The organism is Colwellia sp. SU-HH01172 (assembly GCF_057553355.1).
The window spans coordinates 57,672-173,014 of record NZ_BAAJMB010000009.1 but is presented as its reverse complement, the minus strand read 5'-3'; the positions used below and the strand labels follow the sequence as shown (position 1 = coordinate 173,014).

Below are 115,343 nucleotides of genomic sequence, written 5' to 3'. Positions count from 1 at the left end.
GGTTTGGAAGAGATGCTACAACCGTTATTAAGAGATTAATACTGCTGCTATGCAACTAAATTGTTATCGAATTTTATATTTTAAGATCTGTTTGATATATATTTTTTAGCTAACAATTTGTTTTCTAATGCTTAGTTTTTTTGTGCTGTTTTTCATTATTTCTTTATCAATAAAATTTTCTGATGTTTACAATTTTCTCAGGCGGGCTAGCTTGCTTTCAGAAAAAAACTGATCTTAAATTAATTGTCGGCTGTAGTTAAGTTTCGACCGTAAGATAAGAAATCACTAAAAATTATCAGATGGTAAGAGGTTCAATTCATGAGAAGACAGAAAAGAGATAAATTAGGAAGAGCATTTTCAAATGGCTACCAAGCAGGCCTTTCTGGTAGAAACAAGGAAAATTGTCCGTATCAAAATAATAATGCGAAATCTGAATGGCTTGGTGGCTGGCGTGAAGCTGTTACAGAACGAAGTATGGGGTTATTTAAATAACGTCTAAAAAGGCTAAATAGCTAATAAATTTACCCAAATGAAAAAGCCCTCAATGTTGAGGGCTTTTTCACATCATATCTTAAGTTGTTAAGCTCAAAAATGTTTCATGCTCGAAAATAAAATCAATAATCTTCACTAGCTAATGGTGAGTTGCAAGCGGGGCAGTTTTGTTGTTTCTTTATCGATAATTGTTGCCATGAATTATGCAAGCCATCAAAGATATTTAATTGATTAGTCATTACGTCGTTGCCGGTAATGAATTTTATTGCCTGCAACGCTTGTAAACCACCGACAATCGCTAAAATCGGGCCTAATATGCCTAAGGTTTGACAGTTATTTTCAGGTGCCTTTTTATTAATAGGGAATAAACATTGGTAGCAGGCACTATCTTCAACCGTGGGATCGACAAACATATATTGGCCATCAAAGCCGGTAGCAGCGCCGATAATCAAGGGCTTTTTATGCTCTAAACACTTTTGATTAATTAAATAGCGCGTGGTGATATTATCTGTGCAATCAAGTATTAAGTCGACAAGTGGGAAATAATAATCGGCCAGCTCTTTGTCGAGCATTTCATCTAGCACTTCAATATCTGTTGCACTATTTTGTTGTTTAAGTTGTTCTGCTGCCGTATCCGCCTTAGCTTGTGAAACTTGCGACTCGTTAAAAAGAACTTGTCGAGGTAAGTTACTAATATCTATGCTGTCGCCATCGACTAAGTAAAGCGTGCCAATACCTGAGGCATTTAAGTATTGGCTAACGGGGTTGCCTAAACCGCCTATACCAACAATCATCACTTTGGCATTTTTTAACGCTTGTTGACCGTGTTCGCCAATGCTTTTTAACATGGTTTGACGACTAAAGCGTAATTGCTCTTGTGGACTAAGCATAAGTTGAAGGCTCCGTTGCATGAAAGCTATGTACAGCATTGGCTTTAAATTGAATATATACCGATAAATTTAGTGTTAATGCCATTCGCTTTGCTGACCATAAGCTGATTTGTGCATAAAATTTTTGCTCGGCACATTGTACTGTGACAAGCGCCGTGGTGTCGCGGTGCTTTATCGCGGTAATCGTCGCTGCTAATTGATTAACGATTGAGCTATGTTCGGGTTTGGTGGTGCTAATGCTAATATCTCGGGCATAAATAATACAAGGTAATTTCTTACCTAACATGACTTGGTGTTTATCATGATTTAGCAAAGGTAAATAAATACTTTTTACCTTGCTGTTATTAGCATTGTTGTCGCTAGACAATAATAAACGACTAAGACCAAAATCTGATAAATGCTCGGCAATGGTTAATGATAAACTAGTTTTAGCGGCAACTTCATTATGATTGTTAAGCTGATGTATAGCTTGATGAATTGGTGTTACTGAGCTCATTCTACCGGCAGATATAATGATCATTTGCTCGGTAATAAATTGCAGCTCACTAATACTGTGACTGACATAAAGCATAGGCAAGTTAAGTTGCTGCTGAATCGATTTTAGTATTGTTAACATTTGTGATTTAGTTTTTTTATCTAAGGCACTAAATGGTTCATCAAGTAGTAATAATCTCGGTTCCGCTAGTAAGGCTCTGGCAAGGGAAACTCGCTGCTTTTCACCGCCAGAAAGCCTAGTTACATTTTGATGTTGTAGCTGACTAAGTTCAGTTAACGCTAATACTTGTTCAATGCTTAATTTTCCTGACAACTTTCGTTTTGCTGCGTAGGCCAAATTTTCATATACCGTTAAATGGGGAAACAGCCGACTGTCTTGAAATATTAAGCCAATTTTTCTGTGCTCTGGTTTAATGAAGTTTTTACTGGCAGTATTTTGCAGTTCGTTTTCATCGATGGTTATTTGCCCTGTCGCTACTTTTTCAAGCCCGGCAATAATACGTAACAGTGTTGATTTTCCAGAGCCAGACTGGCCGAATATTCCAATAATGCCAGAAAGCTCAATGGTATTTTCGATAGCTAAGTTGAAATGCTCAAAAGCGATATCAATCGACATGGCTAATGTTGGCGCCTTGTTGGTGGCTGTTGAGCTGAATATATCTGTCATGACTTTTGAGGCTTATGCTTTTTTGTCGATGATCTAGGGTTGAATTTCCCACCGAGTAAGTAGACGAAAGATAATAAAAGTAGTGAAGAAATTAATAAGCCGGCAGATAAAATATGGGCGTTAGCATAATTAAACGCTTCAACATGATCGAACAAGGCAATCGATAGCACCCGAGTTTCGCCCGGAATATTGCCACCTATCATTAACACCACGCCAAACTCACCGACGGTATGTGCGAAACCTAAAGCGGCGGCGGTAATAAAGCTTGCTTTGGTCAGCGGAAAAACAATGCTAAAAAATCGATCAATAGGCCCGGCGCCTAACATGGCTGCAGCTTCAAGGTAGTGTTCACCAAGTTGTTCAAAAGCTTTTTGTAAAGGTTGTACCACAAACGGCAATGAATAAAGTACAGAGCCGATAACGATAGCGCTAAAGCTAAAAGCAAGCTGACTACCTGTTGCTGTTTGCCATAATTGTCCCGGTAAGGATTGTGGCGAAAAAGCCAATAATAAATAGAAGCCTAAAACCGTTGGCGGTAATACTAAGGGCAGGGCAACAATCGCTTCAAAAATCACTTTCAAGCGACTTTTCATATTCGCCAAATACCAGGCTAACGGCGTTCCCAATAGCAACAATATTAATGTGGTGATGGCGGCCATTTTTAAGGTGGTGGTGAGGGCTAATATATCGGCGGCAGTGCTTGTCATTTTAGTTAACCCCCTTGCCATTAGAATTTGTATTTGTAGTGGGGTTATTGCTTGGTAAATAGCCTAATTTTTCTAACTTCACTTGCGTTGTCTTATGCAGTAAGTAGTCGCTTATTTGTTGAGCATTTCTTACTTGTTTGCTGCTTTTAAGTATGACTAGTTGTTGCGCGATAGGTTGATAATAGCGCGCTGGAATAGCAACACCTTCTAGTTGATTCATTTTCAACTGGCTCAATGCCACTATGCCGATGGGCACCGCTTGACTGCGCACTTGTTGAAAGGTTTGATTGATATTAATACCGGTAACAACTCGGCTTTTTAGTGCTGACCATAATGACAAATGCTGTAGTACTTGTTGTGCGGCTTTGCCATATGGCGCGGTATCTGGATTAGCTATGGCCAAGTAACCTGAAAAGCTATTGAGCTGATTTAAATCATTAACTTCTTCTGTTGCTGACCAAAGAGCTAGCTGGCCAAAGGCATAGGTTTTACGGCTATTCGATACAATAAGTTGTTTTTGCTCTAATCTTTCAGGGCGAATACTGTCTGCGGCTAAAAACAAATCAAAAGGAGCACCGTGCGTTATTTGTTGATAAAGCGTACCCGTGGCCGCGCTGATTATTTGATATTTTATCTTGTCTTTATTTGGGAAATCGTTCAGCAGCTGTTTTAGTGTTGGTGCAAAGTTCGCTGCTACCGCGATACGCAGTGGCGTAGTTTGTTTTGGTTGTTCATTAGCAACAATATGGCTGCTACTAAAAAATAGCCATAATAAACTAAGTATGTAACCTTTTTTGAACAGGCCTTTCATCGAATAAAAGAGGGGCAGCGTCGTTAGTTAAAATTTAAGTGTGGTACAAAATTACAAGGACGGTGACTAGCATCAAGTTGTTCAACAATTAATTTGTCCCAAGCGGTTTTACAGGCATTGGTTGAACCTGGAACTGATAAAATAACTGTACGGTTTGCCATGCCACCAAAAGCACGAGATTGAATGGTTGAGGTACCAATTTCAGCTAAAGAAATGGTTCTAAATACTTCACCAAAACCTTCGATATCTTTATCAAATAACGGTAATAGTGCTTCAGGCGTGTTGTCTCTTTCCGTGAAGCCTGTGCCACCTGTGGTTAATACTATTTGAATATTTTCATCGGCAATCCATTTCGATACTATCGCACGCAGTTGGTAGACGTCATCTTTAGAGATTTCTTTTGCGGCTAGCTTATGACCGGCGGCTTGTAAGCGCTCGACTAGGGCTTGCCCTGAAGTGTCGTTATGTTCTTCGCGCGTATCTGATACGGTTAATACGGCAATATTTAATGGTACGAATTCGTCGCCACAATGAATACTAGACATGAGTTTTCCTTTGCAAAGAGAGTAAATGTTGCGCCTGTTGCCACTGCTCAGGCGTATTGGTATTAAATAAGCTATTGCTATTGTTAGCTTGAATGACTTTATGAGGTATTTGCTTGATAAGGCTTTTGACTGACGGCCCCGATAAACCACGCTTACTGCTATTTTCTTTAGTGCTAGGCAAATTGCTATCGGAGGTTTTTGTAATACTTTTTAGCTGAAGCGGTTGTTGAAAAAATTGTTCAACAAAAGCGTTAACCGGTAAATATAGCGGTAAGTAGTTGTCAGCAAAGAAACAGGCACTTTGACTTAGTTCGCCAATTTGTTTTAATTTTGCCAGCTCTTCAGCAGTCATTAACGGTAGGTCAATCGGTAATACTAATAGTGCTTTAGGCTTAAACTGGCGAATGACACTTTGTATGCCGCCAAGCGGACCAATATTACTGACAATATCACTAACGCCGTGTTCATCACCACTAACAATAACATGTGAACTACCTGCATCTTTAAGTAGTGATTTACTGTAGCTCAACATGTCTTGCTGATTGCGCTGCAAGTGCGCTTTGTCTTGTCCCATACGAGAAGACTTACCGCCCGCTAAAACCACACCCAAACAAGATTGAAAAAGTAGATTTTCCGTGTTCATTAGCCACCCAACATGGCGAGGTTTTTAGTCGCGCCGGTCATTTTTTCATGGAGAAAATGGGTTTGTTTTTTGTCTGTCATCATATTGCTAATAGCATGCTTTAATGGCTCGGTATTATCGTCTTGTAAATAATCTTTTAACGACAAACCTTGCTCGGTAAATAAACATAAATGTAATTTACCTAAAGAGCTGACACGTAAACGATTGCAGCTATTACAAAAATCTTTTGAATAGGGCATGATTAAGCCAATTTTACCAGCATAATCAGGGTGATAAAACTCTTGTGCCGGGCCTGACGCTTTATCATTGATGACGGGTAACCAACCGTCAAGTATCAAGTTTTGCTTAATACGAGAGCCTTGTACGTGTTGGGCGTCAAAAAATTCTTGGTTGTCACCTGTTTGCATCAGCTCAATAAAGCGCAATGTCACAGGCGTGTCTTTTAACCAAGCCAAATAACTGGCAATGTCATAACCATTATATTCACGCATTAACACTGTGTTAATTTTAATATCGGTACTGCCTTCGGCCAGCGCCATATCAACACCTTTGAGGATATGCTTTAGCTTGTCGTGACCGGTGATGGCGTGAAATTGCCTCGGGTCTAAACTATCAATACTGATATTGATGGCGTCAATGCCCGCGTCTAGCCAGCTAGGTAAGTGCTCAGGGAGTTTAAAGCCGTTACTGGTAATTGCCACTCTTTTAATGCCGGGTGTTTGCTTACATTGGGCAATAACATCGGGTAGGTCTTTACGCAGAGACGGTTCGCCGCCGGTAATACGAATTTTTTCCGTACCCATGTCGGCAAATGCTGAAGCTAACCGGGTAATTTCAGGTAAGGTCAGGAATTTTCTATCGTGGTCGCACTGGTAACCGTTGGGTAAGCAATAGTTACAACGAAAATTACATACGTCAGTGATAGATAGGCGCAAGTAGTAAAACTTGCGTCCGAAGTTGTCTGTTAACATGTCACCTTTCCAATGTCGGGAGGCAAACAAGTTTCCTCGTTAGCCCTGGCAAACACAAAATAAAATTTGGTTTACGGCTATATCAGCGTGCTTGAACAAAATCGTCAGGTTTAGCGGAAATAGCTCGGCGAATTTCAATGATTTATTAATTTATATCATATAATCACAAGCATAGTATGATTATGATCAATATAACAGATAAAGACCTGAATTATGTTTACTTAGCTTCAATGTAAGCGAATTCATCGTAAAAATGTTTTCATTATGTGAAATAGAAAATTTAAATTGGAAGAGTTTATTATGGTTGATTGTTGTTCTGCCCCAGGATTAATGCCATTCGCACAAGCGCTAGAAACAATGCTTGGTGAAATTACTGCTATTACCGAGATTGAAATGACTTCGTTAGATCAGGCTTTAGGTCGGGTTCTGGCCGATGATATTGCTAGCCCGATGAACGTACCGCCACATAATAATTCAGCGATGGACGGTTATGCGTTTGCCCATGAGAGCTTAACGTCACAAGAACATTTGAGTTTAGTTGGGCGCTCTATGGCTGGCCAACCCTTTGACGGTGTTTGTGACAAAGGGGAATGTATTCGAATTATGACCGGAGCAAAGTTACCTGCAGGTTGTGATACGGTTGAAATGCAAGAAAACTGTCAAGCAAGTGACGATAGTGTCCGTTTTTTGGAAAAGCGTAAGTTGGGTGACCACGTACGCTATGCTGGTGAAGACATCACCAAAGGGGATGTTGTTTTTGCCAAAGGCCGTCGTTTATCGGCAATTGATATTGGTGTTTTAGCCTCGCTCGGTATTAATGAGATACAAGTTTTTCGCAAGTTAACCATAGCCTTGATAGCCACAGGTGATGAACTAAAAGCCTTAGGTGAACCGTTGGGTAATGGTGACATTTATGAAAGTAATAGTTATGCGTTAACGGGTATGTTGAAAAACCTGAACGTTAATATTATTGATTTTGGCGTGATTCAAGATGATGAAGAAGCGATAAGACAAGCGTTTATAGCGGCAGATGAACAAGCCGATGCGGTGATCTCTTCTGGTGGTGTCTCAGTAGGTGATGCCGATTATACCAAAATGGTGCTTGAGCAATTAGGCGAAATTGCTTTTTGGAAAATAGCCATGAAGCCGGGTAAACCATTTGCGTTTGGTAAACTGCCAAATAGTTATTTTTTCGGCTTACCGGGTAACCCAGTTTCCGCTATGGTTACCGCTGATTTATTAGCAATGCCAGCGTTAATGAAGTTGCAAAGCTGTCATGCTAAGCCAGCGACAATGATGAAAGCGAAGAGTTTGTCTGATTTACGGAAGTCGCCGGGTCGTATGGACTTTCAACGTGGTATTTTATCGCAAAATTCAGCGGGCGAATTAACGGTAGATACAACCGGAAGTCAAGGCTCTGGCATTTTAACCAGCATTGCTTTTGCCAACTGCTATATTGTTTTACCTTCTGAGCAAGGCCGCGTAAATGCTGGTGAAATGGTTGATGTGCGCTTGTTTGAGCGCTTTTACTCTTAGCATGTTAACTCACTTTAAGAGCAAAATAATTGTCTAAAACAATTTACTTTATTCCCGGCACTATGTGTGACGATCGCCTATGGCAGCCTACCTGGCAGCTATTGGGCGAACAATCTATGCAAGATTGTCAGCTGGTGCATTTGCCGATACCTACCATTGGGAGTATGAATGACGTCGTTGGGGAAATGGCAAATAAAATAGTCGCAGATGAGGCGATATTAGTGGGCTTTTCACTTGGCGGTTATATCGCTAGTGCCATTGCATTGCGCATACCTGATTCGATAAAGCACTTAGTTATTGTATCTAATATGCCAAAAAATTTACCTGACAGTGAAATAAAGCAGCGACAACGTACGATTGCTTGGATAGCCAAGCGAGGCTATTCAGGGATACCCAATAAACGCATTGAGGATTTATTGCATCCTAATATTAAACAAATTAGCGCTGAAGAGTTTGTTAACATAAAAAACGTGATTGTAAAGATGGATCGAGATTTAGGTGTTAGTGTTTTATTGCACCAACTCGAAGTTTCTATGTCTCGGCCAACTCTACTTAGTCAACTATCGAAGCTAAGTCTCCCGATAAGCTTTTTGATTGGTGATGTTGATGCGCTGGTTGATATACCAGCAATGACGCAGGAGTTTGATGGTGCTAATCATATTGCAATTGATAAAATTAAAAATACTGGCCATATGCTGCCATTAGAATCCCCTCAAGCATTGGCTTCAGCGTTAACAAAACTATTATCTGGTCAATAAACAGGTTTTAACTTCGAGAGATAATAGAGCGATTATCGTGTTATACGTTCAGTGTTTACTAATTTAAATGGTTTAAAGCTGTGCTTGCGTATAGGAAAAAGTGTAAAATAGCCGCAATTAAACATTACGCTAGGATTTTAGCCTTGAGCGACAGCAAATTTTCATCATTACCTCTACAAACGGCCCTTTTAGATAACTTGGCAACGCTTGAATACCACTCTATGACTGAGATACAAGCACAAAGCTTACCCGCTATATTAGACGGCAAAGATATTATCGCTCAGGGGAAAACTGGCTCGGGGAAAACCGCAGCATTTGGCTTAGGTTTGTTGAATAAGTTAAAAGTTAAAAAGTTTAGAATACAAACCTTAGTGCTTTGTCCTACGCGTGAATTAGCTGACCAAGTAGCAAAAGAAATCAGGAAGCTTGCCAGAGCAATTCATAATATTAAAGTGCTAACCTTATGTGGTGGTATGCCTTTTGGGCCGCAAGTGGGGTCACTTGAACATGGTGCACATATCATCGTTGGCACACCTGGACGCATTGAAGATCATTTAGGCCGCGGCACGTTGTCACTTGAGCACGTTGATACTTTGGTGTTAGATGAAGCTGATCGTATGCTAGAAATGGGTTTTCAAACCGCGCTAGATAATATCGTCGGTAACATTCCTGAGCAAAGACAAACTTTGTTATTTAGTGCGACGTTCCCAAAACAAATTCAAGTAATTGCCAATAAGTATTTACAAACGCCAGAAGTAGTGAAAGTAGAGTCTACTCATGCGAGCAATACTATTTCTCAGCATTTTTATCATGTGGAAAATGATGAACAACGCTTAACTGCGGTACGTTTATTGTTATTAAAGCACCGACCTGAGTCGAGTGTCATCTTTTGTAATACCAAAATAGAAACACAAAACGTTGCCAATAAATTAGCGGCGTACGGTTTTGGCGTAGTTGCTTTACATGGCGACATAGAACAAAGAGATAGAGATCAAACCTTGGTGCGTTTTGCTAATAAAAGTGCTTCAATTTTAGTGGCGACCGATGTTGCGGCTCGTGGATTAGATATTGATGCACTTGATGCGGTCTTTAACTACCATATTGCCCACGATAGCGAAGTGCATATTCACCGTGTTGGACGTACCGGTCGAGCGGGAAGTACCGGCTTTGCATTTTCTTTATTTAGTGACAAAGAGCGCTATAAAGTTGGATTGTTGGAAGACTATCTAGAACGAACTATTGAAGGTGAGGTTTTACCCGAAAGTGAAGTATTGCAAAGTGGCGTATTTTTACCAAAAATGACCACAATACAAATTGATGGCGGTAAGAAACAAAAAGTTCGCCCTGGCGATATAGTGGGTGCGTTAACAGGTGACAATGGCATTGCCTTTGAACAGTTAGGGAAAATTCAAATGGGCCCAAATTGGGCTTATATAGCGGTTGAAAAAATGGTAGCTAGAAAAGCATTAAATAAGCTTATTAATGGGCAAATTAAAGGTCGTAAATTTAGAGTTAGAGAATTAACCTAATTGCTCCTTTTTATTATTGATAGGTAATGCAACCAACTAGGTACTCTGACTACAGAGCAGAGTACCTGTGGTGTTGATTATTCATTGCTTTAGTACCTTTTACAGCTCAAAATTAACATTGATTTTTTCAATTTTTGCCACATCAATAATATTGACACGGCCACTAATACTGCGTTCCAAGCGGGCTGCTGTCTTATTTGCGCCATATCTGTGTGCGAAGTCTATAATATCGTCACCATTACACATCACTTTTAACGCGATAACTTGATCACGTAAATTATATGACTTTGCTGTTTTTCGATATTTGATAACGCTATTGCTCAGTGTTGATTTACATACGTCAATTAGCGCCGCTTCAATGTATCTATCCATCGCATGACTACTAAAACTGATTGATGATAAAAGTGCAAATGCTGTTGTTGCTAATGTTAGTGATTTTAATTTATTCATGGTTCTCTCCATACCAAAAAAAGATTATTTATTTACTTTGTTCATATTAATAGTTACCTAAATTCACGATAAAGTTGTAATAATGAAATTAGTGAATGTAAGAATTAATTGGTGATATATAAGTGTGGTGTAATTTTAATCTTTTGTTATTTATTGTTTTTATTGCTTGTTGCAAAGAGGGGAGGCTTGTCGGTCGACACTAACTTTTACATCTAGTGACATTCCGATATGTTTTTTTATCTTGTTCTGCAATATAACGCACGACAAAAAGCATTTATATTGAGCGTTATCAATCTAAAGATTATTCTTTTCTGGTAATTTAGTGAAAACAGGGTATGATTCTGTATGTATATACAGTTGTTGTGGTGTTTAAATTCCATGTATTGCTATGGTGAATAGTTATACAGGCCGATTTTTATACGTTATGATAAATGGCAGTGTTTGAATATAGAGAGATAAGGGATACTAATGGCAGTTGAAAGTCGATTTGTCGTCATAAGACATGGTGTGGAGGTAGAAACATTTATGGATAAGAAAGCCGCAGATGAGTACGATAAAATGCTTGATATGGCAGACAATCTATCTGAAATGTTTGAACAAGCGCCGGTTGAGCTTACAGAAAGTATTCGTGAAGAGCTAAGTATCTATCTCGCGCAAAATCGTGAGAATGTTTTAATTGCCCTGCAAGCCAAAAAAGCTAAAGCACAGAATAATAAAGTGGTTGTCCCGACTGCAGAAGCTAATAAAGCAGTTGAAGCGACTTCATCTAATAGCGTTGAGGCTGAAAAAGTAGCTAAAAAAGAGTCAAAAGTTAAGGCAGCAGGCGCTAAAGTAACAAGTAAAAAGACGGCAGCTAAAAGTAAAACTGAAGCCGCATAATTTTTTATGTTCAAGCTCTTGCTGCTAAGCGGCAAGTCTTGAACTTCAGTTCGGTCTGAGCGTTTGCAATATCAATTAATTCGCAGTATTCGTCGAAAAACAATCGCATTACAGGTGAAAAATGCTCAAGTTATTGTGCGTGCACCTGAGTTCGTAAAAGTTGAATATATTGATAAGTTAATAAAGTTAAAGTCAGCTTGGCTGAACAAAAAGCTTGCACAGCAACTTAATCCTGCTTCAAATTCCCCCTCACCATGCCTTAATAATAGTTTTCGTTTTGAAAACCCACTCAATATTGATGGTGTGCCACACAAAGTTATTATCTGTTTTGGTAAACAAAAAGTGCTTCATGATGAAATAGAACAATCACTTCATGTTTTTATTTCTGCTAGATATCGTCACTATGAACTGAGTTCGGCAATCATAATCGAGAAAGTGAAACGCTCAATAGAGTTGTGGTTTAAAAGCACTTTATTAGATTACATAAATCATAAGTTACCTTTGCTTTCAGAAAAAACATTGTTGCACGCTAAGTCATTTAACGTGCGAAAATATAAAGCGCGTTGGGGAAGCTGTAATAATCGTGGTGAACTTAGCTTTAATTATTTGCTGAAAATGGTGCCCCCATGGGTAGTTGATTACGTTATTGTCCATGAGTTATGTCATCTGCAGCACATGAATCATTCGACAAATTTTTGGCAGTTAGTTGAACATCATTGTCCCGACTTTCGCTTAGCTAAAAGTTGGCTAAAGGAAAATCAGGCCTCTCTTATTTGGTGCTAAGAGCAAAAAATATTGCATGGATAGTGCCTTTAATGAGGTATAAGGCGTATCACTTAGCCATACGTTTGTTTTTATTGTGTTTTCTTTATTCTTGGTATGAAATCTGCTTATTCTCCGTACAAGTAACTATTAACCTTTGATTTGATCGTTAAAGGCTAAAAGTATAAATAATCAATATCACTTTGTGTGCATTTTACTTAAGGAAATATGATGAAGCTGGGCAAATATAGTTGGATAGCCATGAGCATTTACTTATTATCAGCGATAATGTCTATCGCATTTTTTGATTTACTGGTTAACCTTTAAATAAAAGTTAACGGATGCTTTTTGGTAAATAGTACAATGATTAATGTTTTTTGATAAATCATTCATTTTGTCATTTTTCTGTAGATGTCGACAAGATAGACATTAAAAATAGTGTTATTGAGCAATAACAAAATAAGAAATGTGATATTAATACGTACTTTTAGCGATAAAAATTTAAAAAAACGTCATTTTTACCTGTATTAGTAATTAACAGCGGCGTTAATTTCAGGTAAATTAGAGGTTAATAATAAAAATAATAAAGGATTAGCATCAAATGAGCGCGAGTGTTCTTATTTGTGATGACTCTAACTTAGCTAGAAAGCAAGTTTTAAGAAGCCTTCCAGAAAAATTGTCAACTAACGTGCAATTAGCCAAAAATGGTGAAGAAGCACTGATCATTTTGCGCAATCAAGATATTGATGTGCTATTTCTTGATTTGACTATGCCTGTCATCGATGGTTTGGGCGTTTTACAAGCCATGAAAGACGAAAGTATTGAATTGCCCGTATTTGTTATTTCTGCTGATATTCAGCCAGAAATGCAAAGTCGTGTTTTAGAGCTGGGAGCCAGGGCGTTTTTACGTAAGCCAGTGCAGCTAGAGACCTTAAATCAAAATTTGGCAATGCATGGATTACTATGATTGCATTTGACCTTGATGAAGATCAACAAGATTGCTTGCAAGAGCTTATTAATGTCGCAATGGGACAAGCCAGTGACCAGCTTGCCCGTTATTTAGATACCTTTGTCTATTTAAAAGTCCCCAATATAGAACAAGTCAAAGCGGAGCAATTATTTGATACTCTTAATAAAGACTTAAATGCTACCGCCGTTGTTAGCCAAGGCTTTTTTGGCTATGAAGGAATTCGTGGTGAAGCCTTATTAATGTATCAACCACAAGATTCTGATCGTTTAGCTGACTTACTGGGCTATGAGGCAGATGAATTGACCTTTGATGAGCAAATCATTGATCTGAGTTCTATTTTAACTACAACATTTTTAAATGTTTTTGCCAGCCAAATTAATAATCAAATGTCATATAGTGCGCCGAGATTACTGTCTGCGAATTATGGTACGGTTTCAGAACATTTGAACCAACAATCATTTAATTGGGATTTAGCTTTAAAGGTGCGGATCAGCTATCAAGTTACTGATTATTCGTTTAATTGCGATATGGTATTGTTGATCCCAGAGGAAGCCATTAATAACATTAAAACGGTTATTGATCGGATACTAGAAGATTACTAATTATGTTAGATGAGCTTTGTATTAATATTTCAAATCGATTAAACACTGGGATTTTAATTCTAGATCGCCAATATAATATTGTTATGTGGAATCGCTTCTTGGAAGTGCATGCCAATAAAAATGATAATGATGTGACAGGGAAAAGTATTTTTACCGTTTTCCCTGAGTTACCTAAAAAGTGGTTTGAGCGAAAATTGTCAAGTGTCATTCAACTTAAAACTCCGTCCTTTTGTGGCTGGGAACAACGTCATCATTTATTTGAATTATCTCATTCTCGTCCCATCACCACTGACAGTCATTTTATGGCGCAAAACTGTACCTTTTTGCCGGTTGAAGTTGAAGGTGAAGTAGAGCATATTTGCATTTTAATTGAAGATGTTACCGATGTATGTCATTACCAAACTCAGTTAAATAAAGCGTTGCAAGAACTGGCTTTGTCTAATCGTATTGATGGCTTAACTCAAGCGTTTAATCGTAAACACTGGGAAGAATGTCTGGCAAAAGAGTTTTCACGCGCACGTCGCTATCAGCATGATTTAGCTTTAGTGATGTTAGATTTAGACCATTTTAAATTACTTAACGACACCTTTGGTCACCAAGGTGGCGATATGGTGTTAGTCGAGACGGCAAAAACTGTCGACAAATTATTACGCATGGGCGATTTGTTTGGCCGCTATGGTGGTGAAGAGTTTGCCGTGATATTGCCTAATACTGATATAGAAGGCGCTGAAGAGGTTGCAGAACGTATTCGTCAAGCCATTGCTAAAAATACCATCCAATATCAAGATCGGATTATTAGCGTCACCGCTAGTATTGGCGTTGCGATTATTGACAGTGATAATGCTCGCTATGAAGATCTTATTAGTAACGCTGATCTTGCATTATATGATGCTAAAGCGGCGGGGCGAAATCGTGTTTGTTTAGCAAACGAAACCGTTGAGGTTTGAATATAATTGAGAAATATTCATTACACCTAACTTTTATACATATATTAGTTTATTTTATTCAAAAATATCAGTTGACAGATTTTTACAGTTCAGGCACTTTATAACTATGAATATTTCACTTCGCCGTACCATTATTATTACCACTACCACCCTCATTGGGATGGTGGTCATCGGCTGACGTGTAAAACTTACTAATTTTATCAAGCCCGTGACCATAAAGGTTTCGGGCTTTTTTCGTTTTATAAGGAGTAAAAATGCGTGTATTAAAGTTTGGTGGTTCATCGTTAGCGACGGCACAGCGTTTTATTGATGTTGCTAATATCATCAAAAACAAGCACCAGTCGTCAAAATTGGCTGTCGTTGTTTCTGCGCCGCAAGGGGTAACGAACCATTTGGTCGCGATGGCTGAAAATATTTCAGATGAAGAGAAGCTGAAAAGCGACTTACAGCACTTTAAACATGCTATTGAAAATATTATTAGTGATTTGTCGGCGACCTTGCCTGAATTTTGCCATCAGCATAGTGAGCAAGCGTTGGCAAATTGGGAACAGCAATTAAGCCGATATTTGCACGGTGCAACATTATTGTCTTTTTGTCCTGAGCATGTGCGTGCACGTATCATCAGTATCGGTGAGCGCTTAAGTGTCGCATTACTGCACTCAGTATTAGCGGTCGATAATATTGAGGTAAGTACTATTGCGCCGGAAAAATTCTTGCATACTAATGATATTGCATTGAATGCGGTTGCTGATTTAGTACTATGTAAAGAAAAATTTCAACAAAACTATAGTGAATTGAATGAAGTTGCACTAATGCCAGGTTTTATTGGCGTTGATAGCAAAGGTGATGTGACAACATTAGGGCGTAATGGCTCTGATTATTCTGCAGCCGTATTAGCGGTTTGTAGTGAAGCAGAATATTGTGAAATATGGACGGATGTTGATGGTGTTTACAATGCCGATCCACGGCTAATTAAAGAAGCGCAGTTGTTAGATTACTTATCTTATCAAGAAGCCATGGAGCTTTCTTATTTTGGCGCCAGCGTTTTGCATCCTAAAACCATTGGCCCGATTGCCCAGCATCATATTCCGTGCTTAATTAAAAATACCGGTAATCCAGATGCTGCAGGCACTTTGATTGCCAATGAAAATGATCAGAAAAAACAAGTGAAAGCGATTTCTAACCTTGATGATTTAACTATGGTTAATGTTTCCGGCCCAGGGATGAAAGGCATGGTCGGCATGGCTAGCCGCGTTTTTGCCACCATGAGTCGCGAGAATATTTCTTTAGTTTTGATCAGTCAGTCTTCTAGTGAATATTGTATTAGCTTTTGTATTTATTCCGCAGACGACGTTCGTGCTAAGCAAAGCCTGCAAGATGAATTTGAATTAGAGCTACTCAATGGCTTATTAGAGCCATTGAGTTTGACTAATAAACTCTCTATTGTTTCTTTAGTCGGTGATGGTATGCATCATCAACAGGGGGTAGCCGCGAAATTTTTTGCTTCATTGGCACAAGCCCGAGTAAATGTCGTTGCTATTGCACAAGACTCATCTGAGCGCAGTATTTCTGTGGTTATTGAAAGCCGAAAATGTACCGATGCTATGAAGGTTAGCCATCAAAATTTCTTTTCCCATAAGCAAACTATTGACGTCTTTCTTGTTGGTTGTGGTGTTGTCGGTAGCGAGTTGTTGGCTCAAATTGCCAGGCAACAACCAAAACTAAAAGCTGATAATATTGCTTTAAAAGTTTATGGTTTGGCGAATAGTCGCGGGATAGTCTTTTATCCTGATGGCATCAATGCAAGTGACTGGCAGCCAAGTTTTGAACAACAAGCCGTGAGCTTGACTGTTGATAACATTAAAGATTTTGTTCGAGAAAATCATCTTATCAACCCGGTACTAGTTGATTGTACGTCTAATGAAGAATTGGCGTTAAATTATGTTGAGTATTTAGAGGCTGGCTTTAACGTGGTAACACCTAACAAAAAAGCTAATACTGATTCATGGCAATACTATCAAGCGTTAAGAGCTGCAGCGCAAAAAACTAACCGACGCTTTTTATATGAAACAACGGTGGGGGCAGGCTTACCGGTTATCGATACTTTGCAAAATTTACTGAAAGCAGGTGACGAGTTGCACCGTTTTGAAGGAGTGTTATCAGGCTCTTTATCTTATATTTTCGGAAAGCTAGATGAAGGAATGACCCTGTCTCAAGCTACGGCGTTAGCAAAAGAACAAGGCTTTACTGAGCCAGATCCTCGTGATGATCTAAGCGGTATGGACGTTGCGCGCAAACTATTAATTATGGCGAGAGAAGCCGGCATGGCGCTAGAGCTAAGTGATATTAAGGTCGATTCTGTACTAGCTGATGATTTTGATGCCAGTGGTGATGTTGCGAGCTTTATGACTAACTTACCGCAATTAGATGAAAGTTTCGCTCAGCGTATAAATGCCGCCAAATCTGAAGGTAAAGTATTAAGATATATAGGTAATATCATTGATGGCCAATGTCAGGTTACCATTGAAGCTGTAGGTCAAGGGCATCCGCTATATAGTGTTAAAGACGGTGAAAATGCCTTAGCGGTACATAGCCGCTATTATCAACCTTTACCGTTTGTATTGCGCGGTTATGGTGCCGGTGCGGCGGTTACTGCTGCCGGTGTATTTGGTGATTTATTAAGAACGTTAGCATGGGAGCAACAACACTAATGAGTGTTTCTGTATTTGCACCAGCCTCAATTGGTAATGTTAATGTCGGCTTTGATGTTTTAGGGCTGGCCGTAAAACCAATAGATGGCACATTATTAGGTGACGTTGTTACTGTCACGCATAGTAATAAAGGTGATGAGTTAGAAGTTGTAGGTAGCTTTGCAAAAAAGCTACCTAGTAATGTCGAAAACAACATTGTTTGGCAGTGTTTGCTATTGTTTAATCAGCAACTTATTGAACATCAACAAGATGTTGTCAAGGTTAAGCTAATCTTAGAAAAGCGCATGCCAGTCGGCAGCGGTTTAGGCTCAAGTGCTTGCTCTGTTGTCGCCGCCTTAGCGGGGCTTAATGCCTTTTATGAGAAGTACCATCAATTTAGTTTTGATGAAAAACCATTGCTAAAAATGATGGGAAAAATGGAAGCACAAATTAGTGGTAGTTTGCATTATGATAATGTTGCGCCATGTTTTCTCGGTGGCATGCAGCTAATGGTGCCAAACCAAGAAGTCATTGCTCGTAAATTACCGGCATTTGAAGAATGCTATTACGTGATGGCTTATCCTGGCATTGAAGTGTCAACCAAAGCTGCTCGCGATATTTTACCAACAGATTACTCTCGAGCTGATTTAATTAGCTTTGGACAAAATCTAGCAACCTTTGTTGACGCCTGTCATCGAGGAGATAAAAGCCAAGCTTATTCGGTATTAACCGATGTGGTTGCTGAGCCTTATCGACAATCAATTTTACCAGGTTATAGCGCAGCAGTCGCTTACCTTAAAGAACATGGCAGCTTAGCGGTAGGAATTTCAGGCTCAGGTCCGACGCTTTTCTGTGTTACTGATGATAAAGATAAAGCCGTTCAGTTTGCAGATTGGCTAACGCAGAATTATTTACAAACATTAGCAAGCGGCGTAAGTGAAGGCTTTGTCCATATTTGCCAACCAGACAATCAAGGTGCGGTTAGCTTGGCGTAACCGCGCGGTTATTTTTCGATAAAAGATCAGGAAATAACCATTTTATATAGGAATTTAAGTGTGAAATTTTATAATTTAAAAGAAAATGACGAACAAGTAAGTTTTGCTGGTGCGGTAAAACAAGGTTTAGGCCGTAATCAAGGGCTATTTTTCCCAGAAACTATTCCAAGCTTTGACAATATTGAAGCATTGCTTGCTCTGCCGATGGTTGAGCGCAGCGTAAAAGTACTTTACCCTTTTGTTAGCGATGATCTTTCAGAACAACAGTTAACTGAAATAGTTACCGATGCTTTCAACTTTCCGGCTCAAATTCAACCCATCAGTGAAGATCGGGCCATTTTAGAGTTATTTCATGGGCCAACATTGGCATTCAAAGATTTTGGTGCCCGCTTTATGGCCAAATGTTTACAAGCATTTAGCCAAGGCAAAAAAATTACCATTTTAACCGCAACTTCTGGTGACACGGGGGCGGCTGTTGCTCATGCCTTTCATGACATTGACAACATTGATGTGGTTATTCTTTACCCTAAAGGAAAAATTAGTTTATTGCAGGAGAAAATGTTTACTACGCTTGGCGGCAATATTAAAACAATCGCCATTGAAGGAACATTCGATGATTGCCAGGCTTTGGTAAAACAATCTTTTGATGACCAAGAGCTAAAAGAAACTATCGGTTTAAACTCGGCCAATTCGATTAATATTAGCCGTTTGCTTGCACAAATTTGCTACTATTTTGAAGCGGTTGCCCAGCTTTATCGTCAAAAAGGCCGTGAGGCACTTAATGAACTTGTTTTTTCAATCCCTAGCGGTAACTTTGGCAATTTAACCGCTGGACTTTTTGCTAAAGCACTGGGTTTACCGATTAAACGATTTGTAGCCGCGACCAATGCCAATGACACAGTACCGCGTTATCTCCAAACCGGAGAATGGTCACCAAATGATACCGTAGCGACTATTTCAAATGCCATGGATGTCAGTAACCCAAATAATTGGCCACGGGTTGAACACATGCTGAAAGCGGGGATTGTAGATAAAGATTGTGTTAGCTCAGTATCTATTGATGAAGAACAAACGCAAATGACCATGATCCAATTAGCAAAGTTAGGTTACATTAGTGAACCACATGCTGCTGTTGCTTATAGAGCATTGCAACATAATGCTCTTGATGACGAGTTTGGGGTCTTTTTAGGTACTGCCCATCCGGCCAAATTTAAAGATATTGTTGAAAACACCTTAGGACAACCGATTGGTTTACCAAAAGAGTTGGCCGATTGTGCAAGTGAAACCATTCTTTCCACAACCGCATCAACTGAGTTTTCAGAGCTAAGAGCATATTTACTGGCTTAGTTACATAGTTTATATAAAACCGTATAATTATAAAAAGGCAGTTTTTACTGCCTTTTTTATGTTCAGGATGAACGGTATGTCACGATCACATGGATGTGAAATAGTGGCAATTTTCAGGATGGAAGACATGCAATAGATGGTAAAGAATGATGTTCCAATATATATTAGCGAATCAAAGAGCTATGAAATGACAAAATTAAAACCGCAATGGCAAGCAATAGTTGCCGAAGAACAACAGCAAGATTACTTCCGTAGTTTATCTCAGGCTGTAAACCAGCAAAGGCTAAATGGCGAGGTTATCTTCCCATCAGAAGAGGATGTTTTTAGTGCCTTTTCTACTGTTGATCTAACTGATGTTAAAGTGGTAATACTCGGACAAGACCCATACCACGGCGTTGGAAAAAATGGTACTTCTCAAGCGCATGGTTTAGCTTTTTCTGTTCGCAAAGGCATAAAAGTGCCACCATCTTTAGTCAATATATACAAAGAACTTAGCCAAGATATTACCGGCTTTATCACACCAAAGCATGGCTACATAGCGGAATGGGCAAAGCAAGGCGTGTTGCTACTCAATACCGTATTAACCGTCAAGCAAGGACAGGCACATTCTCATGCAAAGCTGGGCTGGGAAGTTTTTACCGATAAGATTATTAGCGAACTTAATGAGCAGAATCCTGGCTGTGTATTTATGCTTTGGGGTAGTCATGCACAGAAGAAAGGTAAAAACATTAATCAGCAAAAACATTTAGTGCTCAATGGTCCACATCCTTCGCCATTGTCGGCTTACCGTGGTTTTTTCGGCTGCCAACACTTTTCCAAAGCAAACCATTGGCTTAGCGAGCAAAATATAGCTGCTATTGACTGGCAGATCCGCGAGTAAGGCTTTGTTATTGGAAAATTATTTCGCTATTTATATATTTAGAAAATTAATTTTCATATTTACCGTGAAAGCAACCCCTGCTTAGAGATAAATTCCTATAAATTTCTTTAAGTGAGTTTAATATTGCTTATTGTGCCGTCTTTGTGGTTTTAAATTGCTAAGAATGTGGTAAATGCTAGTATGTTTTTAATTACTGCTATAAGCGAGAGCATTTGCAATGTCTTTGGAAAATTATTTTCTACCATTTCGAAAAAATGTCATCGGACAAAATTTAAGCCATAAAATAAATGGTAAAGCATTAGATATAATTTATGCCGATTGGACGGCTAGTGGCCGTTTATATCAACCCATTGAAGACTATCTTACCAATGAATTAGGTCCTTATGTAGCCAACACACATACCGAAACCAATTTAACGGGTAGCGCCATGACGCATGCTTATCATGATGCGCAATATATTATTAAACGTCATGTTAACGCTTGCGAGAATGATGTTTTGATCACCGCTGGTGCAGGTATGACGGCAGTGGTAAATAAGTTTCAACGGATTTTAGGTTTACGTATTCCCGAGCGTATGCAAGAGCAAGTAACGTTTTGTGAAAGTGACCGACCAGTGGTTTTTATTACTCATATGGAACATCACTCAAATCAAACCTCTTGGTATGAATGCGATGTAACACTAGAAATAGTAGACCCAGATAGTGATGGTCTACCGTCGTTAGAGCACCTTGAGTTATTACTAGAAAAATACCAAGACCGAAAAGTAAAAATAGGTTCATTTTCAGCCTGTTCTAATGTTACTGGTATTAAAACACCTTACTATCAATTAGCCGAAATCATGCATCAGCATGGTGGTTTATGTTTTGTCGACTTTGCTGCGTCAGCACCTTATGTTGATATTGATATGCACCCAAGTAACCCGAAGCAAGCACTAGACGCTATTTATTTTTCTCCGCACAAGTTCTTAGGCGGTCCGGGTAGCTCAGGCGTATTAGTTTTCAATAAAGTACTGTATAAAAATAAAGTGCCAGACCATCCTGGCGGCGGTACCGTGACTTGGACTAATCCTTGGGGTAAACATAGCTTCTTCAATAATATTGAAATGCGCGAAGACGGTGGCACACCGGGTTTTTTACAGTGTATAAAAACAGCATTGGCAATTAAGTTAAAAGATGCTATGGGGGTTGAAAACATTCATCAGCGTGAAGCTGAAATAACCCATTATGTTATGGATACATTAGCGAAAAATGATCAGGTTGTGATGCTTGAGCCTAACATTCGTGATCGCTTAGCCATAGTTTCTTTTTATGTTCGTGGTGCTCATCATAATTTAATTGTTCGATTATTAAATGACAAATTTGGTGTACAAACTCGGGGCGGTTGTTCATGTGCCGGCACGTATGGCCATATTCTACTGAATGTTGACCAAGATACTTCGTCAAAAATAACCGAACAAATTGATTCCGGTGACTTTGCTGAGAAACCGGGCTGGATCAGGGCTTCATTTCATCCAACAACCTCAGACAAAGAAGTGGCTTTTGTGGTTAATGCGATTAATCAAGTGACAGAAAATTTAGTCGCTTGGAGTAAAGAGTACCGTTTTAATCCTGCGACGGGAGATTATGAGCACAGTAGTCTTGAGGTAGAATTCCCAAGTTTAGCTAGTTTTAACCCTTTGTCTAACCATGAAAAAGCACCAAGTGCAGAACTGGCTGAATCGCCATCATTTCTACGTAAAATTTTTGGTTAATAGTAGGGGCTGTTGATCTTTCGAGATTACTTTTGCAGCATTTTGTTGGCTATTAATAAAAGGCAGAGGCTTTGTCATGTGGTTATTCCACATAAAAAGATGATAACGCTGTAAAAATAGCCAACAAACGTTGTCCGAAGAATTCGGCCAAAAGCGCTTTACTCTTTGTTGAGTCGTATTTGCTTAAAATGACTAGGCCACATACGACTCGCCGCGATTAAAACGCTTTTATCTCGAACAAAATTTAACCGCGAAAGATCAACAGCCCCTAAGGTAATTGCTCTGGAGTTTTTGTCGGTTATTAGTGCTAATAGCCGACAATATCGTGACTTAAACTTTTTATCGCTAATCAAATACCACCATCATTTCAGCGGCCTCACAATGACAATCATTATGGCAAATGGGGCATTCGTATCCCGCTAAACTTAGCTCTCGCCACCGGTCTGGATGTTCTTTAATTAATATGCCACCACACTTAGTAAAATATTTCACTGCACTGTTACCTGGGCTTTGTTTCCATAAATGACTAACGCCAGCGTTGGCACCTTGCTGCTTTGCAACAGCAATTGAACGTTTTAAAAGTTCGCCACCTATGCCATGACCACGATAATTTTCATCGACAGTATTACATTTAAAATAGCAGACTTTCTCGGCGGCAACCGGCCATAATTCCGGCGAACACCACTTATCAATTTGCCATTGCTCAACAGCATAAGTAATTCGAAAACCCACAAGTTTATCATCATGGTAGACCACAAAGCCGCTATTGATATTGTCTTTTAAGCCCTTTTCATACCAAGCTTTCATACTCGTTTGGTCAAGGTAGCCTTCACCGTGAACATCGCTAGCTAAACGTATAATTTCATTAAAGTCGGTAGGGGTTAGTTGTTGGTAATTTAGCGTTATGCTCATAAAATTGATTTTTCCATTTGCTGTTACAGCATTGTACTATTTTTTTTGAGATACTTTAATATTGCAGGTTATTAAAAACGTGCATAATGTCTGTTTTAACAGTCAACTTGATATAATTACGTAATCAGAATTTGGAAGTGAAAATGTACGATCCGTTACACCATGTCTCACCTGGCTGTGATCAGCCTTACCCGGAAAGTTATTGGGCCAATATTTCTGGCAGTGCGCCAGAGCATGATGGCGCTGTATCACAAGATATTGATGTCGATGTTGCGGTTATTGGTGGTGGCTATACTGGCTTATCATGTGCATTACATTTAGCACGAAATCACGGCATTAACGCGCATATTCTTGAAGCAAACCAAACAGCATGGGGGTGTAGCGGTAGAAACGCAGGCTTTATTCTTAAATCTTCCGGTCGAAAGTCCTATAGTCAAATGGCTAAGCAATGGGGCGAAGAAGTGATGCGCGGTATCTACAAGGAAATGGCTGCCGGCGTTGAAACGGTAAACAGTTTAATTGGCGAAGGTATAAATTGCGATCAGCAAAGTGCCGGCTATATTAAAGTTGCTCATAAAGCTAACAAGCTCAAAGAATTGATTGAATTGGCGAAACTTCAGCAGAAAATGTTTGGCTATGATGTCGAAATATTATCGCAAAATGATCTGCGTCAGCAGTATATGGATGATCGCAATGCTTATGGCGCAATACGTTATCAGGACGGCTTTGGTTTAAACCCATTAAAACTCGCTTGGGGTTACCAAAAATTAGCTCGTCAAGCAGGCGCTAAAGTTCATTGTGCTTCACCGGTTGAAAGTTGGCAAACACGTGATAATAAGCAAGTGTTGCAAACACCAAACGGTACTGTAACGGCGCAAAAAGTGGTTATTGCCACCAATGGCTATACACCTAAAGGTTTTCACGCACTAACAACTGATAGAACCTTACCGGTACTTTCGCAAATAATCGTTACTGAGCCGTTAACTCAAGAGCAGCTCGCCGCTTGTAACTTTCTAACTTCTAATGTGGTGATGGACACGCGGGCATTAAAGTATTATTACCGAAAGTTGCCTGATAACCGGATTTTATTTGGCGGCCGTGGCGCGATCACAGGTAAAAGTGCCGATGATCCTTATTATGCACAGCGTTTGCTGTCAGTGTTAAAAACCAGTTTCCCTGCCTTGAGCAATATTAATTATAGCTATGCGTGGTCTGGCTGGATTTGTATGGCGCTTGATGATTTACCACACATTTACCAGAACGAAGAGCAGTCAGTGTTCTACAGTATGGGCTATTGTGGCAGTGGCGTGTCATTTTCAGTGCAAGCGGGTAAACGTTTGGCAGAGAAAGTAGCAGAGCAGCAAGTGCCTAATTTGCCTTTGTATAATAAAGCTCTACCTAAGTTCCCCTTTGCTCCGCTGAGGCGAGTCGGGCAATGGGGCTATTTTCATTATGGCAAAATTAAGGATCAATGGTTCTAAGTTTTTTACTTTATAAGGGCCATCTAATCAACCCTATTGAGTCGCTGACCTTGTTTAAATGCTGTTATATTGGTCGCGACCAAATTCAATAAAGCTTGCTGAGCCTGCGTGCTTGCCCAAGCTATGTGGGCGGTTATTTTTAATCTAGCTGATTGAGCCGCTAACAGGATATGATCTTTTGGTGGCGGCTCTTGCTCTAATACATCCAAAATTGCACAAGCTAATTGCCCGTTATTCAGCGCATTAAGTAAATCTTTATTGTTAATTAAGGCGCCGCGAGCAGTATTTATTAATACCGCATCGCTTTTCATTTGCTGAAATATATCAGCATTAAACAGACCTTCAGTTTCTGGAGTTTGCGGGCAGTGTAAGCTAATAACGTCAGCATGTTTCAATGCCTGATAAAATGCCACTCGGTCTGAACGTATAGATGTCGCGCTAGGTCTTTCGGCAATTAACACTTCCATCTCAAATACTTTGGCAATTTCGGCGACTTTCTTCCCAAGCGTGCCATAGCCAATAATAGCGATAGACTTGCCTGCTAGCTCAATACTGTCATGGCCATGCAGACAAAACGTTTTACTTTGCGACCATAAGCCTTGTTGGCAGTTAGCATTGTGATGCTCAATTTGGCTGTAGTGCGATAACAATTGAGCAAAGACATATTGTGCGACGGAGTTTTTTGCATAACCACTGACATTGGTTACCGCGATGTTAAGTTCCTGCGCCGCTTGAATATCAACGTTATTAATGCCGGTGGCAGTAATACAAATTAATTTTAACTGCGGCAGTTGTTGCAATGTTTCACGGTTAAGCTCGACTTTATTGCTAAGTATTACTTCTGCATTGATACAGCGAGAAATAATCTGCTCGGGAGCTGTGATTGCATGTGACGTCAACTCATCGACGGCTTGTGCTATTACTGAAAAATCGACTTGATGACTAAATGTTTGAGCATCTAATAAAACGGCTTGCATGGCGTGACTCGGCGGAAGAATATAGCGTAAGCTTATATTAAACAAAAGAAATGGTCGATGATCACAATAATCATTTTGACAAAAATAAAAATGCCTTAACGGTTTTCCCATTAAGGCATTTAGATTGCTGATAGGTCTTTATTACAATACTGTCTCAGCGCAGTGGTGTTAACCTGGGCGACCATCTTCGCGCGGTTTTAACAGCATAGGACCATAAAAAAACACAAATAGTGTAAAGGCCAGTATCCAAAAGAAACCACTGATATCAATAAACATCAGGGTTTTTTCTGGAAACCCCCAAGGACCAAAACTACGCACTAAACTTGCTATTACCATAGCAGCAAATGCTAAGGACATCAGTTTAGGTGGCTGTAGCATTCTTCCGGTATGACCTAAAGAGACTCGAGAAATCATCGCAAGAATAACACCGCCAATACCGCCGACGGTAATTAAATGCCAAACATGGTTGCTTGGAATTTCTGGTATTAAATAACTCAGGCCAAGTAATGTTAAACCAAAAGCCATGGCTTTAATAGAAAAGTGCAACGACCACAATAGCGGCACACCTAAGGTGATCCATGGGCGCCATCTTAACCAGCGAATTGCTTGAAAAATGCCAGCCAATATTAATATCACGCCAATGTAGAAATTGTTCATGCCAATAATAGGATGAAGTAGTAATAATATGGTAACGAGTGCAAGTGAACCATTGGTTAACTTATCTAGCCAAGGTAAAGGCGTTGCTTTGGTTGTTTTTGTTCCGTTTGCCGTAAACATGGGGGCAACTCGGCCAGCCATGACTGAAATAAGCAAAGTGACTAACATAACACCCGCATAGCCAGCGTATTGAGTTGATACCGTTCCAGGATAATAAATACTGGCATGCATTTCTGCATTGGCAATTGTGAAAATGGTCAGTAATGGCACAAAAAATAAATTGCGATACTGCTTAATGGCTAAGATAGGTTTGCCAAGAATATAAGCCACACAAGGCAAAAAGGCTAAGTCGATAAAAGTGGTTAGGCTTGAGCCAAGTAAGTCTGGAAATAGTAAGCCGATACGCCCAGCAAGCCACAAGAAAAACAGGCCAGCTAATACCTTACCTCGAACACCAGGAAGTCCCGTCCAGTTTTGTACGGCGGTTAGTAAAAATCCGGCAATAATGGCACAGCCAAAACCAAAAATCATTTCATGAATATGCCACCAATAACCACCACCTAATGGGTTAAAGCTGACAGTGCCTCGATACATCAGCAGCCATAAAACAATGGCGATAACACTAAAAAGTGCGCCAGCGAGAAAAAATGGCCGAAAACCCAAGCGAAATAATGGGGTAATTTGTTGTTCTTTGTTTAAGTCGGTAATTTGCATCATCTGCGTAACCTTAAGAGCTAAGTTGTGACTATCATAAATGAATAAAAAATAATTACTTTGCCGTATATCAAATAACGACAGCTTCAATGGTGAAACTAAGTCGTTGGCAGCTCTAGCTCAACGATTTGTTCAGCAATGAGTTCAATTTTAGTCGACATTAGTGATTGAGCATCATACAAGCCTCTGTTGTAATAAACAGCACCCAGCTCCTTACTAAAAAAATCGAGCAAAAAGTCGGCATCAAATTGCCCTAATTCTTGGTCTAATTCGCGCTCAAAATAGTGTTGTAATTTGTCGATAAGTAAGGTTTTTTCGGTATTGGTAAATTTAATTGCTGACATTGCCAAGTTTCCATTAAAGATAAGTCAAGGATTTTGCTTGCATGCATTATACTCTCATTAACCTTGGTAATTTAAGTGAATAGTTGTGAGTAAATCGTCTTTTAAACAATGGTGGCATACCGACTGCCAATTTTGCCGTAAATCTCGAATGATTATTTTCTGGCTGATCTTAATGTTGGTTGCAGATAGCTTATGGTTTGGTTTAATTATTCACTAAGATGTTTTGAAACTGTATAGGAGAAAAAACATGGGATATCGCTGGACAGACTCTTTAGATATAGCATTAGATTTAATTGAAGCACACCCTGATGTTGACCCAATGAAACTGCATTTTCCGGAATTAATGCAGTGGGTTTTAGCATTAGAGAACTTTGAAGATGACCCTAAACATTGCGGTGAACGCGTACTTGAAGCAATTCAGTTAGCATGGATTTCGGAAGCTGATTAGCACAAGTGTCAGGTTTGATCTTCTAACATAATGTAACTAATGCTTAGTGATTGACGCATATCACTTTTCAAACGTATTTATTTGACTATAATGTGAACATCATTATTCCTATGATGAATTCTCGCCATTCACTTAAACTATAAAGAACTGCCTCAACTATGACATTAGATAAAAATAAGCGCCCATTATATATTCCTTACGCTGGCCCAAGCCTACTCGAAACCCCGTTACTAAATAAAGGTAGTGCCTTTAGTGAAGAAGAGCGTTCTCATTTTAATCTTACCGGATTATTACCACCACGATTTGAAACCATAGATGAGCAAGTTGAACGTGCTTATATGCAATATCGTAGTTTTCAAACTAACTTAAATAAGCATATCTACTTACGCGCGATTCATGACAACAACGAAACCTTGTTTTTTAAATTAGTGCAAGCACATTTAGCGGAAATGATGCCGATTATTTACACCCCAACCGTTGGTGATGCATGTGAACAATTTTCTGATATTTATCGTAGTTCTCGCGGCCTGTTTGTTTCTTATGATCAACGTCATCAACTAGATGATATTTTACGTAATGCCACTAAAAACAAAGTAAAAGTTATTGTTGTAACCGACGGTGAGCGCATTTTAGGCTTAGGTGACCAAGGTATTGGTGGTATGGGGATCCCGATTGGTAAATTGTCGCTTTATACCGCTTGTGGTGGCATTAGTCCTGCGTATACCTTACCAGTAATGTTAGATGTTGGTACCAATAATGAAAAATTATTGAATGACCCTATGTACATGGGCTGGCGTCATCCTCGTATTGCGCAAACAGAATATGACGAATTTCTTGAGATGTTCATTTCAGCTATTAAGCGTCGCTGGCCCCATGTTTTATTGCAATTTGAAGATTTTGCTCAACCCAATGCTACGCCATTATTAAAACGCTATCGTGATGAAATTTGTTGTTTCAATGACGATATTCAAGGTACGGCTTCTGTTACTGTTGGAACTTTGCTGGCGGCTTGTCGCACCAAAGGTGACAAACTTTCCGAGCAGCGGGTTGCCTTTGTTGGTGCCGGCTCGGCCGGTTGTGGTATTGCCGAACAAATTATTTCGCAAATGGTTAGCGAGGGCATTTCTGAGCAACAAGCGCGCAGCCAAGTGTTTATGGTTGACCGCTTTGGTTTACTTACTGAAGGTATGAATGGCTTACGCGACTTTCAAGAAAAACTAGTACAAGCTAAAACTGCGGTCAATGATTGGCAAGTTGAAGGGGAATACGCGTCATTATTAGAAGTGATGAACGGTGCAAAGCCAACGATTTTGATCGGTGTTTCAGGTGTGCCAGGTTTGTTCACTGAAGAGGTCATCAAAGCGATGAAATCTCATTGTGCTAAACCGATTGTTTTTCCATTGAGTAATCCTATTCGACAAGTTGAAGCGACACCAGAGCAAGTGATTAACTGGACTGAAGGTGAGGTGGTTATTGCCACCGGAAGCCCGTTTGCACCGGTAGAATATAAAGGACAGTTATTCCCAATTGCGCAGTGTAACAATAGCTATGTTTTCCCGGGTATTGGCTTAGGCGTTGTTTCTGCCAACATTAACCGTATCACAGATGAAATGTTAATGGCGGCGAGTGATATGCTAGCGCAAGCCTCGCCATTAGCTAATACCGGTGAAGGTGAATTATTGCCACCATTGGTAGAAATTGCTGATTTAAGTAAAAAAATAGCCTTTGCTGTCGCGAAAGTGGCCTATGAGCAAGAATTAGCATTGCCGATGAGTGATGAGCAATTGCTGGCCAAAATAGAACGTAACTTTTGGACACCGGAATATCGTCAATACCGTCGTATCAGTATTTAATTCATTACAGATAATTAAGATTAAAAAGCGCTCATTTTTATGAGCGCTTTTTCATTTTGATAATTAAGTGTTGCTAATAACATTGGTAGTAACGCTGTAATGTTAATCTTAGGTAAATAGGCTAAAAATGATAACTCTAGGCATTTGGTTTTAATTCGTCTATAATCGCGCCAAAATTTATACCGTATTTTAATTCTAATTTTATTGAGAGGGCTATCATGGCTATCGAACGTACTTTTTCTATCGTAAAACCTGACGCAGTTGCTAAAAACTTAATTGGTCAAATCTACAACCGTTTTGAAACTGCTGGTTTAAAAATCGTTGCTTCTAAAATGGTTCATTTATCAAAAGAAAAAGCTGAAGGTTTCTACGCTGAACATAGCGAACGTCCTTTCTTTGGCGCTTTAGTTGAATTCATGACTTCTGGTCCGGTAATGGTTCAAGTTTTAGAAGGCGAAAACGCTGTTCTTAAAAACCGTGAAATCATGGGTGCTACTAACCCTGCTGAAGCATTAGCTGGTACTATCCGTGCTGATCTTGCTGATAGCATCGACGAAAATGCTGCTCACGGCTCTGACGCTTTAGAATCAGCGGCACGTGAAATTGCTTACTTCTTCGCTGACGAAGAAATTTGCCCACGTACTCGTTAATTTTAAACTTTACATAATGAGCGGCTAATTGAATTAGTGGCTATATGTGTTTAAAAATTAATTTGAAGGATTTTACTGATTAATCGGTAAAATCCTTTTGTCTATTTTAAGGCAATATAAAATTGAATGTTTTTATCAATAAGCATGTTGTTGAGAACATTGATTTTTGTATAAAGTAAAATCGCTAAATTGTTTGTTTTGTACGAAAAGCGTACAATTTGCCCTGTAATTTTTGTAGTTTGAGAAGCTTTTTATCATGACTGATGTAACCGAAGTTGTAATGCCAGAGAAGAAAAAAATTAATTTACTGAACCTTGACCATCAAGGCATGCGCGAATATTTTGCTTCAATTGGCGAAAAACCATTTCGTGCCGATCAAATTATGAAATGGATGTACCACTTTGGCTACGATGATTTTGAGTTGATGACCAACTTAAATAAAAAATTACGAGAAAAATTACAACGCAATACCGAAATCAAAGCTCCTGAAATTTCTGAAAAACAAGTTTCTACTGACGGTACAATTAAATACGCCTTGCGCCTTGAAGGTGGTCAAGAAGTTGAAACCGTCTGGATCCCTGAAAATGGCCGTGCAACCTTATGTGTGTCATCACAAGTAGGCTGTGCGCTGGAATGTACTTTCTGCTCAACGGCTCAGCAGGGATTTAACCGTAATTTATCTATGGCGGAAATTATCGGCCAAGTATGGCGAGTGGCCAATGATATTGGCGCAACTCGTATTGCTGGTACGCGTCCGATTACTAACATAGTGATGATGGGCATGGGTGAGCCGTTACTCAATATGAAAAATTTGATCCCTGCACTTGATACTATGTTGAATGATTTAGGTTATGGCTTATCAAAACGCCGCGTAACCGTCAGTACTTCAGGCGTGGTGCCTGCATTGGATATGCTAAAAGAAAAAGTTGATTGTGCCTTAGCCATTTCGGTACATGCGCCAAATAACCTTCTTAGAGATGAATTAGTGCCTATCAATAAGAAGTATCCATTGGAAGAATTTTTAGCGGCAGCGGGTCGTTATATCGATGGTTCAAAAGCTAATAAACAAGCGACTATTGAATATGTTATGCTTGATCATGTTAATGATAGCACTGAGCAAGCTCATGAATTAGCGCATGCGTTAAAAGATTTGCCAAGTAAAATTAACCTAATTCCATTTAACCCTTATCCGGGCTCACCATATAAGCGTTCAAGTAACTCTCGTATTGATCGTTTTGATAAAGTACTGCAAAGCTACGGTTTAACTGTGATCACCCGTCGTACTCGAGGCGATGATATTGATGCTGCCTGCGGACAATTAGCCGGTGATGTTTTGGACAGAACCAAACGTGCAGGAAAAAAAGACGTGAAAGCTGATTCAATTTCAGTAAAAATGGTTTAAATTCACCTGTAAATCATTATTAACTAAGTGACTTCTTTTTTTATTATGAATAAATTATCACCAATTTTTATCGCGTTGCTGACAACAAGTGCTTTAACGGCCTGTGTAACGCAAAACTATGGTAATGATAAAAATACGCCAATAATTGAAAACGAATCAAATAATAATGAAATTGCTATGACCCGCATATCATTAGGGTTGGGTTATTTGAAAATGGGTAATACTCAGCAAGCGAAGTTAAATTTGGAGAAAGCGAAACGCTTTTCGCCTAATTTAGTGCAAGTTTATACCGCTTTTGCTCACTATTATGAAACGGTTGATGAACCCGAGCTGACTATTGAAGCGTATGAAAAAGCATTGTCACTTAATGGCGAAGATGCCGATACACTGAATAACTATGGTGTTTTTCTATGTCGCCAAGAAAAATACGCCCAGGCCGAGCAACAAATATTAAAGGCCATCGCCATTCCGAGTTATATCTTAGTGGCGCAAAGTTATGAAAACTTGGCTTTATGTCAGTTAAGAGCGAAACAGTTTGATAAAGCACAAAGCTATCTTGATAAAGCTATTGCCCATAGCCCTAATCGAGCTAGCTCTTTGTTGCAAATGATACGGTTACAATACGCAAAAAGCGATTATAAGTTGGCGCAAAGCTATCTTCATCGCTATGAAAAATCGACACGAAGATTTACTTCCGATGCGTTAGCGTTAGCGTTTAAAATTTTTCAAAAGCAAGGTAATAAACGTACGGCAAAAAATTATGGCAACATGCTAGTAAAAATGTTTCCACAATCATTTGAAGCCAAGCAGTATATTTTAAATGAACTTTATCAAATTGATGCGGACAAACTAGCAAAGGACTATCAAGCGTCGTTAAATCTTGGTCAGGAGACTAAGAAAAAGCGTGTTGTTGTGCTCTCTCCGAAAAAGTCGTCGCCGGAAGTTAGCGGAGCATTGAGTGCTAATGGTTTAAAGCCTATTTTATCTAACTCTGTTATGCCAACGGCGAAAGAGGCTAGTAAGCAGTTAAAACCGGAGCAGGCGAAAGAGCAACTAAGTCAGCGACCAGCTAAAGCTGTTGAAATTGCTGATGAGTCAAGCAAGGGGAGTCAGGTGTCAGCTAGACAAGTTGAGGCTAAACCGCTGAGCACAACTGAAAGTACTATCTCGGTAAAAGCTGAGTTGAAAGACGAAGACGATAAACAAGCAGCCGTGGTTTCGTTACCGGTTCATATTGTGCAGAAAGGAGAAAGCTTATTTTCCATTTCTAAACAATACAATATATTTATGAAAAGCATTATCCGCTGGAATAAATTAAGCCGCCCTTATAAATTGAGGATTGGTGATGTGGTATACCTTGCAGATCCGAAATCGGCCGCGTCGCAATAAGAGTAAAAAATTAGATGAAACAAGAGAGCAACATCTTGAAAAGTGAACAAGAGGTATCAACAGAAATTGCTGATGATATAGAGGTTGTTGGTCCTGGCCGTATGCTTGCTGAAGCGCGAGAAGCTATCGGGCTTAGCCAGCAACAAGTGGCGGATAAGTTAAATTTTCGAACAACGTTAGTACAAGAGATTGAAGCTGAACAGTTTGATCTGAGTTTACCGGCCGCTTTTAACCGCGGTTATTTAAAAAATTACGCTAAGTTAGTCAATGTTGCGCATGAAGATATCCTAAATAGTTACGACCAATTAGGTGTGGCACAACGACAATGTGCTGAAATGCAAAGTTTTTCAAAAGGCACAGAAAAGCAAGCAGAGCACAATATGTTAATGTGGATCACTTATTTGATCTTAATCGCTTTAGCGACAGCAACGGTTGTCTGGTGGTATCAGGCGCCGTCGGTGCAACCAACGCCGGTATCAGTTACTAGTGCAAACAATGTCAGCCAGCAAAGCGAAGGGGTTAATCAAGTATTAGAGACGTTATCGGCCCCTGTTGCAGGCGAAAACACTGAATTAACCACATTAAATTCACAATTGAATGCTGACGTTGCTAAGCAAACAGACGCTAGCAAAAGTAATGAACCAGAAACTAGCAGCACAGATAATCAACTACTGGCCAATAATGAATTATCGCCTGTGGCAATAGCGGAAGTTAATCAAGACTCTACTATCGATACGGCGCAGTCGGCTACTGAGCAACTAGGTGTAACCCAAGAAACGAATGTTGGCACATTAGCTAACCTTGTTTTTACCTTTTCCGGTGATTGCTGGGTTAATATCTATGATGCAACTGGAGAGCGTGTGGCTTGGGGGGTAAAAAAATCAGGCTACGTTATGCGTTTTTCAGGACAAGCCCCCTTTAAAGTCACTTTAGGCAAACCTGAATTAGTGCAAATCGAATACAATAACGTCGCTGTTGATATGACAGGTTTTAATGTAGGTAATATCGCGAAGTTTTCGCTACCTCTAGAGCCATAACACGTTATTAATACCATTTTATAACCGTAAGATTATTGAAATATTATGTTTAAAGAATCTCCAATTATTCGCCGAAAATCTCGTCAAATCATGGTCGGCAATGTTCCGGTTGGTGGTGATGCACCGATCACCGTACAATCAATGACCAATACACTTACCACAGATGTAGCGGCAACCGTTGCGCAAATAAAAGCCCTTGAAGGTGTTGGCGCTGATATTGTTCGTGTCAGTGTACCGACAATGGATGCCGCAGAAGCTTTTCGCGAAATTAAACGCCAAACTAATGTTCCTTTAGTTGCAGATATTCATTTTGATTATCGAATTGCGCTTAAAGTTGCTGAGTACGGTGTTGATTGCTTACGCATTAACCCAGGTAACATTGGCCGAGAAGATAGAGTTCGCTCGGTAGTAGAATGCGCGCGTGATAACAATATTCCAATTCGTATAGGGGTGAATGGCGGCTCTTTAGAAAAAGATATTCAGGAAAAGTATACCGAACCAACACCAGAAGCCTTGTTGGAATCTGCTATGCGTCATGTTGATATTCTTGACCGCCTTAACTTTCATGAATTTAAAGTTAGCGTCAAAGCTTCAGATGTATTTTTAGCAGTGGGGGCTTATCGTTTGCTGGCGAAACAAATTGATAACCCATTACATTTAGGCATTACAGAAGCGGGTGGCTTGCGCTCCGGCTCAGTAAAGTCTTCTGTTGGTTTAGGTTTGCTACTTTCCGAAGGCATAGGTGACACATTACGCGTCTCTTTGGCTGCAGACCCTGTTGAAGAAATTAAAGTTGGTTTTGATATTTTAAAATCATTAAAGCTGCGTAGCCGTGGTATTAACTTTATTGCTTGCCCAAGTTGTTCACGCCAAGAATTTGATGTGATATCAACGGTAAACGCCTTAGAACAACGCGTTGAAGATATAATGACACCGATGGATGTCTCTATTATCGGCTGTATTGTTAATGGGCCTGGTGAAGCAACTGTGTCAGATCTTGGCTTAACTGGCAGCAGTAAGAAAAGTGGCTATTACCTTGATGGTATTCGCCAGAAAGAACGTTTTGACAATAATAATCTTGTTGACCAGCTTGAAGAGCGTATTCGCGCCAAAGCCAAGTTATTAGACGCAAGTAATAAGATTGATGTAAAAGAAGTCGATTGATAATCGTTAGTTGACTTCAGTTATGCGCTGTTATTTACGTTTGCTGGCAAACTGCCTATAATGCTGCGCGCGACGATGATAAAAACAACTAAATTGTTCTTTGCACTGGCAAATGAATAGATAATTGAACAGATAAACACAAGCGGGAAAAAATACGTGAGTAAAGCAATTCAAGCAATTAGAGGTATGAACGACTGTTTACCTGCTGAAACGGGCATTTGGCAAATGGTAGAAGCCGTATTGCGCCGAGTCGCTAGTAATTATGGTTTTGCTGAAATACGTATGCCAATTGTCGAGTCGACAGCCTTATTTAAACGCTCTATTGGTGAAGTTACCGATATTGTCGAAAAAGAAATGTACACTTTTGACGATCGTAACGGCGACAGTTTAACCTTACGCCCTGAAGGCACCGCAAGTTGTGTGCGTGCCGGTAATCAACATGGCTTACTATACAACCAAGAGCAACGCTTATGGTACATGGGACCTATGTTTCGTCATGAGCGCCCGCAGAAAGGTCGTTATCGTCAGTTTCACCAATTTGGCTTAGAAGCCTTTGGAATTGCGACACCTGATATTGACGCGGAAGTCATTTTGTTAACTTCTCGACTTTGGAGGGAACTTGGCATCAATGAATTTGTCACACTAGAGCTAAACTCGTTAGGTTCCAATGAAGAGCGTGCAGAATATCGAGACGCATTAGTGGCATTTTTAACTGAGAAAGAAGAGTTCTTAGACGAAGACAGCAAACGTCGTATGCATACTAATCCACTAAGAGTTTTGGATAGTAAAAACCCTGATGTGCAAGCGGCATTAGTAGGAGCACCTAAGTTAGCGGATTACTTTGGTGAAGAGTCAAGTGCTCATTTTACCTCGGTTTGTCAGCGTTTAGATGCTGCGGGTGTTAACTATGTTGTTAATGACCGCTTGGTACGAGGGTTAGATTATTACAACCGTACTGTATTTGAATGGGTAACAAGCAGTTTAGGTGCACAAGGAACTATTTGCGCTGGTGGACGTTATGATGGCTTAGTGGAACAGTTAGGCGGTAAGTCTACCCCTGGTTTTGGTTTTGCTTTGGGCATTGAACGTTTAGTCTTAATGCTAACCAGTTTAGAAAAAGCAAATAATGTTAGAGCGCAAGTTGATGCCTACGTTATTATGTTAGGTCAAGATGTTGAAATTAAAGCGAATGGCCTAGCTGAGCAATGGCGAGATCAGGTTACTGATATTCGCATTCAATGTCACTGCGGTGGTGGCAATATGAAAAAACAAATGAAGCGCGCAGATAAATCGGGTGCCCAAATAGCATTGATTCTTGGGGAAGATGAAATTGCTCAAAATACGGTAACGGTAAAATATTTACGCGGACAACAAGAACAACAAAGTTTGCCACTTGAGCAAGTGCCAAGCCTATTAACAAATTTACTTTAAGGGTTAGTTTTGGATATACATCAAACAGAAGAACAACAAGTAGAAGCAATCAAAGGTTTTTGGAAAGACAATGGTAACGCGATTATCGCAGGCTTAGCGATTGGTTTTGCTGGTTTTATTGGTCTTAATTATTACAATGAACATAAGCTGCAACAAGAGGTAAATACCTCTGAAGCATACCAAGTGATGCTTGATGCCGCGGCAAAAGATAGCGCGTCATTTGAAGCGGCCGGTAAAGCATTTATCGCAGAAAATAATGACTCTAGCTATACCATGTTGACGGCGATTGCTTTGGCAAAAGAAGCGGCTGAAAAACAAGACTGGCCACAAGCCGAAACGTATTTAACCACAGCGATTGAAAAGTCAGTTGATGATAGCATTAAAGCTATTGCGACTGTGCGTTTAGCACGAGTTCAGCTGCAACTTGAAAAATACGAACAAGCTTTAGCAACGATTTCTACATCCTTGCCTGCGGCATTTACGGCTAGTGTCGAAGAAGTTAAAGGTGACATCTATTTCAAACAAGATAAATCTGAACTAGCGCGCAATGCTTACCAAGCGGCAATCGATGGCGCAGGTGAAGGTACAAATCCAGCGTTACAAATGAAGCTAGACGACTTAGCGCAAGTAGTTAACCTTAGCAAATAGAGAGAGTGAGTATGTTTAACAGTTTACGCTTTAACAAAAAACTCCTCGCTATATGTGCGTTGTCGGTTGGAATTTCTGCATGTTCATCAACCGATGATGAAAATGAAGAGCTTAAAGTTGCAGAGTTAACCGAAATAACTGAGCGCTTCGAACCTGTAGTTAAATGGGACGTGAGTGTTGGTGATGGCGTAGGTGACTACTTTTCTCGTATAAAACCGACGGTTGCCTATGGCAAAGTCTTTAGTGCAAGTCGTGATGGTGACGCTTATGCGTTTGATGAAAGTACTGGCGAACGCGTTTGGGATGCCGATTTAAGCGACATTGATAATCAACGTGGCTTTTTTGATGATAAACGCTCCGCTTTACTTAGTGGTGGTCCGGTTGCTGGCATCAACAAAGTTTTTTTCGGCAGTGAAAACGGCGAAGTATTTGCCCTTGAAGCGGAAAGTGGCGCCTTGTCATGGCAAGGTAAAGTGAAAGGTGAAGTGATTGCTGCACCAGCATTAGATTCTGGCAAATTAATTGTCAATACCTCATCTGGTGTGATGAAAGCATTTAATGCCTCTAATGGCCAAGATGAATGGCAAATCGAACAAGACGTACCACCACTAACTTTGCGTGGTATTAGTGCTCCTGTTGTTTCTGGTGGTGGTGTAATTGTTGGTGCTGCCGATGGTTCATTGTCGGTTTATATACTAGAACAAGGCCGCCAAGGCTGGACGGTTGATATTGGTGAAGCGACAGGCTCAACTGAACTTGAGCGTGTTATTGATGTTGACTCAACGCCTTTGGTTTATGGCGAAAATATTTATACTGTTTCTTCTCGTGGTAATTTAAGTGCCGTCGAGCTTCGTTCAGGACGGGTATTGTGGCAACGTCAATATTCGTCTTTTCGTCAAATAGCCATCGGCGGTAATACTATTTTTGTTACTGATGTCAAAGGTCATGTTTATGCCGTTGATCGTAATAATGGTTTGGAATTGTGGAGCCAGTTATTATTGACTAACCGCGGTGTTACAGGCCCGGCAGTATTAGGTGATTATGTTGTTGTTGGTGATTTTGAAGGCTATTTACATTGGTTAGATCAAAGTACCGGTGAGATTGTGGCTCGTCATCAAGTAGACGGTAGTGGTATTTTTGCAACGCCGACGGTAGCGAATGGCGTATTGTACAGTCAGTCGCGCGACGGTGATTTAGAAGCGATCACCATTCCAGAGTAAAATATGAGTTATCCCTAAGTTAATTGTATAACTAAGGGGATGGACTAAAATTATAAACGGCTCCAGTGCAAAAGGTACTGGGGCCGTTATTTATTGGTAAAACCAAGATAATGACTTCTTGGTGAGATGAAAATTGAGGTGAGCATGCTTCCTGTAGTAGCACTTGTTGGTCGTCCGAATGTCGGCAAATCAACACTATTTAATCGATTAACGCGCAGTAGAGATGCGTTAGTAGCTGATTACCCTGGCTTAACCCGTGATCGTCAATATGGTAAAGCGGAAGTTGAAGAACATCCGTTTATTGTTATTGACACTGGCGGTATCGAAGGTGATGAAAAGGGCATAGATGCGCTGATGGCTGAGCAGTCATTGATTGCCATTGATGAGGCAGATGCTGTGCTATTTATGGTTGACGCGCGCGCCGGTTTAACCTCTGCCGATCAAGGCATTGCCACTCACTTACGTAAGCAAGATAAAAAAGTATTTTTAGTTGCCAATAAAGTCGACGGCATTGATGCGGACTCTGCGGTAGCTGATTTTTATTCGCTTGGCTTAGGTGATGCAGTACATCAAATTGCCGCAGCACATGGTCGCGGTGTTACGCAACTGTTAACCTTAGCACTGACACCTCATATTGAAGAACTTGGTCAGCCGAAAGCGGACGAAAATGACGAGTTTGACGGCGATTACGAACAAGAGCTTGATAATGATGCAATAGATGAAGCAAATATTGCCCAAGCGCCAGAAGAAACCGACACTATTAAATTAGCGATTATTGGTAAGCCTAATGTTGGTAAGTCAACATTAACTAACCGAATTTTAGGTGAAGATAGAGTTGTAGTTTACGATATGCCTGGCACAACTCGTGATAGTGTTTATATTCCAATGGAACACAATGGCAGGCCATATACTTTGATTGATACGGCTGGTATTCGTCGCCGTAAAAATGTCACCGATGTGGTGGAAAAGTTTTCTGTTATTAAAACCCTACGCGCTATTGAAGATGCCAATGTGTGTTTACTAGTGATTGATGCCCAAGAAGGGATTAGTGATCAAGATTTAAGCCTATTAGGTTTTATTTTGGAAGCAGGGCGTTCGTTAGTACTAGCGGTTAATAAATGGGATGGCTTAGATGATCATGTTAAAGATCGTATTAAATCAGAGTTGGATCGTCGTTTAGGCTTTATTGATTTTGCCCGTATTCATTTTATTTCGGCACTACATGGCACGGGTGTTGGTCATTTGTATGAATCGGTTGAAGAGGCATTTGTTTCTGCGACTAAGCGTATTTCTACCTCTATGGTCACTAAAATATTAGATATGGCGGTATTTGATCACCAGCCACCTATGCACCAAGGGCGTCGTATTAAATTAAAATATGCTCATGCTGGTGGCTATAACCCGCCAATTGTTGTTATACACGGTAACTTGGCGAAAAACTTACCGCTATCGTATAAACGTTATTTAATGAATTATTATCGTAAGTCATTAAAAATTATGGGCACACCGATAAGAATTGAATTTAGAGAAACCTCTAATCCATTTGCTGGTAAGAAGAAGCTAACTTATACCGAGCAGAAGAAGTTAGCGCGAGCAACGCAAGGTTATAAAAAAGATTAATTCTTGCAATTACGCATTTACTTAAGGCCGGTAGTGATATCGGCCTTTTTATTTATAAGACTTTTACGGTTGAGAATATTGCTTTTAAGGCATGTTTTCGCTAATGTAAAAATGCTATTTTAAATAAGCACCTAGGTAGTTTTACCGTTAGTTTGTCAGGGATGTTATGTCAGATAATGCAATAAAGTTGGATACTGTTAGTCGGCTTAGTCGTAACTTGGCTTTGCTAAACCCTGGGGCGATCGTAACGCTTGATATGTCGACGCCAGCAGGTCAACGTGGCAAGTTCAGGTCAACTTTTATTGGCTATTCACCCAAAAATTATGTCTTAGTGCAATACCCAGACGGTTCTAAGTTGGGCAACTTCTCGCAATATATTACGCAAGGCATGGGAGTTACCGTTCGAGGACTGATTGAAGGGCATGAAGGGGCTGTGGTTGCATTTGTTTCAAATGTTAAGCAAACCATTCAAATCCCATCAAGGATCATTGTTTTAGAGTTTCCTCGTGAAGTTAGCTTGCAAAACCTACGTTCATCAATGCGGATTGAGACTTATATCAAGACAAAAATAAAAGTTAAAGATGAATATTGGTCGTCGGTTATTTCTGATATTTCAGTCACAGGTTGTCAACTTATGGTTAATAATGGCGAGCAGTTAACTTTGGCAGAAGACAAGCCACTTGAAATAATCATTGAAGACTTTCAAGGCTTGAAAAATATTAAACTGGAAGCTGAAATATGTAATAACAAACTTCATGCTGACGGTGTTTCTCTTGGCGTAAAGTTTGGTGACTCTAGTAAAATTGAAGTGACAAAGCTTTTACAACAGGCTGTTATCTCAACAAGCTAAATATTCGTCGCTTAAGTTTGGCGTTTTTGTTAGCTACGGCTACTAGAAGCTAGCTTTAGATAGTAAAAACCAGCCCGCGCCTTGCTTGGTTATTTAAAAAACTGCTTATTAAAAAAAACGGCTTATTGTAAAACTAAAACAGCCAATTCCCACATCGCTAATAATACTTAGCGAAATGCTTATTCTTCAGTGTCATTAGCCTAGTTACCTAAGCGTATCTGGCTGATTTGGCAATGCTCTATGGTCAAGTGAATATTTATTGATCTACCTCATCATTATGCCGAGTAACACCTAGATGAAACTATATTGATCTTCTAAGTTTTAATTATTAATTAAGCTGCTCGCAAGGAGATCACATGAAAAGTTTATCTATTGCTATTCTGATAATTGTTGTCGCATTTGTAATGGGCTGTGAACAAGGGGTTGATTCACCAAGAGGTTTTAGTCTGCCTGAAGGAAATATTGAAAATGGCAAACTGATTTTTCTGAAATACCAATGCTTGTCTTGCCATCAATTACCTGATGTTGAGCCACCAGCTGAGCTTGTTAAAAATCCAGAAATCTCGGTTAAATTAGGTGGAAAGCTAACTCAGGTTAAAACATATGCTGACTTATTAACGTCAGTGATTAATCCGTCCCATAAGCTTGCTAGGGGTTATCGCCTAGATACCATTCAAAAAAATGGTGAGTCTAAAATGCGTAATTATAACGATGTAATGACAGTGACTGAATTAGTCGATTTAGTCACCTTCCTGCAAAGCAATTATGAGCTAGTGCCGTATCAAAAATCTAACTACCAATACTACCGCCAGTAAAATGCATTAATTGTCATTGCTAGGAAGGAAGCTGAGGTTATTGAATTAGGAGAAATGTTATGAAAAAGCCTTTATATCTTGTTGCTGTTGATGGTAGCGAGTGGGGTGAACGAGCGGCTGAACGAGCAATAAGGCTTGCTGAACAAGTCGGTGGGCGAGTTACCTTACTGACGGTAATGGATTGGTCACATTTACAGTCAATGATGCTAGATGGTCCGGCAGTCAATACGCCGCCATTTAACAAGGAAGAAGAAGAGCAGAGTACGTACAAGCGAGTGTTGAATTCATTAATGGAAAAGTATGCTGAAATCGATGTTGAGATATCGGCGGAACTTTTATGGGGAGATCCGGTTGAGGTGATACTTGAACAAGTGAAAGTGGTCCAAGCGAATATGTTATTTGTCGGTAGGCAAGGAAGATCTCGACTTATAGATTTATTACTTGGCAGTGTTGCTAATAAACTTGCTCACCGAGTTGGTATTCCAATTGTATTAGTGCCTTAAAGTCAGTGCGGCAAAAATTATTAGGCTTTTAAAAGTGACAAAGCATAACTTAGCATGGCTTAATTATGGCTAACGAAAAGTACCTAATATAATTAGCTAAAAAGATATTTCGTTAGGAAATATAGTGGCTGCAAACATAAAAGTAGGCATCTACAGTGCAGTTATGCATTTGTAAGTGGTTTTATTTTACGGAGGTTATGGCTGCGATTGGCTCGTTGTTACCTTCGCGTTGATCATGCCATCGCTAACTTCAATGCTGATATTGTCTTCAGGTTTTACATTAGTGACACTTTTGATAATTTTGCCACTATTACTGCGCACAACCCCGTAGCCACGTGCAATTGTTGCTAATGGGCTGACTAAGTTGAGTTGCTCACATTGTAAAGCAAAGTTCTCTGCTTTGCTTTTAATCATACGTTGTTGGGCGGTAATTAATCGCTGTGTTAGTTGCTCGGTTTGTTTTTGCTCTTGTAATACTCTGCTAGCAGGTGACAGGGTATGCAATCGCTGTTGTAAATACTGCGGCTTTTGCTTTAGGCGATTAAACTCTCGTAAAATAACACTCTGTAAACGTAAGCTGAGCTCGTCCGATTTTTGCTGCTTATGTTGTAGTTGTTGCTCTGGATGAACTTGTTTTAAGCGATGGTTTATCGCCAGTAAACGCTGAGCAGATGTTTGTGTTGTTTGCTTTATTGCAATGCTTGCTCGTGATATTAGCAGGCGGTTCTTTTCGTGTAATTCTTCAGCATCTGTTGATATTAGTTCGGCAGCGGCTGAAGGTGTTGGTGCTCTTAAATCAGCAACATAATCGGAAAGCGAAGTATCTATTTCATGGCCGACAGCGCTAATGGTTGGAATAACAGAATTAAAAATAGCCCTGGCAACCATTTCTTCATTGAAGGCCCATAAATCTTCTAATGAGCCTCCGCCACGACCAATTAACAAGACATCTACCTCATTACGCTCGTTGGCTATTTGTATTGCCTGAGATATATCAAACTTGGCTTGCTCGCCTTGTACCAAGGCCGGATAAATTATGACCTCTAACAGTGGGTTTCTACGCTTTAATACCGTTAATATATCCTTTACTGCTGCGCCAGTAGGAGAGGTGATAACACCGATACTTTTGATCGCTTTGGGTATTTGCTGCTTATGTTGAGCATCAAATAAGCCTTCAAGATGTAACTTATTTTTAAGTTGCTGGTATTGTTGCCTTAGCAAACCTTCACCGGCAGCTTCCATTTGCTCAATGATTAACTGGAAGTCGCCACGCGGTTCATATAACGATACTTTTGCGCGCACTAATACTTGTTGACCATTTGTTGGCTTGATCCTAACCCGGCGATTATTGCCTTTGAACATGGCGCAGCGAACTTGTGACTTTTGATCTTTTAATGACAAATACCAGTGTCCAGAGCTAGCAGCAATAAAATTAGATATTTCACCACATAACCAGACGGTATTTAATTCACTTTCTAGAATAAAACGTACTTTTTTCGTTAGTTCACTTACTTGTAGGATATGCTGTTGAGCCATAAATATTATACTTTTTGATTGTTCAGGCGTAATAACGATGTAATTGCTAAGTATTATATATTTGTTTTAACAATCTTCGTAGATTATTTTCGTTTTATTGCAATTTTAAGTTTACCTTAGCAGTGAAAACGGTTAAAATTCTGCCGCAATATTTCCTCCCTAACCACTCATTTTAGAGAGATGTTGCGATGCTAAGAATTGCCCAAGAAGCGTTAACGTTTGACGATGTTTTACTGGTACCTGCTCATTCTAAGGTACTTCCTCATACTGCCGACTTAAAAACCAAATTAACTCGAAAGATTAATTTAAATGTACCTATGATTTCTGCGTCGATGGACACAGTAACCGAAGCGCGTTTAGCTATTACTTTAGCACAAGAAGGTGGTGTTGGTTTTATCCACAAAAACATGACCATTGCTGAACAAGCGAAGAATGTTTCGCAAGTTAAGAAATATGAAAGTGGTATTGTTTCTGACCCGGTAACGGTAAACCCTGATGCCACGATTGAAAATACCATGCGTTTAGCGGACGATGTTGGTTTTTCTGGTTTCCCCGTTGTTGACGTCAACAATAAGCTTGTTGGGATTATTACTGGTCGTGATTTACGTTTTGAAACAGACCTAACTAAACCTGTATCAGCTTTGATGACCAAAAAAGAAAAGTTAGTGACGGTTAAAGAAGGCGCGTCACGCGAAGAAATTTTAGGATTAATGCATGAGCATCGCATTGAAAAAATCCTAATGATTGATGATGCCTTTACCTTGAAAGGTTTGATTACAGTAAAAGATTATCAAAAAGCAGAAAGTAAACCTGATGCTTGTAAAGACGAGTTAGGTCGTTTGCGTGTTGGCGCTGCGGTTGGTGTTGGCGCAGGTACAGACGAGCGAATTGATGCCTTAGTGGCTGCTGGTGTTGATGTGTTGTTAATTGATACCTCACATGGTCATTCACAAGGGGTAATTGACCGTGTTGCTGAAACTCGTAATAAATATCCTGAACTACAAATTATTGCCGGTAATGTTGCCACTGGAGCGGGCGCTAAGGCCCTTGCTGATGTTGGCGTTGATGCGGTTAAAGTCGGAATTGGCCCAGGTTCAATTTGTACTACACGTATTGTTACCGGTGTAGGTGTGCCGCAATTAACCGCCATTTCCAATGCTGTTGAGGCGTTAAAAGGCACAGGTATTCCAGTTATTGCTGATGGTGGTATTCGTTTTTCTGGTGATATCGCTAAGGCACTCGTTGCCGGTGCTCATTGTGTGATGGTTGGTAGTATGTTTGCTGGTACTGAAGAGTCACCGGGTGAAGTTGAACTTTATCAAGGCCGTTACTACAAATCATATCGTGGTATGGGGTCTTTAGGCGCAATGAGCCAAAAAGAAGGTTCAAGTGATCGCTATTTCCAAAAATCAGATGGCGAAGCCGACAAACTGGTACCAGAAGGAATTGAAGGCCGTGTTGCATATAAAGGCCCTGTAGCGGCTATTATTCATCAGCAAATGGGCGGATTACGTTCATCGATGGGCTTAACAGGTTCAGCAACTATTGAAGAAATGCGCACTAAACCTGAGTTTATGAAGATCACGTCTGCTGGCATGGGCGAGTCTCATGTACATGACGTTACCATCACTAAAGAAGCGCCTAACTATCGCATGGGGTAGTCAGCTTGGTTGAGTTGTTTTCGCTTGATTGGGGCGTTGTAAGTACTGATTGACTAACGTTAACTCCGTACTTTCGCCTTGAGCTAGCGCAAAAATAATTTCAACGTGATGTTGATAGAAAAAGATACTCAATGATGATGAAAAAACTCATTATCAACAAATTCAAATAGGCTGGACTATAACTCATATTGAGAAAGTTCAGCCTGTTCATTTTATAGCTTTATAAAGATAAGTAGGAAAACAACATGAGTAAAGACATTCATGATCACCGCATACTAATTTTAGATTTTGGTTCACAATACACACAGCTGATTGCCCGTCGCGTACGTGAAATAGGCGTTTATTGTGAGCTTTGGGCTTGGGACGTAACACAAGAGCAAATAAAAGGTTTTAACCCGACCGGTATTATTTTAGCCGGTGGCCCTGAGTCGGTTACTGAGCATGATTCTCCACGAGCACCTGAGTTTGTTTTTAATGCTGGCGTACCGGTTTTAGGTATTTGTTACGGCATGCAAACCATGGCCGAACAATTAGGCGGTGCGGTTGAAAGCTCAGAACATAAAGAGTTTGGTTATGCCGCTGTTGAAGTTATTGCTAAGTCGGCATTATTTAATGCCATTGAAGATAGCATTAGCGCCAACGGTAATGCCTTGTTAGATGTTTGGATGAGCCATGGTGATAAAGTTTCGGCGATCCCTGATGGTTTTACTGCGGTTGCGCAAACACCTAGCTGTAAATATGCGGCAATGGCTAATGAAGAAAAGAACTTCTACGGTGTACAGTTCCACCCAGAAGTCACTCATACCAAACAAGGCTTACGTATTTTAGAGCATTTTGTGGTTGATATTTGTCAATGTGAAAAACTTTGGACATCAGCATCAATTATCGAAAATGCTATTGAAACCATGAAAAAGCAAATAGGCGATGATGAAGTTGTTCTAGGCTTATCTGGTGGTGTTGATTCATCAGTAGTGGCGATGCTTTTACACCGTGCCATCGGTGACAAGTTAACCTGTGTATTTGTTGATAACGGTTTATTACGTTTGAACGAAGGTCAACAAGTGATGGATATGTTTGGTGATCACTTCGGCTTGAATATCGTACATGTTGATGCTGAAAAACGTTTCTTAGACCGTTTAGCCGACGAAAGTGATCCTGAGAAAAAACGTAAAATTATTGGTAACGTCTTCGTTGAAATTTTTGATGAAGAAGCCGGCAAATTAACCAACGCTAAATGGTTAGCACAAGGTACTATTTACCCTGATGTTATCGAGTCTGCTGCATCTGCTACCGGTAAAGCCCATGTGATCAAATCCCATCATAATGTTGGTGGTTTACCTGAAGATATGGAGTTAGGCTTAGTTGAACCATTGCGTGAATTGTTCAAAGATGAAGTACGTAAAATAGGCCTAGAACTTGGGCTACCATACGATATGCTTTATCGTCATCCGTTCCCTGGTCCAGGACTAGGCGTACGAATTCTTGGCGAAGTGAAAAAAGAATACGCTGACTTATTACGTCGTGCCGATGCTATTTTTATTGAAGAATTACACAACCACGACTTATACAAAAAAGTTAGCCAAGCCTTTACCGTATTCCTACCTGTACGCTCAGTAGGCGTAATGGGCGACGCGCGTAAATATGATTGGGTTGTGTCATTACGTTGTGTTGAAACTATTGATTTTATGACTGCTCGTTGGTCACACTTACCGTATGAATTTCTAGGTCTAGTGTCTAATCGCATTATCAATGAAATTGATGGTATCTCACGCGTTGTTTACGATATTTCAGGTAAGCCGCCAGCAACAATAGAGTGGGAATAAAGCGACTTTCTTTTTTGTTATTTCGCCTTATTTCGGCGTCGAAAGTACTCACTGACTAGCGTCAGCTCCGTGCTTTGACGTACAGGATGTACTAATGCCGTGACAGCATGGATGCTGAAGAACGGTCAACTTGAATTTGGATGCTCTACCTACGTTTTCAAAATAAGTTATGGCTTATTAGCTTTACTTGATAAAACCCCAAAACTGAATAGCTTTGGGGTTTTATTTTATGACCAGCCTCAACAGGGAGCACAAATTAGTTGAGTGTTTTAACGAAAAAACAGAGTTTTTTATTTTTGAGCGTATGACTATATGTGATGAAATAAAAAGCAGTACAATGAAGATAAAAATTCAATTAAGAGGTGTTAACTAAAAATGACTATTGAAAGATTAGAAACTAAACAAAGAATGAGCAGAATTGTTAAGCATAATGGTACTATTTACTTATGTGGACAAGTCGCTGCCGATGCCACGAAAGGTATTACTGAGCAAACTGAAACTATGCTTGCTAAGGTTGATGCATTACTCATACAAGCAGGTAGTGATAGAAAGCACATCTTATCGGCAACTATCTATGTTAAAGATATGAGTTACTTTGCTGATATGAATGCTGTTTGGGATGCTTGGGTACCCGAAGGTTTTGCCCCTGCACGCGCTTGTGTTGCTGCGAAAATGGCGAGAGAAGCCTTGTTAGTAGAAATATCAATAATCGCAGCTGAAATATAGAAATACCAGTTAATTACAGCCTAGATACTTGTAGCAATAATTTATTAATGGAGTGAGTTTTTTGAAGCTTTCTAATCAGTATTATCAATTAGGGAAAGGTTTTTACCACGAAACGTTTCCTTCACCGGTTTCAGAGCCAGAATTATTACTTTGGAATGCTCCGTTAGCGCGGGCTTTAGGCATCAATTTTTCTGTAGAAGAAAATAATGAGTTGCTTGGGCAGTACTTCTCTGGTAATCAATTGATTCATGGCAGTAAACCTATAGCTCAAGCTTATTCTGGACATCAATTTGGTCACTTCAACCCACAATTAGGTGATGGTCGTGCCCATTTATTAGGTGATATAACAGATAAGCAAGGTAATACTTGGGATATACAGCTCAAAGGCTCAGGTACCAGCTATTTTTCGCGTAGCGGTGATGGCCGGTGTGCATTAGGCCCTGCACTACGTGAATTTATTATGAGTGAGGCTATGTTTGCCGTAGGCGTGCCAACCACTCGGTGTTTGTCGGTAGTTGCTACTGGAGAGGCAGTTTATCGAGAAAGGCCGTATCCTGGGGCTGTGGTTACACGTATTGCAGCAAGCCACATTCGTGTTGGTACTTTCCAATTTTTTGCCGCACGTCGAGATATTGAGTCACTTAAACAGCTTACTCGCTTTGCTATAGAGCGCCACTTCCCTGAAATAAAACTAACAACACAGCAAACTGACAGCTCGACTGAAGTGCTACTCAGTAGTCAGAATATCCTTGATTTTTTTGCTGCGGTACTCAACAAACAAGTGGCGTTAGTTGTTTCATGGTTACGAGTTGGTTTTATTCATGGTGTGATGAATACCGATAATACCGCTATTTCAGGTGAAACCATTGATTACGGTCCATGTGCCATGATGAATCATTATCATGCTGATACCGTTTTTAGCTCTATCGATAGAAATGCTCGCTATGCCTTTGGTAATCAAAGTAAAATAATACAGTGGAACATGGCGCGTCTCGCTGATTGTTTATTACCACTGGTCGATGACGATGAAGATACAGCATTAGTGAAAATCACACCATTATTACAGCAATTTGCCAATGATTTGCAGTATGGTTATTTTGAAATGATGGTGAATAAATTAGGCATCGCCGATTTAGCAGAAGGTGATATTGAGTTGGTTAATGACTTGCTGGCTAGAATGCAGGAAAAAAAATTAGATTATACCCAATATTTTGTCACCTTGGCTGAAAGCTTAAGTCAGGAAGAAGTAGATAATTTTATTGAGAATGCAGCAGGAGCGGAGCGGTCAGAGCAGGAGTTATGGCTAACACGCTGGTATAGCAGAATTTCTGATGATGTTAATGCGGCTAAAGCTCTAATGAAAAAAACGAACCCGCTAGTTATTCCAAGAAATCATCATGTTGAGCGGGTATTAGCTATCAGCCAAGAAAGTGGCTATTTATCAGCGTTACATGAGTTCTTAACGGTAATACAGCAACCTTATGATAACTTAGCGCAAACCCAAGCGTATCAAGATGCACCGATTGATGGCGATGAGAATTACCATACCTTTTGTGGTACTTAAGCTCCATTGAAATGATGTAAAAGCTGCTGTTCATTTTAACTATCGCCAAGCAGCTTCATGTAACTTGGGTATCTGTAAGATCAAGACAATAGTAACTTATTTTTATCGGCAAGAGCTAAGTGTTTTTATGTCCAACAAGGTATGATAGGCGCATTAATATCAGATTATTTTAATGTGAAATACTCATGACTACTTTTACGCCTGCTATTCAAACTTCTCAATTACACTCTTCGCTTAAGCAAACTTTTGATTTTGATGAGTTTAGAACCGGGCAAGAGCAAACCATAACTCAGCTATTGAACGGGGACTCGTCATTAGCGATATTTCCAACCGGTGCCGGTAAGTCTTTATGTTATCAATTAGCAGCGATTAATTTACCCCATTTAACTTTAGTAGTATCGCCATTATTAGCGTTAATGAAAGATCAGTTAGCGTTTTTACATGCTAAGGGGATTCCTGCGGCGAGTATTGATTCAACCTTGTCATTTGAACAAAGTCAGCAAGTTACTCGTGATGTTCGTTCTGGCAAAATTAAAATATTAATGGTCTCAGTAGAGCGTTTTAAGAATGAACGTTTTCGCCAGTTTATCGAGTCGATTGCTATTTCGATGCTAGTGGTTGATGAAGCCCATTGTATTTCTGAATGGGGCCATAATTTTCGCCCCGACTACTTAAAATTACCGCGTTATCGTCAAGAGCTTAATATCCCGCTAGTGTTGCTATTGACCGCAACAGCAACGAAAAAAGTCAAGCAGGATATGGCGCGTAAATTTGCCATTGCGTCAGAGCATATAGTGCAAACGGGCTTTTATCGAAGTAACCTTGATTTGTCGGTGTTACCTGTTGCTGAAAGCCAAAAAAATCAAACCTTACTTGAGGTAATAAATCATCATAACGGTAGTGGTATTGTTTACGTTACTTTGCAGCATAGCGCTGAAAAGGTTGCAGAATTTTTGCAGCAGCAAGGGCTACAAGCACAGGCGTATCATGCGGGTTTTAAAGATGAGGTCAGAAAAAAAATCCAACAAGACTTTATGCAAGGAAATACCCGTATTGTTGTTGCGACTATTGCGTTTGGTATGGGCATAGATAAATCAGATATTCGTTTTGTTATTCATTATGACTTACCCAAATCAATCGAGAACTATAGTCAAGAAATAGGTCGTGCGGGCAGAGATAAGCAACACTCTGCTTGTTTTACGTTAGCAAACCTTGATGGAATTCACACCGTAGAGAACTTTGTTTATGCCGACACGCCAGAGCGCACTAGCATTGATTATGTATTGCAAAATATTCGCAATGAAGTGCAAGATGGCCAATGGGAGCTGCAAGTACTGGCTTTGTCTAACGCCAGTAATATTAAGCAATTACCTTTAAAAACTTTACTGGTTCAACTAGAGTTGATGGGAATTATTACCGCTAAATTTAGTTATTTTGCTGACTTTAAATTTAAGTTTGTCACGCCAAAAGAACAAATAATTAGTAGCTTTAATGCTGATAGAAGTGAGTTTTTAGCGCAAGTGTTTAGCTGTGCGAAAATGAAAAAAATCTGGGGAGAGCCTGATTTTGAACTGATGCATTCTCGCTATCAAGCGCCAAGAAAAAGAATTGTTTCAGCGTTGGAATACTTAGCTGATCAACAACATATCGTACTGGAAACCAAAAAGGCGACTGAAGTTTTTAGTGTCAATATGGCGGCGTTAGATAATGTCGATTTAGTTGAACAGCTTTATCAGTACTTTGCTGAAAAAGAGCAAGCTGAAATAGAGCGCATTAGCAAACTCGTGCAGTTTTTCCAAAGTGGTCATTGTTTAACAAAACAATTATCGCATTATTTTGACGACCAATTGGCTCCTGAAAACTGCGGACATTGCTCGGTTTGTCGCGGGCAAGTGGCAATATTACCGTATTCAAATGAGCAACAGGCGGTTAGTGCAGAAACCATTGCACTGGCGATTGGACAAATACAGCAGCACTTTTCGAGTTTAAAAGCTAACGCAACCACATCGCCCAAAGGTTTATCTTTCGACACTATTTGTCGGTTTTTATCCGGTATGAGCGTGCCGCTATTTACTCGCACTAAAGTACGTCAATTAAGTTACTTTGCCGTATGTCAGCACATGCGTTACGCTGATATTAAAGCGCAGGTAGTAAGTATTTTAAGATAAGATCAAAAAAGGCACTTTATCAGTGCCTTTATGTTCAGGATGAACGGTATAGCGCGGGTGCATGGATGCACTGGAGCGTATATGTTCAGGCCTTTCTCAGACATCCTGTCTTTCAAGGCATTAGTGCATCCATGCACGTCGATGAACTGTATAACGCGGGTGCATGGCCGCTCTTAGGCATCCTGCCTTTCGTTATTAGTTAACGCGTCTTAGTGGCTATGTCCACAACCGCCTTCGCCATGCACATGACCGTGCTCTAATTCTTCTTCAGTGGCATCACGAACTTCTAAAATTTCCACGTCAAATTTTAAATCAATACCGGCCAATGGATGATTACCATCAACCGTAATTTCATCTTCTTGGACATCAATAACGATAACAGTTTGTTCGCCTTCGTCAGTGGTTGCACGTAGTTGACTACCGACGTCTAAATCTTCAATGCCGGCAAACATGGCTTTTGGTACGGTTTGTACAAAACCGTCTTCTCTTTCGCCGTAAGCGTTTTCTGCCGATACTTCTACTTCAAATTTGTCACCAGCTTCATGGCCAACTAATTCTTCTTCTAAACCTGGGATAAGGTAATGAGAACCTTGGATCACGGCTAAAGGGCTATGATCATAAGAACTATCAATTAAGGTGTCTTCACTGTCAGATACAGCATAATGTAATACAACAACTTTGTTGTCAGAAATTTTCATAATATGTCCTATTCGGCGTCTGAGCTTATATTGTAAGGGAGTGGGGAAATAGTTAATCCCGTATGGTGTTCTTTTATGCGTAATTCGGTCGACTCATCAATGTCATTGGCCAAAATCGCTTGAATGTATGTTTGTTTGTCATCTGCTTGATATACCGCGAGTACGTCACCAGCCTTACGCCAATTTTCACCAAGCTTTTTCTCAATTATATCGCCAGTATTGGCATTAACTGCGTTGCCGGTAAGGGCAAATAGCGCACGTTTGTTTTTCCCTAGGTATTGCATTCTAGCCACAGTTTCTTGGCCTAAGTAACAACCTTTAGTAAAACTAATACCGTTAATGGCTTGTAGGTTAAGCATTTGTGGTACGTACTCGGCAATATATTGCTGTGAAAGTATCGGGAAACCCTCAGTTATTTCTAGTAACTGCCACACACTATTGTCGTAAATAGGGAAATCAAACGTGGCTGAAATTTTTACTAAGTTATCTTTACTATCAATAATTAAATAACGATCTACTGCGCCAGCAAGGTAAACCAAAGTTGTTGTTTCTTGTTGAATAACAGGTGTTAACGTATCTGGAACTTGGCTAAATAATTCGGCCATTTTAGCGTTAGCTTGGCTACCAGCAATAGCAAGATAATTTATATCGTTGGCTTGTGATATTTCAACCTTGGCGAAGACACCAAATTTTTTCAGTTCAGCTAAAGATTGTTCGATAGAGCTTGCAGGTTGCAATAATAAATATTCATTATTACGTTCAATTAAACGAAAGGCAGAGAAAACTTTACCTTTAGCATTACAATGTGCGCCAGTGAGTAGCTTTTCTTGCGCTAAGGTATTGACGTCACAAGTAACTTGTCCCTGTAAGTATTTAGTTTGCTCTTCACCCGTTAAAGATATTGCGTTAAAGCTGTCGAGCGAGATGGCAAATACTTGGGGTAATTCGTTATAACTAGGTAAGTTACTGTTCATGTTATTGATCATCCGGCAATAATGCTGAAAAAGACTGTTAAGACAATAAATGAGGGCTATTATTGCAATTACAAGCATATAACCGATTTTTTCTGCTATTTTATTGTTAGAGAATTATTCCTAATTTGATGATCAATTCGTGGCTATTTTTAGCTTGAGTTTGTTAGAATACGGCAAGATTTAATTAATTAGGGTGATGTATGTCATTAACGGATAATAAACCTCGGCTTCGCTGGGCTTGTCGACGCGGCATGCTAGAATTAGATGTGCTATTTATGCCATTTGTGGAAGAAGCATATGATGCACTTTCAGCAGAAAAAAAAGCGATTTTTGAGCGTTTGTTAGAGTGTCAAGACCCTGAGTTATTTGCTTGGTTTATGGGACATGAAACTTGTGAAGATGAAGAGCTTAACGCCATGGTGCAATTTATACTGCAGCGCATTAAGGTTTAATATTAAGGTATCGCCTTCTGCAATTAAGGCGATATTGAAATTTGTAATAGCATTCGGCTGCTGCTATATTTTATTGCTATTTACAATCGGCTTTAAACTGTGGTTTGCCATTGCTTTAGTCGTTATCGTTTTTTTTCTTGTTAGTTTTCGTAAATATGTTTTTCTGCTATCACAAGCTTATTCATCAACTTGTTTAAACAAAACTTCATCTTCACAATGTGACTTTTTCTTATTAACGGATATTGGGCAATGCCAGTTTAGTCACGAGCAAAAGCAACAGTTATCATCAAGTTCACAAATTAATTTATGGGGCTATTGGCTGGTTTTTACCGATAGCCAGATAAAAAGTCGATTTATCTTCAAAGATAGTTTATCTGAAAAAGATCAAGCTAGAATGGCTCGCACCATTATGCGGGTGCAACAACTAGGCTAGCATAGTGCAGAAATTTATCTCTTGAAATTAGCTGTGATATTTTATGGTTTTAGAATGGTAATTTTTGCTTCATCAGCCGTTTCTGGAAAGTCGAGCGTGTAATGCAAACCGCGACTTTCTTTTCTATTTAATGCTGACTTAATAATTAATTCTGCCACTTGTACTAAATTACGCAATTCGAGTAAGTTGTTACTGACTCTAAAATGGCGATAATATTCTTCGATTTCACTTTGCAATAATTCAACTCGATGTAACGCGCGTTCAAGGCGTTTAGTGGTGCGAACAATACCTACATAGTCCCACATAAACAATCGCAATTCGTGCCAGTTATGTTGAATAACCACCTCTTCATCGGAATCTATGACTCGACTGTCATCCCAGGCCGGTAACTTTATATAAGCTTGTTTATGGTTGAGTTTTTCTTCGATATCTAATGCCGCTGCTCGAGCAAATACTAAACATTCTAGTAATGAGTTACTTGCCATACGGTTTGCACCATGCAAGCCGGTATATGATACCTCGCCAATGGCATATAAGTTATCGGTATCTGTTTTGCCTTGCTTGTCGATCATCACACCACCACACGTGTAATGTGCAGCAGGTACAACTGGCATAGGTTGCTTGGTAATGTCTATGCCCAATGAACGCGTTTTTTCATAAATAGTAGGGAAATGCTGTTTGATAAATTCACTTGATTTATGACTGATATCTAAATACATGCAGTCAGCACCAAGTCGTTTCATTTCATAATCTATGGCGCGGGCGACTATGTCTCGAGGCGCTAACTCTGCTCGCTCATCGAAGCTCGGCATAAAACGACTGCCATCAGGACGGCGTAAAATAGCGCCTTCTCCGCGCAACGCCTCGGTTAATAAGAAAGTGCCTGCCTCAGGGTGAAATAAACAGGTAGGGTGAAATTGGTTAAACTCCATATTGGCAACACGACAGCCCGCGCGCCATGCCATAGCAACGCCATCACCACTAGCAACATCAGGGTTTGAAGTGTATTGGTAGACTTTACTGGCACCGCCTGTGGCTAAAATGGTCTTCTTAGCAAAAATGCTTTCAACTTTTTCGCTATTTCGATTCCAAACATAAGCGCCAATACATGCTTTTTTTCCGTTTTGGTTGTTTTCATCGCAAACTAAATCTATAGCATTGTAGCGCTCAAAAATTCGAATTCGACTATGATTTTTAACTTGTGAAACTAAGGTGGTTTGAATGGCTTGCCCTGTAGCATCAGCAGCATGTAGTATTCTACGGTGACTATGGCCACCTTCTCGCGTTAAGTGATAACGTATATCACCATTTTCTGCTGGAATATCACGGTCAAAATCAACGCCTTTATCAATTAACCACTCTAAGCACATTTTTGCATTTTCGGCGGTGTATTGTACTGCCGCTTCGTCACACAAACCGGCACCGGCAATTAAGGTATCGTTAACATGAGCAGCAATGCTGTCATTTTCATCAAATACAGCAGCAATACCACCTTGAGCATAAAATGTTGAGCCATCATTAACTTGGCCTTTACTCAGGATGACTACATCGGCATTTTTAGCTAAATGCAAGGCTAAGGATAATCCTGCTGCGCCACTACCGATAATTAATACGTCGCAATTGTGTTGCTGATTCATATATTCTTGAAATTAAGGTACAATAATTGATAGCTCAATATTAACTTTTATTGCAGTGACAGAACAGCACAAAACAATTTTTATAAATAAAATTTAATTTTTTTCAATATTTATCGAACTTTTTAGCGCAAGGCTAGTCCTACTTTATGCGTTTGCCATGAGCCAGATGTAGAAAAGTTAAATGGTTAGTAGGAGATATGGCTCAAATGAGCGAACAGAACGTTGACCAAAAGTTGGTTGAGCGGGTACAACGTGGTGATAAAAACGCATTTAACCTGCTGGTAACTAAATACCAACATAAAGTAGCAAACTTGGTGTCACGCTATGTAAAAAATCATAGTGATGTACCAGACATAGTACAAGAAGCATTTATTAAAGCTTATCGGGCTTTACCTAATTTTCGAGGGGATAGTGCTTTTTATACCTGGTTATACCGTATTGCGGTTAACTGTGCGAAGAATCATTTAGTTGCAGGAGGGCGTAAGCCACCTGGGTCCGATATCGATGTAGAAGATGCGGAAATGTATGATTCAGGTGATGCGTTACGTGAAAATGCCTCGCCAGAGAAATTATTACTGACAAATGAAATTAAAAGTGTCGTATTTAAAACCATCGAGCAATTGCCGGAAGATTTGCGTACTGCAATCAACCTAAGAGAGTTAGAAGGTTTAAGTTACGAAGAAATAGCAACAGTTATGGATTGTCCTGTAGGGACTGTTCGGTCAAGAATATTTAGAGCGCGTGACGCTGTAGATAAAAAAATAAGGCCATTGTTGCAACAGTAGTAAAACCATTAATAAATCATAGTCGAATAACTATGATATAATGTGACAAAATTTTATTTTGTTAAGTAATTAATAAAGTGTTAGTTTTTAAGGTGTCATTATGAGTGAAAATAAGTTTGAGACAGTATCATCGGTCGTTGATAGTTATCAGCCAAACGATGAAATCATTGAGGATTTACTCAATGACACTGACTTGTCTGCAACTTGGGATCGGTACCATTTAATGGGCGATGTAATGCGCGGTGAAACTTCTGAGGTGATCAACTTAGATTTATCTTCAGAGATAGCATCGGCAATAGCCAATGAGCCTACTGTATTGTCTCCTCGACCATCTAATAGCTTGGCTGGAAAACTTAAAGCCAAAGTTGTACACCTTGCAAAACCATTTGGTCAAATGGCCATTGCCGCTTCTGCTGCAGGCTTGATGGTTATGGGGGTTCAACAGAACTCAGCAAATAATGATGTGATATTACCTGAAAGCCAAGTGGTCAAAACAATTCCCTTAGGTGGCATTGCTGAGCCGGTGAGCTTGAACTTTCAACAAACCAGTCGTACCAGTGAAAAGCAGGCGTTTGTTGAGCAACAACGTCGTTTCCAAGCATTATTATCTGATCATCAACAACAAGTTAAATTAAGCTCTATTGATACGAGCAAACAAACTCAACAAGAAAAGGCTGAAGAATCGGCTAAATGAAATTAATTCGTAGTCTGCTGTTACTGGTAACCATAAGCACATCTGTAACAGCGAATGAAACTGACCAAGCCGAACCTTGGCTTGAACGTCTTGCACAATCCTTGCAAACTCTTAATTTTACGACTTCTTTTGTGGTTGTAAAAAATAATCAAGCTGAACCCTATCACTGGTTTCATGGTGTAAATGAAGCGGGTGATGAGTTGGAAATTCTTTCTTTACTTAATGGCCCTCGACGCGATATTTTACGAAAGAAAAATATTGTTAGCTATATTGAACCTGAATTATCGCCGTATTCTGTTGTTTCTCAACAAATTTCTGGACCTATTCCTGCCATTTTACGGACCGATGCAACAAGACTTGCTCAAACCTATGATTTTATATCGGTTGGTCGAAGTCGAGTATTAGGGCGTCCAGCGCAGCTTATTCGTATAGTATCTAAAGATGCACATCGATATGGTCACTGGTTATGGTTAGATCAAAAAACCGGTATGTTGCTTAAACTGGCCTTGGCTTCTCGCACTGGTCAGTTATTAGAACAAATTCAGTTTACTCATTTGGATATTACCTCTGAAATAGCAGAAAGTTTGCAGCAACTTCAGCAAACGACATTGCCTAAAGTGATTGAAATACCTGAAGGTTATCAGGCACAAACCTTACGTTGGCAAGTGAAATGGTTGCCGGCGGGCTTTAAGCAAATTAATGCTAATCGCCATCGTATTTCCGCGACTAAAAAACCAGTCGAGTTTATGCTGTTTAACGATGGTTTAGTTGATGTTTCGGTTTATGTTAATACCAGTGAAGAAAAGCAACGGGCCACTGACTACGTGATGGACGGTGCCACTGTTGTCTTGAATCAAGTGGTCAATGGTTTTGAAGTGAGTGTTGTTGGGAAGATCCCAGCAAAAACAGCCAAAGCTATCGCAGATTCTGTTGTCTTAACACCTAAAACAGCGCCATGATTGAAGAAAGTGCCACTGTTGTTGCCATTGAAAATGACAATGTAACCGTTACCAGCGAGTTAAAGTCAGCTTGTAGTGGCTGTCAGCAGGTCGATAATTGTGGTAGTGGCCAGATTGCTAAAGCTTTCCCACAAAAACAACTGACGCTTACCGTCAAGTCAACATTACCTTTAAATATTGATGATAAAGTTATTCTTGGTCTCAATGAATCGGCATTATTGTCATCGGCATGGCAGGTGTATTTATGGCCGTTACTTGGCTTACTCATTGCTTCATGGTCTGGTCAGTGGTTGGTGAATAGTGGTTTTTTCCCTCACGAATTTTTTGCTATTATTTTTGGCTTTTGTGGCGGATATGCTGGATTCTTGCTGGCTAAACAGCAGCAAAGTAAGCTTCACAAATGCGCTGAATTAGCGCCAAAAATTATTCGTCGCCAAAATCAAAATATCGTGATTACAGAAATCACTGATTGAATCGCAACAAAAGATAGCCCCAGCGCGCTAAATTAGCTAAAATCTCGCCATTATTGAATTAACTACAAGCTTATTTGACTTTCCATTTATGAAACATATTCGAAATTTTTCTATTATCGCCCATATTGATCACGGTAAATCAACGCTTTCAGATCGTTTGATACAGCACTGTGGCGGCCTACAAGAACGTGAAATGGAAGCCCAAGTACTTGATTCAATGGATATTGAACGCGAACGTGGTATTACCATTAAAGCGCAAAGTGTAACACTAGACTATAAAGCGAAAGACGGTGAAACTTATCAGCTTAACTTTATCGACACGCCAGGGCATGTTGACTTCTCTTATGAAGTTTCACGTTCGTTAGCGTCTTGTGAAGGTGCGTTACTTGTCGTTGATGCTGGCCAAGGGGTTGAAGCGCAAACCGTTGCTAACTGTTATACCGCTATTGAAATGGATTTAGAAGTTCGTGCAATATTAAATAAAATTGATTTACCACAGGCTGATCCTGAGCGTGTTAGTGAAGAAATTGAAGATATTATTGGTATTGATGCGACAGATGCTGTTCAGTGTTCAGCTAAAACCGGTATTGGCATTGAAGACGTATTAGAAGATATCGTTGAAAATATCCCTGCACCAGAAGGTGAAACAGACGCACCGTTGCAAGCCTTGATTATCGATTCTTGGTTTGACAACTATCAAGGGGTTGTATCATTAGTTCGAATAATGAATGGGGAAGTCAAAAAAGGCGATAAAATGGTGGTGATGTCGACAGGACAAACCCATATTATCGATAAGGTTGGTATTTTTACCCCTAAACAAACTGATACAGGCATACTGAAAACCGGTGAAGTAGGTTTTATTATTGCCGGTATTAAAGAAATTCATGGTGCGCCGGTAGGCGATACTATTACTATTTCAAAAAAAGAAGCAGAAACTGCGCTGCCTGGCTTTAAAAAAGTTCAGCCTCAGGTATATGCGGGGATTTTCCCAATCAGCTCTGATGATTATGAAAACTTTCGTGATGCGTTAAATAAATTAAGCCTTAATGACGCTTCTTTGTTCTTTGAGCCTGAGAATTCATCAGCACTAGGCTTTGGTTTCCGCATTGGCTTCTTAGGCATGTTGCATATGGAGATTATTCAAGAGCGTCTTGCCCGTGAATATGACCTTGATTTGATCACCACTGCACCAACGGTAAATTATGAAATTGCCTGCACAAATGGTGAAATTTTATCGATTGATAATCCGAGCGATTTACCGGCGATTAATAACATTGACGAAATTCGTGAGCCAATTGTGCAAGCGAATATTCTTGTGCCGCAAGAGCATTTAGGTAATGTGATTACCCTTTGTATTGAAAAACGTGGTGTACAAAAAGATATCATTTATCACGGGAATCAGGTCGCGGTAACCTATGAATTACCTATGGCTGAAGTGGTGATGGACTTCTTTGATAAGCTGAAATCGACCAGTCGTGGTTATGCCTCATTAGATTATCATTTTGTTCGTTTTGAAGCGGCTGATATGGTACGCGCTGATGTCATGATTAATGGCGATCGCGTTGATGCTCTAGCCATGATCACTCACCGTAGTAACTCAGTAGCGCGCGGGCGTATGTTAGTGGAAAAACTGAAAGAACTTATTCATCGACAAATGTTTGATATCGCCATTCAAGCGGCAATTGGCAACAATGTTATTGCCCGCACTACCGTTAAGCAATTACGCAAAAACGTAACGGCAAAATGTTATGGCGGCGATATCTCTCGTAAGAAAAAGTTATTACAAAAACAAAAAGATGGTAAAAAGCGCATGAAGCAAGTGGGTAATGTAGAAGTGCCACAAGAAGCGTTTTTAGCAGTACTTAAATTGGACAAATAAATAGTTAGTTGGTTAACTAAGTTATTAATTAAATCTAACGTAGGAATAATATGGCAGTTTACTTTTCAATATTTTTGGTCATTGTTACCGTTATTACGGGCATAGTGTGGCTAGCGGATAAGTTTTATTTAGCGCCACAACGCCAGCTGAAACTTGTTAATGCCCAAGAACAATGTGAAACACCGTTAAGTGACGATGTAACCGCAAAACTAACCGAACCCTCAGCATTAGTTGATACCTCGGTACAAATTTTTCCGGTTATTGCCTTTGTCTTGATATTACGCTCGTTTATCTACGAACCATTTCAAATACCTTCAGGCTCGATGATGCCGACGTTACTTGATGGTGACTTTATTTTAGTTAACAAATTTAATTATGGCTTGCGTGATCCAGTCGCTCGAAATAAGTTTCTTGAAGTCGGTTTGCCTGAGCGTGGTGATGTTGTCGTTTTTAAATACCCAAGAGAACCACAAATTGATTACATTAAACGTGTTGTAGGTTTACCTGGCGATCGAGTGATATATAAAAATAAAATTATTTATATAAAACCGGCTTGTCAGGAGTCTGACGAAAAGTGTCCGGGCTTTGAGCAAGTCACACAGTCATTTAAAAACAAAACAGACTATAGTGATGGCAATATGCCATTAACACGTTATACCTCAACCATGGGCGATAAAACTCATGATTTATTAGTCAATGAGAAAATTTTGCCACGCACACAACATTACTTTAAACAAAGTGCTACCCAAGCCAATGAATTCGTTGTGCCTAATGGGCAATATTTTGTTATGGGTGATAATAGAGATAACAGTTTAGATGGTCGCTTCTGGGGCTTTGTTCCTGAAGAAAACTTAGTAGGTGAAGCTGTTGCTATCTGGATGAGTTTTGACTTTGAACGCGATTCTGAAAGCCTTTTACCTCGATGGGTACCAACAGGCGTGCGTTTATCTCGCATTGGTGGAATTGAATAATTGTGTTAAATACTCCTGTCGCTATTGCGCGGTTATCGAAAAAAATAGGCTATAGTTTTAAAGAGCCAAAGTTATTGTTGCAAGCGCTAACGCACCGAAGTGCAAAAGGCGCGCACAATGAACGTTTAGAGTTTTTAGGTGACTCAATATTAGGTTTTGTTATTGCGGAAACTTTGTTTAAGCAGTTTCCACAACATGCTGAGGGTGACTTAACTCGTATGCGCTCAAGCCTAGTGAAAGGGGTTACTTTAGCCGAAGTAGGGCGTGGTTTTGATTTAGGACAACACCTTATTTTAGGGCCAGGGGAGTTGAAAAGTGGTGGACATCGCCGTGACTCAATTCTTGAAGATGCCATTGAAGCTATTATTGGGGCGGTGTATTTAGATTCTGATCTCCCCACCTGTCAGGCGTTAATATTGTCTTGGTTTGAAAAGCGCTTGAGTGATATAAAACCAGGCAATGAGCAAAAAGATCCGAAAACTCGCTTACAAGAATATTTGCAAGGGCGAAAAATTCCGTTGCCAAAATATGACGTGATCAATACAACTGGGCAGTCACATAACCAGCAATTTACCGTACGATGTACAACCAGCGTACTCGAGAAAGAAGTGATCACAAAGGGCAGTAGTCGCCGTAAGGCCGAACAATCAGCTGCATTGCAAGTTTTAACATTAATCGAACAAGCCAAGTAAGCTTTTCGACACTTTAAGTTGATAACAAACTCATGACATCAGAACAAAAGTATTGTGGCCTTATTGCCATTGTTGGCCGTCCAAATGTAGGTAAATCGACCTTGTTGAACAGCTTACTTGGTCAAAAGGTGAGTATTACCTCACGTAAGCCACAAACGACTCGTCACCGTATTTTAGGCATTTTAACCGAACAGCATCATCAAGCGGTTCTGGTTGACACTCCTGGCTTACATTCGGAAGAAAAGCGTGCGATTAACCGTTTAATGAATCGTGCGGCAAGCAGTACGTTAGCAGAAGTTGAAACCATAATATTTTTAGTTGAAGGTACCCATTGGACAAGTGACGATGAAATGGTACTGACAAAAATTAAGAATAGCGGCGCTCCGTGTGTGCTGGTAGTAAATAAAATTGATAACATCCAAGACAGAGACAGCTTGTTACCGCATTTACAAAAGCTTGGTGCCATGCATGACTTTGCCGATATTGTGCCTATTTCTGCCAGTAAAGGTGATAATGTTGATGCGATTAAAGATATTTGCTTAAAGGCACTGCCTGAAGGAGATTTTTGGTTTCCTGAAGATTATATTACTGACCGTTCAAGTCGATTTATGGCCTCGGAAATTATTCGTGAAAAACTGATCCGCTTTACGGGTGATGAGTTACCGTATTCAACCACAGTTGAAATAGAGCAGTTCAAGGTGGATGAAAAAGGTATTTTGCATATTAATGCTTTAGTGTTAGTCGAGCGCAATAGCCAAAAACGTATGGTTATTGGCAATAAAGGCGAAAAACTAAAAGTGATAGGGCAAGAAGCAAGACGCGATATGCAAACCTTGTTTGACCGTCAAGTATTTTTAGAAACTTGGGTGAAAGTTAAGTCCGGTTGGGCTGATGATGAGCGAGCCTTAAGAAGCTTAGGTTATGGCGATGACTATTCAGGCTAATGAAGGTTAAAAATTTAGTTTAACTTACTTATTTTCACCGAGCGTTAAATGCAGGAAACTACTCAGTTAGCATTTGTTTTACATAGTCGACCTTATCGAGAGAAGCAAGTGCTTGTCGACTTGTTAACTGAGAATGATGGTAAAGTGGCGGCTTTGAGTTATGTCGGTCACTCAACTAAATCAAGTAGAAAAGCCTTATTACAGCCTTTCCTTCCAATTAATGTAACTTTGAAAGGGCAATACGGCTTAAAAAATTTAGCGCGAGTAGAGCCTGCTGGAAAATCAATTCTTTTAAAGCAAAATGCATTATTTAGTGCATTTTACCTTAATGAATTATTAGTCAAACTATTGCCGGAAAACATTTCCTGCATCGAGCTATTTCAGCAATACCATTCGAGTTTAACTGATTTGCTTGCAGCAAATAAATTAGAAATCACCTTACGTCAGTTTGAAGTGACACTATTAGCTGAACTAGGGGTTTCTTTTGACTTTTCATTAGTTTTTGAACACACTGCTTCAGGGTTTTATTATTTGCCTGAAGACGGTTTTATTCCCGCTTATACAGTGCTTAAACAAGCTTGTTATGATCGAACGCACTTACAAGCTATTGCGCAACAAGATTTTTCTAATACCGCGACGTTAGTAACATTTAAAGCTTTAATGAGGCAAGTCATTAATCACTTACTCGGTGGTGTGCCGCTGCATAGTCGCAAATTATTTAGCAAAAAAACATAGTGGCCATTTTGAACAGTAAAATTTAGTAGTTAATAAAGAGATTGAATATGAATGATATTTTATTAGGCGTAAACGTAGATCATATTGCAACATTGCGACAAGCTCGTGGTACTAATTACCCTGATCCGGTTTATGCTGCCGCTGTCGCTGAGCATGCTGGCGCCGATGGTATTACCGTGCATTTGCGTGAAGATCGTCGTCATATCCAAGATAGAGATATTCAGGTCTTAAAACAAACCTTGCATACGCGTATGAATTTGGAAATGGCAGTGACTGATGAAATGCTTGATATTGCCTGTGACGTAAAGCCGGTTTTCTGTTGCTTAGTACCAGAGAAAAGAGCTGAGTTAACTACCGAAGGTGGTTTGGATGTCGCAGGTCAACAAGATAAAATAAATTTAGCTGTTGCCAAGTTGGCAGAGTCTGGCATTCAAACAAGCTTATTTATAGATGCAGATAAAAAGCAAATAGATGCGGCACTGCTGAGTAAAGCCCCTTATATCGAAATTCATACCGGTCAATATGCCGATGCTGAAACCGAAGACGAGCAACAAGTTGAGCTTGAGCGACTAATTGACGGCATAAAGTATGCGCATTCGTTAGGGCTAAAGGTAAATGCCGGTCATGGTTTAAATTATTTTAACGTTAAAGCTATTGCCGCCATTCCAGAAATCATTGAGCTGAATATTGGCCACGCTATTATTGCTCGCGCTGTTATTGACGGTTTGGATAAAGCTATCCGAGATATGAAGCGTTTAATGCTTGAAGCGCGCGGCTTAGCTTAAATATATCAATTAGAAAAGGTTACGATTTTGTCGGTTATCGGTATTGGTACAGATATAGTTGATATTCGCCGTATTGCTAATATGGCATCGAATGCACAACTGCGCTTGGCTAAGCGTGTGTTAACCGACAATGAACTCCAGCGTTATTTAGCTATTAAGCAACCAGAGCGATTTTTGGCAAAACGTTGGGCTGGTAAAGAGGCGGCAGCTAAAGCTTTAGGCACAGGTATTGCCGCAGGGATTTCATTTCAGCATTTTGAAGTTGTTTCTTTGGATTCTGGCCAGCCGATACTTGAGTTGAGTTCGAAGGCGCTAGTATTAGCAGAAGAGCTCGGTGCAAAAACTTGGCATATCTCGCTGTCAGACGAAGTGAAATATGCTACCGCTTTTGTTATTTTGTCTGCTTAGTCCGAATTGTTTTTGGCAAATTTTTGCTTCAGCTACAAGGTCAGAACGCTATTAATTGGATTGATTTTTATCATTTTCTTGTGAAAACCTTTAAGCACCCTAAGCCTTATTCAGTTTATATAACCTCTGATGCTTTTTTGTTACTGAACCTTAGTGAAAATTATTTATTGCAATAATATCCAGCTAGAATTTATTTATGTTCTATACTTAAATGACGCTTAGTGGAATTATTCATTGGTCGTTGTTGATTAGGAGCTAGGATGCAGTCGCAAAAACAACCCATTGTCGATCGAAGACAAGAACCGCCTGAACAATCAGTTTGGTGGTCTAAGCTGTCTTTGGCGCAAAAATTTTCTGCTAGTAGTTTAGGTAAATTTGGCTATGAGCTTCGCTTTGTGCGTAATGAACAAGGTCATAGTTTAGCAGTGCTAATGTGTAACACTGGTGTTGCTGTGATCACAGAAGATGGTGATATTAACACTTCCCCTAATATCTCAATTCGTTAGTTAGCAAGTCTTTGTTGGCGTCGTTTATTCGTTTACTTTCTTTTTGCGAACTCATTCATTTGTTTTAAAGCTTTTTAATGAATGCTGTTGCATCTTCTAGCACTAAATCTATTTGTTCAAAAAACTCAAAAAACTCAAAAAACTCAGGCTCTAAATCATCTAGGGCTATACCGCGTTTTAATTCCGTCTCTAGTTCATGAGTAACCTTGCCCAAGCTAGGTACGCCTGAATAGCAGCATGCACCATTAAGTTTATGAATTAACACTTTAAGCTGTTCAACATCTTGTGAAATTAGCGCTTCAGATATGTTTGTTTTGCTCTCAGGGAGACTATTCACTAAACCAATAAACATATCTTTAGCTAAGGTTTCTTTTTGGCCCGCGCGTTTGAGGGCTAATGACCAATCAATAATTGATGGCCGCTGGTTTGCTATCGTTTTAGTGCTAGGTTTGGCAAAGGTGTGTCCGTTGTCGTTTGCTAATAAACTTGGCTCGCAGTACTCATAAATCGTGTGATGTAGCATGGCTTCATCAATAGGCTTAGTCATAAATGAGTTAAAGCCTTTATCCAATAGTCGGTCTTTTTCTTCGCCTAAGACATGGGCAGTCACCGCTATGATTGGTGTTTTTTCGTTTAGTGTTTGCTGTCGAATGATGGACAATGCAGAAATACCATCGAGCACTGGCATTTGAATGTCCATAAATATGATGGCAAATTTTTCATGGCGACATAATTCGACTGCTTGTGCGCCGTCAGTAGCTGTAGTGACTTCAAGCACCTGTTCAAGTAGTAATTCATTGATCAGTTTTAAGTTTGCTTCATTATCATCAACGGCTAGAACTTTTATTGCGACTTTTTGCTCTGGTAAATCAAAAAATTGCTCTAGTTTCGGTTTCGTTATCGGCAATAGGGCTTTATGTAATCGTTGAGTGGTGATTGGCTTACTGATACAGGTTTTTGCACCACTAGAAATAAGTGCTTCATGTAAACTCGGTGAGTTGCTATTGATTGCTAAGTGAACCGAAGGAATTAAATCTTTCAAAGTGAAGATAAGCGCTTTTAATTCATTGAGTGCCATCGGGGTTACGTCATGTCCAATCAATGCAAAGTCAAAGTTTGAAATGCTCTTTGTGTCTGTTAACAACTCTTTAAATTCTTCCAGTGTACTTAGACACGTGATTTGCATTTGCCAACTTGATAAAATTTCGGTGGTGGCTAATCGACTTGCCGAATGGGGCTCGTAATATAAAATAGTTTTGTTTGCTAAATTTTCCGGTATCGGTAATTGTAATGCTGGTATTGGATTTAATTCACATTGAATAGTAAACCAAAACGTCGAGCCTTCATTCTCAATGCTTTCAAAGCCAATGCCACCGCGCATTTCTGATACTAAACGTTGTGAAATGACTAAGCCAAGTCCTGTACCACCGTATATGCGAGTAACACTTTTATCACCTTGACCAAAGGCTTCAAAAATTGAATTTTTTTGCTGATCAGAAATACCAATACCTGTGTCTTGAACAGTCACCCGCATTTTATATAAGTTTTTCGCGATAACATTGCCATCAATATTAATATCAACGGCACCTTTATCAGTAAACTTAATCGCATTACTTGCCAAGTTAACGAGTACCTGTTTGATGCGCATTGCATCGCCAATTAAGGAGTCAGGTAGTTGTGGGCTTACGCGCAGCGATAACTCAATATTTTTCATATGAGCACTTGGCGCAAGCAATGTCAGCGTTTCTTCTACCGACTCTCTAATGGAGAATGGAATATTTTCAATCACCATTTTGCCTGCGTCGAGTTTAGAGAAATCTAAAATATCATTAATGATTGATAGTAAATTTCCGGCTGAACGCTCAATGGTCTGTAAGTGATCTCGCTGGGTATCGCTTAATGGCGTTTTTAAAACCTGGCGAGTAAAGCCGATAACACCATTAAGAGGAGTGCGCAGCTCATGACTCATATTTGCTAAAAATTCAGATTTAACCTTGTTAGCATCTTGTGCTTTTCGCTTGGCAATATCCAACTCAACGTTTTGAATTTCAAATTGCTCTAAGCTTTCTCGCAAATCTATCGTCGCTTGGTCGATGCTGCGTTGCATTTCATCTTGGTAATCGCCTAGCGATTGCGCCATGGTGTTAACACCATTTTTTAAAAAATTTAATTCACCAATAAGTTGACCGCTGATGCGACTTTCAATTTTTCCTTCGCGTATACGATCAATTGCCAATACCATTGAAGATATTGGGCGGGTTACACTGTTGAGTAATTTAAACGAAAAAAATGTGCAGATAATAATCCCCGCTAATACGATAAAAAATGTGGTGATTAATAAGTGTTGTTGTGCGTATTTGACGGTACTTTTATCTATTTGTATGGCGATATAACCAATGACATCATTATGGTTATTTGACGTGAGCTTGTTATCACTTTGGGTGAATTCATCGATTATTGGTGCTCGATAGACAAGGTGATCACCAAAATCATCAAATTGAGTACGAGCAGGTAAGTTTTGTCCTGCCTTTATTCGCATTATATGGGTGTCACCATGATAGGCACTGGTAACAAAGACTTGGTTGTCTTTAGTAAAAATGGCAATACTTTTGATGATATCGGATTGGCTGCGGTGACTAAAACCAATGAGCGTTCGTAAATGATCGCGTTTTCTTTCTAGTAAAGGTGCGGCGCTGCTAATTGCCAAGGGGTCAATAATACTATTGGCTCTTAGGTGAATAAATTGATCGAGTTCGTGGTATCGGTTGTAGGACAAATAACCTGCAACAATGATACTGATGATTGCCGTTGGAACGATAGTAAGTAAAATTACCCAATCTTTCAGGCTTATTTTATGCATTTTTTGCCGAGCTTTAGTGTAAAATCATTGGGTTAATAATTGTATAATGGCACAGTTCTAGCTAATACCAAATAGAAAATAATAGACTACGGCAGCAAATGTTTAAATTTCGTTGCTGGTTGATGGTAAAGATAAATCACTATGGCAAATTTTTTTAAAGCAAGCCCTAAGAAATCACAAGCTCAACAGCAATTAACCTTAACCGTGCAGCGGTTAGATCAGCAAGGTTGTGGGGTTGCTTATATGGCGAAAAAACCAGTTTTTATTGACGGTGTTTTACCTGATGAAATTGCTGAAGTAAAAATAAGTCAGCAAAATAGTAAATATGCCAAAGCAAAACTAATTAAGCTGGTTAAAACGAGTGTCGAACGTGAAGAGGTGAAATGTCGGCATTATTACCAATGTGGCGGCTGCAATTTACAGCATTTAAAATATGAAGCGCAAATTGCTTATAAACAGGAAAAAGTAACACAACTATTTTCTCGCGAAAAAATTGTCGAAGATTTGCCATGGCAAACACCGATAACCAGTGATGTTTGGCATTATCGACGCAAAGCTAGAATTGGCGTGCAATACAATAAGCAAAACAAGCCCATTATTGGCTTTCGCCAACGCGAAAGTAATAACCTGGTAGAAATAAAATCCTGCCCCGTTTTAGTGACTGAGTTTTCCAACATATTTATTCAGTTGAGAGAAATTCTACCAAAGCTTTCAGGTAAGAATGCCATCGGACATGTTGAAATTATTGCAGCGAAGCAAAATGCCGTTGTTATACGACAGCTGAGTAAAATATCGAAAGCAGATCAAGAACTTTGGCTAGAGTTTGCGAATGAAAATCAATATTCACTTTTTATCGACGATGGTAAGCAGGTGGTGCCAATGTTCGATGATGCAGCCTTAACTTACGCTTTAACTGAAACATTAAATATTGAGTTTTCTGCAAATAGTTTTATCCAAGTAAACCATAAAATTAATCAACATATGGTGCAACAGGCGCTAACTTGGTTAAACCTTGAACCGGATGATGTGGTATTAGATTTGTTTTGTGGGCTAGGGAACTTTAGTTTACCTATCGCACAACGCGTTAAGTCTGTTGTTGGTATTGAGGGGGTGCAAGATATGGTTAATCGGGCAGCAAACAATGCCACAATAAACGATTTAAAGAATTGTCAGTTTTATCAAGCAGACTTAAATAGTGATTGGCAAAATCAACACTGGGCAACTCAGCCTTTTAATAAAGTGTTACTTGATCCAGCACGTGCAGGAGCTTACCAAGCCTTAGCGCAGTTAGTGAAGCTAAAAATTAAAACCTTGGTGTATGTCAGTTGTGATCCCACGTCTCTTGCGCGTGATGCTAAGCTTCTTATTGAGCAGGGTTATAAAATTGAAAAAATAGCGATAATGGATATGTTTTCACAAACAAAGCATGTTGAAACTATGGTAATGTTTAGCATATAAATCGCATATTCATATTTATCAACGTTTATCAGTTAAGTTAAGTCTAAGGTAGGGAATTCCATGGTTTCAGTGCGTAAGTCACATCAAATGTCAGAAGCAAGTTTTGAACAGTGGCTAGACACATTGGATTTAAACACCGCCAAAAAAAGCGCATTAGAAGCGCTTTGGCAAGACGTTTATCATTTTTTTGAAGACAATAGCCAGTGCCAAACAAAATCATTAGAAATGGTCGAGATATTATCGGGCTTAAATCTAGATACCGATTCGTTATGTGCCGCCTTTATTTGCCCGCTTTATGAATATAATTGTATTACGCTAGAATATATTGAAGAGCATTTTTCAGCGCAAATCTATTTACTCTGCAAAGGCGTAAGCCAAATGGAAGCGATTAAAGCGTTGCAGCACTCGCAATCGAAGCAAGTAAGCGCCAATCAAATAGACAATATTCGTCGAATGTTGCTTGCTATGGTTGAAGATGTTCGCGCGGTAGTGATCAAGCTTGCCGAGCGTTTATGCCACCTGCGCTTAGTTAAAAATAGCGATGAAGAGAGTAGAGTTCTGGCGGCGAAAGAAACCGCCAATATTTATGCACCACTAGCCAATCGCCTTGGTATTGGTCAATTAAAGTGGGAATTGGAAGATATTGCTTTTCGCTATCAGCATCCTGATGTTTATAAAAGTATCGCGAAGCAACTGGATGAAAAACGCCTTGATAGAGAACGCTACATGGGAGACTTTGTCGAGAACGTATCTAATCAGCTGAGAGAAGCCGGCATCAAAGGCGAAGTGTATGGGCGCCCGAAACATATTTATAGCATCTGGAAAAAGATGCAGCAAAAATCGCTCGACTTTGAACAGTTGTTTGATGTTCGTGCGGTTCGTATTGTTGTTGAAGAGTTGCAAGGTTGTTATGGCGCACTGGGTTTAGTACACACCAGTTGGAAGCACTTACCTAAAGAATTTGATGATTATGTTGCAACGCCAAAAAGTAATGGTTACCAGTCAATTCACACTGTTGTTATTGGCCCAGAAGGTAAAGCGATTGAAGTGCAAATAAGAACTCAACAAATGCATGATGATGCTGAGTTGGGTGTAGCTGCGCATTGGCGTTATAAAGAGGGCAGTGCGAGCGGAAAAACCTCAGGTTTTGATGAAAAAGTTAGTTGGTTAAGAAAAATTTTACAATGGCAGGAAGATGTTTCTGAAAGTGGTGAGTTAATTGATGAGTTGCGTAGCCAAGTTTTTGAAGATCGCATCTATGTATTTACCCCAACTGGCGATGTGGTTGATTTGCCTAGTGGCGCAACACCGTTAGATTTTGCCTACTATATTCACTCGAATGTTGGTCATAGCTGTATTGGCGCGAAAGTTTTCGGTCGTATTGTGCCATTTACTCATAAGCTGCAAACGGGTGATCAAGTAGAAGTGTTACGCAGTAAAACGCCAAATCCAAGCCGAGACTGGCTAAACCCGAGCTTGAACTATATTCATACCCCGAGAGCAAGAGCGAAAGTTCAGCACTTTTTCCGTTTGCTTGACCGCGATAAAAATATTATCGCCGGTAAAGAGCTGCTTGAAAATGCATTAACTAAAGTACAGCTTTCGCTGGCAAAAGTAGATTTAACCATCGCGACAGAACGTTTTAATTTAACCACAAATGATGATTTGCTGGCCGGTATTGGCTCAGGAAATATTCGTCTACTACAAGTGGTTAATTTTTTACAGCAACTTGATTCAAAAACTAAGCCGGTAGAAGAAATTGACCCGCAAAGCTTGGTGCGTCAGCCGCAACAAACAACTACACAGGCGGCAGATAGCAATGGTATAACCGTTTCTGGTGTTGGTAACTTGTTAACGCATATGGCGAAATGTTGTCAGCCGGTACCCGGTGACGAAATTTCTGGCTTCATTACTCAAGGGCGAGGAATATCCGTACATCGCCTTGATTGTGAACAGCTTGCTAATGCCTTAAATCAACAACCTGAACGTGAAGTTGATGTGCAATGGGGTATAGACAATAAGCAAAGTTATCAGGTCAGCATTAAAATAGTCGGTAGCGATCGCCAAGGATTATTACGAGATATATCAACGATAATTTCTAATGATCGGGTTAGTATCATTGGTCTTGAAAGTAATACTGACCATGCTAGACAAAGTATGAGCATGATCATAAAAATTGAGATTAGCAATAACGAAGCGCTAATGCGTTTAATGAGTAAGCTAAATCAACTTGATGATGTTATTGAAGTGAATAGGCTGTAGGTAAACTGAACAAATGAATGAAATGATGTTAGTCGCGCAACCGTCGATGGAAAAATTGCGTTGGATCATGCAGCAATTGAGAGATCCAGAAACCGGCTGCCCATGGGATATAAAACAAACATTTACCTCCATTGTTCCCCATACCATTGAAGAAGCTTACGAAGTGGCTGATGCCATTGAACAAGGTGATTTTTCTGAGCTAGAAAAGGAGTTGGGAGATTTACTTTTTCAGGTGGTATTTTATAGCCAGCTTGGCGCTGAAGAAAAACACTTTGATTTCGATAGCGTTGTCGCAGCCATCTGTGAAAAACTTATTCGTCGTCATCCCCATGTTTTTGCCAGTAGCGACTTTCAGTCTGATGAAGAAATTAAAGCGAATTGGGAAAATGAAAAGTCGAAAGAACGTCAGCAAAAAAATAATGATCAAGGGCTGAGTATATTAGCTGATATCCCCAGCAACCTGCCTGCGCTTTCTCAAGCCGCTAAAATTCAAAAACGTTGTGCCCATGTTGGCTTTGATTGGGATAACATCGATGATGTCTTTGCAAAAGTTGAAGAAGAAGTACAAGAAATTAAACAAGAGCTACATCATAATGACGTCGCTTTATCAGAAGAGTTGGGAGATTTAATGTTTGCTGTGGTTAACTTATGCCGTCATGCCAAGCAAGATCCCGAAGCTTTATTACGGCAAGCGAATAAAAAATTTACTAAGCGTTTTTATGGTGTTGAAAGAAAAGTAAAACACTCGAGCAAAACCATTGAACAACACTCTTTAGATGAATTAGAAGCATATTGGCAACAAGTAAAAGTTGCTGAAAAGCCTTAACCTTGCAACTAATAATTTATCATTGATATCACATATTGAATATGAACAAGCTGAGGTAGACATGTCTGCAATACCTGTTTTAGTTGATTGCATTTTATCGTTAAATCAAAATATCGCCACGTTAACGTTTGACCGCCATGATGTGCGAAATGCTCTGACCAGTACGGCAATTGCCGATGATATTGTTAAGACGGTTGAATGGATAAATAAAACACCAGAAATTGCTGTGCTCATTATCACTGGCGCGGGCTCTGCGTTTTCATCGGGTGGCAATATTAAAGACATGGCTGAGCGCTCGGGAGATTTTGCCGGCGATGTGCAAGAATTAGAACGACGTTATCGAGAGGGCATTCAACGTATTCCTTTGGCTTTGCATAAACTTGAGGTGCCGGTAATTGCCGCTGTTAATGGCCCTGCAATAGGAGCAGGTTTCGATATTGCCAATATGTGTGACATTCGTATTGCGTCAACAAAAGCCAAGTTCGGTGAAACCTTTGTTAATTTAGGTATTATTCCAGGCGATGGTGGCGCATGGTTTATGCAGCGCTTAATCGGCTACCAAAAAGCAGCTGAGTTAACTTTTTCTGGTCGGGTGATTGATGCCAATGAAGCAAAAGAAATTGGCGTGGTTTTAGAGCTTACAGAGCCAGATAACTTGCTGATTAAAGTCAATAAACTTGCTAGCGAAATAGCCGCTAAACCTGTTGCGTCTTTGCGTTTGACGAAGCGTTTAATGAAGCTAGCACAACGAACTGAATTACCAGACTTTCTCGATATTTGTGCGGTATTTCAAGGTATGTGTCATAACAACCCAGAACATTTAAAGGCGGTGAATGTTATGATTGAAAAACTAGCAAAGTAAAAGAAATTAAGGTTTTCATTAGTTATGAAAACCTTAATGCTGATCTTATTGAGTCTGCGCGATAGCGAAAAATTAGCTGCTTGGCCTAGCTTTTTAAAACGGCACTTAACTGATAAATAAAGATATCAATATCCGTTTTACTGATATCAAGGTGAGTGACTAAACGCATAGGGTTACCTGCGGTTAATAAAATCCCTTTAGTTTTTAATTGCGCGACAACGTTTTCAATTTCAATACCGTTTGCGAAGCTTGCAAACACCATATTAGTTTCAACGTGATTTTCATTTACGCTAATATTGTCTATGAGATTTAATTGTTGTGCTAAATATTTGGCATTGTCATGGTCTTGTTGTAACTTTTTTGGATTATCTTCAATCGCTATTCTTGCTGCTGCGGTGATGATCCCTGCTTGCCTCATGCCTCCGCCCACAACTTTTCGCCAGCGTTTGGCATTTTTTATTAATGTTTCTGAGCCTAATAAAAGTGAACCAATGGGTGCACCTAAGCCCTTTGATAGGCAGATTGACATTGAATCAACGTGCTGGCAAAGCTCAGTAATATCAAGTTGTAGTGCCGTTGCCGCATTATATATTCTGGCGCCATCTAAATGTAATTGTAGGCCATGCTGACGGGTAAATTCACTAGCCTTCGCCATATATTCCAATGGCAGCACTTTGCCATTGATAGTGTTTTCGATGCTGAGCAATGTTGTACGAGCAAAATGGCTATCATCAGGTTTTATCGCTGCCGCTAATTTTTTAAAGCACAAGCTACCGTCTTTTTCATTCTCAATCGGCTGCGGTTGAATTGAACCTAATATGGCGGCACCACCGCCTTCAAATTTAAAGTTATGGGCTTGTTGGCCACAAAGATATTCATCGCCACGTTGACAATGAGCCATTAGTGCCAATAAGTTAGCTTGTGTGCCTGAGCTGCAGAACATCGCACGGGCAAAGCCATGACGCTTTGCTGCCCATGCTTCTAGTTCATTTACGCTTGGATCATCACCATAAACGTCATCACCGACCTCGGCGTTTGCCATAGCATCTCTCATTCTTTGACAAGGGCGAGTAACGGTATCAGAGCGAAAATCAATCATGGAGGGCCTCATTAGTAAATTTTTATGCTGTAGAAATTAAAAAAGGCATCAATAGTGATGCCTTTTTCGTTATTATCGCCTTAGCTTATTCTGCAATATCGGCATTGTGATAAACGTTTTGTACATCATCACAATCTTCTAACATGTTGATAAATTTTTCAAAGTTGGCTAAGTCTTCTTCACCAGAAACTTCAGTATAGGTTTGTGGTACCCAAGTGATTTCTTCAACTTCTAGTGAATATTCAGGCATAGAGTTGGCGAATTCAGTTTTGATTTTAAAAAACTCAGTATGTGGCGCATGTACTGTAATAATGCCATCTTCTAAGTCGACGTCAGTAACATCAATATCAGCCATCATCAGTGTTTCTAATACGGTTTCTTCATCATCACCTTTAAACGCAAAAACGGCTTGATGATCAAACATGTGTGAAACCGTGCCAGATGAGCCGATTTTAGAATGAGTTTTAGTGAAACATTGACGAACATCTTTTATCGTGCGATTACCGTTGTCTGTTAGGCAATCAATAATTACCATACAGTTACCCGGGCCAAAGCCTTCATAGCGCGCTTCAACGTAATCTTCACCGCCAGTACCTTTGGCTTTTTCAATGGCCTTATCAATAACGTGTGTTGGCACTTGATCTTTTTTGGCTTTTTCAATCAAGCGGCGTAACGATAAGTTTGTGTCAGGGTCTGGGCTGCCGTTTTTCGCAATGACGTAAATTTCTTTACCGTATTTTGAATACACTTTAGTTTTTTGACCTGCTGTTTTGGCCATAGATAATTTGCGGTTTTGGTATGCTCTGCCCATCTGAATACGTCTCGTTGTTCATGATTAAAATTTCTATGGCTAGATTCTAACGGGTCGTGTCAGCTATTTCTAGTATTGTTCCCTATAGAACTTTCATATTTTAATAAAGCATGGGAAAATTTGTCTTAGATCCGTAATGAGCGAATAGCGATGAGTGAATTAAATGTTGTGATTGCGGCTGATATTTTTGGTGCCAGTGCAGAGTTTAGGGAATTATGTCAACAAATTAGCCTAAATGAGGTTGACGCGAATGTTATTTTTCACCCTATTGGCCCATATCAAATTCAGCCAGATAATTTTCTATCAGAAAGTGACGCCTATCATTATTTCTCTGAGCATGCTGGTGTTGATGCCTACAGTCAAAAGCTCATTGATCTGCTAGAAGTGATTGACGGCCCTAAGTTGCTTATTGGCTTTAGTGTAGGCGGTAGTGCTATTTGGCAGTTAATGCCGAAGTTGGTGCGTTATGATGTTTTATCTACTGTTTGCTTTTATAGTGGTCAGATTAGGCACATGACTGCCATAGTGCCTACGGTACCTTGTCAGCTAATAATGGCAAATTCAGAAGCGCATTTCTCAGTTATTGAATTGCTTGAAACATTGCGAGACAGAGCAAACCTGCGGTGTGAACAAAGCGATTATCAACACGGTTTTCTAAATAAACTATCCGCTAATTACCACGCATATGGAGCGGAGCAATATCTCAACACAATTCGAAATTTAATATCAGAAGTCTGGTCAGCTATTAGGTAATTCACATTTGCATTATTAATATTATGTTTAAGCACTATAATGACTTGTTATAGTGCTGTGCTTTAGCGCTATTTTAATAATTTATGTTTTTGTACGTGTGTACTTTTTCTGATAATTGCTATTACCTTGATGCTAATTAAGTTTTTCGTTTTTTTTATTGTGAAAAGAATCTTAGAGTGAGAAAATTATCCTCAATGAAATACTAAAGGCAAAGGTAATAGCATTGATATTTCTTTGTTATTGGTTAGTACCAATAATTTTCTGGTGAGATGTTGAAGTGACTTAAATAACTTAGGTTTTCATTATTCATTGCCATAGAGCTTTACTTAATCGATATGTTCAATATACAGGGAGTTATTGTTGCGTCGCGTTGTTTTAATCATTATAAGTTTTATTTGGTCTTTAATGTGCTGGTCCGCACTTTGCGCACCATCGGATAACGTTGCCATTTTTTACCCAAATGTTGCTGAGCCCTATAAATCTATTTATCAAGAAATCGTTTCGGGTGTTGATAGTGCAAAAAATACTGATCAGAACCAAGAACAATTGTTTACCTATGTACTTGAAAAAAGCTTTGATGCACAAGATATTATTCAAAGGTTGCACAGCAAAGAGATTAAAAAGGTTATAGTTTTAGGACGCTCTGGGCTAAAACTAGCACGAGCACTGCCGAAAGATTTTGTTGTTATTTCAGGGGCCTTACCGATAACACCCAATACAATGGCGGGTATCAGTTTAATAACTGATCCAGAATATTTATTTAAGTATTTAACCCAGGTAGCGCCGAAAGTGACCACGATTCATGTTGCCTATAGTCAGCAAAATGACTGGTTAATTGATTTGGCTAAATTGGCTGCAAAGTCTCAAGGTTACAAGCTAAACGTTAAAAAGGTGGTTTCGACTAAGCAAGCTGTTGAATATTATCAAGAGTTGTTTGATGTGGGCTTGTCGCCGAATGATGCAATATGGTTACCTATTGACCGGGTTTCTTCACAAGATAAAGTTACTTTGCCGTTAATACTTGAAAAGGCTTGGGCTCAGGAGGTTGTTGTTTTTTCGAGTAAACCCTCTCACGCTAAACGTGGGGCGCTATTTTCAACTTATCCAGATAACTATGCGCTAGGGCAACAGCTTTATAAAATGATCAGAGAAAACGATAGTCAATCTTATCAAGGCGCATTCTCAACATTAATCTCGACACTGTTAGCTGTAAATTTACGAACCGCGGCCCATTTAGGCTTCACGTATAGTAAAGAGCAGCAAGCAAACTTCCAATTAACTTTTCCAGAGTAATTATTATGTCGTTAGCTGGCTTTTTATTAAGTTCCAAAGTTAGTTTTAAGCAGCAACTACTTATGTTGTTCTTTGCTAGTTTTGCTTGCTTAGCGATTGTTACTTCGGCGATTACCGCATGGCAAACAAGTATTGAGCTAAGAAAATCGACGATAGAAACGGGTCTGCAAATTTCAAATAATTTAGCTGATCGCCTTATTTTAGCGTTACTAACGGCGAGCGAGGAAAATGCCCGAGAAGCGATAGATAATGCATTAGGCTTCAACTCAGTTGACAGTATTGCGGTCTACAAAGAAGATGGAAATATTCTGGTTTACAATGCAAAAAATCAAAATAAAGCACCAAGTCTTGATTTGAAAATTGAGTTATCAACTTCACAGCTTTACCAAGAAACGGCGTTTAATTGGACTTTTTTTGCACCAGTAAAATATCTTGAAGAAACCGATGATATCGCGCTAATTGAGCCAGAAGACTCTGCTCCTAAAGAGCAAGTGTTAGGGTACGTGCTGGTTGTATATAACAAACAAGCACTGCAGACTGTTCAACGTTCAATTATCATTAATAATATAGTCATTGCGGTCATCTTATCTTTGTTACTTTCCTTGTTAGTGCTTTGGGTTTTACATCGTTTAACTACGCCTTTACTGCGATTATCGCAAACTATGGCAGAAGCAAGAGATTCTGGTCATTACACCAATGCTGATGTTTCTGGACCAAAAGAAGTTCGCCAAATGGCAAGCATTTATAACCAAATGATGACAACCTTAGGTAACCAGAACTTAGCGTTAGAAAAAAATAGAGATACTTTGGAATCGGAAGTGACATTTCGAACTAAAGAGCTGGTTATTGCACGCGATGCCGCCCTAACTGCAAGTAGGTTAAAATCAGAATTTTTAGCCAATATTAGTCATGAATTACGCACGCCGCTGCAAGCTATTATTGGTTATACAGATCTCGTTCGTGAAGATCTCGAGCTAGAGTGTATGGATGTTCAAGCTAAAGATTTAGGGAAAAGTATTCGAAGTGCGCATGTGCTATTAGCATTAATTAACAACATATTGGATTTAGCGAAAATAGAAGCGGGAAAAATGGATTTAAACCTAAAGTCTGTTGATATAAAACACTTAGTGAGTGAAACCATTGAAACAATAATGCCTATGGCTAATGCCAATGAAAATACCCTTATTGTAGAAAATAATGTTGACCAACAGGTATTGAATTTAGACCGCCAAAAAGTGATGCAAATCCTACTAAACCTATTAAGCAATGCCTGTAAATTTACCTCCAAAGGCCGTATTACTTTTATCATGAGCAATAACGAGGAACAGCTCTTTATCACTATTATTGATACCGGAGTAGGCATTCCTAAAGATAAATTGGAGTTTATTTTTGATAAGTTTACGCAAATTGATGGTAGCCAAACTCGAAAATTTGAAGGTACTGGTTTGGGAATGGCAATAACAGAAAAATTTTGTACTCTGATGAAAGGGGAGTTGGCGATTAATAGTGAGTTAGGTGTTGGTACAACAGTAAAGGTTATTATCCCGATTAGTTGATCAATAAATATATATATTTATTGAAAAATATTAATGATTCACTAGACTTAACAAAAAATCAATTAACTTTTTAAATGTCTTTACGATTTCAAATATACAAGGTGGTTTGCATGTTATTTGCCCGAAAAGTTCTCAATTCTACAATTGTGTTAGCTTTGTCGTGCATTGCTTTTACATCAGCTGCGAATGTCAATAATTACGTCGAACTTGAAGAGTCGTTAGCGGACTTTTATGGTGACGAAGAGTTTATTTCTCTTGCTACTGGCAGTAAAAAATTAGTTAAAAAAGCGCCTTCTGTAGCCTCTGTTATAACGGCTGAAGACATACACAATATGGGCGCTAGAAACTTATCGGAAGTACTTGATACTGTGCCTGGCTTGCATGTTTCAAAAAGCGGGCAAAATATGGCTCCGGAATTTTGGTTTCGCGGCATATCCACAACCTTTACTCCACAAACCTTATTTATGGTAAATGGTACATCAACGAAAAGTGTCGTTCGAGGCGACAATCACACAGTTTGGGGCGAGTATCCCATTCATGCCATTGAGCGGATAGAGATTATTCGAGGCCCAGGCTCAGCACTTTATGGTGCCGATGCATTTTCTGGTGTGATAAATATTATCACCAAAAAAATTGATAAAAATAGAGCGACTGAAGTCGGAGTTAAAGGTGGTAGCTTCAATACCATAAATACTTGGTTTAACAGTCAATTTGAATTAGGTAACTGGCAATTCGCGGCTAACTTTGAATACTTAAGTAGTGATGGTTATGAAGGTAAAATAGAGGCTGATGCTCAAAGTGCTTTTGACGATTCAGGTCAAGCTTTTGGTGTACCCGCAGTGTCATTGGCTCCGGGGTTTTTAAATGTAGGTTTTGATGCTATTGATGTTTGGCTTGGCGCGGAAAATGACTTGTTTAATATCGATGTTGGCATTCAGGATAGAAGCAATGTTGAAACCGGGCAAGGAGCGTTAGAGGCGTTAGATGATTACGGGCAATCTAGTTCGAATAAGTTCATTGCGAGTGTTTCATTAAAAGAAATGGAATTATTTAAAGACTACTTTATGACGATTAAAGGTAGTTTTTATGGCTCAAATCAGCGTATCGAAGAAGATCTTAGATTATTGCCCGCAGGGGCTTTTTCTGGTGGGTTTCCTGATGGTTTGATTGGTAATCCAGCCTGGAAAGAAGAAACCACTCATGTTGAAATAAATGCTAGATATACGGGGTTTACTAGTACTGAAATAAGCTTTGGTAGTGGTTATGAACGACAAAATTTGTATCAAGTGACTGAAAGTAAAAATTTCTTTGCCGATTTTAGTCCACGACCTAATGGTGTAGAAGATGTCTCTGACACAGATGAAGTTTTTATGCCAGAAGCCGATCGAGAAAGTCATTTTATTTACGTTCAGGGGGTTATGCAGCTAGCACCTGATTGGGAGCTAACCGCAGGTGGACGTTTTGATGAATATACCGATATCGGCTCAACCACGAATCCTCGGCTTGCCCTTGTTTGGTCAACAAGCTTAAATTTAACCACTAAGTTTTTATATGGTCGGGCATTTAGAGCACCATCATTTGCTGAGTTGCTAACTTTGAATAATCCGGTTGCTCTAGGGAACCCTAACCTAACCCCAGAAAATATAGACACAGTAGAGTTGGCGTTTAATTATCGTTATTCACCTGAATTGTCATTGGATTTTAATATTTATCGATATGAAATTGAAGATTTGATCACCTTTGTTCAAGATGGCAATACAGGTACGGCAACAGCTCAGAATCAAGGACAGCGAAGCGGCCAAGGTTTTGAAGCAAGCTTAATTTATCATTACAATGACGATTTAGTATTTTTCAGTAATCTTGCTTATGTTCAAGCCGAAGATGATATTGTCAAAAGTAATGTTGGAGAGCACCCTAGTTTACAAGCCTATGCAAGAGCTGAATGGCAGCTAACTGAGCGTTTCAAACTCAATAGTCAGCTCAGTTATATTGCCAATCGTTCAAGAGTTCCCGGTGATACACGAGCAGAGTTGGATGATTATACCTTAGTCAATATTACCGCAAACTATCAGCTTGCTGTTAAAGGTATGCATTTGGAAGTGAGTGTTGTTAACCTATTTGATGATGACATTCGAGAGCCAAGTTCGGCCAATATTACTGCCGGCCAAGTTAATATTCCCAACGACCTACCTCAAGCAGGGCGTAGCGTTTACTTAGCAATCAGGAAATCATTTTAACTTGATAATGTGTGGTTGATAATTCAAGTAACGATGCTTTTTTATCATACCAGTTAAATAAAGCTATAACTCAATGAACTAAGGTTAAGCTATAGCTTTTTTGTGTAACGCCTTAGATTGCATCGCTTAAGTTATGAACAGCAACTAAAGCCTTTAACGACATTTAGCTCCAAGCCCGTTTAGCTGCACCAGTATAAGAAATGCGGTCACAGCGAATGGGCAAGAAACTGCCTTCAGGGTTTTCTTTTGCCTCAATAAAACAAGGTGGCATGCCGGCAATAACCAAAGGTGTCGTAAATAAGTGGAATTCATTTGCTGAAAACCCCAAATCGGCGCCTAAGGCACATGTAATCGCTGCACCATTTATACGTAGCCCTTTTGAGCTTTTCATATAATGTGCTACCTCTAAAGCTAGTTTTAAGTGTTCTCCGTCAGCCAAACCTAACTCTTTGGCAAAATTGACCACATGCGGAACTCGCTCATCAATATTTGCCAAGGGCCGACCATAGCCAAAAATAACTTTATGCTCGCTGAGCTCAGTTTCAATTATCTTTTCAAGGCTTGTTCCTGCCTTTCTTTTAGCAACGGTTCGAATAAAAAAATCAATACCAAGCTTCATAGGTTTACCACCATAAATTGACGCTTCAAAAACTGTCATACCTATGCTGAGAGCTAAAGATGCTGTACTTCGTGATGAAGCCGCAAGAGCCGTTATATGATTTGGCCAAATGGCTTTATCGGGGTAGCTGGTACTAACCCAAATAAAGTTGAGTAGCTTTAGCTCGTTTTCACTAAATTCACGTCCGGTAATACCAAAAGCAAATAGCTCCAACCATTGTTTGTTTTTCAGTTGATGATGCAGATCTTTTCCTCGATATACCACTCGCTCACCCAGGAAACCTTTACCCATGCGGGTAACAATCGTATCTTCGTGTTTTAATTTTGTATTAATGCTCATAAGTCAAATCCTTCTATAGTCGGAGTTCCCATAGTTCCAGGGTCATCAGTTAATATGGTGTTTTGGCCAAAAAATGGAAACTTCTTCCATCCTAATTTTTCTTGCTCTAAAGCATGTATAGCAGCACCAGGTAAGCGTAATATTAGGTACAACATTTCTGCCTGTTTGGCGTTTAAGCCTAAATCAAATAATGCGCTGGCAATGACACCTGCCATACTCAATGGACATCCTGTGGTTTCTTCGAGTTGAAGCCGATGTTTGCTCAGCCAAGCGATAGCTCCGTTTGGATAGGTTTCGGCTAAATGTGCAAGTGATTGCAAAATAGGAGTAGGGCAGGTTTTGCCATGAGGCTCAAACCCCGGCGCATGCTCATACTCTGACCAAATATCAACACGGGCATGGGTATCGTTTGGCGCAACAAGAAAGTTTTGCCACGCTGTTAAATCACAAGCCAATTTATGCCAATGTTCTACGAGGGTGAAAATTTCTCGGGCACCACCGTATTGACCCGCCCCGACGCCTAAAGCGGCAATAAGGGAAGCAGCGGCGGTTGAGCCACCTACACCAGCATTCATAGCAGCGCGAATACTTTCATCACGCATACCGGGATTGGCAATTACGATAGCTATTTTTTCGAGTAATATTGCCTGTGCAGTGTTTGGGCGCTCACCCGTAAACAATAAGTACCAATATTCACTTAAACTAGCCTTGGGTAAAATATCTTGATAGACATCATAACCGTAACAGTAGCAAGTTTTAGCGGCAAATGGATTGTCTTGTTCCGGTTCTTCAAACCAGATACTTGATTGGTAGTTGGGTTTATTTACCGGCATATTTTTCGTGGAATTAGACATGTTTTATCCTCCTGGAGTTGCTGAATGGTTTGCTAACCCTTTAACTCGTTGAGCCATTGGGGGAACTTCTGTTGGATCTATATGTAAATCAATCATGGTCGGAGCTTGTTTGTTACCTAAACGTTGCCAATTGATATTCATGAGTTCATCGACAGTCTTAATTTGAATGCCTTCTATGCCCATGGCTTCCGCCATTTTTGCGTAATTGATCTTAGGTAAGGTAAAGCCTATTTGTTCAGCGCCGCCGAGCTTTTGACCGTGCTTAACCATACCTAGCGCGCCGTCATTAAATACCACATAGATAACTGGTAGTTGGTGTTGCAATGCTACGGTAATTTCTTGGCCTGCCATTAAGTAGCTGCCATCCCCCGTTATGCAAACACTAGGTTTGCAACTGCCGATACAATTACCGACCGCAGCGCCAATTGCCCAACCCATAGAGCCAAAACCCATGGCGATATGATAATGTCCGAGTGAATTACTGGTGTGATGATAATGGGTAAACCAAGCCCAAACATTACCGGCATCGAAATGCAGTCGATACTCGGCTGGAATTTGTTTGGAAAACTCGGCAACCACTCGCTGAGGTTTCAAAGGCAGCTTGTCTGAGTAACAGCTTTTGGGCGAATTTAACTGCACTTGCGCACCACAAATGGCTTTTTGCTCTAAAAAGTGTTGTTTTGAGTTTAGAGGCGCTCCCCACGTTTTGCCCCATTTTACCCCTTGTTTTATATTGCTGTTAAGTTGTATGAAAATAGCCCGTAAATCACCACAAACGTGATGCTTGGCCATTGGGGTTCGCGAAAAGTGCTCATGAGTTTCGTCAATATGAACTAACTTTTCACTTAATAGCGCTTCATTCCAGCCATTGGTGCCAAGTTCCGACATTTGCGTGCCAATAGCAATAATGGTGTCAACAGATTCGTCAAGCAGGGCACTCTCTGCACTTTCGTGGCCAGCAAAACCAAAAACACCGTAGTATTGTGGATGAAAGCAGTCAATCCAACGCTTTGCCGACGGCCCCGTTGTGATGACGGCATTGGTTAATTCGGCAAACTCTACAATGGCATCTATCGCCTTACCGCAATCTCGACCGAGAAATAAGGTGATACGTTTGGAACTACTGAGAATATTGACCAGCTGAGCAATTGCATTGTCATCAACAAGTTTGGCTTCGTTGACCAAATGATTTGGATTTAAGGTGGGGAGCTTGTCAGCTTTTTCTCGTAAAATGTCAGCTGGAATACTGATATGAGATGGGCCAGACGGTATTCTGTAGGCGGCCATTATTGCCGCGACGAGTTTAGTGTTGATTTGCTCGCCGTGGGAAATTAGCGTGTTATAGCCGGTGCAGTAGCGAAAAATACCGACAGTATCAATGGCAGTACAGGACGATTCTTGTAAGGCATTTTTACCGAATTTAGGCAAAGGAGTTTGGGCTGTGATAACTAACATTGGAATGTTATCGGCATAGGCTGATGCTATTCCTGTTAGTAAATTTGTGCTACCTGGGCCGGTTGTGGCACAACAGACACCAAGTTTTCCGGTTTCTCTGGCGTAGCCTTCCGCCATGAATGCAGCGCCTGTTTCATGTCTTGCGACAATTATTTTTGGTCCGCCATTTGGTTGATTGCGTGCGATAGCATTATAAAGTGGTTCAATAGCGCCACCAGGAACACCAAAAATATAATCTACTTTAAGTAACTTTAAGTACGCTATGATCAGGTCAGCATTGTCCCATGAGGTGGTGCTTTGGGGGCCGGTAGGTTGATCGTTTTTAAGTGGTAATGACTGAGTCATAATTTCCTCTCTTTTTGCTAAGTTGGATAAAACCAACGGGAGCTAAAGTTTAGGAATAAAGTCAGTCAGATAGTATGATTTAAATTAACTCTTTGAGTTGTACTGCCTTTTGGTTTGTGGTCGTGCACTCTTCAATAGGCAGTGGTTTTCCTAAGTGGTAACCTTGTGCATAGGTTACGCCTATTTTTTCTAAAATAATCAGGGTTTCTTCGTCTTCAACAAATTCCGCAACCGTTTTTTTACCTAGTGCAGAAGCCACTTCATAGATCGCCTTTACCAAGGCAAGGTCGACGGTATTTGATGCTAAGTCGACGACAAAAGAACCATCAATTTTTACCGATTGTGCTGGAATTTGTTTTAAATAATCAAAGGTGCTAAAACCAGTGCCGAAGTCATCAATAGAGAACTCACAACCTAACTCGCCAATGCGCGAGATAATTTTTTTAGTTTCACCAATATTGCTCAAACTTGCACTTTCCGTTAACTCGAAAATTATACGTTCTGCGGCGACGTTGTTGCTTATTAGTGCTTCTTGAATGATAGGAACTAGCTTCTCATCACCAAACCCTTGTGCAGATAGGTTAATAGCAATTTTATGTAGCTCGGGGTGCTTAGCTAAATATTTAATCGCTTTGGCAATAACTTGTCGATCCAATAACTTCATATCTCCTTCGCGCTCTAAGGCCGGAATGAATTCCCCCGGTGGCACGATCTTGCCATCGAGCTCGAGTCTCACTAACGCTTCGTAATAAGAAATCTCACGTGTGGAAATTTCAACAACTGGCTGAAAATATAGAACTAAATTATCGTCTGCAACGGCTTGGTGTAATTTTCGCACCCACTCCAAACTGACTTGCAGTTCTTTACTGTGGATATCGTCTTGATCGTAGATATGTGCCATATTACGACCCTGTTTCTTCGCGGCGTAAAGTGCAATGTCCGCTTGTTTCATATACTCTTCAGAGTTTTCTTCGATACCATTTATTTCAGAGATACCAATAGAGCAGTTAACTTTGAAGGTTTCACCATCTATTTTGCAGGGATACTCGTCGAGTAATTTACAAATGCCATCGGCAAGCTTTAACGCCACACTCTGATTAGTATTCGGCAAAATAAGGGCAAATTCATCACCGCCAATACGAGCAAAAAAATCGGATTTTCGTAATCGATTAACAATTAATGTTGAGATATTTCTTAAAACACTATCGCCATGATGATGACCGGCCGTATCGTTAATCACTTTAAAGTGATCTAAATCCAAATAAAGTAAAGCATGAGGACCGCTGCCTCTCTTAGCTGTGGCGGAATATTGGCTTAATTCAATTTCAAAATAATGGCGATTATATAAACCCGTTAGACCATCATGCATTGCCAAATATTCTAAATCTCGTTGTGCTTTCTTACGCGAGGTTATGTCATCTATGGTGCCGGAAATACTGTAGCTTTTATTATCATTACAAAGGGTTAGTTCTAGGCGAGCTTCTACCCAGAGATCGATATCAATTTTATTTTTCAACTTAAATTCAAAGTGTAGAGAGTTTACTTGCCCGGTCAAAATGGGTTGCAATTGCTCTTTAGTATTTAAATTTGAAAACTCTGGCGGCACAATAAAATCAAGTAAAGCCATTTGAATGGAGTTACTAATTTTAAAGCCCGTTAATTTTTCCCAAGCCTTATTGAGGAAGGTGATTTTTCCTGAGGTATCAAGTTCAATAACAACACTGCCTAATTGATCTAATAATAATTGGTGGGCATCGTGTATTTGTTTATATTCAGATTGACTTTGTTGAAGTGATTCAACTTTATTGGCAAATTGCTCGTTGCTGATCATAAAATCTTCGCGACGTGTTGCAGATTCACAAACTCTTCTTAATTGCTCCGCTCTAAATGGCTTAGTTACAAAGTCAGCGGCACCGTTTAGCATCAACTCTTCTGCTAACTCCATGGTATGGTTTGCGGTCATAATAACGACCGATTGAGCAGGTTTTTCTTGCATTATTTGCTCTAGCACTTGGTTACCAGATACGCCAGGTAACATGACATCTAATAACACTAAGGCATAATCATTTTGACGCCATAAATTCAAGCCAGATTCGCCGTCAGGCGCGCTATCAATAGTGAAACGACTCGATAAAATTCTTTCAACTAAATGTCGGGTATCAGCGTTGTCTTCGATAACCAAAATAGAGGTTTTTGTCATATCCTCTAACGGTATGAGCTGATTCTCATTAACTATGTCTAGCAGTTTATCGTGCTCTTGATAAGGCACGAGCTTATTGATACCAAACTCTCTTGCGGTGGTACTTGCTATATGCTCGCACCAGGTATTTGCGACAATAACAAATGGTGTTTCTGCAGAGCATTTGAGTACTCCTGAGCGGATCATTCTCGCCAGACGCCAACCATCGAAATTGTCTAAGTGAATGTTGCTGATAACAAAGTCTATTGCTTCATGCTTTAATATTTTGATTGCATCTTTAATTTTTGAGGCAACAATAATCTTGTAAGACGTACTGTTAGTTAGCAGCTGATTCAAAACATTCAATTGCTCTAAATCAGTATTTAACAATAAAAGTTGCTTCGGTTTAACAGGAAACACCATAGAGCCTCATCCATGAATGACGTTGATAGGAAAGAACATTGAAATAACTATATACCATTATAGCATGTAATAATGCTAGTAAATGTCACTGATTGTAATCAAGTTTTTAGTGATTAGTGAATATTTACCTTATATCAATAGTTCACATAAATTCTAATAGGTTGCAGCAATGAAAGAGATTGAGTAAGACGTTAAGTTTACTATGAATAGTAAACATTTAGAAATAAATTGACCTTAACTCATGTTAACTAACGTGATTTTCAGCCAATCTATCGAGCTGGCATATTCAAACGTTATTTTTTTGCGTAGTGTTGAATATAATCAACAATGAAACAGGAAGTTCTATGGATAAATTCTTTAAAGCTATTGCCGCAACCCTGTGCAGTATTTCATTTTTGGCATCAGCCACTGAAATTACGTTATCTGCGTCGAATGATTTTTTGCTAAAGGGAGATTATTTTTCTAGTAATCAAGCAAGCAACTATTCGGTATTGATGTTGCACCAATGCAATTACAATCGCAGTATGTATGCTGATATTGGTCAGCAACTATCTCAACGTGGCATTAATGCACTAAGCCTCGATTTTAGAGGCTTTGGCGACAGTGTTAGTGAAGAATTTAATATTGATAACATTCAGCAACTCCCTCAACCTGAAAGGCGAAAAGCGTGGCGAGCTATGGCTAAATATTGGCCTGATGACGTATTGTTAGCCTATAAATTTCTGCAAAGTAAACTGGTAGACTCTGGAAAAATAGCGGTGATTGGGGCAAGTTGTGGCGGCTCGCAAGCAATAACATTGGCTGAAAGTCAGCCCATTGCGGCACTAGGTTTTTTTTCTTCCGCTCAACGAGAGGAAAATATTGCTAAGTATGCGCAATCTCTTGCTGAAACGCCGACACTAATTATTGTCGCAGAGCAAGATGTGAGAACATTTGTTAGTGGTAACAAGCTATTTGAAAAGGCGCAACATCAGCAAAGTAAATTAATCGCTTACAAAGGTGACGAACACGGTTACCCATTACTGGATAAAGACCCGCACTTAGCAGAAACCATAGTTAATTGGCTTGAAAAGCAGCTGAAAAAATAGACGGTTTAAATATTGAAAATCTAAGCTAGAGCAATTCGGCTAGCTTAGGTTTTCCACGCTAGCAATTTTAAAGTTATTTCTTTATCGAAATTGCTTAGGCCGATGAACTTAATCGCTAGATTAATTGCAGCGATTAAGTTTTTTCCAACGATTATCCATAATAACCTATCGCTAGTGATAAATTGATAAACCTAACTCTTCAGCAAGGTTTGAGACTAAGTTAGTACCAACGACTGAGTTGCCGAATTTATTGAGAGGTGGACTCCAGGTACAAATAACACCGTAATTCGGTACGATGGCGACAACACCTCCGCCAACGCCACTTTTCGCTGGTAAGCCAACAGAAAAAGCAAATTCACCTGATTGGTCATACATACCGCTTGTTGACAATATCGCATTAACTCGGTGAGCATCTCTTGCTGAACAGATCACTTTATTGGTTTTAGGATCGACACCCTTGTTGGCTAAAAATAATAGACTGTTTGCCAATTGTTCGCAGCTCATAGCTACTGAGCATTGGGTAAAATAATGACTCAATACATCCGGTATGTCGGCTTCGATATTGCCGAAACTTTTCATTAAGTAGGCTAATGCTGCGTTTCTATTTCCGTGTGATAATTCTGATTGGTATACGTGACGGTCGATGTATACACTTTCATCACCGGCAAGCGAGCGCATAAAACTTAAAAACGCCAATTTGCTTGCTGAAAAATGGCTGGTGAGCACGTCTGAAACTAACAGCGCGCCGGCATTTATTACCGGGTTTCTAGGAATTCCTTGCTCCCATTCCAGTTGAATAATTGAATTGAATGCTTGCCCTGATGGCTCCATATTGACTCGTTGCCACAAGTCGTCACCGAGCCGATTCATTGCCATGACTAAGCCAAATACTTTCGAAATGCTTTGAATAGAAAACGCTTCGCTGTCATCGCCGGCGCCAACGACATTGCCATCTATTGTTGCAACACTAATTCCTACTTTTGTCGGAGAGATTTCCGCCAGAGCAGGAATATAATCCGCAACTTGACCTTGAGAAAATTCATTTCGTTGTGTGTCTACTAAGCTTTGTAATTTAGCTTGTAAGTTAGCTATGTTTTTAATCATATAGTGAGCTTATAAATGATGTTAATTGGTAAACAAAAAAGGCATTAAGTGGCGTTTATTATGCATAATTAACTTTACTTGCATAGCCTAGCCATTCTTTTCGACAAAATAGCCATGTTACTTATTGTTGGATTATTCGATATATATTTTCATAGTTTTGGCGACTATTTAATTTACTTACATATAGCCACTGATAGATATTGATAGGTTTTAATTTTTAGCCATTGATTTTTATTATTTACCAGTAAACTGTAATTACTTGATATTTAACACTATGGCTGTCAAAGGATTTTACAAACCAATATCGACTTTTATGCAGAACCCACTTATGTTGTTGAAATTAGGGTTAAAAATTTAATTGGTATGATTGTTGTAGGTTGAGAGAAAGTGAATGAATTGACACTTATCTGTCAACGCTTGGTAATAAGCAATTAAAGGAAACAATCAATGAAAGTAAAATTTTTGAAAGCTACGTTTGCAAGCTTAATAATATTGCTAACTAGTACGTTAAGCGGTGTTGCAAACGCCGGGGTGATTTTATCTATTGATTCAGTTATTGAGAACTCAATGGGTGAAAATAACTGTTGTAATGACTTTTTGGTAGATATGTTGAATCAGCAAGGGCTTAGCAGCAATTATGTTAGCGGCGTAACAGATTTTGCGACATTTACCTCATCAGGTGTAACTCATAGCGCTAGCGATGCTACAAGTTGGTTGAGTGCCCAAAGTGTACTTTCTGGTTATTTAATTTTTGATTTAGGGGCGGAATACTCTATTAACAACTTTGTTATGTGGAATGGTGCTGGCGGTATCAATGCAAGTGTTAATGGTTTTAGTTTAACAACGTCATTGGTTAGTGACTTTAGTGTTTCAACAGCAGTAGGCAGCTTTAACGGCCAACAAGATAACTACGATGCGACTGTTTATGGCATGACCAACTCATTTGCTCGATATGTTAGGTTAGATATTGAAAGCACTTTTGGAAATAGTTGCTGTACTGCGATTGGTGAAATAGCTTTTGATGTTGGTGCTAGAGTTAACTCAGTACCAGAGCCGTCTACGTTGGTTATTTTTGCACTAAGTATTCTTGGGCTAGCGTCACGTCGTTTTAAGAAATAATCTTAATCTAAGTTTTTCTTTCAAATCTTATAAAACATCGGTTGTCATGATCGGTGTTTTTTTATCTGTAATTTTCCTTAATAAAATTTTATTAAATTTAATATTTTAAGTAACCTATAAATTTTGTATGTTTTTGTCTTTATTGCAAAGCCTAGCTATATCTTAGTCTGAACAATAGCTTCGTTTTTAGTGCTTTAATATGGCATTTTAAGCTCTCTGTTTAACCAAAAAGAAGCTGTTGGCCAGCGTTGCTCTAAGGCATATAAATGAGCCCTGTTTTGTAGATAAAGTTGGTATCGGTGTTTGACCTGTTGAGAGAAGGTGTTTTGCTCTTTAGCTTGGAATTTTTTAAAAACGGATACAACTTTATTCGCTGCATCAATGCCATCGCTTAAGCCTTTGTAAATGCCTTGTGCAACAATAGGATCATAGCTGGATGCGGCATCGCCTATGGCGACCCAGTCTGCTCCTTCAATGCGGGTTAATAAGCCAGAATAAATTGGCCAAACATGATATTGATGGTTTTGCATGGTTAAACTGCGCAGGGTAGGGCCAATGAAGTTGGTTGCTCGCAATGCGCGGTTAAAACCCTGATAATTATTCTCTCGTAGCGCCGACAGATTTCCTTTTTCAGTTACCATCATACTAACGATACGATTATCGGGTAATAGCGCGTTGTACCACCAGCCATTTTCTGTTGCTTCTAAAAGTACTTGCTTTGAAATATGTCCATCGACCAAGGTGGAAAATCGTACTGCGGCATAGAGTTGATCTTCTACTTTTTTTTCAACACCAATAGATTTGGCAAAATGGGCCGAAGACCCGGTTGCATCGATGACAAAACGGGCTTCTACCGAGTGCTCTGATTTATCTATGGTACTCATTAAGCTTAGAGAATAGCCATTCTCATGTTGAATTTTTCTAGCATCGATAAAGCGTAATGAAGGTGGTATTTCAGCGCCTTTGCTAATGGCTTTATCGGCCAGCATTTGGTCGAACTTCTTTCGGTTTAGCCGCCAAGCTGCACCTAATGGATTGACAATGAAATCGTTATAGCCAACATCATCTTTTCCCCATACTGATGCAAAGCCAGGACAACGAGCATGGTTGTCGCCATGAAAGGCTTTAGTTAAGGCAAGTTTTTCTAGCAAAAATAGAGTCTCGGGTGGACAACTTTCGCCAATGCGTTCGTGTTCGGCTGACTTGCTTTCAACTACTAACACCGTTAGTTTCATTTGCTGAAGAATGGAGATGGCTGCTGCTAAGCCAGCAGGACCACCTCCAAGTATGACAACATCGTAGCTTGTTTTTAAACTCAAGAGGTTAAAATTTCGTTGTTCGTTCGGGAGGGTTAGCATTGAACGGCCACTCAGGAACAGGATCTGTTGCAACACCTGGTTTGGTTAACTGACTTTGTACTTCTAAATAAAGCTCAGGTGAAAAAACCTTGTCATCGAGTTCAATATTGGTGCCTTGAATTATAATTCCTATTTTATCCCATTCTTGCACTGAGTCTAATGGGTCTTGGAAAGTTGCTGCAGACGCGGGGTTGTTTGCATAGGTTCCCGGACCACGAATTGACCATTTTTGTTTTGGCAAGACATTGTTAATGACTTCTTCAGCCACGTAGACCGCATCGGGTCGCTGAGATGGCCAAGACCAATACAAGGTGGATACTGCGCCATTACTTTTGTTTACGCCGTCGGTATTAATCGCGGTTGCGTGAATGGAGCAAGAGTTGTAATCCGTTTGCCAAGGAGTGGCCATAAATTTAGAAATATCACCAGGTTGCAAGCCATCGGTCATTTTGTGTAATGGGATCCAACCCATTTGTAAAAAAGGTATATCCTCGCCGTCTGTTTTGTCTTTCTTCGGTGGTTTTTCCGCCTTTGAATAGTCTAATGGTTGTTGTTTGATGCGAAATGGACCTGAGCCAGATGTTTGCCAATCTTGCATATAAATGTCTTTGTCGAAGATGGTATAGCTAACCTCGATGCCTGGAACATAGCGTCCACCAAGGCAGTTTGACATTGATGCCATATCGATAAATTCGCCAGCACCTAAAGGTGAGTCACTACTTTTTTGAAACTTATTTTCACTCCATTGTTCAAGTAAAAAATACTGTGTTTTGGTTACTGTTAAAAAGGAGGTTCCGGCTGCGCCTAACGATAGCGGCATAAGAGGTGCGCCAATGTTGGTTTCGTCTTTATTGGGGTTACGCAAAAAGTTCAATGCAGCCATAATCGTCTTATTTGGATCATCGTCAGGAGATATTGAATCTACGGCTGTATGGGCTTTTAATGCCATTTCAGGTAAGTTGGCGGTCCAACGTTGCAGCGTACAGGCGATAAATACCGGCTTAATATCACGAGTAAAATCAGGCAGGTATTTTTCGTTGTACTCGCCCGTCTTTTTATCTTTAGGCTTTTTGAACAATTTTGGCTGTAAATCGAGATCGCGTACAAACATGTCGTACACATCGTCCCATACCGATACTACGTTGCGGATTTGAGGTGCATAGGAAGGATCTCCACAAACAACCCATGCGCCGAATGCTTCTTGGCTCGGACCTTGGTCAAACTCTAAAGTCACTGAAACTGGGCCATCTGCCGCAGAGTCGAACCAACTGACATTGTTCAAATCTCCTGTCATTTGAACCGGAACTCCATATTCATCATACTGACCGACAGCATTACCTGAGCTCGATAGTACTAGCAAGCGGCCTTTATTGTCCGTTAGAATTTCACCTAAAGTGTCGAGTGGGCCATTGGGTTCGAATAGTCTATCGTTAGAATCCGCAGGGAAACGTGTTGGGTAATTTGGTAACTCCTTGATACCACAATCTTTACTTAAATATGAAGGTGTCGTTGAGCTGTCAAACTTAGCGGAGTTGTGGCCTTGCGGCGTTGCACTAATTGCCCGTGGTCCAGGGTCTATCATCAGCCTATTTAACCGGTAGGAGGACTCAATATCGCCATGTACTTCTGGGTTACGCACTTGGGGGACTTGTCCTTTTGCATAAGCTTCAATGCCTTTATTATTGACAACGTTGTAGGCAGCGGCCTTCTTGTTGGCAAGGTGGGTGGTCCAAATCATGTTTGTTACGGTTCGGCCATCGGGCAGCTTAGTCCCTAAAACGACTTCAATTCCGCCACCATTGGGGTAGGTATCTTTCTGTTTTACGTCATAAGCATAAATACGAAAGCGAGCGGCTTGTTTTTTCAAATTTCCGTCTTTATCACGAAGATCTTTACTGGAAATTGTTTTACTTTCCGTGCCTTTTTTAATCGGAAGCCCGCCGGTAACATCGGTATCTTTTTGTGGTAAGCCAGCACTTGTTTCTGGTGCGATTATGTAGTCGTCACTGGTGCCAAACCGAGCGAAATTGACCGTCGGATGCACTCTGAATATTGTTTTATTTTTCATGATATTCCTTATCACTCGTTAGAGAAGACACGCTCAACTGAATTTGGGAGTAACCTTGTGCTGCCAACAATTGCGCAATGAACCGCCGACACTAGACATTACTACAAAGAAATCTTCGGGATTTTCTCCGCTGAATAATGCCTCAAGTGTCCCCCTTAAATCAGTAAAGTTTTTGAGCAAAATTGCTTCGATTTGTTTTTGCTGTTTGGTGTAATCCGACGCTTTATCGGCCTTGAACGTTTTCGGGAGCTTTAAGTTTTTTACTTCATTAAACTTTTCAAAATGATCTTTGTCCGGTTCAGTATCGTCTGCTGTATTTTGGTAAACTGGCGGAATTGTTTCATCCTTTTTAGAAACGCCTTCGCCTTGATCAGTAATTAAATTAATTAATAACTCTACTTGATTAAAGCCATCGGCTCCTGAGTTAGTAATCGTCATATTTGGCATATTTCGATAGAGTGCACTGAAAAAGTCGACTTGTTTAACGCCACCTCGAATGTCGGCTTTGTGTCGCTCAGCGCCGAAACGAAGAGCTTCATAAAATGCTCCAATGCTGCCGTATTCTTCAACATTGCTGCGAAGCTCAATACTTTTCTGCGTTTCATAAATAGGGATTTCTATTAGACACATAGCATTTATATGCTCTTTATCTAATGGACCTATCTCAGCGGTGTAGGGTAGGTAAGGTTTAACCGCTTCAGGAGGATCTAAGGTAAAATCAAGGTACGGGATTTTGGTTCCCACATATTGTGGCGCAGCCAGTGTCGGTGATAAACCGTAGGCATTAGCTATGTTTGCGGCAGATTGCAAATGAAGCATCTCCTGATTAAGTACGGTACGCATTAATTGGTAAGATTTTTCGGACTTGTCTTGTATGGAGTACATGGCGGACATGTAAAAAGGAATTGTCCAGAACTCTAAATTTACTGCGGCTTGTAAATGATCGCGAAAATGATCGAACTTCCATTCGTGTTGGCTTAATTTCATAAATATTCTTCCATGTCAATTTATTCAACTCGCACTAATCATAGGTCACACTTTTTGATTGGGCAAACTTGTTAATGAACTTAGCAGCGAGAGTTAAAGTAAGCATGGGCTAATCGTATTGCAGCCATTAAAATAAGTGCTTAGGCTCGGTCAGACTAATCAGTGTTGTGTGAATTAGTGACATAGAAAAGGCACAAATCAACTCGTATCGTCATGATCTATAGTGCTTATTTCAGGCCTGCTCTGTCTATATTTTGATTGTAAATTCCGTACGACAAGGCTTTGTGTTTTTCGTCAATATTTGATGAAAAGTTGGTGAGCCTATATATGACAGGCGCTATTTGAAGCAAAGATATTTGATGCTAACTGCTAACACTAAGCATTAGATCAAATGCATTCGAAGTAATGATTTCAGTGGCTTATTGATATTATTTCTAATAAAGAGAAATGTCGGATACTTAATATTATTGTTGATGTACCAACATATGATGAGCAGTATATTTTGAAATATAAACTTAGTACGGCTGGTTGAATAAACTTATTTTTAAGCTTTCGTGAGTTAAACAGCCGTACTTATTGGTGTGTTTTATGATTTTTCATCTTAATTATTTACTACCTTTGCTGTCGTAAGTCTCTAGTATTCATAGAGTAGTCTTTTTGTTCAACATCCCATTGGCTGATATCTAGGTGTTTGACATCTCTAATAAAGCTTATCGTTGAGCTGACGGCGTTAAGAAAGTTATGAATCATTGTATTATTCCTTTATAAAAACAATATTTATTAATCTGACAGTTGTGCCGTGCTTTCTACTTTCATATCAGACATTATTTGTCTAATAAATGCTAAGTTGTTTTCAGTAGTGGCATTATTATCAATTGCAACAGCTGTGCTAAAGTCACTTAGCGCGCCATCAAAATCAGCATTTTTGTAGCGGGAAACACCCCGATTACTATAATTTAACGATTTAAGGTAAAGTGCCTTTTTAGTGTTTAAAGCTAGCTCGTCAATACTGTTAATCGCTTGAGTACAAGCTGACTCAGACGCTTGGCTATTATTCGACTGTAAATAAGCAACACATAAGCCCATTTTCTTATCGTAAGAATTGTTGGCTTTAGCGCGAGCAGTTAATTTTTTTAAACCTGACTCAACATCACCTTTCACAATATCGTTACTGGCGACAGCGTCTTTTACTATCGCTACTTGAAAAACCGGCTTGCCAGCAAATGCCGATATTGAACTAGTCGCTATTAGGGTTGAAAGTAATAGCTTTTTTAATATAATTTTACTCATTTTGTTACTCCAGTTAGTTGTGTACCACGTCGATACACAACTAATATAGAAATATAAAGTAAGGTAAACAAACGATTAAAATGCACTTGTTGAGTGAATAAATTTCACCTGTATCTTTGGCTCGTTGTGGTCATTAACAGGCAAATGTTTGTTTTACCCAATCAGCAAATAACAGCAACTCTGCTTTGTTTTCAATATTGTCATGCTGAATTAAGTAATACCTATCCTTGGTAATAAGCTCTTGGTCAAATAGCTTAACGAGTGATTCTTCACTAAACCAGGCTTTACTCATAGGCAAAGGCACAAGAGCGATGCCCATACCTTGTTGTGCAGCCCTTGCCACACCAAACATACTGTCAAATTGTATAATTTGTTTAGGGTCGAAATCGTTTATGTTGAGGTTGTCGGCCCATTGATGCCAAGACCATGGCCTTGAACTATGCAGAATAAGCGGGGTATTTTTCAAAGCAGTGAAACCGGTATTTTTTAGTTTTTTATAAAGTTTTTTATTACAAGCTGGTGCGTAGCGTATCGGAAATAAGTCGTGAACAATTTTTGCATTAGGCTTGCCATTGGCGAGTACGATTGATAAGTCGGCAGTTTGTGAAGACTCACTACCAGCTTTTACCGTTTCTAATTGTAAGTTGATATCGGGATTTTTTTCAGACCAAGTACTCAACCTTGGAATGAATAATTCGCTGGCGAAAAACTCCGGTAAACTTATCACAAGAGTTTGATTTTGTTGCTTGTTAGTAAACTCGGTGATCGTTGCTTCTAGATCGTGAATGATGGGTTGTATCGATTGATAAAATTGCTTACCGGCACTGGTAAGTTCTATTGAGCGAGTGCCTCTTTTGAATAGTGTAATTGCCAGCTGGGCTTCCAATTGTTTTATCTGGTGACTGATGGCTGAGGGTGTTAAAAACAATTGGTTTGCGGCATGTTTAAAGCTTAAGCATTTTGCGGCAACGCAAAAAGAGCGTAAGCCGCGAATAGGTGTTTGAATAGGCATGTGTTTTTAATAAGTAATGACGACGGTTACTAAATTGCAATAGCTACGCCAAAAAATTAAGTGGTTGATTATGTTGGTTTTAATATTAATGCATAAATGATGAGAATGATTGCCTTGCACTGATTTAGTGATACTGCACTAAAATGATATTGGCAAGAAACTGGAGCAAGAAAAAAGGACATCAATAGATGTCCTGAAATGAAACAAATTAACAATATGTAATGTTTTAAAGAATCGGGGGAGATTCAAAAACAAGATAATCTTAAGCGCTACAACCATCGACAACAAACGATATAAATTCACCCTATAGGTGAGTTTTTCTCACTCGTTAGTGCGGAATAAAGATTTTTAGTGACGTTTCAATTTTAACCTCGACAAATAATGTGAGATTACGGGTTATTATTGATAAATATTTAGCAAATACTGTTAAAATATTTGGGGTTAAAGCTCTTTTAATTAAGTTGCCATCGTCTAGCTTACTGAAGATATGCAAAAAAGCCTTAACGTAGATGCCGAGGTTTTGTTATTAGAAGCTATTTATTAGCACCAATGAGTAACAGCTTGGTTTGCCTGCCATTGAGGTACCAAACCCCTGATTGATCAAATATCGCATCTTCCTCTAACATTATTCTGATTTCTTTTTTCCACGGCTCAATATAAACTGCATTGTTCAGTTCAATGGAATATGCGGTATTTAAATGTAGCGGATAATCCCCTGAGCCAGTCACGCCTCCTTGCGAATCCCACATGCCAAGTGTTGTACCTGCAGCATGTCCATGATAACCAAGAGGGTGGCTATAAATAGTTGGTTTTAATCCTTTTGAAATTGCCTCTTTTCGAGAACGTTTCAATACCTCATTACCTGTTAATCCAGCTGAAAACTGTCCTGTAAAAATATCTTGAAGTTTATTACCAGACATTAATGCGTTTTGTAAAAATTTTGGCGCTTGTTTTTCATTTGCTTTTAGCACATAAGCATGTTGTTGAGTGTCGGTATTTAGGCGCAAATAAGTAATGCCAAAATCTACGTGTAACAAGTCACCCGGTAAAATAACCTTTAAATCATTACCATTGGTAAAGCTAGACTCATGATCAAAGGCTACGGAATCGCTACGCTGTATTGACACGCTAGGATGAAACCAAGTTTGCAGTTTTAGCTCACGTACTCTTTCCCTAAACCACCAAACAACGTCATCGGTAGTTGTTTGGTTTGGTGTAATGACTTTACTTGAGAAACCTTCAGCAATTATATTGTGAGCAATTTTAACGATATCTTTATAAACAGTGATTTCTTCTGGAATTCTTTGCTCTAACCAGGCAACGGCTAATGGCTCAGCCGATACAAGTTTCGTTTTAGAGTCATCTGGTAAATGTGCAAGTAGATGTTCTTTATCTGTTGCAACAAGTCCATCGGCATGCGCCCAATGCTTTGATTGGTTGATGCCAATCTTATTCGGTTTATGTTTTTTAATTAAATCGCTAAGTGCTAGCCATTGATTAGGTTGTTTCGATTTATCCCAAGCTTTTTCAAATACATCACCAACCTTATAGGGTGCTATTGCGTAAGCCCCAATGCTTTGATCTTCTTTTCTAGCAAAAACAAGTATGGTGGTTCGGCGGGCCGATATCCAAGTAGCAGGTAAAAGCGTTTTAATAATGGGGTCTTCATTGTATTCTCGGCTAATGGTGATCCACATATCTATATTATGTTCATTCATCAATTGAGGCAGAATTTGGTCAATACGTTTGACTATCATGTTATCAATAAATTTTGCTCTATCGCCCATCGATAATATCGACTTTGATGGTTCAGATGAATTTACCGGCATTGCATAGCTAGTGATAATCAGTAATAAAACATAATTGAGATAACGCAAAATAAATCCCTTTTGTTAATTATTATAAGTATTGAAAACGAGTACCAAGTTACTAGTTTTGCTAACTCATTACCAGCCAGAATAAAAACAGCTAATAATTGCAACAGTACTTTAAAAAAAGCAGTTAGCATTAAATAATAATATTACTGACTACTTAAGAAAGTGAGCGTTTAGCGTAGACGTGATACTTCTAATTTTGTCCTCAGGTAATTCTGTTCTGTTACTAGTTATTTTAGCGATTTTGATACTAGTGCCATTGTTAAAACGTAAAAACTTATCGAGCGATTCTTTTAAATTAAAGATAAATCCTTCAGTGTTATCAGTTTCTAAATGAAGATTAAGAATGGTTAAAACACCAGACTTTCTATCCATCTTCGCATCCATTCTCCCCGAAAATTCTGTCCTCCATAAAAGTGGCAAACTGAAATAGCCAAACTTTCTTTTATTTGCCGGCAGGTAGCACTCAATTTGATAATCGTAGTTGAACAGTGCTTTGGTTCTTTTACGTTGAATAAGAATATTGTCAAAAGGGGAGAGTATTTTTACTTTATCTCTATTTATTTTTTTCTTTAGTAAGTCATTAATAGTGGGCAGGGCAAAATAGCACTGATTTTCAACAGTGACTTCAATTAATAAACCTTCTTCAAGCATTTGCAGACAAAATTGTTTTATCGGCTTTTTAAGGCCTTTTAGGAGATAACTTATCTGCTCTGGCGTGCCAATAGCGTTTGCGTTTAAATAGTTAATTATTAAGTGCTGAAAGTATTCTGCTTCGCTCGGTATTCTAGTGTCTATGTTTGCTGGCAGTACTCGCTCTGTTAGGTCATATACCTTTTGAAAGTTTTGCCTTTTTACCACCATAAGCTTACCTTCCATGAATAGTTGCTCTAGTGCTTTCTTGGCAGGTTTCCAGTCCCACCATCCGGTTTTAGAGCCTCTAGTATCTTTAAAGTCTTTTGCTTGTAACGGGCCTTCTGCTGTGATCCTTTCTAAAACATGTGCCATGCTTTTTTCATCTTTACTAAACCAATGCAGCTCTCCTTTTGCAATCGCGTTCTTTCTTGGCAGGCTATAACGGTAATCTACCATGGGTAAATATGACGCTGCATGTGACCAGTATTCAAAAATTTGTTTATTTTCTAATAGTTGCTCTAGATGAGTAGGCTGATAGTTTTCTACACGATTCCATAAACTGTGGTGATGAGCACGTTCGACTACAGAAATTGAATCAATTTGGACGTAGTTCATTGCTTCAATTGCTTTATAGGCCGCTTCTTTACCACTTTCTATTTTGCTTTTTTTATGAATACCTTGGCTGAATAAAATTGCTTTTTGTGCATCTTCTAAACTAAGGGTATTTTTCATGTGATAAATGACATCCATATGAGTGTTGTTTTAGATTGTAACAGCAAAAATAACCTAGTGAACTACCATGAATTTAATGTGCTGAGTTGGTGTTAATCTAACTGCGTATCAAGTACTGAGATCAAGAAATGAAAACAAGGTACACCACAAATGGGTTTTCATTGATAAAAGCGGTAAAAATCCACGTAAACATTCTACTATCGCTATTCTTCGAGCTATTCAAAATGCTGGTATTGAAGATTTTCGTCATACGTGTGCTTCAAGGCTTGTACAGAATGGTATGACGGTTCAAGAAACTGCACATATTTAGGGCATACCAATATTGCTACAACTATGCGTTATGCACATTTAGAGAAGAATCAGGTAACTGAGAAAATGAAAGCAGTAATTGATCGGTTTAATGATTAATGAATGAGGAACTAATACAAAAAGATGATCTGTTTTCTTCGAAGTTTTTAGCATTCGGAATTGGAGAGCCACAACCAAGCTCTTTATCTCTCAGTGTTGTTTCTCAACCAAAGCTTTGAGTAAGAATACGGCATTTCGATTGATTTAAGGAGTCGGGTGGATTTTGAATTTTTTGATCCGTTAAGTACAAATTCATCCCTTTTAAATTTGAATGACTAATATCTACGTTATCAAGGCTAGTCCGCAATAATGAAGCACCACGAAGATCTGCACCTCTTAAATCTGCAAAACCATCCGCAGATCCATAGAAGTGTGTATTTACTAAAGTTGCCTTATTTAAGTTTATACATCGTAACTGAGGGCCAATTATTGCTCGAGTAAAGTCTGCCGAAACGAAATCGCTATTATTTAAGTTTGTTGTAGCCAGCTGTGCTCCCACGACATAAGCACTTGGAAAAAAGGAAAACTCAAAATTTCCATCTGTAATAATTATACCACCAAGATTACTTTCTTCGTTGTGCATTTGCGAGGAAAGATCAACAAGTGTCATTTCTACCGGCCTACAGTCGTCTTGTTTCACTGAAATATTTTCATGAATACGACCTCGTATATAAGAGTATCCAATTTCAGCTTTCATATCACAACCCCAGTTATCACTATGGGAGGATATAATTTTTTAAATTTCGTTATGAAGATTGAAATGGCCACTATTGATTAAGGTTCTAGGACTTCGGAGTAATGCCATATAAATTGTATAAGGGGAAAATAGAGTAGGCTTGATTAGGAGTACAGAAGAATATTGTAAATCGGCCAACCCTTTTAATGAATAGTTTTTTCCGCTACTACTTAGCTGTGAAACCAATGTGTTAAAGTTTTGCGTAAATTCGTCATAACCCGTTTTGTACATAGAACTAGCTAGATAATAACATGAGACATAAAGTCCTATGATAGCTGATATCGCTGTTATGCTTGTTTTTACTGACAAATCTTTTAAACGAAGAGATTCCGACAACTTACTGAGCATGTTTTTGAGATTGGTAGTCGATTCTTCATTCATGATATTTACCTTATTATTTTTAAGCTATATACGTATCTGAGTGCTAGGTAACGTTTTAGGAAAGCGCATGTGCTTTTCAATTTATCTCTTAAAATTAGCACCTTAAATAGTTTATTACCATTATCACTCAAGCTATTAAATTAAAACGTTCTAAGACAAATAATGAAGCGGTGTTATATATGTCAAATCGCGTCAGAATCCTCGTAAGCATTCTACTTTAGCTATTCGTAGAGTAATTCTAAACGCTGGTATTGAAGATTTCCGTGTCCATAATTTTCGCTACACATGTGCAAGTTGGTTAGTGCAAAATGGTATGACGGTTCAGGAAACTGTTCATTTTAGGGCATTCAAATATCGCAACCACTATACGTTACGCAAATTGAGAAAAAATCAGGAGGCTGAGAAAATGAAAGCAGTTATTGATCGGTTTAATGACTAATGCTTAACTATTGTTAGTAGTAGTTTAATCAATGGATTGAGAATGAAAAAATTATACATGTTAGAAACCAGCAAATTGCTGCCAGGTGATCTGATCTTAACTTCTGAAAAATCCAAATTAAGTATGCTTGTTAGGCTGGGGTTATGGTCAAGGTTTAGTCATGTATCTATGGTTGTTTCAGGTGGTCTTTATATAGAAGCGTTAGGTCTAGGAGTAAGAGTAAGATCATTAAATACTATATTAGTTAGTAACATTAAAGTATTGCGATACGGTGATAGTAACTCTGCATTAAACGCTTCAGAAGCTATTAAGGAATATTTGCATTCAGAGTACTGGTGGCAAGGTGCAGTCAAAAGTCGGTTTAGGTTAAACCGAAAAGATTCAAACACTTTATTTTGTTCAAACTTAATTGCGTTATCATTTAGTGATATTGGCTTGCCTATATCTCAAATACCACCTAGTAATATCACACCTAAAGATATTGAGCGCTCTAAGTCCTTTACTGATATTACAAATGATGTCGTGTTTAGGCCTAAGCATATTCCTATATTTCTCAAAGAAAGTGACTTTCAAACTTTATCAGATATTGAAACACTAACAATGCAAAAAATTTGTTTATCTATAGATTCGTGGGCTAGCAAGCAAGATCTTGAAGTCCCTTATGGCTTCTTAAAAATATTGAAGTTTTTATATACTATTGATGACAAGGTATTACAACAAAAATTAGATATTGTGATAGTAGAAGCACTTCGGGAAAACCAGCTTACAGATCTTATTCAATATGCGCGAGATAAAGTAATTGCGCCTTTGGAACAAGTATTTTTAAAGTTAAAGAAAACAAGTCACAGCAAAGAGACGGTAAGTGTCGATTACTATTTGATGGAAAGCGGCCATAATTCTCTTTTAGAATCACAAAAGGTATTAAGTGAGAATTTAGAGATATACAGGGATTTGTTTATGCAATCAAAGCTAATGTCTTTTGAGATTATGACAGCATATACCGAAGCATTATTGAAACAGCATGATTATGTTATCCGCTATATAGTTGGAATATTGAATTACTATTACGAAACTTACCCGCAATATTTTGAATAGCGCGTTAGCTTCTCATTAATTATGATCTGCAAACCAACTGATTTCACTGGTGCTAATACCCAGTTCGGATATTTACACCATCAACTAATTTACACAATAAATTACATCGCAGTTTTAGCGGTTTATAGATCAACACCAATACCCTAAGCAACGGATTAAATCCTTTTTTACTTGCCCAATTTATCAAAAAGTACTGAATTAATTATTTAATACTCGATAAATGAATCAATTGAAATTAACTTACCTTAGGTAAAATTAGTGCCCTATGTGGGGTAATTCTAAATGGTGTGTATTTCTTGCCTATTAACTTCTTGGTATCACAGGATTAAATCACATATGGGGTGCAGAATAGGTGGGGTAGGTGCTTTTATTGGTGCTAGTGAAATTGACTATAGAATTCGACCAATCGATAGATACAAAAAAGCCCTAACCGAAGTTAGGGCTTGAATGAATGGTGCCGACTGCCGGAGTCGAACTGGCGACCTACTGATTACAAGTCAGTTGCTCTACCAACTGAGCTAAGTCGGCACACAAAACTGTGTGCGATAAATTTAACTTTAAAAGTAAGTTTATCTTGGCACCGAATTACAAACGGTAATTGTAATTCTACTCTTTACTAAGAGTGAAAATGGTGCCTCGACCCGGAATCGAACCAGGGACACGAGGATTTTCAATCCTCTGCTCTACCGACTGAGCTATCGAGGCACAATAACAACCTAATTGATTGTCCTGTACGTTGTCTTCTTGGCTGTGCCTTGAAGACGGGGCGTATTAAACTGTTTTTCGTTTACCCCGTCAACCCTTTTTTTTAAATAAATGTTTGTTTGCCGTTTTTTTCTACGCATTGCTCTTTTATGGAACAATTTAGCTAAACATTTTACTTTTTAAAGGCTATTTATCGCTATTAAGCGGTATATAGTGTGTAAGTGCCTATGATGATAAAACCTGTGCCGGCGATATAAGAAAGTATTTTTTCATCAATGTAAGCAGATAAAAAACTACCAACAAGCACACCAACCGCCGTTGCAACAATTAAAGCAGCAGATGCGGCGGTAAATACCAGCCATTTACTAACGTCTTTATCAGCAGCAAACAACATAGTTGCTAACTGAGTTTTGTCACCAAGTTCTGCAATAAACACCGAAACAAAGATAGTGGCGAATATTTTCCAGTTAATGGCAAACTCCATTTACTTCTTCTCAGGTGTGTAGCCTTCAATTTCAGGCTCTTTGCCATCAAAAAGGTAAGCAACCATGGCGGTTTCTAGAAAAGCGCGATCGTCAGGATTCATCATGTTCATTTTTTTTTCATTAATTAACATGGTTTGCTTCTTTTGCCAGTTTCCCCATGCTTCTTTAGATATGTTATCAAAAATTCTTTTCCCAACTTCCCCTGGGTAAAGTTGAAAACCTAAGCCTTCGGCTTCTTTTTGTAAGTTTTGACAAAAAACAGTACGACTCATAATAATTTCTCTTTGTGCTGATAAATTTAATATTTAAAATTGGTTAAATGGGTAATTGCTGCAGTTGCGTAATTAATTTTTGTGTTGACGCCGCTAAGCCAACCGAAGCATTAGTGGTTAAATTATACCACTGCAAAGTGCTATTTTCGCTGATTTCTTTTGCAGGTAATATTTCACAATCCACTATTATCGGCTCTATATCTAAATGAAAGTGGCTAAAAGTATGACGGAACTTATCTAATGGCTGTGAGGATAGTTGCTGTAAATTTAGTTTTTTCAATAAATTGTCTAAAGAATCAATTTCTGATATTTCTAGAAAGCACCATAATCCTCCCCATATCCCCGACGGAGGACGTTTTTCCATCAATACTTGTTGCTCAACGCGCGGGATAACCATAATAGTATGCTTTTCAGGAATCACTTTTTTTGGTTTTTTTTGTGGATAATTGGCTTGCTCATCTCCGGCAAAAGCAAGGCAACTGGTTTGTATTGGGCAAATATCACAGTTGGGTTTGGAGCGGGTACAAACCATAGCACCTAAATCCATCATGGCTTGATTAAAGCTAGCAACGCCTTTTTTTGGGGTTAGTACTTCGGTAATCGGCCATAAAGTTTTCTCATAAATGGCTTGTCCAGTATGTCCTTGCACCTTATAGCAACGGGCAAGTACCCGCTTAACATTACCGTCTAATATTGCGTGATGTTTGTTTAATGACAGGCTTAATATCGCTCCAGCAGTAGATCGGCCAATGCCGGGTAAGGCGATAACCTGCTCGATATCATCGGGAAAGACACCTAGATACTGATCGCGAATAATTTTCGCTGACTTATGTAAGTTTCTTGCGCGAGCGTAATAACCAAGCCCGGTCCAATGGTGCAAAACAGTATCTTCATCAGCATTGGCTAAGTCAGTGACCGTTGGAAAGCTTGCCATAAATTTTTGGTAATAAGGGATTACCGTAGCAACTTGAGTTTGTTGCAACATAATTTCTGAGATCCAGACACGGTAAGGCGTTTTGTCTTGCTGCCAAGGCAAGTGTTTTCTACCCTGTAACTCGAACCAGTTTAAAACTTGGTTTGAAAACAACTGAGCAGATTTGGCGGATATTGTGGTTTTATTTGTCATAGCGGCGACAGTGTAGCGAATAAAGCTAATATTTTCATTGCAAAAATTTCTATTGCCACTATGCTCTCGACCATAAGATCAACTGAAGATAATAATTGCTCGTTGACTAAATTTAAAGGAAACCAATAAATGAAAATTAATGCTAAAAACCGCAGTAACCGTTTACGTAAAAAATTACGTGTTGATGAATACCAAGAGTTAGGTTTTGATCTTGCTTGGAAACTTGAAGATGGCACTGACAGCGAAACAATCGATACGTTTTTATCTAAATTTTTCGATGAAGTGATTGAGCCAAACGGCTTAGGTTTTGGCGGCGAAGGTGATACCTTGTGGCATGGTATTGTTTGCACACAAAAAATTGGTAAATGTACTGAAGAACATCGCCAACTAGTAGAAAAGTGGTTAACAGATAATGGTGCAAGTGCTGTTAAAGTAAGCCCTTTATATGACGTTTGGTGGGCTGAGTAAGTACTCGCTTAATAAACGGTTAAGAGAATGCATGATTATTCTTGTTGGTAGCGATACCGTGATTGAACTTTGCTCACTAAACAAGGATAATATGCGGCCAAATTTTGATGACATATTTAAGTAATTGATAGCACTATGACTGAAAGAACCCATAAAACTGTTGAACAGGCTGAACAAGAAGGCAAGTACATTCGAAAAGTACGTAGCTTTGTTAAACGTGAAGGTCGCCTTACCAATGGTCAAGCAAAAGCACTTGAGCAATTTTGGGATACTATGGGCTTGAACCACGAAGATGGTTTGATAAACCCTAGCCTATTATTTGGCAATGATAACCCTGTTGTACTTGAGATTGGCTTTGGCATGGGCAAGTCTTTAGTTGAAATGGCTAAAAACGCACCGGAATTGAACTTTATTGGTGTTGAAGTGCATCGCCCTGGTGTTGGTGCCTGTATTGCATTGGCGCAGGAAGAAGGTGTTAATAACTTAAAAGTGTATGAGCATGACGCTATTGAAGTGCTAGCTGATTGTATTCCTGCTGAATGTTTAACGACAGTGCAGTTGTTTTTCCCTGATCCATGGCATAAAAAGAAACATCATAAGCGTCGCATCGTACAAGCAAGCTTTGTTGAAGCTATTCGTGAAAAGCTTAAAGTTGGTGGCGTTTTTCATATGGCGACTGACTGGGAAAACTACGCAGAATGTATGTTAGAAGATATGACATCTGCACCAGGTTACAAAAACCTGTCAGAAAATGGTGATTATGTACCGCGCCCTGATTCTCGTCCGTTAACGAAATTTGAAAACCGTGGTCAAAATTTAGGTCATGGTGTTTGGGATTTACAGTTTGAAAAACTAGCTTAAGGGCTTAGCTTTTCAACGTAGAAAGAGAGCCTAGTGCTCTCTTTTTTGTGTCTATGATTTATGCAATGTTATGAACAGCTGGCTAGTCTATATAACGACTAAACAATAACCTTACCTGTGCAGTTTGTCTCGCTCAATATGAAATAAGTGTTGGCTGTTGCGTAAATTACCTGTTTCCTTTAACCACTGTTCAGTGATTATTTCTCGCATCAATGCCGCTTGTAAAATTCTGCCAGTAGAAGCGGTCCAGTAAGCAATGGTTGCCTCTTGGTGTACATCGTTATTGGGCTGTTGTTCTGAGCGTGTGAGTTTCATTTCTTCAATAATATCAGCAATAACTTTTGGCTTTAATTCTTGCATTACTTGACGTCTAAATTGGGTGAAGTGTTTAGCACGCATAAGTTGCCATATTAGCCAAATTAAAAATATAACCGCGATTACTATAATAAATTCCAAAACTTCTCTCAACTCATACTAATACTCTTCGGCGCCATGATAACAGTATTTATAAATTGCCTACATTGTTTTTAAAGTTTTTGACGCTATCAATTATTTGCCCTTGAGTTACACTGATAATGATCACCTTTTGATTGCAACTGATTGTTTAAGGAGTAACTTTTATGCGTTGTGGTTTTATTGTTTTAATTTTTAGCTTAGTGTCAGTGGCGGTAAATGCTGATAATTCAGTACAAAAATTGTTTAAAAAGGTCAATGGCAGTGTTGTTGAATTGCATGTTCAAGCGTTGGCACAACCGATAGCTAATCAAGTTCAATATAAGGTTAGTACAGAAAACTCTTTAGGCTCAGGTGCTGTGATTAGTAAAAATGGTCGCATTTTAACAGCGGCGCATGTTGTTGATAGAGCCACCAATATTGAAGTGATTTTTGCTGATGGCTCAACCACGTCAGGCCATTTAGTTTGGATCAACGCCATTCTAGATCTAGCCATGATCCAAGCGGCCGAATTGCCTAGCAACATAAAGCCTTTGCCTCTAGCAAAATCAAGCAATTATGAAGTAGGGGAGCAAGTGATTGCTATTGGTGCACCTTATGGTGTCAGCCATAGTCTTTCTGTTGGTTATTTAAGTGGTATACGTGATAGAGAAGCCATTCCTGGTAGTAATATTATCCCGCGCTTTATTCAAACGGATGCGGCAATAAACCAAGGTAATTCTGGTGGCCCAATGTTTAATAGCGAAGGCGAAATTATCGGTATTGTCAGTCATATTTTGTCGCAAACAGGTGATAGTAATGGTTTAGGTTTTGCTATTTCGGTTGATTCTATTCATGAACTCATTGCGACAAAACCAGCGGTTTTTGCTGGCTTTATTCCACATATTTTAACCGAGGCAGAATCTAAGGCACTGAATAATCCCTATGGCCACGGTATGCTTATTCAGCAAGTTATCCCCGGAACATTAGCCGCTAAACTTGGCTTTAAAGGTGGTGAGTTAAGCGTGATGATTGGTGAAAAACCTTTGTTATTGGGTGGCGATATTTTATTAGAAATATCTGGTCGAAGGTTAACCGATTTAGCATCCGTGATTAAGTTACAACAACGGTTTTCTCATTATGAAAAAGGTGAAAAACTAGTCTTTACATTCTTACGTAATGGCGAGAAAAAGCAAGTACAGTGGATTGTTGACAGGTAAAGTAATTTCCAAGCTAATAAGAGGCCACATGGCCTCTTTATCATTCTCAAATCACCGCTTTATTACATATAACTACATGACTATTAAGTTCTTATGTTTTTTTATCTAACATTTTTGCATCGAATTTAGTACTCATTATTTTGAAATTTTAACTCCAATTGATTTAAAAGCTAAATAATTAAAATTTAAGTAGAAAAATGTTTTGTTACATCCTACTCTGATATTGAAGGTATTTACTTTAAATGGATTTTCTCGAAGCCTGCGGGGCTGATATTAATTATAAAGTAAGCCGTAACAACTTGGTTTACTTAGTTTAAAAGAGGTAAATCATTTTGAGTAAAGAAGTAAAGTTTGGTGCGTCGGAAATTCTCCTTTCGACCACAGATCTAGATAGTCACGTTAAATACGCCAACAAAAAATTCTGTAATATTGCGGGATACTCACTAGAAGAAATGGTCGGCCAACCTCATAACTTGGTCCGTCATCCTGAGATGCCAAAAGCGGCATTTAAAGATCTTTGGTCGTTTATTCAAGCGGGAAACTCTTGGATGGGGCCAGTTAAAAACCGTTGTAAAAATGGCGATTACTATTGGGTTAATGCCTTTGTTACGCCGATCAAGGATGAGAAGGGTAAAGTACATGAATACCAGTCGGTTAGAACCAGCCCTGAAGCGGAAGTTATTGAACGAGCAGAAAAGCTATACCCTAAAATGAATGCTGGTCGTCCTGTTAGACAAGCTAAAAGTCAGCAAGACGCAACATTATGGCTGCAGTTGATGTTGTTTCTTCTAGCCTTATTATCTTTAGCCTCAGTCGTCATGAGTGAAGGTAACTTAATGCTTAATCTGAGCACTGCGCTAATTTCGATTGCTGCTGCTTTTACAATGTTTTTTTGGCGCAAAAAATATCGTGTCGTGGTCGATGAAGCTAAACAGGTTTTTGATAATTCATTAATGAGTTATCTTTATTCAGGTAATAGTGATGATGTTGGTGCGATAACTTTAGCGTTAAAAATGCGTAAGGCAGAGTTAAATGCAGTTGTTGGCAGGGTAAGTGACGACTCCGCATCGATTACCAATAATGCTCAAGAATCTTCTGAACGAGGCAGTGGTGTTGCAAGAATTCTAGGTGAACAAAAAAGTGAAACCGAGCAAGTTGCTGTTGCAATTAACCAGATGCTATCGACAGTGCAAGATATTGCTCAGGTTGTTACGAGTGCCTCGGATAGTGCCCAGCAAGGCTTAGATATAAGTACCGATGGCCAAGCTGTGGTGAAAGAAACAATTAGCGCAATCAATGAATTATCATCTCAACTAAACGAAGTTGAAAGTGCAATAAGTCGTTTGATTAACGGCAGTAGGGCGATTACAACTGTGTTAGGCGAGATCAGTAGTATTGCCGATCAAACCAACTTACTGGCCTTAAATGCGGCTATTGAAGCTGCCCGAGCTGGCGAGCAAGGTCGAGGGTTTGCGGTAGTTGCTGAAGAGGTTCGTGCATTAGCGATGCGTTCACAACAATCAACAGAAGAGATCGGAAAGTTACTCGAACAGCTAGAGAGAGAATCAGACTTTGCCACGCAAGCTATGACTAAAGGTAGCGAATTATCAAGTAATTGTGTTGAGCAGGTAAATAGAACGGGTGACTCGTTAACGAGAATAGCGTCTGATGTTTCGGATCTTGCCAATATGAGTATGCAAATTGCCGCTGCAGTAGAAGAACAATCGGTAACGGTTGAACAGATCAGTCAGAATATCGTCTCAATTCGCGATATGTCTTCGGACAGTGAAGCACATGGTCAAGAAGCCGTTCAGTTAAGTGATAAGTTATTACGCAGACTTAATCAGCAAACTAGATTAGTGGCACAATTTCAAAGTTAAGGATTAAGGGTTAACTTTTGAGTGAAGGTTACTATGAGCTTGAGCGGTAAGTTTGGCCAGTAAAATAAAAAGGAAGCAATTATGCTTCCTTTTTTAATCGTCTTAAATTAATGGCTAATTTAAGGTAATTGGCGTTGTGCTGTTAAGTAGTCCTAAACCGGATTGTTGGTATTGTTGTTTAAACTCAGCAATATCCTTGGCGAGGAAATTGTTGACCTCAGTGACGCCTTTTTGCAATGCCGCTTTACCTTGTGCTAAATACAATTCGGCAGTTGGTGACGGTTTCCCATAGCGACTACCGACATAACCCCAAGCGGTAAATATTTTCGAACTAACTTTATAGCTTTCATCGACTATGCCGTTAGTTTTTGGAATTGAACGTAAGCTTTTATCTAGCTCGGCAATTTTCTTAATCAAGGTTTTTGCCTCGCTACTTAATTTTGCGGCCGGGGTAGAGTCTTTAGCTTCTGTTTTCGCTACTTTTTCTAAGGCCTTATCAGCCATGGCTTTAATTAACTCGACATCTTTTTTACTGTCTACCAACGCATGAGCGGCTTTAGTTAATGTTGAGTACATATCAACAGCTTGATGCTGTAAATTATAGCTAGCCGTTAAGTCTTGCTCTGAAACGTTAAAGCGTGGATCTTTTAAAACCGTTGCCTTAGTTTCAAGTTCATGGTCGTTTAACTTAACGGTAATGCTGTATGTACCAGGTACAACTTCAGGCCCAGCGGATAAAATATCTTTATCTTCTTTAGGCTCATCTCCCGGCATATTTAAAGCACCGTCAGATTCTAGTCCCCAAGCAATGCGGTTGATCCCCTGTTTTATTTTACTAACAAAAGTACGAACGACTTCGCCTTGGCTATTCTTAACAATAATTCGTGCTTTGTCTGAAAGCTCTGGATTATCTTTTTTGGCTTCATCATTGTTTTTAGATTTATCTGCTTTAGCTTTTTCTGCTTTTTTCTTAGCTGCTTTAGCAATGAGACGAGCTTTTTCTTTGTCTTCATCAGGGTGCGCTAAGTGTTCGCCTGAAGCCATTAATGTTAACGTCACGCCATACGCTTCATTTTCACCAACGTAGGCAGCGTCACCCCAGAAGCGAGATGATGGTGCACGATTAGTAACATACTGCTGGCCATCAGAAACGCTTAATAGTTTTAATGGTGCTTTAAATGACTGTTCAGATAAGCCGCGCAAAGCGCTGTAATCGTCAATAACAATAATCGAACGACCATGCGTACCCAGTACTAAATCGTTTTCACGTTGCTGTATTGCCATATCCATTACAGAAACGGTTGGTACACCGTCGTATTTAAACCATGAGTCACCGGCATCTGTTGAAGCATATAAACCTAGCTCAGTACCTAAGAATAAAAGATTTTCATCAACATGATCTTGTTGCACGGAAAGGGCATAACCTTTAATATTTTTCGCGGTTAAATTGGTGAATTTACTACCGTATTTTGATGCTTTGAAAATATAAGGTTTCATATCTCCACGGCGATGATTATCTATAACAATGAAAGCCTCATCAGCGTTATAAAGTGAAGGGGTTATATGAGGGATAAATGCATTTTTTGGCGCTTTTCGAACCTTCTTCTCCGCACTTTTCCAGGTTTTGCCACCATCTTGTGTAACATGAATTCGTCCGTCATCCGTACCAACCCAAATAACACCTTGTTTTATCGGGCTAGGGGCAATGGTAATAATTGCCGTGTTATTTTCCGCAGCGGTAACGTCAGGTGTTAAACCGCCAGAGTCTTTATAGCGCTGAAATTCGGGATTGTTGGTGGAAAGATCGCCTGAAATAACTTGCCAAGTTTCCCCCCTGTCAGTTGATTTGTGTACAAACTGACTGCCGTAATAAATGGTATCTTGATTAAACGGGTCTTGTGCTAGACCAGCATTCCAGTTAAAACGTAATTCAGTGTCAGCATTTGGTGGTGGAGGCATAATAAGGTTTTGTTCGCCGGTATTAATATCCCAACGACTTAAGTATCCGCCTTGTGATTGGCTATAGCCTTTGGTGACATCATCTGGAAATGGCATAGCATCAAAACCATCACCAAAGCCGATTTCTTGCCAATGTAGGTTACGAATTCCTGCACTGTCCCAAACCTCAGCAGGGCCTCGCCATGAGCCATTATCTTGTAAACCACCATAAATATTATATGGATGCGCGTCATCAACACGGATATGATAAAACTGTGAAATTGCTAAGTTTTGCACAAAGCGCCAGCTATCACCTTTATCTTGAGTAATGGCGACACCGCCATCATTACCTAAAATTAAGTGTTTTGAGTCTTTTGGATTGATCCACAAGGTGTGATTGTCGATATGGATAGTATTACCTGCGGCACAGCAATCAACTTTGTCAATTTTACTAAAGGTTTTACCACCATCAATTGAGCGACGAATAAAGGTCGCTATATTATAAATGACATCAGGGTTGTTAGGGTCAACCTCTATTTCTGAATAGTAAAATGGTCGATCGGCAACGCCGACTTCATTGTTAACGGTTCGCCAACTATTACCGCCATCGTCTGAGCGCATTAAAGCGCTTTTTTCTGCTTCAATTAGCGCATAAACAATATTTGGCTGACTTTCTGCGATATCAAAGGTTATGCGGCCTAAATCGCCTTCGGGTAAGCCGTCTGCAACCGTTTTTTCCTGCCAAGTTTCTCCACCATCAAGTGAAATAAATAAACCTGAGCCTGGGCCGCCTGATTCAAAACGGTCGGGCCAACGTCTAAATTGCCACATTGACGCATAAAGCTTATTGGGATTGCTTGGATCCATTTTGATATCGGTGCCACCTGTGGTGTTATCAATAAATAGAATTTTCTGCCAGGTTTTGCCACCGTCAATAGTTTTATAAATACCACGGTCTTTATTTTCTGACCAAAGTGTTCCTAATGCTGCCACGTAGGCGATATCGGGGTTTGTAGGATGCAAGGCAATACGGTTAATGTGCTCGGAATTTGCTAAGCCCATTTTCTGCCAATTTTTACCGGCATCGACAGACTTATAAATACCGCCACCAATAGAAACCGAGTTACGGACATTACCTTCGCCAGTTCCTAGCCAAACAATATCTGGAATGGCCTGATTAATTGCAATTGCGCCAGTTGATGCATATTCTTCGTGTTCAAAAATTGGTGTCCATTTTAGTCCGGCATTTTCAGACTTCCAGACCCCACCTGAAGCCGCAGAAGCGTAGATAATACTCGGGTTTGAAATGACGGCTTCTATATCTGATATCCGGCCACTTGTTGCGGCGGGGCCAATATTTCTAACTTTTATGCCCGAAAGTAAATCTGTGTCTATGGTGGCTGATGCGCTAGTAGCAATAGTTGCGCTGAGCATCAAGCAGGTAAGAGATTTTTTCATCGATATTCCCTGTTATTTATAGCGGTACTTATAATCACATTACTTGCAATTAAAGTAGGTGAATAG

General features: G+C 39.5%; 104 protein-coding genes, 2 tRNA genes and 1 riboswitch (1 of these 107 only partly in view). Of the genes, 65 read left to right on the top strand and 41 right to left on the bottom strand.

Translation table 11 applies throughout. The features are described from left to right. Positions 1-39: the final stretch of a DUF3820 family protein gene (locus AC27JP_RS19260; RefSeq protein WP_487117556.1), read on the top strand. 183 nt of this gene lie to the left of the window's left edge; the window shows 39 of its 222 coding nt (coding positions 184-222); the start codon falls outside the window, past its left edge; it ends in the stop codon at positions 37-39. 279 nt (positions 40-318) lie between these two features. Beyond that, a complete protein-coding gene (rmf, locus tag AC27JP_RS19255; RefSeq protein ID WP_487117555.1) occupies positions 319-492 on the top strand; it encodes a ribosome modulation factor in 174 nt (57 codons plus the stop codon). Between the two features lie 122 nt (positions 493-614). Here the strand turns inward: rmf and AC27JP_RS19250 are convergent, their stop codons facing one another. The 7 genes from AC27JP_RS19250 to moaA form a co-directional block, all read right to left on the bottom strand. Next, complete coding sequence (locus tag AC27JP_RS19250; protein ID WP_487117554.1) at positions 615-1,382, bottom strand: HesA/MoeB/ThiF family protein; 768 nt, start codon at positions 1,380-1,382, stop codon at positions 615-617. Next, positions 1,375-2,544 carry a molybdenum ABC transporter ATP-binding protein gene (gene modC, locus AC27JP_RS19245; protein ID WP_487117553.1) on the bottom strand — a complete coding sequence of 390 codons (1,170 nt, stop codon included), beginning with the start codon at positions 2,542-2,544 and terminating at the stop codon, positions 1,375-1,377. Before modC ends, AC27JP_RS19250 begins: the two co-directional genes overlap by 8 nt. Then, positions 2,541-3,251 (bottom strand): molybdate ABC transporter permease subunit, encoded by a 711-nt coding sequence (modB, locus tag AC27JP_RS19240; protein WP_487117552.1) that lies wholly within the window; start codon positions 3,249-3,251, stop codon positions 2,541-2,543. The genes modC and modB overlap by 4 nt, the downstream gene beginning before the upstream one ends. A gap of 1 nt (position 3,252) precedes the next feature. Then, a complete protein-coding gene (gene modA / locus AC27JP_RS19235; protein WP_487117551.1) occupies positions 3,253-4,062 on the bottom strand; it encodes a molybdate ABC transporter substrate-binding protein in 810 nt (269 codons plus the stop codon). Positions 4,063-4,085: 23 nt separating this feature from the next. Next, the gene (gene moaB, locus AC27JP_RS19230; RefSeq protein WP_487117550.1) at positions 4,086-4,607 is read right to left on the bottom strand and encodes a molybdenum cofactor biosynthesis protein B; all 522 of its coding nucleotides are present in this window, start codon (positions 4,605-4,607) and stop codon (positions 4,086-4,088) included. After that, positions 4,600-5,250 (bottom strand): molybdenum cofactor guanylyltransferase, encoded by a 651-nt coding sequence (mobA, locus tag AC27JP_RS19225; RefSeq protein WP_487117549.1) that lies wholly within the window; start codon positions 5,248-5,250, stop codon positions 4,600-4,602. Before mobA ends, moaB begins: the two co-directional genes overlap by 8 nt. Next, on the bottom strand, positions 5,250-6,221 hold the full coding sequence (gene moaA / locus AC27JP_RS19220) for a GTP 3',8-cyclase MoaA (RefSeq protein ID WP_487117548.1): 972 nt from the start codon (positions 6,219-6,221) through the stop codon (positions 5,250-5,252). Before moaA ends, mobA begins: the two co-directional genes overlap by 1 nt. Beyond that, positions 6,208-6,363, bottom strand: a riboswitch (molybdenum cofactor riboswitch). It overlaps the preceding gene by 14 nt. 158 nt (positions 6,364-6,521) lie before the next feature. On the opposite strand from moaA, the gene moeA reads away from it, so the two are divergent. The 3 genes from moeA (at position 6,522) to dbpA (ending at position 10,044) form a co-directional block, all read left to right on the top strand. Further along, positions 6,522-7,757 carry a molybdopterin molybdotransferase MoeA gene (gene moeA / locus AC27JP_RS19215; RefSeq protein ID WP_487117547.1) on the top strand — a complete coding sequence of 412 codons (1,236 nt, stop codon included), beginning with the start codon at positions 6,522-6,524 and terminating at the stop codon, positions 7,755-7,757. A gap of 29 nt (positions 7,758-7,786) precedes the next feature. Further along, positions 7,787-8,515: an alpha/beta fold hydrolase gene (locus tag AC27JP_RS19210; protein ID WP_487117546.1), complete on the top strand. Its 729-nt coding sequence runs from the start codon at positions 7,787-7,789 to the stop codon at positions 8,513-8,515. A 143-nt stretch (positions 8,516-8,658) separates the two neighbouring features. After that, positions 8,659-10,044 (top strand): ATP-dependent RNA helicase DbpA, encoded by a 1,386-nt coding sequence (dbpA, locus tag AC27JP_RS19205; RefSeq protein ID WP_487117545.1) that lies wholly within the window; start codon positions 8,659-8,661, stop codon positions 10,042-10,044. A gap of 99 nt (positions 10,045-10,143) precedes the next feature. On the opposite strand, the gene AC27JP_RS19200 is transcribed toward dbpA, so the two are convergent. Continuing rightward, the gene (locus AC27JP_RS19200) at positions 10,144-10,494 is read right to left on the bottom strand and encodes a DUF3718 domain-containing protein (protein WP_487117544.1); all 351 of its coding nucleotides are present in this window, start codon (positions 10,492-10,494) and stop codon (positions 10,144-10,146) included. Positions 10,495-10,962: 468 nt separating this feature from the next. Between AC27JP_RS19200 and AC27JP_RS19195 the strand changes: the two genes are divergently transcribed. The 10 genes from AC27JP_RS19195 (at position 10,963) to AC27JP_RS19150 (ending at position 22,316) form a co-directional block, all read left to right on the top strand. Beyond that, positions 10,963-11,373 carry a YebG family protein gene (locus AC27JP_RS19195; protein WP_487117543.1) on the top strand — a complete coding sequence of 137 codons (411 nt, stop codon included), beginning with the start codon at positions 10,963-10,965 and terminating at the stop codon, positions 11,371-11,373. A gap of 63 nt (positions 11,374-11,436) precedes the next feature. Beyond that, positions 11,437-12,156, top strand: coding sequence for a M48 family metallopeptidase (locus AC27JP_RS19190; protein WP_487117542.1), 720 nt, complete (start codon positions 11,437-11,439; stop codon positions 12,154-12,156). A 580-nt stretch (positions 12,157-12,736) separates the two neighbouring features. Then, positions 12,737-13,102, top strand: coding sequence for a response regulator (locus AC27JP_RS19185; RefSeq protein WP_487117541.1), 366 nt, complete (start codon positions 12,737-12,739; stop codon positions 13,100-13,102). Next, positions 13,099-13,707: a chemotaxis protein gene (locus tag AC27JP_RS19180; protein WP_487117540.1), complete on the top strand. Its 609-nt coding sequence runs from the start codon at positions 13,099-13,101 to the stop codon at positions 13,705-13,707. Before AC27JP_RS19185 ends, AC27JP_RS19180 begins: the two co-directional genes overlap by 4 nt. A gap of 2 nt (positions 13,708-13,709) precedes the next feature. After that, complete coding sequence (locus AC27JP_RS19175) at positions 13,710-14,654, top strand: GGDEF domain-containing protein (protein ID WP_487117539.1); 945 nt, start codon at positions 13,710-13,712, stop codon at positions 14,652-14,654. A gap of 254 nt (positions 14,655-14,908) precedes the next feature. Beyond that, positions 14,909-17,365 carry a bifunctional aspartate kinase/homoserine dehydrogenase I gene (thrA, locus tag AC27JP_RS19170; protein WP_487117538.1) on the top strand — a complete coding sequence of 819 codons (2,457 nt, stop codon included), beginning with the start codon at positions 14,909-14,911 and terminating at the stop codon, positions 17,363-17,365. Beyond that, on the top strand, positions 17,365-18,339 hold the full coding sequence (gene thrB, locus AC27JP_RS19165; RefSeq protein ID WP_487117537.1) for a homoserine kinase: 975 nt from the start codon (positions 17,365-17,367) through the stop codon (positions 18,337-18,339). The genes thrA and thrB overlap by 1 nt, the downstream gene beginning before the upstream one ends. Before the next feature lie 60 nt (positions 18,340-18,399). After that, positions 18,400-19,686 carry a threonine synthase gene (gene thrC / locus AC27JP_RS19160; protein WP_487117536.1) on the top strand — a complete coding sequence of 429 codons (1,287 nt, stop codon included), beginning with the start codon at positions 18,400-18,402 and terminating at the stop codon, positions 19,684-19,686. A 187-nt stretch (positions 19,687-19,873) separates the two neighbouring features. Then, on the top strand, positions 19,874-20,566 hold the full coding sequence (gene ung / locus AC27JP_RS19155) for a uracil-DNA glycosylase (RefSeq protein ID WP_487117535.1): 693 nt from the start codon (positions 19,874-19,876) through the stop codon (positions 20,564-20,566). Between the two features lie 217 nt (positions 20,567-20,783). Continuing rightward, complete coding sequence (locus tag AC27JP_RS19150; protein WP_487117534.1) at positions 20,784-22,316, top strand: aminotransferase class V-fold PLP-dependent enzyme; 1,533 nt, start codon at positions 20,784-20,786, stop codon at positions 22,314-22,316. 345 nt (positions 22,317-22,661) lie between these two features. Here the strand turns inward: AC27JP_RS19150 and AC27JP_RS19145 are convergent, their stop codons facing one another. Further along, on the bottom strand, positions 22,662-23,228 hold the full coding sequence (locus AC27JP_RS19145; RefSeq protein ID WP_487117533.1) for a GNAT family N-acetyltransferase: 567 nt from the start codon (positions 23,226-23,228) through the stop codon (positions 22,662-22,664). A 143-nt stretch (positions 23,229-23,371) separates the two neighbouring features. Between AC27JP_RS19145 and AC27JP_RS19140 the strand changes: the two genes are divergently transcribed. Further along, complete coding sequence (locus tag AC27JP_RS19140; protein WP_487117532.1) at positions 23,372-24,709, top strand: NAD(P)/FAD-dependent oxidoreductase; 1,338 nt, start codon at positions 23,372-23,374, stop codon at positions 24,707-24,709. A gap of 23 nt (positions 24,710-24,732) precedes the next feature. On the opposite strand, the gene AC27JP_RS19135 is transcribed toward AC27JP_RS19140, so the two are convergent. The 3 genes from AC27JP_RS19135 to AC27JP_RS19125 form a co-directional block, all read right to left on the bottom strand. Beyond that, entirely contained in the window at positions 24,733-25,686 is a 954-nt protein-coding gene (locus AC27JP_RS19135) for a D-2-hydroxyacid dehydrogenase (RefSeq protein WP_487117531.1), read from the bottom strand. 168 nt (positions 25,687-25,854) lie between these two features. Next, on the bottom strand, positions 25,855-27,060 hold the full coding sequence (locus AC27JP_RS19130; RefSeq protein WP_487117530.1) for an NnrS family protein: 1,206 nt from the start codon (positions 27,058-27,060) through the stop codon (positions 25,855-25,857). A 95-nt stretch (positions 27,061-27,155) separates the two neighbouring features. After that, a complete protein-coding gene (locus AC27JP_RS19125; RefSeq protein WP_487117529.1) occupies positions 27,156-27,401 on the bottom strand; it encodes a DUF2164 domain-containing protein in 246 nt (81 codons plus the stop codon). Between the two features lie 247 nt (positions 27,402-27,648). Here AC27JP_RS19125 and iscX point away from each other — a divergent pair, with 247 nt between their 5' ends. From iscX to AC27JP_RS19055, 14 genes are all read left to right on the top strand, one after another. Continuing rightward, positions 27,649-27,849, top strand: coding sequence for a Fe-S cluster assembly protein IscX (gene iscX / locus AC27JP_RS19120; RefSeq protein ID WP_487117528.1), 201 nt, complete (start codon positions 27,649-27,651; stop codon positions 27,847-27,849). A gap of 158 nt (positions 27,850-28,007) precedes the next feature. Next, positions 28,008-29,702 carry an NAD-dependent malic enzyme gene (locus AC27JP_RS19115; protein WP_487117527.1) on the top strand — a complete coding sequence of 565 codons (1,695 nt, stop codon included), beginning with the start codon at positions 28,008-28,010 and terminating at the stop codon, positions 29,700-29,702. Positions 29,703-29,920: 218 nt separating this feature from the next. Next, positions 29,921-30,352, top strand: coding sequence for a nucleoside-diphosphate kinase (gene ndk, locus AC27JP_RS19110; protein WP_487117526.1), 432 nt, complete (start codon positions 29,921-29,923; stop codon positions 30,350-30,352). Positions 30,353-30,608: 256 nt separating this feature from the next. Further along, entirely contained in the window at positions 30,609-31,754 is a 1,146-nt protein-coding gene (gene rlmN, locus AC27JP_RS19105; RefSeq protein ID WP_487117525.1) for a dual-specificity RNA methyltransferase RlmN, read from the top strand. A 45-nt stretch (positions 31,755-31,799) separates the two neighbouring features. Beyond that, a complete protein-coding gene (gene pilW, locus AC27JP_RS19100) occupies positions 31,800-33,143 on the top strand; it encodes a type IV pilus biogenesis/stability protein PilW (protein ID WP_487117524.1) in 1,344 nt (447 codons plus the stop codon). A gap of 14 nt (positions 33,144-33,157) precedes the next feature. Continuing rightward, positions 33,158-34,180 carry a RodZ domain-containing protein gene (locus AC27JP_RS19095; RefSeq protein ID WP_487117523.1) on the top strand — a complete coding sequence of 341 codons (1,023 nt, stop codon included), beginning with the start codon at positions 33,158-33,160 and terminating at the stop codon, positions 34,178-34,180. Positions 34,181-34,225: 45 nt separating this feature from the next. After that, the gene (ispG, locus tag AC27JP_RS19090) at positions 34,226-35,344 is read left to right on the top strand and encodes a flavodoxin-dependent (E)-4-hydroxy-3-methylbut-2-enyl-diphosphate synthase (protein ID WP_487117522.1); all 1,119 of its coding nucleotides are present in this window, start codon (positions 34,226-34,228) and stop codon (positions 35,342-35,344) included. A 156-nt stretch (positions 35,345-35,500) separates the two neighbouring features. Beyond that, a complete protein-coding gene (hisS, locus tag AC27JP_RS19085; RefSeq protein WP_487117521.1) occupies positions 35,501-36,775 on the top strand; it encodes a histidine--tRNA ligase in 1,275 nt (424 codons plus the stop codon). Between the two features lie 9 nt (positions 36,776-36,784). Further along, the gene (locus AC27JP_RS19080; RefSeq protein WP_487117520.1) at positions 36,785-37,423 is read left to right on the top strand and encodes a YfgM family protein; all 639 of its coding nucleotides are present in this window, start codon (positions 36,785-36,787) and stop codon (positions 37,421-37,423) included. An 11-nt stretch (positions 37,424-37,434) separates the two neighbouring features. Further along, a complete protein-coding gene (bamB, locus tag AC27JP_RS19075) occupies positions 37,435-38,643 on the top strand; it encodes an outer membrane protein assembly factor BamB (RefSeq protein ID WP_487117519.1) in 1,209 nt (402 codons plus the stop codon). A gap of 144 nt (positions 38,644-38,787) precedes the next feature. After that, a complete protein-coding gene (der, locus tag AC27JP_RS19070; protein ID WP_487117518.1) occupies positions 38,788-40,263 on the top strand; it encodes a ribosome biogenesis GTPase Der in 1,476 nt (491 codons plus the stop codon). A gap of 166 nt (positions 40,264-40,429) precedes the next feature. Beyond that, positions 40,430-41,113, top strand: a complete 684-nt coding sequence (locus AC27JP_RS19065) for a flagellar brake domain-containing protein (protein WP_487117517.1) — start codon at positions 40,430-40,432, stop codon at positions 41,111-41,113. A gap of 356 nt (positions 41,114-41,469) precedes the next feature. Further along, positions 41,470-41,928 carry a cytochrome C gene (locus tag AC27JP_RS19060; protein ID WP_487117516.1) on the top strand — a complete coding sequence of 153 codons (459 nt, stop codon included), beginning with the start codon at positions 41,470-41,472 and terminating at the stop codon, positions 41,926-41,928. Between the two features lie 59 nt (positions 41,929-41,987). Beyond that, complete coding sequence (locus AC27JP_RS19055; RefSeq protein ID WP_487117515.1) at positions 41,988-42,431, top strand: universal stress protein; 444 nt, start codon at positions 41,988-41,990, stop codon at positions 42,429-42,431. Positions 42,432-42,626: 195 nt separating this feature from the next. On the opposite strand, the gene xseA is transcribed toward AC27JP_RS19055, so the two are convergent. Further along, complete coding sequence (gene xseA / locus AC27JP_RS19050) at positions 42,627-43,967, bottom strand: exodeoxyribonuclease VII large subunit (RefSeq protein ID WP_487117514.1); 1,341 nt, start codon at positions 43,965-43,967, stop codon at positions 42,627-42,629. A 188-nt stretch (positions 43,968-44,155) separates the two neighbouring features. Here xseA and guaB point away from each other — a divergent pair, with 188 nt between their 5' ends. From guaB to AC27JP_RS19025, 5 genes are all read left to right on the top strand, one after another. Then, the gene (gene guaB / locus AC27JP_RS19045; RefSeq protein WP_487117513.1) at positions 44,156-45,628 is read left to right on the top strand and encodes an IMP dehydrogenase; all 1,473 of its coding nucleotides are present in this window, start codon (positions 44,156-44,158) and stop codon (positions 45,626-45,628) included. Between the two features lie 245 nt (positions 45,629-45,873). Next, the gene (guaA, locus tag AC27JP_RS19040; RefSeq protein WP_487117512.1) at positions 45,874-47,451 is read left to right on the top strand and encodes a glutamine-hydrolyzing GMP synthase; all 1,578 of its coding nucleotides are present in this window, start codon (positions 45,874-45,876) and stop codon (positions 47,449-47,451) included. Between the two features lie 375 nt (positions 47,452-47,826). Next, positions 47,827-48,177, top strand: a complete 351-nt coding sequence (locus AC27JP_RS19035; protein WP_487117511.1) for a RidA family protein — start codon at positions 47,827-47,829, stop codon at positions 48,175-48,177. Positions 48,178-48,238: 61 nt separating this feature from the next. Beyond that, positions 48,239-49,741: a protein adenylyltransferase SelO gene (locus AC27JP_RS19030; RefSeq protein WP_487117510.1), complete on the top strand. Its 1,503-nt coding sequence runs from the start codon at positions 48,239-48,241 to the stop codon at positions 49,739-49,741. 185 nt (positions 49,742-49,926) lie between these two features. Continuing rightward, positions 49,927-51,909 carry a RecQ family ATP-dependent DNA helicase gene (locus AC27JP_RS19025; protein WP_487117509.1) on the top strand — a complete coding sequence of 661 codons (1,983 nt, stop codon included), beginning with the start codon at positions 49,927-49,929 and terminating at the stop codon, positions 51,907-51,909. 209 nt (positions 51,910-52,118) lie between these two features. Here AC27JP_RS19025 and AC27JP_RS19020 read toward each other — a convergent pair whose 3' ends face one another. Continuing rightward, positions 52,119-52,607, bottom strand: coding sequence for an FKBP-type peptidyl-prolyl cis-trans isomerase (locus AC27JP_RS19020; RefSeq protein WP_487117508.1), 489 nt, complete (start codon positions 52,605-52,607; stop codon positions 52,119-52,121). An 8-nt stretch (positions 52,608-52,615) separates the two neighbouring features. After that, positions 52,616-53,581, bottom strand: coding sequence for a tRNA-modifying protein YgfZ (gene ygfZ, locus AC27JP_RS19015; protein WP_487117507.1), 966 nt, complete (start codon positions 53,579-53,581; stop codon positions 52,616-52,618). Between the two features lie 200 nt (positions 53,582-53,781). Here ygfZ and AC27JP_RS19010 point away from each other — a divergent pair, with 200 nt between their 5' ends. Beyond that, positions 53,782-54,033, top strand: a complete 252-nt coding sequence (locus tag AC27JP_RS19010; protein ID WP_487117506.1) for an FAD assembly factor SdhE — start codon at positions 53,782-53,784, stop codon at positions 54,031-54,033. A 34-nt stretch (positions 54,034-54,067) separates the two neighbouring features. Continuing rightward, entirely contained in the window at positions 54,068-54,466 is a 399-nt protein-coding gene (locus tag AC27JP_RS19005; protein ID WP_487117505.1) for a hypothetical protein, read from the top strand. Between the two features lie 41 nt (positions 54,467-54,507). Here AC27JP_RS19005 and nadB read toward each other — a convergent pair whose 3' ends face one another. Continuing rightward, positions 54,508-56,103: an L-aspartate oxidase gene (gene nadB, locus AC27JP_RS19000; protein ID WP_487117504.1), complete on the bottom strand. Its 1,596-nt coding sequence runs from the start codon at positions 56,101-56,103 to the stop codon at positions 54,508-54,510. 206 nt (positions 56,104-56,309) lie between these two features. Here nadB and rpoE point away from each other — a divergent pair, with 206 nt between their 5' ends. The 12 genes from rpoE (at position 56,310) to AC27JP_RS18940 (ending at position 65,934) form a co-directional block, all read left to right on the top strand. Then, a complete protein-coding gene (gene rpoE, locus AC27JP_RS18995) occupies positions 56,310-56,888 on the top strand; it encodes an RNA polymerase sigma factor RpoE (protein WP_487117503.1) in 579 nt (192 codons plus the stop codon). A 100-nt stretch (positions 56,889-56,988) separates the two neighbouring features. After that, positions 56,989-57,582, top strand: coding sequence for a sigma-E factor negative regulatory protein (locus tag AC27JP_RS18990; protein WP_487117502.1), 594 nt, complete (start codon positions 56,989-56,991; stop codon positions 57,580-57,582). Continuing rightward, positions 57,579-58,541 (top strand): MucB/RseB C-terminal domain-containing protein, encoded by a 963-nt coding sequence (locus AC27JP_RS18985; RefSeq protein ID WP_487117501.1) that lies wholly within the window; start codon positions 57,579-57,581, stop codon positions 58,539-58,541. The genes AC27JP_RS18990 and AC27JP_RS18985 overlap by 4 nt, the downstream gene beginning before the upstream one ends. Then, positions 58,538-59,014 carry a SoxR reducing system RseC family protein gene (locus AC27JP_RS18980; RefSeq protein ID WP_487117500.1) on the top strand — a complete coding sequence of 159 codons (477 nt, stop codon included), beginning with the start codon at positions 58,538-58,540 and terminating at the stop codon, positions 59,012-59,014. The genes AC27JP_RS18985 and AC27JP_RS18980 overlap by 4 nt, the downstream gene beginning before the upstream one ends. An 88-nt stretch (positions 59,015-59,102) precedes the next feature. Then, positions 59,103-60,893, top strand: a complete 1,791-nt coding sequence (gene lepA, locus AC27JP_RS18975) for a translation elongation factor 4 (protein ID WP_487117499.1) — start codon at positions 59,103-59,105, stop codon at positions 60,891-60,893. 50 nt (positions 60,894-60,943) lie between these two features. Continuing rightward, the gene (gene lepB, locus AC27JP_RS18970) at positions 60,944-61,864 is read left to right on the top strand and encodes a signal peptidase I (protein ID WP_487117498.1); all 921 of its coding nucleotides are present in this window, start codon (positions 60,944-60,946) and stop codon (positions 61,862-61,864) included. Between the two features lie 2 nt (positions 61,865-61,866). Beyond that, positions 61,867-62,556, top strand: coding sequence for a ribonuclease III (gene rnc / locus AC27JP_RS18965; protein ID WP_487117497.1), 690 nt, complete (start codon positions 61,867-61,869; stop codon positions 62,554-62,556). 32 nt (positions 62,557-62,588) lie between these two features. Then, complete coding sequence (gene era / locus AC27JP_RS18960) at positions 62,589-63,500, top strand: GTPase Era (protein ID WP_487117496.1); 912 nt, start codon at positions 62,589-62,591, stop codon at positions 63,498-63,500. Positions 63,501-63,548: 48 nt separating this feature from the next. Further along, positions 63,549-64,235, top strand: a complete 687-nt coding sequence (recO, locus tag AC27JP_RS18955; RefSeq protein WP_487117495.1) for a DNA repair protein RecO — start codon at positions 63,549-63,551, stop codon at positions 64,233-64,235. 47 nt (positions 64,236-64,282) lie between these two features. Continuing rightward, positions 64,283-65,020, top strand: a complete 738-nt coding sequence (gene pdxJ, locus AC27JP_RS18950) for a pyridoxine 5'-phosphate synthase (protein ID WP_487117494.1) — start codon at positions 64,283-64,285, stop codon at positions 65,018-65,020. Between the two features lie 27 nt (positions 65,021-65,047). Then, complete coding sequence (gene acpS, locus AC27JP_RS18945) at positions 65,048-65,428, top strand: holo-ACP synthase (RefSeq protein ID WP_487117493.1); 381 nt, start codon at positions 65,048-65,050, stop codon at positions 65,426-65,428. 260 nt (positions 65,429-65,688) lie between these two features. Further along, complete coding sequence (locus AC27JP_RS18940) at positions 65,689-65,934, top strand: hypothetical protein (RefSeq protein WP_487117492.1); 246 nt, start codon at positions 65,689-65,691, stop codon at positions 65,932-65,934. Between the two features lie 64 nt (positions 65,935-65,998). On the opposite strand, the gene barA is transcribed toward AC27JP_RS18940, so the two are convergent. Continuing rightward, the gene (gene barA, locus AC27JP_RS18935) at positions 65,999-68,794 is read right to left on the bottom strand and encodes a two-component sensor histidine kinase BarA (protein WP_487117491.1); all 2,796 of its coding nucleotides are present in this window, start codon (positions 68,792-68,794) and stop codon (positions 65,999-66,001) included. A 141-nt stretch (positions 68,795-68,935) separates the two neighbouring features. Between barA and rlmD the strand changes: the two genes are divergently transcribed. The 4 genes from rlmD (at position 68,936) to AC27JP_RS18915 (ending at position 74,202) form a co-directional block, all read left to right on the top strand. Next, positions 68,936-70,252 (top strand): 23S rRNA (uracil(1939)-C(5))-methyltransferase RlmD, encoded by a 1,317-nt coding sequence (gene rlmD / locus AC27JP_RS18930; protein WP_487117490.1) that lies wholly within the window; start codon positions 68,936-68,938, stop codon positions 70,250-70,252. 60 nt (positions 70,253-70,312) lie between these two features. Beyond that, the gene (gene relA / locus AC27JP_RS18925) at positions 70,313-72,514 is read left to right on the top strand and encodes a GTP diphosphokinase (RefSeq protein WP_487117489.1); all 2,202 of its coding nucleotides are present in this window, start codon (positions 70,313-70,315) and stop codon (positions 72,512-72,514) included. A gap of 13 nt (positions 72,515-72,527) precedes the next feature. Beyond that, positions 72,528-73,340 (top strand): nucleoside triphosphate pyrophosphohydrolase, encoded by an 813-nt coding sequence (mazG, locus tag AC27JP_RS18920; RefSeq protein ID WP_487117488.1) that lies wholly within the window; start codon positions 72,528-72,530, stop codon positions 73,338-73,340. A 61-nt stretch (positions 73,341-73,401) separates the two neighbouring features. Next, positions 73,402-74,202: an enoyl-CoA hydratase-related protein gene (locus tag AC27JP_RS18915; RefSeq protein WP_487117487.1), complete on the top strand. Its 801-nt coding sequence runs from the start codon at positions 73,402-73,404 to the stop codon at positions 74,200-74,202. A gap of 85 nt (positions 74,203-74,287) precedes the next feature. Here AC27JP_RS18915 and ltaE read toward each other — a convergent pair whose 3' ends face one another. Beyond that, a complete protein-coding gene (gene ltaE / locus AC27JP_RS18910) occupies positions 74,288-75,301 on the bottom strand; it encodes a low-specificity L-threonine aldolase (RefSeq protein WP_487117486.1) in 1,014 nt (337 codons plus the stop codon). 85 nt (positions 75,302-75,386) lie between these two features. Then, entirely contained in the window at positions 75,387-76,112 is a 726-nt protein-coding gene (locus tag AC27JP_RS18905) for a YebC/PmpR family DNA-binding transcriptional regulator (RefSeq protein ID WP_487117485.1), read from the bottom strand. A 150-nt stretch (positions 76,113-76,262) separates the two neighbouring features. Between AC27JP_RS18905 and AC27JP_RS18900 the strand changes: the two genes are divergently transcribed. From AC27JP_RS18900 to AC27JP_RS18885, 4 genes are all read left to right on the top strand, one after another. Continuing rightward, the gene (locus AC27JP_RS18900; protein ID WP_487117484.1) at positions 76,263-76,865 is read left to right on the top strand and encodes an alpha/beta hydrolase family protein; all 603 of its coding nucleotides are present in this window, start codon (positions 76,263-76,265) and stop codon (positions 76,863-76,865) included. A gap of 360 nt (positions 76,866-77,225) precedes the next feature. After that, positions 77,226-78,158, top strand: coding sequence for a hypothetical protein (locus AC27JP_RS18895; protein ID WP_487117483.1), 933 nt, complete (start codon positions 77,226-77,228; stop codon positions 78,156-78,158). A gap of 5 nt (positions 78,159-78,163) precedes the next feature. Beyond that, positions 78,164-79,714, top strand: a complete 1,551-nt coding sequence (locus AC27JP_RS18890) for a sensor histidine kinase (protein WP_487117482.1) — start codon at positions 78,164-78,166, stop codon at positions 79,712-79,714. A 110-nt stretch (positions 79,715-79,824) separates the two neighbouring features. Next, positions 79,825-81,951, top strand: a complete 2,127-nt coding sequence (locus AC27JP_RS18885) for a TonB-dependent receptor plug domain-containing protein (RefSeq protein ID WP_487117481.1) — start codon at positions 79,825-79,827, stop codon at positions 81,949-81,951. A gap of 163 nt (positions 81,952-82,114) precedes the next feature. Here the strand turns inward: AC27JP_RS18885 and AC27JP_RS18880 are convergent, their stop codons facing one another. The 4 genes from AC27JP_RS18880 to AC27JP_RS18865 form a co-directional block, all read right to left on the bottom strand. Beyond that, positions 82,115-82,909 (bottom strand): citrate/2-methylcitrate synthase, encoded by a 795-nt coding sequence (locus AC27JP_RS18880; RefSeq protein WP_487117480.1) that lies wholly within the window; start codon positions 82,907-82,909, stop codon positions 82,115-82,117. Continuing rightward, positions 82,906-83,763 carry a citrate synthase family protein gene (locus AC27JP_RS18875; protein ID WP_487117479.1) on the bottom strand — a complete coding sequence of 286 codons (858 nt, stop codon included), beginning with the start codon at positions 83,761-83,763 and terminating at the stop codon, positions 82,906-82,908. Before AC27JP_RS18875 ends, AC27JP_RS18880 begins: the two co-directional genes overlap by 4 nt. A 3-nt stretch (positions 83,764-83,766) precedes the next feature. Further along, positions 83,767-85,563, bottom strand: a complete 1,797-nt coding sequence (locus AC27JP_RS18870) for a thiamine pyrophosphate-binding protein (RefSeq protein WP_487117478.1) — start codon at positions 85,561-85,563, stop codon at positions 83,767-83,769. A gap of 79 nt (positions 85,564-85,642) precedes the next feature. Further along, complete coding sequence (locus AC27JP_RS18865) at positions 85,643-88,165, bottom strand: EAL domain-containing protein (RefSeq protein ID WP_487117477.1); 2,523 nt, start codon at positions 88,163-88,165, stop codon at positions 85,643-85,645. Positions 88,166-88,509: 344 nt separating this feature from the next. On the opposite strand from AC27JP_RS18865, the gene AC27JP_RS18860 reads away from it, so the two are divergent. Continuing rightward, on the top strand, positions 88,510-89,253 hold the full coding sequence (locus AC27JP_RS18860) for an alpha/beta hydrolase (protein ID WP_487117476.1): 744 nt from the start codon (positions 88,510-88,512) through the stop codon (positions 89,251-89,253). A gap of 171 nt (positions 89,254-89,424) precedes the next feature. Here AC27JP_RS18860 and glsB read toward each other — a convergent pair whose 3' ends face one another. Then, on the bottom strand, positions 89,425-90,357 hold the full coding sequence (glsB, locus tag AC27JP_RS18855) for a glutaminase B (RefSeq protein ID WP_487117475.1): 933 nt from the start codon (positions 90,355-90,357) through the stop codon (positions 89,425-89,427). A gap of 447 nt (positions 90,358-90,804) precedes the next feature. Here glsB and AC27JP_RS18850 point away from each other — a divergent pair, with 447 nt between their 5' ends. Beyond that, positions 90,805-91,476 carry a discoidin domain-containing protein gene (locus tag AC27JP_RS18850; RefSeq protein ID WP_487117474.1) on the top strand — a complete coding sequence of 224 codons (672 nt, stop codon included), beginning with the start codon at positions 90,805-90,807 and terminating at the stop codon, positions 91,474-91,476. Positions 91,477-91,670: 194 nt separating this feature from the next. Here the strand turns inward: AC27JP_RS18850 and AC27JP_RS18845 are convergent, their stop codons facing one another. From AC27JP_RS18845 to AC27JP_RS18810, 8 genes are all read right to left on the bottom strand, one after another. Then, a complete protein-coding gene (locus tag AC27JP_RS18845) occupies positions 91,671-92,795 on the bottom strand; it encodes an NAD(P)/FAD-dependent oxidoreductase (RefSeq protein WP_487117473.1) in 1,125 nt (374 codons plus the stop codon). 4 nt (positions 92,796-92,799) lie between these two features. After that, on the bottom strand, positions 92,800-94,902 hold the full coding sequence (locus AC27JP_RS18840) for a LodA/GoxA family CTQ-dependent oxidase (protein WP_487117472.1): 2,103 nt from the start codon (positions 94,900-94,902) through the stop codon (positions 92,800-92,802). Positions 94,903-94,935: 33 nt separating this feature from the next. Then, on the bottom strand, positions 94,936-95,889 hold the full coding sequence (locus AC27JP_RS18835; protein ID WP_487117471.1) for a ferritin-like domain-containing protein: 954 nt from the start codon (positions 95,887-95,889) through the stop codon (positions 94,936-94,938). A 612-nt stretch (positions 95,890-96,501) separates the two neighbouring features. Then, on the bottom strand, positions 96,502-96,639 hold the full coding sequence (locus tag AC27JP_RS18830; RefSeq protein ID WP_487117470.1) for a hypothetical protein: 138 nt from the start codon (positions 96,637-96,639) through the stop codon (positions 96,502-96,504). Positions 96,640-96,669: 30 nt separating this feature from the next. Then, on the bottom strand, positions 96,670-97,179 hold the full coding sequence (locus tag AC27JP_RS18825; RefSeq protein ID WP_487117469.1) for a hypothetical protein: 510 nt from the start codon (positions 97,177-97,179) through the stop codon (positions 96,670-96,672). Between the two features lie 133 nt (positions 97,180-97,312). After that, positions 97,313-98,185 (bottom strand): LysR substrate-binding domain-containing protein, encoded by an 873-nt coding sequence (locus tag AC27JP_RS18820; RefSeq protein WP_487117614.1) that lies wholly within the window; start codon positions 98,183-98,185, stop codon positions 97,313-97,315. 539 nt (positions 98,186-98,724) lie between these two features. Then, a complete protein-coding gene (locus AC27JP_RS18815) occupies positions 98,725-100,020 on the bottom strand; it encodes a M24 family metallopeptidase (RefSeq protein WP_487117613.1) in 1,296 nt (431 codons plus the stop codon). 198 nt (positions 100,021-100,218) lie between these two features. Next, complete coding sequence (locus tag AC27JP_RS18810; RefSeq protein WP_487117468.1) at positions 100,219-101,433, bottom strand: winged helix-turn-helix domain-containing protein; 1,215 nt, start codon at positions 101,431-101,433, stop codon at positions 100,219-100,221. Positions 101,434-101,548: 115 nt separating this feature from the next. Between AC27JP_RS18810 and AC27JP_RS18805 the strand changes: the two genes are divergently transcribed. Further along, entirely contained in the window at positions 101,549-101,743 is a 195-nt protein-coding gene (locus tag AC27JP_RS18805) for a hypothetical protein (protein WP_487117612.1), read from the top strand. A gap of 201 nt (positions 101,744-101,944) precedes the next feature. Here AC27JP_RS18805 and AC27JP_RS18800 read toward each other — a convergent pair whose 3' ends face one another. Beyond that, positions 101,945-102,478, bottom strand: coding sequence for a pentapeptide repeat-containing protein (locus AC27JP_RS18800; protein WP_487117467.1), 534 nt, complete (start codon positions 102,476-102,478; stop codon positions 101,945-101,947). A gap of 39 nt (positions 102,479-102,517) precedes the next feature. Then, positions 102,518-102,898 carry a hypothetical protein gene (locus AC27JP_RS18795; RefSeq protein WP_487117466.1) on the bottom strand — a complete coding sequence of 127 codons (381 nt, stop codon included), beginning with the start codon at positions 102,896-102,898 and terminating at the stop codon, positions 102,518-102,520. Positions 102,899-103,379: 481 nt separating this feature from the next. Between AC27JP_RS18795 and AC27JP_RS18790 the strand changes: the two genes are divergently transcribed. Further along, positions 103,380-104,432, top strand: a complete 1,053-nt coding sequence (locus AC27JP_RS18790) for a hypothetical protein (RefSeq protein WP_487117465.1) — start codon at positions 103,380-103,382, stop codon at positions 104,430-104,432. A gap of 452 nt (positions 104,433-104,884) precedes the next feature. Here AC27JP_RS18790 and AC27JP_RS18785 read toward each other — a convergent pair. The 5 genes from AC27JP_RS18785 to mutY all read right to left on the bottom strand — a co-directional run bounded on the left by AC27JP_RS18785 (position 104,885) and on the right by mutY (position 107,020). Then, a tRNA-Thr gene (locus tag AC27JP_RS18785) sits at positions 104,885-104,960 on the bottom strand. A 101-nt stretch (positions 104,961-105,061) separates the two neighbouring features. Beyond that, positions 105,062-105,137, bottom strand: a tRNA-Phe gene (locus tag AC27JP_RS18780). A 199-nt stretch (positions 105,138-105,336) separates the two neighbouring features. Next, positions 105,337-105,621: a TMEM165/GDT1 family protein gene (locus AC27JP_RS18775; RefSeq protein ID WP_487117464.1), complete on the bottom strand. Its 285-nt coding sequence runs from the start codon at positions 105,619-105,621 to the stop codon at positions 105,337-105,339. After that, complete coding sequence (locus AC27JP_RS18770) at positions 105,622-105,894, bottom strand: oxidative damage protection protein (RefSeq protein ID WP_487117463.1); 273 nt, start codon at positions 105,892-105,894, stop codon at positions 105,622-105,624. Positions 105,895-105,937: 43 nt separating this feature from the next. Further along, positions 105,938-107,020: an A/G-specific adenine glycosylase gene (gene mutY, locus AC27JP_RS18765; protein WP_487117462.1), complete on the bottom strand. Its 1,083-nt coding sequence runs from the start codon at positions 107,018-107,020 to the stop codon at positions 105,938-105,940. A 129-nt stretch (positions 107,021-107,149) separates the two neighbouring features. Between mutY and AC27JP_RS18760 the strand changes: the two genes are divergently transcribed. Together AC27JP_RS18760 and trmB are read left to right on the top strand one after the other, a co-directional pair. Beyond that, positions 107,150-107,488 (top strand): YggL family protein, encoded by a 339-nt coding sequence (locus AC27JP_RS18760; RefSeq protein ID WP_487117461.1) that lies wholly within the window; start codon positions 107,150-107,152, stop codon positions 107,486-107,488. A gap of 135 nt (positions 107,489-107,623) precedes the next feature. After that, complete coding sequence (trmB, locus tag AC27JP_RS18755; protein ID WP_487117460.1) at positions 107,624-108,349, top strand: tRNA (guanosine(46)-N7)-methyltransferase TrmB; 726 nt, start codon at positions 107,624-107,626, stop codon at positions 108,347-108,349. Between the two features lie 111 nt (positions 108,350-108,460). Here the strand turns inward: trmB and AC27JP_RS18750 are convergent, their stop codons facing one another. After that, positions 108,461-108,805, bottom strand: a complete 345-nt coding sequence (locus AC27JP_RS18750; protein WP_487117459.1) for a hypothetical protein — start codon at positions 108,803-108,805, stop codon at positions 108,461-108,463. A 164-nt stretch (positions 108,806-108,969) separates the two neighbouring features. Here AC27JP_RS18750 and AC27JP_RS18745 point away from each other — a divergent pair, with 164 nt between their 5' ends. Together AC27JP_RS18745 and AC27JP_RS18740 are read left to right on the top strand one after the other, a co-directional pair. Further along, positions 108,970-110,001, top strand: coding sequence for a S1C family serine protease (locus tag AC27JP_RS18745; RefSeq protein WP_487117458.1), 1,032 nt, complete (start codon positions 108,970-108,972; stop codon positions 109,999-110,001). Positions 110,002-110,333: 332 nt separating this feature from the next. Next, on the top strand, positions 110,334-111,881 hold the full coding sequence (locus tag AC27JP_RS18740; protein ID WP_487117457.1) for a methyl-accepting chemotaxis protein: 1,548 nt from the start codon (positions 110,334-110,336) through the stop codon (positions 111,879-111,881). Between the two features lie 114 nt (positions 111,882-111,995). Here AC27JP_RS18740 and AC27JP_RS18735 read toward each other — a convergent pair whose 3' ends face one another. Beyond that, positions 111,996-115,277, bottom strand: a complete 3,282-nt coding sequence (locus tag AC27JP_RS18735) for a WD40/YVTN/BNR-like repeat-containing protein (protein ID WP_487117456.1) — start codon at positions 115,275-115,277, stop codon at positions 111,996-111,998. Positions 115,278-115,343 lie beyond the last annotated feature (66 nt).

Coding starts and splice junctions, on each gene's coding strand:
- moeA (WP_487117547.1), top strand. CDS start 6,522: ATGGTTGATTGTTGTTCTGCCCCAGGATTAATGCCATTCGCACAAGCG.
- rmf (WP_487117555.1), top strand. CDS start 319: ATGAGAAGACAGAAAAGAGATAAATTAGGAAGAGCATTTTCAAATGGC.
- AC27JP_RS18900 (WP_487117484.1), top strand. CDS start 76,263: ATGAGTGAATTAAATGTTGTGATTGCGGCTGATATTTTTGGTGCCAGT.
- trmB (WP_487117460.1), top strand. CDS start 107,624: ATGACTGAAAGAACCCATAAAACTGTTGAACAGGCTGAACAAGAAGGC.
- AC27JP_RS18865 (WP_487117477.1), bottom strand. CDS start 88,165: ATGGTGTTTCCTGTTAAACCGAAGCAACTTTTATTGTTAAATACTGAT.
- moaA (WP_487117548.1), bottom strand. CDS start 6,221: ATGTTAACAGACAACTTCGGACGCAAGTTTTACTACTTGCGCCTATCT.
- moaB (WP_487117550.1), bottom strand. CDS start 4,607: ATGTCTAGTATTCATTGTGGCGACGAATTCGTACCATTAAATATTGCC.
- pdxJ (WP_487117494.1), top strand. CDS start 64,283: ATGAATGATATTTTATTAGGCGTAAACGTAGATCATATTGCAACATTG.
- AC27JP_RS18775 (WP_487117464.1), bottom strand. CDS start 105,621: ATGGAGTTTGCCATTAACTGGAAAATATTCGCCACTATCTTTGTTTCG.
- nadB (WP_487117504.1), bottom strand. CDS start 56,103: ATGAATCAGCAACACAATTGCGACGTATTAATTATCGGTAGTGGCGCA.
- AC27JP_RS19115 (WP_487117527.1), top strand. CDS start 28,008: ATGACATTAGATAAAAATAAGCGCCCATTATATATTCCTTACGCTGGC.
- lepA (WP_487117499.1), top strand. CDS start 59,103: ATGAAACATATTCGAAATTTTTCTATTATCGCCCATATTGATCACGGT.
- AC27JP_RS19135 (WP_487117531.1), bottom strand. CDS start 25,686: ATGCAAGCCGTTTTATTAGATGCTCAAACATTTAGTCATCAAGTCGAT.
- AC27JP_RS18940 (WP_487117492.1), top strand. CDS start 65,689: ATGCAGTCGCAAAAACAACCCATTGTCGATCGAAGACAAGAACCGCCT.
- AC27JP_RS18735 (WP_487117456.1), bottom strand. CDS start 115,277: ATGAAAAAATCTCTTACCTGCTTGATGCTCAGCGCAACTATTGCTACT.
- guaB (WP_487117513.1), top strand. CDS start 44,156: ATGCTAAGAATTGCCCAAGAAGCGTTAACGTTTGACGATGTTTTACTG.
- AC27JP_RS18850 (WP_487117474.1), top strand. CDS start 90,805: ATGAAAGTAAAATTTTTGAAAGCTACGTTTGCAAGCTTAATAATATTG.
- AC27JP_RS18985 (WP_487117501.1), top strand. CDS start 57,579: ATGAAATTAATTCGTAGTCTGCTGTTACTGGTAACCATAAGCACATCT.
- AC27JP_RS18885 (WP_487117481.1), top strand. CDS start 79,825: ATGTTATTTGCCCGAAAAGTTCTCAATTCTACAATTGTGTTAGCTTTG.
- AC27JP_RS18880 (WP_487117480.1), bottom strand. CDS start 82,909: ATGAGCATTAATACAAAATTAAAACACGAAGATACGATTGTTACCCGC.
- der (WP_487117518.1), top strand. CDS start 38,788: ATGCTTCCTGTAGTAGCACTTGTTGGTCGTCCGAATGTCGGCAAATCA.
- AC27JP_RS18760 (WP_487117461.1), top strand. CDS start 107,150: ATGAAAATTAATGCTAAAAACCGCAGTAACCGTTTACGTAAAAAATTA.
- bamB (WP_487117519.1), top strand. CDS start 37,435: ATGTTTAACAGTTTACGCTTTAACAAAAAACTCCTCGCTATATGTGCG.
- AC27JP_RS19180 (WP_487117540.1), top strand. CDS start 13,099: ATGATTGCATTTGACCTTGATGAAGATCAACAAGATTGCTTGCAAGAG.
- AC27JP_RS18840 (WP_487117472.1), bottom strand. CDS start 94,902: ATGAAAAATAAAACAATATTCAGAGTGCATCCGACGGTCAATTTCGCT.
- rlmD (WP_487117490.1), top strand. CDS start 68,936: ATGGCAAATTTTTTTAAAGCAAGCCCTAAGAAATCACAAGCTCAACAG.
- AC27JP_RS18745 (WP_487117458.1), top strand. CDS start 108,970: ATGCGTTGTGGTTTTATTGTTTTAATTTTTAGCTTAGTGTCAGTGGCG.
- ung (WP_487117535.1), top strand. CDS start 19,874: ATGACAAAATTAAAACCGCAATGGCAAGCAATAGTTGCCGAAGAACAA.
- AC27JP_RS19035 (WP_487117511.1), top strand. CDS start 47,827: ATGACTATTGAAAGATTAGAAACTAAACAAAGAATGAGCAGAATTGTT.
- AC27JP_RS18790 (WP_487117465.1), top strand. CDS start 103,380: ATGAAAAAATTATACATGTTAGAAACCAGCAAATTGCTGCCAGGTGAT.
- rpoE (WP_487117503.1), top strand. CDS start 56,310: ATGAGCGAACAGAACGTTGACCAAAAGTTGGTTGAGCGGGTACAACGT.
- AC27JP_RS18860 (WP_487117476.1), top strand. CDS start 88,510: ATGGATAAATTCTTTAAAGCTATTGCCGCAACCCTGTGCAGTATTTCA.
- AC27JP_RS18825 (WP_487117469.1), bottom strand. CDS start 97,179: ATGAGTAAAATTATATTAAAAAAGCTATTACTTTCAACCCTAATAGCG.
- ygfZ (WP_487117507.1), bottom strand. CDS start 53,581: ATGAACAGTAACTTACCTAGTTATAACGAATTACCCCAAGTATTTGCC.
- lepB (WP_487117498.1), top strand. CDS start 60,944: ATGGCAGTTTACTTTTCAATATTTTTGGTCATTGTTACCGTTATTACG.
- AC27JP_RS18905 (WP_487117485.1), bottom strand. CDS start 76,112: ATGGGCAGAGCATACCAAAACCGCAAATTATCTATGGCCAAAACAGCA.
- AC27JP_RS18835 (WP_487117471.1), bottom strand. CDS start 95,889: ATGAAATTAAGCCAACACGAATGGAAGTTCGATCATTTTCGCGATCAT.
- modC (WP_487117553.1), bottom strand. CDS start 2,544: ATGACAGATATATTCAGCTCAACAGCCACCAACAAGGCGCCAACATTA.
- AC27JP_RS19185 (WP_487117541.1), top strand. CDS start 12,737: ATGAGCGCGAGTGTTCTTATTTGTGATGACTCTAACTTAGCTAGAAAG.
- AC27JP_RS18890 (WP_487117482.1), top strand. CDS start 78,164: ATGTCGTTAGCTGGCTTTTTATTAAGTTCCAAAGTTAGTTTTAAGCAG.
- AC27JP_RS19010 (WP_487117506.1), top strand. CDS start 53,782: ATGTCATTAACGGATAATAAACCTCGGCTTCGCTGGGCTTGTCGACGC.
- AC27JP_RS19130 (WP_487117530.1), bottom strand. CDS start 27,060: ATGATGCAAATTACCGACTTAAACAAAGAACAACAAATTACCCCATTA.
- ispG (WP_487117522.1), top strand. CDS start 34,226: ATGTTTAAAGAATCTCCAATTATTCGCCGAAAATCTCGTCAAATCATG.
- thrA (WP_487117538.1), top strand. CDS start 14,909: ATGCGTGTATTAAAGTTTGGTGGTTCATCGTTAGCGACGGCACAGCGT.
- mobA (WP_487117549.1), bottom strand. CDS start 5,250: ATGAACACGGAAAATCTACTTTTTCAATCTTGTTTGGGTGTGGTTTTA.
- recO (WP_487117495.1), top strand. CDS start 63,549: ATGCAGGAAACTACTCAGTTAGCATTTGTTTTACATAGTCGACCTTAT.
- ndk (WP_487117526.1), top strand. CDS start 29,921: ATGGCTATCGAACGTACTTTTTCTATCGTAAAACCTGACGCAGTTGCT.
- AC27JP_RS18770 (WP_487117463.1), bottom strand. CDS start 105,894: ATGAGTCGTACTGTTTTTTGTCAAAACTTACAAAAAGAAGCCGAAGGC.
- guaA (WP_487117512.1), top strand. CDS start 45,874: ATGAGTAAAGACATTCATGATCACCGCATACTAATTTTAGATTTTGGT.
- AC27JP_RS19025 (WP_487117509.1), top strand. CDS start 49,927: ATGACTACTTTTACGCCTGCTATTCAAACTTCTCAATTACACTCTTCG.
- modA (WP_487117551.1), bottom strand. CDS start 4,062: ATGAAAGGCCTGTTCAAAAAAGGTTACATACTTAGTTTATTATGGCTA.
- AC27JP_RS19125 (WP_487117529.1), bottom strand. CDS start 27,401: ATGTCAGCAATTAAATTTACCAATACCGAAAAAACCTTACTTATCGAC.
- AC27JP_RS18990 (WP_487117502.1), top strand. CDS start 56,989: ATGAGTGAAAATAAGTTTGAGACAGTATCATCGGTCGTTGATAGTTAT.
- era (WP_487117496.1), top strand. CDS start 62,589: ATGACATCAGAACAAAAGTATTGTGGCCTTATTGCCATTGTTGGCCGT.
- AC27JP_RS18795 (WP_487117466.1), bottom strand. CDS start 102,898: ATGAATGAAGAATCGACTACCAATCTCAAAAACATGCTCAGTAAGTTG.
- AC27JP_RS19200 (WP_487117544.1), bottom strand. CDS start 10,494: ATGAATAAATTAAAATCACTAACATTAGCAACAACAGCATTTGCACTT.
- AC27JP_RS19140 (WP_487117532.1), top strand. CDS start 23,372: ATGTACGATCCGTTACACCATGTCTCACCTGGCTGTGATCAGCCTTAC.
- AC27JP_RS19095 (WP_487117523.1), top strand. CDS start 33,158: ATGAAACAAGAGAGCAACATCTTGAAAAGTGAACAAGAGGTATCAACA.
- rlmN (WP_487117525.1), top strand. CDS start 30,609: ATGACTGATGTAACCGAAGTTGTAATGCCAGAGAAGAAAAAAATTAAT.
- pilW (WP_487117524.1), top strand. CDS start 31,800: ATGAATAAATTATCACCAATTTTTATCGCGTTGCTGACAACAAGTGCT.
- glsB (WP_487117475.1), bottom strand. CDS start 90,357: ATGATTAAAAACATAGCTAACTTACAAGCTAAATTACAAAGCTTAGTA.
- ltaE (WP_487117486.1), bottom strand. CDS start 75,301: ATGATTGATTTTCGCTCTGATACCGTTACTCGCCCTTGTCAAAGAATG.
- barA (WP_487117491.1), bottom strand. CDS start 68,794: ATGCATAAAATAAGCCTGAAAGATTGGGTAATTTTACTTACTATCGTT.
- AC27JP_RS18980 (WP_487117500.1), top strand. CDS start 58,538: ATGATTGAAGAAAGTGCCACTGTTGTTGCCATTGAAAATGACAATGTA.
- AC27JP_RS18815 (WP_487117613.1), bottom strand. CDS start 100,020: ATGCCGGTAAATTCATCTGAACCATCAAAGTCGATATTATCGATGGGC.
- AC27JP_RS19150 (WP_487117534.1), top strand. CDS start 20,784: ATGTCTTTGGAAAATTATTTTCTACCATTTCGAAAAAATGTCATCGGA.
- AC27JP_RS19175 (WP_487117539.1), top strand. CDS start 13,710: ATGTTAGATGAGCTTTGTATTAATATTTCAAATCGATTAAACACTGGG.
- AC27JP_RS19250 (WP_487117554.1), bottom strand. CDS start 1,382: ATGCTTAGTCCACAAGAGCAATTACGCTTTAGTCGTCAAACCATGTTA.
- xseA (WP_487117514.1), bottom strand. CDS start 43,967: ATGGCTCAACAGCATATCCTACAAGTAAGTGAACTAACGAAAAAAGTA.
- AC27JP_RS19060 (WP_487117516.1), top strand. CDS start 41,470: ATGAAAAGTTTATCTATTGCTATTCTGATAATTGTTGTCGCATTTGTA.
- AC27JP_RS18810 (WP_487117468.1), bottom strand. CDS start 101,433: ATGAAAAATACCCTTAGTTTAGAAGATGCACAAAAAGCAATTTTATTC.
- AC27JP_RS19145 (WP_487117533.1), bottom strand. CDS start 23,228: ATGAGCATAACGCTAAATTACCAACAACTAACCCCTACCGACTTTAAT.
- modB (WP_487117552.1), bottom strand. CDS start 3,251: ATGACAAGCACTGCCGCCGATATATTAGCCCTCACCACCACCTTAAAA.
- mazG (WP_487117488.1), top strand. CDS start 72,528: ATGAATGAAATGATGTTAGTCGCGCAACCGTCGATGGAAAAATTGCGT.
- AC27JP_RS18875 (WP_487117479.1), bottom strand. CDS start 83,763: ATGTCTAATTCCACGAAAAATATGCCGGTAAATAAACCCAACTACCAA.
- thrB (WP_487117537.1), top strand. CDS start 17,365: ATGAGTGTTTCTGTATTTGCACCAGCCTCAATTGGTAATGTTAATGTC.
- AC27JP_RS19195 (WP_487117543.1), top strand. CDS start 10,963: ATGGCAGTTGAAAGTCGATTTGTCGTCATAAGACATGGTGTGGAGGTA.
- AC27JP_RS18830 (WP_487117470.1), bottom strand. CDS start 96,639: ATGATTCATAACTTTCTTAACGCCGTCAGCTCAACGATAAGCTTTATT.
- AC27JP_RS18870 (WP_487117478.1), bottom strand. CDS start 85,563: ATGACTCAGTCATTACCACTTAAAAACGATCAACCTACCGGCCCCCAA.
- AC27JP_RS18800 (WP_487117467.1), bottom strand. CDS start 102,478: ATGAAAGCTGAAATTGGATACTCTTATATACGAGGTCGTATTCATGAA.
- AC27JP_RS19065 (WP_487117517.1), top strand. CDS start 40,430: ATGTCAGATAATGCAATAAAGTTGGATACTGTTAGTCGGCTTAGTCGT.
- AC27JP_RS19055 (WP_487117515.1), top strand. CDS start 41,988: ATGAAAAAGCCTTTATATCTTGTTGCTGTTGATGGTAGCGAGTGGGGT.
- mutY (WP_487117462.1), bottom strand. CDS start 107,020: ATGACAAATAAAACCACAATATCCGCCAAATCTGCTCAGTTGTTTTCA.
- relA (WP_487117489.1), top strand. CDS start 70,313: ATGGTTTCAGTGCGTAAGTCACATCAAATGTCAGAAGCAAGTTTTGAA.
- iscX (WP_487117528.1), top strand. CDS start 27,649: ATGGGATATCGCTGGACAGACTCTTTAGATATAGCATTAGATTTAATT.
- AC27JP_RS18915 (WP_487117487.1), top strand. CDS start 73,402: ATGTCTGCAATACCTGTTTTAGTTGATTGCATTTTATCGTTAAATCAA.
- AC27JP_RS19020 (WP_487117508.1), bottom strand. CDS start 52,607: ATGAAAATTTCTGACAACAAAGTTGTTGTATTACATTATGCTGTATCT.